This window comes from Smaragdicoccus niigatensis DSM 44881 = NBRC 103563 (genome assembly GCF_000380645.1).
In the GTDB taxonomy this organism is placed as follows: domain Bacteria; phylum Actinomycetota; class Actinomycetes; order Mycobacteriales; family Mycobacteriaceae; genus Smaragdicoccus; species Smaragdicoccus niigatensis.
Genome location: NZ_AQXZ01000015.1, coordinates 225395 through 340737 on the forward strand (window position 1 = coordinate 225395; position 115343 = coordinate 340737).

The following is a 115343-nucleotide window of genomic DNA, read 5'->3' on the forward strand; positions in this document are numbered from 1 at the left end:
GAGAGCATGAGGATCGGCGTCCAGATCTCGCGCTCGCGCAGCTGCCGAAGGACCTGGTAGCCCGACAGGCCGGGCAGCATGATGTCGAGAACGATGACGTCGAACTCGCCGGAGGTTGCCGCCTCCAGGCCCGCCGGACCATCGTGGGCGAGTTCGACAACAGCACCATCGGCCGCCAGCCCGCGCCCCAGGGTGTGGGCCAGGCGAACCTCGTCATCGACGATCAACACGCGCACTTGCGCACCCTTCTTGGCAGCGAATTACCTGAGCAGAACCATCCGAGCAGAACTATCCGAGGAACTGTGATTCCAGCACGATGTCCCGGATCACCGACTGATATTCAGCGTGACAGTGATGGGTGACGGTTCGCCACGTTCGCCCCTCTGCCTGCCTCAGATACTTGCGGTATTCCGGTGCGCCCGGGTACTTCACATTGTCGGCGACGACGACCGATCCGGGGTGCAGCCAGCCCGACCTTTCGAGCCGTTGCAAGTCCGGGAGGTAGAGATCCTTCCGGTGATCGACAAAGACGAAGTCGACGGAACCTGTCTCGAATCCGAGGTCATTCATCGCGTCCCCCAACCCCGCGACGACGACGGTCACCCGGTCCGCGACGCCGGCGTGCGCGAGGATCTTCTGCGCCATCGCCGCGCGCACCGGGTCGACTTCGAGGGTGAACAGCCGAGCCTGATCCGGCATGACCCGGGCCGTGCGCAATGCGCTATAGCCCATGTAGGTCCCGAGTTCGAGCAACAGCCGCGGCTGGGAACGGACGATCGCAGCGTCGAGAATTGCACCCTTCTCGTCGCCGACGTTCATGAGCCACTTGCGATTTCGCGCGAAATCGTCGATCGCGTCGATCACGGCGTCGAGGTCACCCGGGGTGGTCGACGTCGTGACGACGTCGACCAACTCCTCCTCACGACGATCGAATCGCGTGAAGATTCGAAGTACGGGATTGATGACGGAGTGCCACATGGCCGGCCACCTCGGTTACGGCGCCGGAGCCGGGGCCGGAGTCGTCGTCGGCGCGGTCGTGGTGGTGGTCGGCGTGGTGGTCGCCGGTGCCGTGGTCGTCGGCGCGGTCGTATTCGGCGGGCAGTCCCAACGCTGATGATGGTGACGGTAAGTCCGCTCGTTATCGCACCAGCCACCACCCCTGTGTCCGTAGCCGTGGCCGCGGCCGCCATCGACGGCGAGTCCGCTGCCGAATCCCACCACGAAGATGAACAAGCCCGTCGCGATGATCGCGATCAGACGCGTCCGATCCGACGTCGTCGACCATCGCCCCTGGGCGCGCTGACGGAAATCGTGGGCACGCTGACGAAACGACGGCTTTGCCGGTTCAGCGGCGGGGATCTCCTGCGTGTTCTCTGGTTCGTTGTCCATCGTGCTGCGGCCCTTCGTCGGCGAAATGACTGTTGTATGCAGTCTGCCGAGGTGCCGCTGTGAAACCGCTGAAAGAGAGTTTCAGCTGGTCAGGGGTAGTTCGATGTGGACGATCGCACCCGCGGATCCGCCCTCGAGGCGAATGCGGCCGCGGTGCGCGGCGATGATCTCCGCGGTAATCGCCAGGCCCAGTCCAGAACCGCCGCTCCCCCGCCCTCGGTCGTCGCCGACGCGGTAGAAACGGTCGAATACCCGGGCCTGTTCCGCCTCCGGAACGCCCGGTCCGTCGTCCGCGATCGTCAGGTGGGCTCGACCCTGCTCGCCAACGAGGTTGATCGTGACGGTCTCCGACGCGTACTTGATCGCGTTGTCGATGACGTTCCGGATCGCGCGCCCAAGCTGCGCCGGATCCGCCTGGATCTGAATCGGCTGGACCGAGATCACGACCGATTTCGTCGTGACGGTTTGCGCTCTCCGCACCTCGTCCTCCACCAACCCGTCGAGATCGACATCGACGAGGTGGAGCGGGATTCCATGTTCATCCGCGCGGGCGAGCAACAGCAGGTCCTCGATGAGACGCCGCATCCGCTCGGACTCGGGAATGAGAGTCGTCTGCACGAGCTCGGCATCGAGCAACTCCGGATGGATCGCCCCGACCTCGAGCGCCGCGGTGATCGTTGACAACGGGCTGCGCAGTTCATGCGAGGCATCGCTGACGAATCGCTGCTGGGCGCGGTGGGCGGCCTCGAGGCGCGCGAGCATCTCGTTCATCGTCCGTGCGAGGGCCGCGATCTCGTCCTTCGCTTCGGGTACCGGAACCCTCCCCGACAGTTTCGAGCTGCTGATGGAGGCAACGCGGTCGCGGATCCGCTCGACCGAACGCAATGATCTACCGATGACGAGGTACGTGGCGAGGCAGGCGAACGCGACGACCAACGGACTTCCGATCGCGGCGAGGGTCGCGGCGAGCTCGGCCGTGCCGTGGATGGCGCCGTAGCTCGTCGCCACGATGATCCGGTAGCTGCGGCCCTCGTACATCACCGTCTCGGTGGTCAGACGAAGGTCGCGAAACGGCCGGTCGGGACGCGATCCTTCGGATCGATCCGGCGGTCCTTGGTATCGCCGGTCCGTCAGCGGCGTCGTGGGACTCCCCTGCGAAGCCTGAACGACGACTCCGCGATCGTCGACGACCTGCACCGCGACGATGTTCGAGTCAGTCGTGAAGACCCCGACATCAAGGCGGCCGGGTGGTTCGGTACGGAATTGCGCAACAACCTGGTCCGCACGAGTATTCGCCGCCTCATTTGCGGCCCGCGTCAGCGACTCGTACATCATGAGGACGAATCCAGTCGCGTAGACGAGAACGGTCGCGGCCACGACGATGGCAACGATGAGCGCCGACTGAACCCGCAGACCCCACCGCCGCGGATTCAGCTCGATGTTCCTGCCGAGCACCTTCATGCCACTGCTCCCCGTCGTCGGATGCAGAGTGTCACCTTCGCACGCTGTGAATTCACTGAATGCGAATCGAAGAGGATTAGGCTTGGCGCTGCTCGCGGCGGAACAGCAAGGCGCTCAGGTACGCGGAAGCTTTGAGAATGAGCGGCGGTGGCGGACCCAGCTTCAGCTGCTCGAGCATCGACGGCACGTCTTCGGAATGCCACACTTCGGCGAGCCGGCCGTCGCGCACCTTGAAGATCTCCTGCCCGCCCATCGTGACCGGGCGGCCTGTCGGCGGAATGCCGAAGAGCTTCAGCGGACCGGTGTTCGTCGCGGTCATGGTCCACCGGCCGGTCACGTGCTCGTCGTCGGCGAACACGACGTCCGCGACGAACGTCATGTCCGGGAAGGCGGTCCGGATCTGGGTTGCCGCCAGATGTCTCCGGTCCAGCCAGTCGGCTGCCCCTTGATCGGCGTGTGGTCGATCAGATCCTCGGCGAGAATCTCCAGCGCAACGTGGTAATTGCCCTTGGTCCAGATCTCGTCGAGCCAGCGTCGGTACAGAGCGACGTTCTCTTCGGCGGTCATGGCGGACACTCTGCCACGGGTGTCCATGGTCGTCGCCTCGAGGCACCTGGACAGGACAGACGACTGCCCCGCACCGCGATCGCAGGTGCGGGGCAGTCCCGATTTCACGCTTTCGGACTCGTCAGGTCGTACACGGTGACGCCGTCGACAGTTGTCGAGGTGAAGTTGGCTTCGACCCACGACGTGATGTCCGAGTTCCCACCCAGACCACCCCCGAAACCTCCGCCACCGAGGAAATAGTGAATTTTCTTGTCAGTGACGTACTGCTTGAACTGGGCCAGCGTCGGCGACGGATCGCTGCCGTTGAAACCACCGATCGGCATGACCGGCAGTTGAGTCGCCAGTTGGTATCCCGACGCACTGTTCGAGCCGATCGTCGCCGCGACCCAGGTGTAGTGTTCGCCGTCCTCCTCGAGGAGGGCCGTCAGTGCGGCGGATGGACGGCTTCCATTCAGGAGTCCTCCCGCCGCACCACCCATGCCGAATCCGCGTTCGCCGGCACCCGGGAAGCCGCCAAGGAATCCGCCGGGTCCGCCGAACACCATCCCCTGCGGGGGCGTCATACCCCGGCGGCCACTGCCATCACGCATTCGGAAGCCGCCACCCATGCCGCCCGGACCAAACTCGCCTTCGACGCGAGGACCGGCCGAAACGATCGAACCCTCATGCGGAGTGACGACGGTTTCCGCGGCGTAGGCGGTCGGTCCGGCCAGAGCCGTCACGACACTGGCGACCGCGACCGCGACGGCGGTGCGCCGCGCCGGGACCAACACGCCGGTGGCCGCCAACAGTCCGGCGATCACCACGACCCACTTGACCCAGGGCGCGAAGTCGGCGGACCGACTGAGCAGTACCCATGACGTGATCGCAGTGGTGAACACCGTGAGCGCCAGCGCGATTCGCACCCAGACTCGATTGCGATGCTGCCAGGCGAGTACTCCGCCCGCACCGACGAGCGCCGCCACCGCGGGCGCCAGCGCAACCGTGTAGTACGCGTGGAAGATGCCGGCCATGAAGCTGAAGACGAGCGCGGTCACCAGCAGCCAGGAACCAAAGAGGACGAGCGCCGCTCGGCGCAGGTCAGTGCGCGGAGCACGGCCCCGGAGCACGAGTCCGACCACCAGAAGAAGGAGGGCGGCGGGCATGAGCCAGGCGATCTGACCGCCCTGGGCCGGCTCAAAAAGCCGCCAGATGCCGGTCTCGCCCCAGCCCATGCCGCCTCCCCTTCCCCCGGGTCCTCCGAACGCCTCGAACCCCGCGGGTAACTGGCCACCGAACGCCTCACGGCCCATGCTGCCGGGGCCGACGCTGCCCTTCTCATTTCCGGTCAGCCGGCCGAGCCCGTTGTACCCAAGAGTGAGTTCCAGGATCGAGTTCGTCTGGGACCCACCGATATACGGCCGGTCCGAGGCTGGCCACAGCTCGACCGCGGCAATCCACCACCCGGCCGACGCGATCATCGCGCCGCCCGCAGGGAACAGCTGAACGATGCGCTTGCCGAGCTTCGGCGGACCCGCGATGAGGTACGTGAGCGCAAGCGGCGGGACCACGAGCAGGACCTGCAACTGCTTGGTGAGGAAGCCGAATCCGACGAAGACGCCACACAGGAGCAACCACTTCGTCCGGCCGTCCTCGACGGCGCGCAGCATCGCCCACACCGCCGCGATCATGAGGAACACGAGCAGCGCGTCCGGATTGTTGAAACGGAACATCAGCACCGCGACCGGCGTGAGAGCCAGCACGAGGCCCGCGAGAAGTCCGGCAGCCGCACCGAAGTAGCGGCGCACGGTCGCCCAGGTGAGGGCGACCGATGCGACGCCGAGCAGTGCTTGTGGCACCAAGATGCTCCAGCTGCTGAGGCCGAAGGCGCGCACCGACAGCGCCATCAGCCACAGCGATGCCGGGGGTTTGTCGACGGTGATCGAGTTCGCCGCGTCCGAGGAGCCGAAGAAGAACGCCTTCCACGACACCGATCCGGCCTGTACTGCGGCGGAGTAGAACGAGTTCGCCCAGCCCGATTCGCCGAGCGCCCACAGATACAAACCCGCGGTACCGACCAGAAGAATGCCGAGGAGCGCTGGCTCCCAGGGTTGCTTTCGATCCGGAGGCGAAGCCTGCGCCTCAGGACTCGGTCGATCCAGCACCAACGTGCTCATTCAGATCCTCCGGCGAAAACCCACCGCAGGCCGATGAACCGCGTGATCGTCGCGATCAGGTTGGCGGCGACGAGAACGATGAGCTCGACCTCTCGAGTGGCGGACGGCAGGTAATGATGCAGCCCGAACAGTGCGCCCGAGGTGATCGCGAGTCCGAAACCGAAGATCGCGAGCCCTTGCAGATGGTGTTTGGCGAGCCCGTCCGACCCGCGGACCCCGAAGGTGAACGCGCGGTTGGCGGCCGTGTTGAAGATCGCCGTGATGAGCAACGAGAGGAAATTCGCGATCTGAGCACCGAACATCGGCTGCAGCGCGAGGTAGAAGAGTGCGTAAGCAACGGTGCTGAACACCCCGATGATGCCGAATCGGAGTGCCTGCGCCGGCATGCCTTCGGGGACGCCGGCGACGAGCGGCTCGCGGCCCATGGCCTCGCGCAATTTCGCGATCGGCAGTCGTCCGGTGATCAGCGCCTTGCTCAGCCGCCAGACACCCTTGAGGTCCTTCTTGATGGTGTCGCCGATGTCGACCCGGCTGTCCGGATCGTCGACCCAGTCCACCGGGACCTCGTGAATGCGCAGGCCGGCGCGCTCGGCGAGCACGAGCAGTTCGGTATCGAAGAACCACTCGCCGTCCTCGATGAGGGGCAGCAGCTCGCGAACGACGTCGGACCGCACGGCCTTGAACCCGCATTGTGCGTCCGAGAACCGGGCCTGGAGCGCGGTGTGCAGAAGCAGGTTGTAGCCGCGCGAAATGAACTCACGTTTGGGTCCGCGCACGACCCGCGACCGACGGTTGAGACGCGTTCCGATCGCGACGTCGGAATGACCCGAGATCAGCGGTGCGACGAGCGGCATGAGCGCGTCGAGGCCGGTCGAGAGATCGACGTCCATGTACGCGACGACCTTGGCCGGCGACGCAAGCCAGGCGGCACGAAGAGCCCGTCCCCGGCCCTTCATCTCGAGGTGGACGACCTCGACATTGTCGAATTCGGCCTTGAGGCGCCGAGCGACGAAGAGCGTGCCATCGGTACTCGCGTTGTCCGCGATCGTGATTCGCGCCGGATACGGCACTTCGTTGCGGAGGTACGCGTGCAGCCGGCGAACGCAGGGCTCGAGGTCGGACTGTTCGTTGTAGACGGGGATAACGACGTCCAGAACGGGCAGGGTCCCCCACCGATTCCGATCGTCACCGAGCTCGGCTGGCTCGGTCGGACCGGAAACCGTGGGCGGTTCCGCGGGAACGGTGCGTGTGGTCATGAACACAACGATGGCGAGACAGCCTCCGCCCGCCCTGTAGGAAAGCTGGCAGGTAGCTTCAAATGCATGGCTTCCGTATTCAGCGCAATCATCGCCGGTCAGATCCCGGGAGACTTCGTCTGGAAGGATGACGAATTCGTCGGATTCATGACGATCGCACCGGTCACCACGGGGCATGTGCTCGTCGTTCCCCGCGCCGAGATCGACCAGTGGCAAGACGTCGACGGTGAGGTGTTCGCCAAGCTCACTCGAGTGGCACAGGCCATCGGAAAGGCGTGCCGCCAGGCTTTCGACGCACCGCGAGCGGGCCTGCTCATCGCCGGGCTCGAGGTCCCCCACCTGCACGTTCACGTCTTCCCGGCGTTCCACCTCGGCGACTTCAACATCAGCAACGCCGACACGAACGCGACCGCCGAGTCCCGCAAGGACGCGGCTGCGAAGATCCGCGCCGCGCTCACCGAGCTCGGCTACGCGGAAGCGTCTGAATGACCGATCCCTCGGGTATTCCGCTAAGCGTGACTAGCCAGGACCCGCCGGCGGCCGACCCGGCGACGGTTTTGCAGAATCTCGCCCAGGTTCTGTACGAGCACGAGAGCTTCGACGACATCACGTCGGCGTTGTGCGTCGCCGCGACGATGCTGATCCCGGGCTGCGACCATGCCAGCCTGATGATGCGCGAGAGCGGGCGGTACTTCACCGCGGCGGCCAGCGATGACGTGGCCTTGACCGTCGATCAGTTTGAACGTCAACTCGAACAGGGGCCGTGCGTCGACGCGATCGAGGACGAGTCGGTGCAACTCGAGAACGACTTGTCCGCCCCCAGCCAATGGCCGGAACTGTCCAAAGCGGTCCTCGCCTCGACGCCCGTCCGTTCGGCGATGGCGTTCCGGATTCGGACGGACTCCGCCAAGACCGGCGCGTTGAATCTGTTCGCCGACCGCGTGAATGCGTTCGATTCGGCCGCGATGGACCAAGCCGTCATCGTCGCGGCCTTCGCGTCGATCCTGGTCTCGGCGCGGACCCACAAGGAGAAGTCTGACTCGCTGCTCGGCGGGCTGACCCATAGCCGCGAGATCGGTAAGGCGATCGGCCTCTTGATGTCGATCCACGGTATCGACGACGAGCAGGCGTTCGAATTGCTGAAGAGCGCGTCACAGCGGACGAACATCAAGTTGGCGGAGGTCGCCCGCCGGGTGGTCGACCAGCATCGGAAAACGCTTCGCTGACCTGGCTTTTCCCGAGCTGACCGCCCCTCGGCGATCAGGTATCATGGAACTCGGTTGAACACACAGCCAGGCGATTGCGCCTGCGCGAAACGCGGGGCTGTGTGAACTCCCGATTCTCCTCCGCCGGTCCTCGACCAGCAGGTTGTCAGTCGCCACCAACACTCACGTGCGACTGATATGGATGGCCCCGTTGCAATCAACAAACTCACTCACCGTCATGCACAGCATCGATGACGGAATCACTTTCGTGACGGTCGCCGGCGCGGTCGACATCGGAACAGTTCCGACGCTCGATTCCACACTGGAGACGGTCCTCGCCCGCGACCCGCGAGCACTCGTCCTGGATCTGTCTGACGTGGACTTCCTGGCCTCGGCCGGTGTGGAGAGCCTCGTCCGCACACAGGACCGACTTGGCCGCGCCCTCGTCATTGTGGCGGCGGCGCGTGCGGTTATTCGGCCGCTCGCGATCACAAACTTGACCGATGTCCTCACGGTGGTGCCCACGCTGCCGCAGGCCGTGGAGGCCCTTCGCCCCGCGATGGACTGATCAGGTGGCGTCGGCGTGTTCGCGCAGAAACGCCAGCGTCCGGGCGAGTTTGCGCGACACCTGCATCTGCGAACAACCCAGACGCTGTGCAATTTGCGATTGGGTCATCTCGTCGAAGAATCGCATCCGAAGGATCGCCAGATCGTCCGGCGGAAGCTGAGCGAGGAGAGGTTTCACGCTCAGCGCCTGCTCGACGTACTCGTATCCGGTTTCCTCGGCGGCGATCCGGTCGGCGATCGGCCGGTCTTCGTTGGACCCACCTGCCGCGGGCGTATCGATCGATTCGGTCGTATAGGCGTAGCCGGCGAGAAGGGCGTCGGTCACCGCCTGACGGTCGAGGTTCATTTCAGTGGCGAGTTCGCTAATCTTCGGCGCGCGACCCAGTTTCGCGGTCAACTCGTCGGCCACGGGACCGATCCGGAGGTGATTCTCCTTCGCCGAGCGCGGGACGGAAAGCGACCAACTGCGATCGCGGAAGAACCGTCGGACCTCGCCCATCATCGTCGGAACGGCATAGGACATGAAGCTCGCGCCGTGGTCGGGATCGAAGCGGTTGACGGACTGCAGCAGTCCGATCCGGGCGACCTGCTCGAGGTCCTCCATGGATTCCCCACGCCCCTTGAAGCGCAGTGCGATGTGCCGGGCCAGCGGTAGGCAGATTTCGATGATCCTGCGTCGCAACAACTCTCGATCCGGGTCATCCTCGGGGAGAGCCGCCAAGCGGACCAACAGCGGGTCCACGTCGTTGTAGGTGACGGCGTCGTCCGACACCGGATGGACCGTCACATACGTCGTTGTCTTCACCTGAGGCTTCAGGGCCGTCGTCATGATGAGCGCACCTCCAGTCCATACCCACATTGGTTGTCCCGAGAATGTGTTACCCACGCAAAGCGGATCAAACACCTATTTTTTCGGTGCGAGTTTGGTGAAGCTGATGGAGCCAACGGGCTGATCAGACGACGACCACAGCGCCAGGACTGCGGAATCGAGAACGTTGAGTTCGATGCTGTCGGTCACCGTGTCGAGAATGTCCCAGCCGAACGACTTGTCGCGGACCACCGACGATCGCACCGGCGCCGCGGCCACGGTCACCCGCAGTCCGTTGCCCAACGCTTCGAACGTCGAGTGCAGCACGGCGCCGTTGATGCAGCGGCGAAGCAGTTGCGTACAGGCCTCGTCGATCGCGAGTTGAATGTCGGAGATGACATCGAGGTCGAGGTCGACCGACATCCCCACGGTGCTCGCGACCGCGCGGATGACCGGCAACTGTTGCGCCGAAGCCGGGGTCTGTAGATGAATCACCGTCTCTGGTGGGGCCACAGGTCTTGAGTACCCCAAGACCGCGCATGCGATCAAGCCTTCAACAAATGGGCGCGTTGCTATTCGGAATCGTCCGCGTACACCGCAGCCGGCAGGTCGACGGTGAACACGCAGCCTTCACCGGGCGCCGTCTGCACCGTCACCTGGCCACCGTGGGCCGTCACGAGCGCGGAAACGATAGACAAACCGAGGCCCGTGCCACCGCTGTCTCGCGTTCGCGAAGTGTCGGTGCGGTAGAAGCGCTCGAACACGTGCGCCGCATCCTCGGGCGTCATTCCGGGCCCGTTGTCGGCAATGTCGACGTACACGCGCTCGTCCGCAGTCCGGACCGAAACGCGGACGTCGTCGGTGGTGTGCACCAACGCATTCCGAATCAGGTTCACCAACACCTGACGAAGCTTGCTGGCGTCGCCGATGACTTCCGCATCGCCGGCCGGGACGTGCAGCTCGATCGTTCGATCAGGGGCAGTCAGCGCAAGCTCGCCGACCAATTCGGTCGTGAGGGCGATCAGGTCGACCGGCTCCTGCTCGATTGGCCGCGAGGCATCCAATCGCGCGAGCATCATCAAGTCCTCGACAAGATCGCTCATCCGGTTGGCTTGCGTCTCGATGCGGTTCATCAGCATCGGCATGTCCGAGCTCGCGCCCTGACGGTAGAGCTCGGAGAAGCCGCGGATGGTCGTCAACGGAGTTCGAAGTTCGTGACTCGCATCCGCGATGAAGCGCCGCATCTTCTCCTCGGACCGGCGAGCAGCCTCCTCGGACGCTTCAGTCTTGGCGAACGCGACCTGAATCTGGTGGAGCATGCCGTTGATGGCGGCGGCCAATCGACCGATCTCCGTGCGGTCGCTCGTGAGCGGGACCCGACTGTGCAGGTCTCCGGCGGCGATCTCGGCGGCGGTGTGTTCGACCTGGACGAGTGGCCGGAGGCTGCGGCGGATGACGAAGTGCGAAGCGACGGCGAGCGTCGCCAGCACCAGCGCTCCGATCCCGATTTCGAGCGCCACGAGTCGATCGACGGTCTCCGCGGTTTCCCGCAGCCGCAGGCCGACGATCGTCGTGCCGGTTGCGGTGGTTTCGCTCAGGATTCGCCACTGCGCGTCGCCGTGATCAGTGGAACCGACGGTCGTGGGGCGGTCCGGCAGATCGGCCGGAAGCTCCGGGGTCGAACCGCCGATGTCGTTGATCCGGAACACGTAGCCCGTTGTGCTGTCCTGAACTTCGACGAAGAAGTCGCTCGGCGGACGTCGTGGGCCGAGACCGTTGTCGTCGGCGGGCGGCGGACGATGTGTGCTGTTCGGGTTCGCCCAGCCGCGCAGCGCGCCCTGAAGTTGCTCGTCGACACGACTGATGAGCGATTGCTCGATCGCGGACGTGACCGCGACCCCGGACAGCAGGAGTCCCAGTCCCGACAGCACGACGAGAGCCACTACGAGCGTCACCCGTAGCGGGACTCCTTTGATCACGGAGCCACCGTAATCACCGCGGTTCGCGCATGACGTAACCCACGCCCCGCAAGGTGTGGATCAATCGCCGGTCGCCGGTATCGACCTTCCGGCGCAGGTACGAAACGTAGGACTCCACAACGCCGACCTCGCCGCCGAAGTCGTAGCGCCAAACGTGGTCCAGGATGCGCGGCTTCGACAGCACCTTGCCGGCGTTGACCATGAAGTAGCGCAGCAGGGTGAACTCGGTCGGCGACAGCGACACCGGCTCTCCCGACTTCCACACTTCGTGGGTGTCGTCGTCGAGTTCGATGTCGGCGAAGGCGATGCGACCGGGCTTCTGCTCTTCGGTGGTTCGGCCGGAGCGGCGCAGGATGACGCGGAGACGAGCGACGACCTCTTCGAGACTGAAGGGCTTCGTCACGTAGTCATCCGCGCCGAGCGTGAGGCCGGTGATCTTGTCCGCCACATCGTCGCGGGCGGTGAGGAACAGAACAGGAGCGTCGATGCCGTCGGCACGCAGGCGCCGCAGGAGACCGAAGCCGTCCATGCCCGGCATCATCACGTCGACGACGAGCGCATCCGGCCGGAAGGTCTTCGCCTTGTCGAGACCCTCCATGCCGCTCGACGCGGTCGCGACGTCGAATCCCTGGAAGCGCAGGCTCACCGACAGCAGCTCCGCGATCATCTCTTCGTCGTCGACAACGAGGATGCGTGTCTTCGGGGTTTGGTCGATCGAGTTGCTCACCTGTCCACCGTGCATCACAGCCCTGCCGGATACCTGCGACAAACCTGCAAAGTTCCTGTGAACTAGGTCGTGTCTGGAAATCCGGCCGGATTTCCAGACACGACCTTAAGAAAGGGACAGCCTGTACCTCGGCAGTACAGTGAGTCGCATGGACGTCAGCTCGCTCGTTTCCGGGCCGGTCAAGGCCGCTTTTGCCGCCGCCGACTCCGCGTTGGTCCTGGCCGAGACATCGATCGGCGTCGCTCGTGTCACGACGAACCAGGCCGCCAAGACGCTGCACGCCGGAGCCCCGTCGGGCGGAACACCACAGGTCGAAGCGTTCGTGCGGTTCATGGGGATGCTCGAAAACAACCGGACTCTCGTCCAGGCGTTCCGTCCGGGCGGACCGGTGGAACGCATGCTCGAGCCGGGTGGTGTCGCGGACCGGTTGACCGCTCCCGGTGGCGCCCTCGATCGCCTCACCGCCCACGACGGGCTCCTCGACCGACTAATGGCCGACGGTGGTGCCATCGAGCGCCTGCTCGAGAAAGACGGGCTCGTCGACCGGTTGACCGCGCCTGGTGGGGCCGTCGACCGCCTCAGCGAGCCAGGCGGTGTCATCGACCGGGTGGTCGAGAAGGACGGCATCCTCGAAGTTCTCGTTCGCGAACGCGGTGTCATCGAACGGCTCGTCGCCGTCGACGGACCGATCGATCAGCTGGTCAGCCTGTCTGAAACCGTCGCGCATGTGGCGCCGAGCGTCGAACGTCTGAACCGCAGTGTCGAGGTGTTGCAGGAGACGACGGCCGTGCTGCGCACAACGGTCGTGCCGATCGCCGAGGCGGTCGCCAAGTTGCCCGCGAAGTGGCTCATGGGAGCCTTCGGACGGTCGAAGCCGGAGACTGTCGGCACAGAGCCGCACCTCAGCGACTAATCTGGCGCCCATGTCCTCACCGGGGTCGGGCCTCGTGCGCCTTGCGCGCACCGCTGTGCTCGCTTCGGTGATGATCTCGCTTGCGGCCGCGTCCCACGTCCTGGCGGGCGGCCACGAGCCCGAGTCCTGGGCCTTCCTCCCCGCCACTGTGGTGGCGTTGGGCGCGTCCTACGCGGTGACGTTCACTCGGACGAACCTCCTCGCCACATTCGGCGTTCTGAGCTTGGCGCAATTCGGATTCCACTCGATCGCCGAATGGTGTCCGCCGTGGTGCACCGATCCGATGGACCACATGGCCGAGCACGCGAGCAGCTCCGGCATGACCGCGGGTCACCTCACCGCTGCCTTTCTGACCGCGCTGGTCGTCGCGTATGGCGACCAATTGCTGTGGACGCTGTGGCGATGGGTGACGCGCGACGTACGAGTCGCGGCACGCATCGCGCTCGACGTCGAACACGTCTGCGCACCAATCTTTTTCGCCCGTCCCGTACCGGCTTCTCGGCCCGCGTCGGGTGCTCTCTCGCGGCGCGGTCCTCCGCTGTTTCCTGCCTTCGTCTGACACCGACCGGTCCCGATTGGACCGGTCCCTTCTCCTGCGCGCAAGCAGGCATTTTGAAAGGCTTGAAAACCCATGCGTATTTTCACGCGCTCTCTCGCGCTCGCCGGCGGTCTCCTCGTGGTGACCGCGCCCCTCGCGTCCGCGCACGTCACCGTCACGCCGGATACCACCGCGTCCGGCGGCTACGCCGTCCTCAAGTTCAGCGTTCCGCACGGTTGCGACGGCTCGGGCACCACCAAGGTCTCCGTCCAGATGCCCGAATCGATTCCGACGGTGAGCGCGACGATCGGCTACAACTGGACGATCAACAAGGTCATGACCCCGCTCCCGAAGCCGGTCGACATCGGACACGGCAAGACCATCAACGAGCGGGTCAGCGAAGTCGTCTACACCGCGAACGCGCCGCTGCCGGATGGCTACCGCGACACGTTCGAACTCTCGGTGAAGCTGCCGGAAGGCAAGGCCGGCGACAAGCTCGTCTTCCCGGTCATCCAGACCTGTGAGGTCGGCGAGACCAGCTGGATCGAGACCCCGGCACCGGGCCAGGACCCGGAGGCACTTGCCCACCCGGCTCCGACGATCACGCTCACCGCCGCCGAGGCAGAGGGCAGCACGGCATCGACGGCTACCTCGACCGACAGCGGAACGCGTGACATCGCGTTCGTCGGCCTGGGACTCGGTGCAATCGGCGCGGCTCTCGGACTCTTCGCGGCTGTCCGCAGCCGGAAGGAATGAAACGTGCCTCCGCGGCACTGGTGATGTGGGTGCTGCTGTTCCTCGGAGCAGCAGCACCCGCCTCGGCGCACGCGGTCCTCCTGTCCACGAGCCCGGGTGACGGCGAGGTCGTCACGTCCGAACCCGAAGACGTCACGCTGACTTTCAACGAACCGGTCACGGTGCGGGAAGTGAGCATCGTCAGCACCGGCAGGCCGCAGGAACTCCCAGCGCGTACGGTCGACGCCATCGTCCACGCGACGCTGCCGCCCGGCCTCGCGGAGGGTTCGTACATCGTCAGCTGGCGCGTCATCTCCGACGACGGCCACCCGATCGGCGGCGCGTTGACGTTCTCGATCGGCCACGCCAGCACCACAAACGCGGTCGCCGAGATCGACCATCCAGGCGTCACCTGGCTCATTCGGATAGCCCAGGCCCTGGCCTACCTCGGCCTTCTGGTCTCCTGCGGATTGGCGTTGTTCCAGGCTTGGGTCGCCCGCGAGGTGTCCGACGATCGCCTTCGCCGGATCGGCCTCGCCGCGGCGGCAACAGCGGCAGTCGGATTGGTCATCGGCCTGCCGGCATTCGAACTCGATGCCGATGGCACGGGCCTGTCGGGTCTGTTCGCCATGGAACCGTGGACCTCGGGTATCCGGTCCGGTGCCGGAGCGATGGCGGTGCTCGGAATCGCCGGCACGACCGTCGCAACGGTGTTCCGCAACCGCTGCATTCGCATCGCCGGTGCGGTCGCGGGCCTGGCCTCGCTGCCCGCGATGGGCCACTCGCGAACCTTCGAGCCGCCGATCCTCGTCATCGGCGCCGACCTCATCCATGTGCTCGCGGTCAGCGCGTGGATCGGCGGATTGATCGGACTCGTCGTGCTGTTCCGCCGACCTGAAATCGCTGATGTGATCAGCCGTTTCTCGCGGATTGCGGCGTGGCTCCTCGCCGCCCTCGTGACCACCGGCCTCATCCTCGGGTGGCGCATCGTCGGGTCGTGGGACGCCCTGTTCCACACCGGATACGGCCAAGTGCTCCTCGCCAAGGTCGCACTCGTTGCCGTGGCGGTCGCCATCGCGTACGTCAACCGACAACGCCTCAGCACTCCGAGTTCGGCGCGGCTGCGTAGTGAAAGCGCTGTGTTGTTTGTCGTCGCGGCGCTGACCGGGGTGCTCGTCCACCTGAATCCGACGCTGCCCGTCCAGCAGCTCATGGTGATGAAGCAGGAGAACGGCGTCCTGATCCACGCCGCAATCGCACCATGCCGAATCGGCGAGAACACCGTCACCGTGATGGTCCAAGGAGCGCAAGTGGAGGCTCCCACCATCACCGCGCAGATGACAACGGCGGGTATCGGACCGCTCAACGTGCCGGTGACCGCGCAGTCCAGCGGCGAATTCACCGCGCCGCTGACGTTGCGAAACAAGGGGCAGTGGACGATCGATGTGACGGTCCGGATTTCGAAGTACCAGGAGTCCACGACGATCCTGACGTGCACTCCGTAAAGCTGCCCGTCGGCGCATCGGCCCGCCTACACTCAGGGCCACCATGCGGGAAGCGGAAAGGTCGAGGACTCAATTGAGCGGCGAAGCCAGCGCGAATCTGGAGCGATTTCTCAAGCCTGCTGGGACATACGACCTCGTTCGACTCGGGCGCAATCACGACGGCGGCTACCTCGTCGATCGTCGTGATGTCCTGGCGTCGACGGCACTGATCTCACTCGGCATCAACGATGACTGGTCGTTTGAGAACGACTTCCTGACGATGAACCCGGTGCCGCTCGACGCCTACGACGGCAGTGTCTCGCCGCGGATCTACGCCCGGCGGATCGCCAAGTTCGCGTTGGCCGGGGATCGACGTCAGCTCACCTCGAGTGTCAACGCGCTGCGGACGTACCGTCGCTTCTTCCAGAAGGACCGCAGACACCACCCGCTGATGGTCGGCTTCGCAGGCGCAGAGGGTTCGACGACGCTGCGCGAGATTTTCGATGATCGCTCCGAGACCTCGGTGTTCCTCAAAATCGACATCGAGGGCTGGGAGTACCGCCTTCTCGACGACCTGGTGAAGTACGTCGACCGGTTGTCTTCGCTGGCGATCGAGTTCCACGACTATGACCTGCATGTCCCGCGCGTTCGGGACTTCATCGCCGCGACCAACCTCAGGGTCGCGCACGTGCATGCCAACAACTGGAGTCCGATCTCGGATATGCGCACTCCCCTGGCATTGGAAGTCACGCTGAGCAGTTCGAACCCCGTCTCTCCGGAACCCGCGCCGCTGCCGCACCCACTCGACCAACCCAACAACGCGACCCGCCCCGAAATCTCCATCCACTTCGACTAACCCGGAGTCCTCGCTGTGAACATCACGTCGATTGCTTTAACACCGCTGAAGGCCGCGGTCTCGGTCGCCGACTCAGCCATGATGATCGCCGAAGGCTCGATCAAACTCGCCCGCGATGCGCTCGGCGCCTCGGTCGGTGCGATCACCGGCGAACCGCCCGCGGGCAACCAACTCGAACTCGCCGGCCGACTCGCCAGTCTGCTCGAAGAGGACCGCGCGGTCGGTCGCATAGTGCGCCCGGGTGGTCCGATGGACATGCTCATGCGCCGGGGTGGAGCGATCGACGCCGCCACCTCCCCCGGTGGTGCGGTGGAACGCCTCCTCCAGCCGGGCGGTCCCGTCGATCGGCTGTTCGAGCCCGGCGGCGTGGTGGAGCAGTCACTGGAGCCAGGCGGACTCATCGATCGGCTGACGGTCCGGGGCGGCATTCTCGAGCGGCTCACCGCCCCCGGTGGAATCGCCGAAAAGCTGCTGGAAGAGAACGGCATCGTCGAACGCCTCGTCGCCGAGGAATCCGCGCTCGACAAGCTCGTCACGCCGGGCGGAGCGCTCGACCAGTTGGTGACGCTCAGTCAGACGTTGTCCGCGTTGCTGCCAGCGATCGAGAACCTCGGGAAGACTGTCGAAGGTCTTCAAGACGCCTCGAAGGGTCTCATCAGCGCCAGCGGCGCGATCAGTGACGTGGCTGGAAAGCTCCCGGGTGCGCGACTCCTCAGCGCTGCCCGGAAGCCCAAGGTCGTCGCGACGGTCGAAGTCGAAGAGACGACGACGCCGTAACTGCCAAACCTGACCTGGGCTTCCATTGCGTGCATCCGATCGGGTGCACGCAATGGACGTCCATGGATCCCTAGCCGCGGTTGATCTGCTGCACGAGCAGCTTCAGCAGCGTGAACGAGATCGCCTTGCAGGCGAGCTGCTCGACGACCTTCACGCGCTCGGTCGCGGAAATTCGGTAGACGATCTCGGTGCCGTTCGGGATCTCGTGCAACTCGATGTCGCCGAAGTAGTCCTTCAGCGGAACGCCGGCGAGGGCCTTGTACTGCAGGCGCTTGTTCGGCTCGAAAACGGTGATCTGCTCGACGATCGCCGGGCCGGGAACGGCCGGCGCGAGCCGGCGCACCGCACCGACACCGTTACGGTCGGGCGACCCCTCCTGGGTGAGCGTGACGTTCAACCCGCGTCCCGGACCCCACTTCGCCATTCCCTCGTGGTCGGCGACAACGCTCCAGACTTTGTCGATCGGTGCGGAAACCGTGGCGGTGGTGACAGCGAACATGTGGACTCCTGCAGATGTCGGACTGATGGATCGACCATAGCTGAGTAGCTTCCGAAGCTACTCGCCGCCGCAACGTTCCGGCTGGTCGAGTCGGAACCAAGGCCCTCACCAGGTACTTTGGTCCCGAATGGGGTTAGTCCGCCATCCGCTTACAAACAAAACCAACCGGTCTCTAGAATCCGAGGGTGACAATCAAGCTGCCGCGCATCGGCCCCGACGGACGCCGTCGGGGGGCTTGGATCCTGCTCCTCGTCGTCACCGCAATCATCTTGGCCACGGTGACCTCGATGGCGATGACTCCGTGCACGTCGCGCCCAGGTGATGGCGGTGTCAAGGTCGCGCTTTCCGACGGGCGAGCGCTGCGCGTTCTGTACATCGGCGACAGTCTCTCCTACGGGTTGTATGCATCGTCCGCAGACAAGGGCTTCCGCCAGCGGATGAACGCGGAATTCACCAAGGTCCACTCAGTCGATGCGAAAGCGGTCGGCGCCGTCGCCTACACCGCATCGACGATCGACCTCGGAACGATCGGCGGTAACTGGGACCTCGCGGTCGTTGAGCAGGGCACGAACGACACCGGCAGGTCTAGCCTCGACACCTTCCGCAATGACTACGCGAAGCTTCTTGACGCGGTTCTCGCGCACTCGCCGCTGGTGCAACTGGTCTGCCTCGGCGTCTGGACCGAACCGCGATTCGCGCAATACTACGACCGCATTATCGAATCCGAATGCCTGAGCCGCGGCGGCACATTCCGGCCCCTGAGCGATCTGTTCGACAATCCGGAGAATCGTGGACCGGCCGGGCTCGCCCGGTTCGGCGGAACGTCGGACAACTTCCATCCGAACGACCTCGGTCACGAGCGGATCAGCGCACGGCTACGGGGAGCGATCATTCTCACCGACGGACGTCAGCCGTGGTACCGCGCACTATTCACACGTCTGCGCGGATGCTCGATCTGAACGACAGAGCCCCCTGTCAGGATTGAACTGACGACCTTCGCTTTACAAGAGCGGTGCTCTACCACTGAGCTAAGGAGGCGAAAATCCGATTACCCGGCCCTCGTGAGGACCGGGCAATCAGGGAAATCGGATCAGCGGGCGGCTTCGTCGGCTGCCATCGCGTCGCGGAGGCTCTTCGGACGCATGTCCGTCCAGTTCTCCTCGACGTATTTGATGCAGGCCTCGCGGCTTTCCTCGCCGAAGACCACACGCCATCCAGCCGGGACGTCAGCGAACGTCGGCCACAGCGAGTGCTGCTCCTCGTCGTTGACCAGCACGAAGAACCGGCCGTCCGCGTCGTCAAACGGGTTGGTGCTCATCTCACCTCACAAATCGCAGTCAAAGACTTCAGGTCCGGACATTCGGCATCACCGGCGGCCACGGACACGCACTTATCGAGATTACGCTATCGCGCGCAGGTGTCCGGTACGGAGGCTAAGAAGCGGAGAAGAAATCGAGCATGGCCTGGTTGACCAGTTCGGGCTTCTCCAGATAGCCGTAATGCCCGGTGTCGGGGATCGAGACGTAGCGCGCACCCGGAATCGCCTGTGCGACTTCCTCCGTCAAATACGGCGGGATCATCCGGTCGTCCGCGAAGGCCATCCCGAGCACAGGAACCCGGATTCCACGATAGGCGTCCACCCGGTTGAATTCGCGGTCCATCCGACGCTGAGCCTTCACGCCGGCGGACGGTGCCCCGATCGTGAACTCGAAGATGTCGAGCCAATCGCGTGCCGCTCGCTCGTCCGCCAACGTCGCCGGCGACAGGTTCATCACCGCGGTTACCGCGGCTTGGTACTTCGCCGGCAGCTTCACACCGTTCTGGTCGAGTTCGCGCTCGCCGGCGGACAGCGTGCGCTGGAACTGGTCGAATCGACCGTGCCCACCCATGAGCACGGCCTTCGACACGAGCTCGGGGTGCGCGAGCGCCACTTCGGCGGCCACGCGAGCACCCATGGACGTGCCGACCAGGTAGGCCGGACCACCGAGCTGCTTGATGAGGCCCGCGGTGTCGGCGACCAGGTCATTGATGGTCATGCCGTGCGCCGCCTCGTACGACGGCGAGATGCCGCGGTTGTCGAAGGTGCAGACGCGGTACCCGGCCTTCACCAGGGCGGGCGTCTGGTGCAGGTCCCACACGCGGCCCGGACTTCCGGTTCCCATGATCATCACGACGAGTTGGCCGGAGCCTTTGACCGTGTAGTTGATCGGAATTCCGTTGACGGTCGCGATCGGCATCGACAGTCCTCCCCCAGTGTCGCTGTGCAGACTGTCAACCACCGTAGCGCCTCGTGTGCGTGTGAACCGCTTCGTGGGTGGGCACTCTGCCGAGCGATACGGTGTTCGACTCACGAGATACGGTGCTCATCTCAAGCGATACGGTGTTCCACTCCAGTGACGCGATGTGCGCCCACCGCAAAGAACAAAGTGGTGCGCCAAGTAGAGATAGAGTCGGACAATACGATCGCCCTACCAGGAGAATCCGCGCAATGACCCAACCCACCGAACCGGCAACGATCTCGGACGAGGACCTTCAGCCAGTCACGGACGAGACAGCTCGCCAGGCCCAGCGCGTGGTCGCCGCGTACGCAACAGACGCGGACGAGTGCCGGATGCTGCTGTCGATGCTGGGAATCGGACCGAGCAGCAGGCTCGACTAGTGACCGGCGGCTCGGATTTCGTCGTCGTAGCGAACCGACTTCCGGTCGACCTCGAGAAGCTCCCCGATGGGACCTCTCGGTGGAAGCGGAGTCCGGGCGGCCTGGTGACGGCTCTCGAGCCGATTCTTCGACACAACTCCGGCGCCTGGATCGGGTGGCCGGGTGTCGCCGATGTCGATGTGGAACCGATCATCGAGGGCGGTATCGACCTTCATCCGGTGCGGCTGTCGGCGCAGGAGGTCCTCGACTACTACGAGGGGTTCTCCAACGACACCTTGTGGCCGCTGTACCACGACGTCATCGTCAAGCCCAAGTACGTGCGGGAATGGTGGACGGCATACGTCGAGGTCAACCGGCGGTTCGCCGAGGCAACGGCCAAGGTCGCCGCGGAGGGCGCGATCGTCTGGGTGCAGGACTACCAGCTTCAGCTGGTTCCCAAGATGCTGCGCATGCTCCGGCCCGATGTCACCATCGGGTTCTTCCTGCACATCCCGTTCCCACCGGTCGAGCTGTTCATGCAGATGCCGTGGCGAACCGAGATCGTCCAGGGTCTTCTCGGTGCGGACCTCATCGGCTTCCATCTCGTCGGCGGTGCGCAGAACTTCCTCTACCTCGCCAAGCGCCTCGCCGGCCGGCAAACATCCCGCGGTGCCGTCGGCATCCGGAACCGGCTGGGTGAGGTCCAGATGGGCAATCGCTCGGTCAAGGTTGGCGCGTTCCCGATTTCGATCGCGTCCAACGAGATTGACGAGCTGAGCAAACGCAAGGACATTCGCGAGCGCGCGCAACAGATCCGGAAGGAACTCGGCGACCCGGACAAAATCATCCTCGGGGTGGACCGTCTGGACTACACCAAGGGCATCGACGTCCGCCTCGACGCGGTGCTCGAGCTCCTTGCTGAACACCGAATGGATCCCAACCGAACGGTGATGCTTCAACTTGCAACTCCAAGTCGCGAGCGAGTGCAGAGCTACATCGAATTGCGCGGGCATGTCGAACAACAGGTCGGTCGCATCAATGGTGAGTACGGACAAGTCGGACACCCGGTCGTCCACTACCTCCACCGACCCATTCCGCGCGGCGAATTGATGGCCTTCATGGTCGCTGCGGACGTCATGATGGTCACTCCCCTGCGCGATGGAATGAACCTCGTCGCCAAGGAATACGTCGCCTGCCACAGCGATCTTCACGGTGCTCTCGTACTGAGCGAATTCGCCGGTGCCGCAGCAGAATTGATCCACTCCTACCTGTGTAATCCGCACGACCTGGAGAGTGTCAAAGACGCTCTTGAATCAGCGCTCACCCAGGACCCGGAAACGGGCCGCAGCCGCATGCGCGCACTGCGCCGACAGGTCCTCGCACACGACGTCGACCGCTGGGCGCGCGCCTTCCTCGGCGCGCTCGAGAAGTCGAAATCCTCCAACTCGGTTCAGTAGCCAAAGCCGCACGTCACATTATTGTGTCCTCTGTTTGATGGACAATAAGCATCCCCCTGCTCGACTACGCCAGCAAACTGGTGGATAATGTGCCTGAGCAGACGTGTGAGGACCTCAGAGTGCAGCGAGAGGAAGAGGCGGCATAGCAATGAGCGACTTCGCTGAACGACTCAACAAATTGTTCGAGACCGTTCATCCGCCGGGACGCAAGGCGCATACAAACGCCGAAGTCGCAGCGGCTCTGACGGCGGCCGGTCACCCAATCTCGAAGCCATATCTGTCCCAGCTACGTTCTGGGCAACGCACCAACCCGTCGAACGAGACGGTCGCTTCGCTGGCGAAGTTCTTCAAGGTGAAGCCCGACTATTTCTTCAACGACATCTACGCATCCAAGATCGACCACGATCTCGATCTTCTGTCGCAACTGCAGGGTTACGGGCTGCGCCGCTTGTCGGCTCGCGCGTTCGACCTCAGCGAGGAGTCGCAGAACCTCCTCACCGCGATGGCAGAGAAGCTCCGCGCCAGCGAAGGTCTCCCGGAGATCCCGCCGGACGCTACGCCGTAGATCCCGATTCGCTGGCCAGTCGGTCGAATTCGGCGGCCAGCGAAACGACCCAGCGGCGGGCAGACATGCCCGCCGGCGGAGCGATCCACTCTGTGTCGACATTGGGCGCGAGTGACGGATCGACCAGCCATCGGACAACACTTCTCGCACGCTCACGCGCATTCCGCGGTGGATTAACGCGCCTGCTCACCACTCCGAGATCCGCCAAGATCGCGGACTGCAGATAGATCGCATCCATGATGTGTGCGACGTGGTCGCTCGACCGCAGGACAATCGTCTTATGCCCGGGGTCTTCGGTCAGCACATCCGGGAAACGTTTCGTCAACACCACGTGCAATCGCCGGATCCGAATGAGCACGACGAGCGATCGGATCCATACTTCGGCGAGAACCCACACCGAGCCGATCGCGATCAGCAGGTTGTGCGACGCCATCAGCCCCGCGGACGGTTCGTGCCCGTTCAGAACGACGTACAGCGCACTCAGTGCCGCACCCACGACTCCCGCGGTGTAAACCCCGATGCCGCGTCCGAGAACGGTCCAGGAGACGTGCCGTGCGCCGACCACCACCGCGAACACAGCGGCGACGACCACCGCCGCCCAGCCGAGCGGTTGATGGATCGCGAAGCCCACTCCGGTCGCCGTCAACGCCACGACGTAGAAGATCCAAGTCCGCACCCGGTTCTTCGGCAGGATCGGGTGCGCGGCCTCGGAGATCGTCAGGGTGGCCGCGGCGAACAATCCCCACAACGCCTCGACGACGTGTTTCCGGAGGTCTTCGGAGCCCGCGAGCCGATCGAAGGTGCCGGCCACGTCGGGCATCAGCAGCATGGTGTTCAGCGCGACGGTGCCGACCGAAATCGCGATCGCGACCCGGACAGGGGTGGCCTGCCGGACCAGGACGCGACCGATCCGCGCCCCGACCGCACACCACACGACGGCGGCTGCCAGCCACAGTGTCATCCAAGCGCCTCGTCGAACCGAAGGCGTGCCATTCGGTCGCTTCCGTCACCCAGCACTTGCAGACGGTTCAACAGCATGCTCGCGAAGGTCTCCGCCTCCCACTCCGCAAGCTCGTCCTCACCGAACTCTTCCGAGCCGAGCATCTTGCGCGAGTTCAGCATGTAGGAGACGAGGTCCGGATCGACGGCAAGGAGTGCCTCGGCAGTCGGCGTCCCCTGGTGGTCGAATACGACGTGACCGAGTTCGTGCGCGAGAGTCCGGGCGCGATCGGGCAGTCCGGCGGCCAGCACGATGACATCGCGATCGTCGTAGCGACGACGCTGCCCGCAGACACCGTGCGCCAACGGCAGGACCTCTACCTCGATGGGGCGCTTCCGTTCGACGGCGACCGCGCTCACGACGTCGTCGAACGACAAGCAGCGGTGTTCGACCGCAACATCGCACACCGCGTCGACCGCCACCGCCACCTTGCGGTACGAGCGGCCCGATCGTGCGGCGCTACTCATCAGACACCGCCGCCCGCACCGAACAACGCCGCGCGCGCCGCGGACCGCCGTTGCTGTGCCTGCACCGCACCGCGGTAGGCGATCAGTCCGGCCATCAAACCGAGCGCCCCCAGCCCGGCGACACCACCGGCGGCGGCCACCGGGTTCGCGGTCGCGGCGAGGTTCGCACTCGAGTGCCCGACTGGGCCATGGGCTTGCTGGCCCGGATTCGCGGGCACCAGCCCACCGCCTTGGTAGCCCGACGGCTGGTCCGGCCCGTTGCCGCCAGCGCCGGGGATCTCGACGCTCTGGGGTTCCCGGGTCGACGTCGCCGGCGCGAGCGTGGTGGTCTTCGGGGCAGACGTCGTCGTGCCCGGCACCATTTGACTTTCGAACCTTCCGCCGCCGGAGCCGGCGGCGCCGCCCATGTTCGGAGGCGGCGTGATTTCCGTCGTCGTGATGCTGGTGGTCGTGCTCGTTTCGGCGTTCGCGGTTGTCGATGGGACCGTCGAAGTCGTCACGGGACGCGTGTTCGTCGCGGGCAACGGCGGAGCAACCTCGCCGAGCTCAGGGATGTCGATATCGGCCAGCGGCGGCCACGTCTTCGCGATCGTCGTTGGCGCCGCGGACGTGGTAGAGGAGGTTTCCGGCACGCCCGGATCGACCGCTGGAGCAGCCTGAACGAGTGCAATTGCGGACCACGACAGCGAGGCGGCTGCAATTGCAACCGCCAGCGATTTCGCCCCCGAAATGCGCGCCAAACCAGACCCTCCCCCAAAGCAGGTTAACCGCTTCGTCGCTGCCTCACGAATCGAGAATGCCCACGTTGATCAAAAGTGCCCGGAACCACTTCAACGAAAACGCGGGAAAAATCACGCGCAAATTCAGCAGCGCGGCACCAAGCGCTCCGATGTCCTAGGTTAGAAACGTGGGTGCCGAAGATCTTGCTGTTGAACTCCGTAGAGCACTGACCGCCATTGCGCGTACCCCCCGGTTGCTCGTCGCCTCCGACTACGACGGAACGATGTCACCGATCGTCACGGACCCGTCCAAGGCGTTCCCGCATCCGGAGTCGGTGCGTGCCTTGCGAGCGCTCGCGGGACTGTCGTCGACGGCTGCCGCGGTCATTTCCGGCCGCGCGCTGCGCGATCTCGCGATGCTGTCCCGGCTCCCGGTCGAGGTACAGCTCGTGGGCAGCCACGGCTCCGAGTTCGACGTCGGCTTCGTGCATGCGATCGACAACGACGCCAAACAACTTCTCACCGAACTCAAGCACGAACTCGAGACGATCGCTTCGACCCGCGAGGGCGTCGGCGTCGAGATGAAGCCGGCGAGCATCGCACTACACGTCCGCAATGCCTCCCGCGAAGACGCCAAGTCCGCCCTGCACAAGGTACGCACCGGCTGCGCCAAGTGGGTCGGCGTGCAGGTCACCGAAGGCAAGGAAGTCATCGAACTCGCGGTCATCAAGACCGACAAGGGCGAGGCCCTCGACATCATCCGGCACCAGGCCGGCGCGACGGCGACCATCTTCTTCGGCGACGACGTCACCGACGAGAAGGCCTTCAACCGCCTCCACGGACCCGATATCGGAGTCAAGGTCGGTCAGGGTGACAGTCAGGCGCATTTCCGCGTCAACAGCACCGAAGACGTCGCTGCCGCGCTGGCGTTCCTGTACGAGGAACGACGCACCTGGCTCTCGGGTGCGAACGCTCCGCAGATCGAACGACTGACGATGCTGGCGAGCCCGCGCTCGGTTGCCCTCGTGACCCCGGACGCGAACCTCACGTGGCTGTGCCACCCCGAACCGGATTCGGCCGCGATCTTCGCGCACCTCCTCGGCGGCGAGAACGCCGGCGAATTCAGCATCGGACCGGAGCGCCCCGCGCTACCGCTGTCGCAGCGCTACATCGACTGGACGATGACCGTCGAGACCCGGTGGGCGAGTTTGCAGGTCACGGATTACCTGCCGCACGACGTCGGGCGCGACCGGACAGACCTCACTCGCGTCATCACGGGCGATGCGAAAGCTGTGGTGCGGTTCGCCCCGCGTCCGGAATTCGGTCAGGTTCAGGTGTCGATCGAGCAAGAGGCATTCGGTCTTCGCATCTACGGCCCGAACGACCCGCTGGTTCTACGCTCCCCGGGCGTCGAGTGGCACATCACGACGGACGGCATGCACCAAAGTGCGCACGCGGTCGTCGACCCGTCGCACGGTCCGGTCGTGCTCGAATTGCGTTGCGGCAGCTGGGACCTGGGTCCTTCGCAGGTCGATGAATCGGTTCGGCGAGCCGAAGCGGAAGCGTATTGGCGCGACTGGGCAACATCGCTCTCCATCCCGAAGCGCAAGCCGGGACTCATTCGCCGCTCGGCGCTGACCTTGCGCGGGCTTGTGCACGAGCCCTCGGGTTCGATCCTCGCCGCGGCGACGACGTCGCTGCCGGAAGACCTGGGCGGTGTCCGCAACTGGGACTACCGCTACTGCTGGCTGCGCGATGCCGCGTTGACCGCGTCGGCGCTGGTGTCGCTGGGTTCGCTGGGCGAGGCCGAGCGCTACCTCGAGTGGGTCCACCGCGTCCTGGCCAAGCTCCGGAGTCCGGAACGTCTGCACCCGCTGTACACGATCCACGGCGGTGCGCTGCCACCCGAAGCCGTCATCGACTCGCTGCCGGGTTACGCGGGTTCGCGGCCCGTGCGAGTCGGCAACGCGGCGAACAACCAGGTCCAGCTCGACGTTTTCGGACCGGTGGTCGACCTCATCAGCAACCTCGCGCACGAACGCGAAGCCCTTGGGGTCGCACATGACGACGCACTTCCCGACCGGGACTGGGAACTGGTTCGCGCGATGGTCAAGGCCGTTCGCCGACGCTGGCATGAACCGGACCACGGCATCTGGGAGATCCGCGACAATCCGCGCCACCACGTCTACTCGAAGGTCATGTGTTGGCTGACCGTCGACCGCGCGCTCACCCTCACCAAGCAGTTCGGCCGTAAGGCCGGCGAGGACTGGGAGGATCTGCGCGCCAAGATCGCCGACGACGTGTTGACCAACGGCTGGAACGAGGATGTTCAATCGTTCACCGCGGCGTACGACGGCACGGACCTCGACGCGGCATCGCTGTTCATCGGACTGTCCGGACTCATCGCCGCAGACGACCCGCGGTTCGCCGCGACCGTCGTCGCGACCGAGGCCGAGCTGCGCAGCGGATCCACGGTCTACCGCTACCACCACGACGACGGGCTCCCCGGCGGTGAGGGCGGGTTCCACCTGTGTGCGGCGTGGCTCGTCGAGGCATACCTGCTGATCGGCAAGCGTGACGACGCCGAAGCGCTGTTCGGTCAGCTGGTCGCCGCCGCGGGCCCGACGGGACTGCTCAGCGAGGAGTACGACCCGGTCGCTGAACGCTCACTGGGCAATCACCCACAGGCGTACAGCCACCTCGGCCTGATTCGGTGCTCGCAGTTGTTGTCGAACTAGCGAGGGAGCCACTGCCTGGCGAGTCCCCTTTACGGCTGATACCCGGCGGTTGATCGATCTGCGATCATCGGTCGGTCACGATAGGAGCACGTCATTGGTTCGGGGTTCGCGAGGAATGCGGGTTCACCTCGCGATCGCTGTTCTGGTTGTCGTTTGTGGATTTTTCGGGGCAGCGTGTTCGGAAGCGCCCGCGGCACAGTCGATGTCCATCAAGCTGGAAGAATCCGGGTCCAACGGCGTGTTTCCGTGGGTTGACTCGTTGGTGTCCGGCGATATTCCCGCGATCCCGGCGACGCCGGAGGCGGATCGCTCATTGCCGACGTCAGCGGCCTCGGACGGCGGCAACATGGTGGTCTCGTCGGTTACCGGCGATCGAGCCGGTTTGTACGGCGGTTCCGGCGAGATTGCCGTGTGCGACACCGAAAGATTGATCGCGTTCCTGCACAGCGATCCGGCAAAGGCGCGCGCATGGTCGTCGGTGTTGGACGCTGGCGATGTGGACGCCTACGTGCGGTCGTTGACTGCGGTGGTACTGCGCGTCGACACCCTCGTCACGAACCATGGCTTCGAGAACGGTGCAGCCACGGAGTACCCCGCGGTCTTGCAAGCCGGTACCGCGGTACTCGTCGACAAGAGCGGATCGCCGCGGGTGCGATGCGCCAGTGGAAGTCCCTTGACGCCGCCGACGACCCCAACGAACACGAACTCGACGTCCGTCCAGTTCGACGGGCCCCGGTGGCCGCGATTCGCACCGCAGACGGTGTTTGCCGTCGCGCCAGCACCGCAACAGGTCACCGTGTTCACTGTCGTCGACCTCCGGACTGGCAAACTCATCGAGAAGCTCGCGGGGTTCGTCGCGAAAGCAGCGCCGACGACAACCACCGAAGCGCCACCGCCGCCGCTGGAAGCGGCGCCGATTCCAGCGCCCGCTCCGGAGCCGGAGAAGGTAGTGCCGACGACACCGGCTCCCGCGCCGACGACCCAGGCGCCTCCGCCCACAACTCAGCCTCTGCCGCGGCCCCCGATCGTCATCGAAACCCAGCCGCCGGTGGCCGAATGCGATCCGCTATATGACGAGTACGAGTGCCAGGGACCGCCCGTAGACGAGCCGGCGCCGACGACACCACCGCCGCCGTCAAACGGCTTTGGTAATCCGATCCTCCTGTAGCCGTGACGCTGCGGTCAGGATGCCGGCAACGTCACCGCCACGACGCGGTTGCGCTGAGAGTCGACGAGGTACACGGTCCCATCGTCAGACACGGTGACTCCGGCGGCGCCTTGTGCGACCTTGTCGACGACCGTGCTACCCACTAGGCCGGTCAGGCGAATCAGCGCGTTGGTGCCGTGTTCAGCGACATACAAGTCGCTATCGTGGAATGCGATTCCGATTGGTTCGGACAGACCAGTCTTGACGGATTGTCCGTTCACGCCGAGGCGCACGATTCGTCCATCGCCCGGCTCGGATACCGCGACCTCGCCGTTCGCGACGGCGATCCCGACCGGGCCCTGAAGTCCGGTGAATGGCAACGTCCGGACGGGTTCTCCGGGTCGCCACGCGAGCACCCGCCGGTTGCCGGTATCGGTGACGAACAGCTCGCCACTTGCGCTCGTCGCGACTCCGGATGGACGCCGGAGCGGCCCGAGATCGACGGTCTGTTGGGTGTGACCATCCCAGGACACCACGCGGTCGTTCTTGGTATCGGCGACGAAAACCGTACCGTCGGTCCCGACGGCAACGGCAGCTGGTTCGCGCAACGCGGTGAGCCCGAGAACCTGCTGACGGCGGGTTGTCGTGTCGAAAACGACGATGCGGTTGTTTGACGTGTCGGCGATGTAGAGCGTGCCGCTGCGCGTGGAATCGATCCCCACCGGGAAATTGAGGCCCGTTATCGGAACCGTCGACACCGTTGGTGCGGGGGTATCGCGCGTGGCGATCCATATTGAGAGAGCCGCGATGCACATCACGAGCGCGGCAACGGTGACACCGATCCGTCGCCAGACTCCGCGCCGCGCCGGTCGTGGCGTTGGCAGCCGGTCGGGAGAAGGCTCCGGCACCGCGACCGAAATGGTTTCCGGCGCTGACGACGACCCCCGGATTGAGGTGATATGTCTGGCCGTCACATCCGATTCAGCCGGGACCGAGCCAAGCGACTGGAAGGCGCGCACGATCGCGTCACTGAATTGACGGCACGTGGAGAAGCGGGCGGCCGGGTCCTTCGCCAACGCGACCGACATCGCCGGATCGAACATACGCAGCCGGGGGTCGAGGTCCCCGAGTCGTGGAGGTGGCGTGTGTAGCTGAGAATTCATCACGCTGACCTGATCACCCATGAAGGGCGGACGCCCGATGAGCAGCTGAAAGAACGTGCAAGCCAGTGAGTACTGATCGGCACTGGGGCCGAGCGAATCGCCTCGGATCTGCTCCGGAGCGCAGTACGGCATGCTGCCGAAAACGAAACCGGTACCGGTCAGCGGCGATGCGTCGGCCATGCTCTTCGCAATCCCGAAGTCGGCCAGCAGGACATGGACATCGTCCCCCGGGGTGGAGGTCTCGCGAATGAGGATGTTCGACGGCTTCACATCCCGATGGAGAACTCCTTGACCGTGGGCGAAATCCAACGCCTGGGCCGTTGCGGAAATGACTTGAACGGCCAGTTTGGGGTCGAAGTGTGCTCGGCGCGAAGTGATCAACGCGTCTGCGCCGGGCACGTACTGCATCGCGATCCACATGTAACCATCGGTCTCGCCACGGTCGAAGACCACCACGATATTGGGGTGTTCGAGCCGGGCGGCGTGGTCTGCCTCGAGTCGAAATCGAACCCGTGCATCGACTGTGCTGTCCAGCTTGTCGCTCAGGATCTTCAGTGCCACTTTGCGAGGGAGATTCGGGTGGGTCGCGAGGTAGACCGCGGCCATGCCACCCCGCCCGATCGGGCCTTCGATGGTGTAACCCGCGAATATCTCACCCGGTCGCAGGTCCCGCGAAAACACTCCTGATCAGCGGTATTCGTATCGAACTGTCGGCGGCGTCGCGATGTAGGTGAGCAGCAGCAGGATCGAGATGCCCATGGCACCCCAGATCAGGCTGTCACCGAGCGCCGACCAGTTGCCCTGAACGAGGATCGGCAGCACGGTCACCGAGACCATGGCGAGCGCGCCGAGGCCGATGAAGAAACCGTTGGCCGTGCCCTTCGGCATTCCGACGATCAGGAGCGCGAGCAGTCCACTCGCAACGAACGTCATGACCGCGCCCATGATCCCGTTCAGCATCCAGTCACCGCTGAGACGGAACCATTCCGGCGGGAGCGCCCGGAAGATCGAGTTGACGATGACCGTCATGATCCCGCCGACACCGAAGACGACGAGAGCACTCATGATCGTGCCGATGGCGTATCGCGTCCAGTCGACGTAGACACCCGTGCCCACACCTCGTTGCGGCTGGTTGGGCGGGTACTGCTGCGGCGACGAGAACTGCCGCGTCGGATCGTATGGATCCTGCCCGTAAGACATTCCTCTCACCTTCCTTCTGGCCGACAAATACATCCAGCGCCACAAGGATGCCCGAATACTCGCAAGACGTGCACTGATAGGGCACTTTTGTGACCGGGAAGGAACCAAACGATCGCGGCAGCCGTCAGTTCAGGCGTGATCGTGACACTCGCTGACGTCGAGAAATGGAACCCCGAGGCGATTCGGGAGGTCTTCCGGGCCGCCGGACGAGGCGGAACCGCGGTGGAGGATGCCAGCCGGACGCTGGGCAGTCTGCCCTTCGCCGGGTGGGGCGGTGATGCGGCCGCGGCGGCAAGTAATTCGAACGACCGCCTCCGCCACGATCTCGACGCCCACGGCACAGTGATGAAAGTCGTTGCGGCGGCTGCGGAAAAGGCCGCTGACGACGTCGCCCTGCTGCGCCGCAAACTCTCGCTGCTGCATTCGGACGCCGACGCCTGGGGTTACGCGGTCGACGCGGCGACGAACTCCGTGCAGCCGACACGGGAAACGAAGGAGTCACTGGGTGCCGAACTCCAAGATCGAATTCGGGCGTTGCTCGCCGAAGCAGATGACGTCGACGACCGGCTCGCGCGCACGATCGACTACGCCGACGGGGACATCGACATCCCACCGTTCCACGCCGACGTGCAATCGATTCTCGACGGTCGCTCGACACCTCCCAATGATCCAGCCGCGTTCCACGACTGGTGGTCACAGCTGTCCCGGGAAGAGAAGGACGCCCTGTGGGAGCACGACCAGTACCTCGGGAATCACGGCGGCATGCCGGCGGAGGATCGCGATCACTACAACCGCCGCAAGCTTGACGACGAACTGACCCGGAGCGCGATGGCCCACAGCGAGGTCGAGATTCTCGAAAAGGCACATCCGGACTGGGCGCGCGGCGAGAACATTCCCGGCATCAAAATGGCCGATCGTGGCGACTACTACCAGTTCCTGTCCCACCTGTCGGACGCTCGAGGGCGCGCGAAGGACTATGACGATCTCCGCGCGACGAAGGAACAACTCGACCCGAACCGCGCGGACCGCACCGGCGAGACGCATCCCGACCGGCTGCTCCTCGTTCTCGACACCGCGACCGGAGACCGGCCACACGTCGCGATCGCACAGGGCAACCCCGACACCGCGGACAACGTCGCCACCTATGTTCCCGGTACCGGCTCACGTCCGTCGAAGATGGGCGAAGACATGGTGCGCGTCGACTCGATGCACGACGCGGCGGTGGCGGCGGGTGGCGCAAAGACCTCGGTCATCGCCTGGTTTGGCTACGACGCACCGCAGGAAATCTACGGCGACGCACCCCAACGCGAGTACGCCGAGAAGGCTGCCCCACTGCTCGATCGTTTCCAGGAAGGCCTGCGGGGATCGCACATTGGGGAGCCGTCGGTGAACACCGTGATCGGCCACTCTTACGGCACCACAGTCGTCGGCGCGGCCGCCAGCGGTGGTCATGTGCTCGACGCGGATCAGGTCGTCTTCGTCGCTTCTCCCGGAACGATGGTCGACCATGCCGCGGACCTGCGACTGACCGGAATTGCACCCGCCGACATGGCCGACCATGTCTTCGCCACGAAAGCCGCGCACGATCCGGTTCCGCTGTATCCGATGGCGCACAACGGAGCCACGGTGCGGATCATCGAACACGGCGCCTCACTGCTTCCCGGCATCGGCGATGCGTTCACCGGCTTCTTCACCTACCAGGGGTTGACCACAGACGACTTCGGTGCCGACCCGACGGGCGCCGACTTCGGCGGCACGACCTTCTCGTCAGACCCCGGTACGGCGACCCGAATCGCCGGATTCGACACCTACAACCCGGCCGCGCACAGCGAGTACTGGACCGAGCACAACGCCGCGCTGCAGAACATGGGCAGCATCATCGCCGGGCATGGAAAAGTGAACTGATGCGAACTTGGGGAATGCTGACAATCGCAGCAGCCCTGACGATCTCGGGTTGCAGCCCAGGTACGGTCGCGACCCCTGCTGCGACGTCGACGATCCCGACGTCGAATTCGAAATCGACACTCACCGAACGCCAGGTCGTACAGAAGGCAGCGCGGTATCTCACTGCGGCCGTCGACTCGTTGCCGTCGACCGCGTACTTCGCGGTCGAACTCGCCGAGAACCCGCCGTTTGAGCCCTCTAGGGAAAAGTGCTGGTCGGGCTCGCACGCTCCGCCGGACCGGCCGCAACGAATCAAGCTCGGTTACTGGGTCGGTGGCATCGGCGCGACCGACGTCGAAGCATCCATCGACCGGCTGAGCGAAGCACTGGTCGCGCAGGGGTTCACGAAGCAACCGAACACTGCGGGGGCGGAGGCGACGTTCCGTTCCGCGGACGGCTTCACCATCGCGATCGACGACAACGAAGCCGGCGAGGACTCGCTGAGCATCATCGTGACGACGCCGTGCGTCGCCAAGTCGAACCTCGACAGCTCGGAATCGAGTGCACCAACCGAGATTCGGCACTCACATTCGTGACCGCGGCCGATTCGCTGCCGTCTGACACCTCCGCTACAGTGAAACGGTAATCGTTTTCATTATGGGTTTCTGGGGGTGTCTGTGCGTGCACGAATTCGAATCGGCTGCGTCGTTGCGCTCGCGTCGATCAGCGCACTGACGATGACGGGCTGCTCGACTGACACCGCAGGCAACGGCATGCCCGACGTGGTCGCCACCACCAACGTCTGGGGTTCGATCGCGGCCGCCGTCGCGGGCCCGGATGCGAAAGTCACCTCGCTCATCAGCGACCCCAGCGCCGATCCGCACTCGTTCGAACTCGGGGCGTCCCAGGCCGCGGACCTCTCCGACGCCGATCTCATCGTTTACAACGGTGGTGGCTACGACCCGTACGTCGATCAAGTGCTCGAGTCGTCACACGGCATCGCTCGCGTGAACGCCTTCGACCTACGCACCGACAAGTCCGACAACAACGAACACGTCTGGTTCGACTACGGGACTGTCGTGTCGGTGGTTCGCGGTATCGCCACCGCCCTGTCCGACAAGGACCCAGCGCACGCCTCCGGCTACCAGGAACGCGCCAAGCAGTTCGAGACCGACCTCCAGTCGATTCAGGATGACGTCAAGAAGATCACAGTCGCGCACGCGCACACTCCGATCACCGAGACCGAGCCAGTCCCCCACTACCTCGTGCAGGCGGCAAACCTCGACGACGTCACTCCCCTGGAGTTCCAGAAGGCGATCGAGGACGGCAACGATCCGTCACCGGCGTCGACCGCAGCGTTCCGCGATCTGCTCGACCACAAGCGCGCGAAGGTCCTCATCTACAACATCCAGGCCCAGGACAACAGCACCGAGGCGTTGCGCAAGATCGCGACCGCCGCGGGCGTGCACGTCGTCGAGATCACCGAAACGCTGCCGAAGGGTAAGTCGTACCTCGATTGGCAACGCGACACCGTCGCGCGCCTCGCGGCGGCCCTGTCATGAGTTCACGGCGCGCCGCAGACCATGTTTCGGCGACCGGCGTGGTCGAACTGACCGGCGCCGAAGTCAGGTTCGGCACGCGAACACTGTGGAGCGAGCTCGATCTCCACGTCGAGCCGGGTGAGTTCATCACGGTTCTCGGTGGCAATGGCACCGGCAAGACGACGCTGCTCAAGGTTCTCCTGGGACTGCTCCCACTGTCCGCCGGCACGGCGACGATCGCCGGCCGGCCGGCGACCACCGGCCACTCCGATGTCGGATACATCCCACAGCAGAAGTCCCTTGATGAGGCCTTGCCGCTGCGCGGGCGTGATCTCGTCGGGCTCGGCGTCGACGGACACCGTTGGGGTCTCGGGTTCTTACATCGGCAGAGCCGTCGAGCGATCGTCGATCGTCTCGTTGACGATGTCGGTGCGACCGCGTTCGCCGACCGCCCGCTCGGTCGGCTCTCCGGCGGTGAGCAACAGCGCCTTCGGGTCGCTGCGGCGCTCGCCGGCGATCCGAAGGTTCTCCTGTGCGACGAACCGCTGCTGAGCCTCGACCTGCCCAGCCAGCAGCTCGTAGCCGGGCTCATCAATCGACGCCGGAAGGTCGCGAACACCGCGGTTGTCTTCGTGACCCACGAGATCAATCCGGTTCTTCCGTACACCGATCGAGTTCTCTATCTCGCGAACGGCCGGTTCCGGCTGGGCACGCCGGACGAAGTCATCAACTCGAAGACGCTGTCGGACCTGTACCAAACGCATGTCGACGTCTTGAAGGTGCGCGGCCGCTACATCGTCATCGGCGCGGACGAGGAAACCTACGAGACCGGTCACCATCATCACCACCACGAGGAGCCGGCATGAACGACCGCCTCACCGACGTGCTGGTGAAGATGGTCGATTTCGGTACGACCGTCCATCTCCTCAACTACGCGTTCGTCCAGCAAGCACTCCTCGCCGCGGCGATCCTCGGACTGCTCGCGGGCGCTCTCGGACCGCTCATCATCAGCCGGCAGATGTCGTTCGCGGTGCACAGCACAAGCGAGTTGTCGCTCACGGGAGCTTCGGCGGCGCTGCTCGCGGGGGCCAGCGTCGGATTGGGTGCGATCGCCGGGTCGATCGTCGCGGCGATCCTGTTCGGAGTACTCGGCGCGAAGGCCAAAGAGCGCGACTCGGTGATCGGCGTCGTGCTGTCGTTCGGCCTGGGCCTGGCCGTGCTGTTCATGTGGCTGTATCCCGGCCGGACCGGGACGAGTTTCTCGCTGCTCATCGGCCAGATCGTCGGCGTCGGAACGAGCGGATTGCAGTTGCTCACGGCGTGCGCGATCGGCGTTGTCGCGGTGCTCGCGGTGATCTATCGGCCGCTGCTGTTCGCCAGCACTGATCCGGAGGTCGCCCTCGCCCGCGGGGTCCCCGTACGTGCGCTGTCGATCATCTTCGCGGTGCTCGTCGGTGTTGCCGCCGCGCTCGGTGTGCAGATCGTCGGCGCACTGCTCGTGCTGTCACTTCTCATCACTCCAGCGGCTGCGGCGGCCCGCGTCACGTCGCATCCGTTGTGGACGACGCTGCTCGCTGTTCTATTCGCGGAGACGGCGGCGGTTGGCGGGATTCTTCTCTCACTGGCCCCAGGCGTACCAGTTTCGAGCTTTGTGACGGCAATCTCATTTGTCATCTACCTGGCGTGTCGGGTGGTTGGCAGGCGACAGGACCGTCCGGCCCAGGTGTGACCTGCAGTTACTCCTCAGGACCTGCCGGTAAACTCGGCCACCGAGTCGGACCCGCATACGAACTGAGGAACTTCATGGCGTCAGAGCTGAAGCTTCAGCTGACGCGTCTGGCCGCCGTTGTGGTTCTGCTCGCGGCGGGCGTGGCGGCTTTCGGCACGACGTTCGCTCCGTACGGGTATGTCGTCGCCGGCAGTATCGGTGCCGTCGCCGGTCTAGCGATCGCAACCGTGCCAGTGCGGTGGGACGTTCGCGCCTTGCTGTTCTTCATTACCCTGCTGCTTCTTGGGCCGCTGGCGATGAACCGTGGCGACATTCTGCCCACACCGTCAAACATGCACGAGTTCGTGGTCCTGGGATTCACTGCGTGGGAACGTGTCGTCACGATCAACCTCCCGCAGGTCACCACACAGTTCGGGATGCTGGCGATCCCGTATGTCACCGCGTTCGCCGCCGCCTTTGCGGCCGGGTCGGCGATCCGGCGGAGCCACTTCGTCGCAGCCGTCTTCTTTGGCGCCGTGCCCTTGATCGTCGCGATTTCCCTCGGGACCACGAAAGCCTGGCATCCGGCGATCCTCGGATCCACCTTCGGAGTTGCCGTCGTCATGATGCTCGCGGTGAACCGTACGCGAGGCGCACACGGTGTGCTGTGGCGCACTACTCGACTCGTCGCGGCAGCCGCTGTACTGCTTGTGGCGGCAGGCGCAGGTTTCGCGTTTTCTCCGTTGATGGCCGGCAGTGATCGGCAGTTGGTTCGCAACTACATCACCGGAGATCTTCAGCCGTACGACTACCCGAGTCCGCTCGAGAAGCTTCGCAACTACCGCACCAACCTCAGCGGCACGACCCTCATGACGGTTTCCGACCTACCGGCCGACCAGCGAATTCGCGTGGCGACGATGGACCGATACGACGGGTTCGGGTATCGCGTGGCCGGCGGCCTGGACCCCGACAACACGATCACGGGTGTCTTCGGCCCATACACCTCCGCGACGCGGGCCGGATCCGAGGCCGCGACGGCCAACCTTCCGGCCGGCAGCTACGTCGACATTCATGTCGTCATCGACGGCTATCAGGACGTCTGGATCCCGGGACCTACCCGGATCAACTCGATCAACTGCTCCGGGCTACGCCGGCAGGACATCCTCGACGGTCTCTACTTCAACCAGTCGACCGGTACCGCCATGACGACGGTCGGCCTCAAGCGGGGAGACAGTCTCGACCTCGGCGGCACGGTCACTCGGAACTTTACCGACGCCGATCTCGCCACCGCCGCCTTCGCGAAGGTCGTATTGCCGCAAGACGTCATCCCGACCAAGGTCGCGGAGTGGGCGTCCGCAATTGCTGCACCCGCAGCCAGCCCGATCGACAAGGTGCGCGCGCTCGTGTCGTTCCTTCAGCGCGGTACGTACGCAGACGAGAAGACGGCGCCAGCCGGCCTCGACCAGGGAGCCATCGTCAACTTCCTGACCGCGCCGCAGCTGATCGGCACCGACGAGCAGTACGCCGTCACCATGGCCCTTATGGCCAAGTCTCTCGGCATTCCGGCGCGCGTGGTGACGGGATTCCGGGTCGAACCAGACGGAAAGACCGTCCTCGGCGGTGACGCCGACGCCTGGGTCGAGGTCGCCTTCGAAAACCTCGGCTGGGTGTCGTTCGATCCCTCGCCGCAGGCACCGCCGATGGGCGAGGCCCCGTCGGGTTCTGCACAGGACACCTCGTCGTCAGCCGCACAGAACGAGGACAAACCCCAGGACTCGCTTCCGCCACCTCCGCCAGAGCAGGTCCCACCATATGTGCCGCCACCTTCGCCGTGGCTTCCGCTGTGGTACGTGCTGCGGGTCGTGCGGGAGGCCGCCGTCTTCCTCGCAGTCCCGATAGCCGCGGCCCTGATCGTCGTCGCGACAAAGTCATTGCGCCGACGCCGCCGGCGTTCGCTCCCGGATCCACTGCAGCGCATCTACGCGGGCTGGCACGACGTCGCCGACACGGCAATCGATCTCGGTATGGCGCGCCACGGTGGAACACGGTTGGAGACGGCCGCCCGCGCCCGAGCCGTGACGACGGAACTAGAACCACTGGCCCGTTTCGCGGATGCCGGCGCCTTCGCGCCCACCGTTCCCGACGAAGCCGTTGCCGACGAATTCTGGACCGCGGTCGACGGCTGGCGTGACGACTTGCGCCGGACCGCGCCGGCCGCACAATGGTTGCGCCAGGCAACCAGCGTCCGATCGCTGACTCCGGCACGCCGGGCGCGCGCGGTGTGGCGAGTCCCGACATTGCCCTGGACGTCGCGGGTCCTCGCTTCTGTCCTCGACTACGCACTCTTCGCCGGCTTGGTCGCGGCGCCGATCACGCTCGCCGCACGGTATGTCGACGGCTGGCCCATCGCCCTCTGGCTCGCGGTCGGCATCGCTGGATCGAGCCTCAATCTGTTGTCGACTGCGGCGACGGGCCAGTCGGTCGGCAAGCGGTTGTTCAACGTACGCACCGTCACGGTCTCGTCGAGGCGGCATGCACACCCTCGCCTGACGGTGCCGACGGTGGTTGCCCGGGCAATCGTTCATTGCCTCCTCTTAGCGCTGGCACTCGCGGGCCTGTGGTCCGTTCTGCTGCGCAGCGATCGTCGCGGCTGGCATGACCTCCTGACCGGTACCGAGGTCGTGGCCGCCGACGACGCGATGATTCTGAAAGAAGGGAACTCACTGTGAGCATGACTCCGGATCAGGCGTTGCGATTTGCCTCGACGTTCGACAAGTTGGCGGTGAACATCAGCCAGGCTGTCTTGGGCAAACCGGTGGCGGTACGCCTTGTGCTGACGGCTCTGTTTGCCGAGGGACATGTCCTTCTCGAGGACACCCCGGGTACCGGAAAGACCTTGCTGGCGCGAGCACTCGCCGCGACCGTCGACAGCACACACAACCGAATTCAGTTCACCCCCGACCTGCTGCCCAGCGACGTCACCGGTACCGAGATCTACAACCAGAAGACCGGCGACTTCAGCTACCACCGCGGGCCCGTCTTCGCATCGATCGTTCTCGCTGACGAGATCAACCGGGCCTCACCCAAGACGCAATCAGCGTTGCTCGAGGTGATGGAGGAATCCCAGGTGACCGTCGATGGCAAGGCCCACCACGTCGGGCGGCCGTTCATGGTCATCGCAACGCAGAACCCGATCGAACAGGCCGGCACGTATCCCCTTCCGGAAGCCCAGCTCGACCGATTCCTGATCAAGACGTCGATCGGATTCCCGGACATCGCCGCGACCGTCGACATCCTGTCCGGCGCGGCGATTCGCGACCGGTCGGCAGCCATAAAGCCCATCATCTCGGGCGCCGAAGCCGCGAAAATGGCCGAGATGGCCGCGACCGTTCACCTCGAACCGGCAGTGCTTGAATACATCGCCCGACTCGCCGAGGCGACCCGGACAGCGGCCGAAACTCGCGTCGGCGTCAGCGTGCGTGGAGGCGTGGCTCTGGTCCGTGCGGCACGGGTACTGGCCGCCGCCCAAGGTCGTCACTATCTGATCCCGGACGACGTGAAGGCGCTGGTCGGGCCAGTGTGGGCCCACCGCCTGATCTTGCACCCGGAGGTCGAATTCGAAGGCGTCACCGCCGAGTCGGTGCTCGGACGCGTCCTCAGTCAAGTGCCGGCGCCGAAGGAACGCGCCTAATCGCCATGAACCGGTCAAAGGCCTTCAACGCACCTCTCGCGACGACACTCGGTCTCATCGGGGCCGTTTGCCTCATCATCGGCCTGGCGTTGTCGTGGGCGGAATTGGCGACGGCCGGAGTTACCGTTCTTGCCGCACTGGCAATCTGCTTGCTCTTTCTCATCGGAATCCCCGCTCCGCAGGTGTCGACCTCCGTCGCCCGAACGCGCGTCTCCCTTGGTGAACCGACCGTGGTCTCGGTGCGCGCCCGCAGCCGCATCCCACTGCTGTCGAGCCGCGTGGAACTCCCGGTCACCGACGGTTCTGGTCGCACCATCGCCGTGCACTCCGTACGCGGACGCAGGCGCCGAGCAACGCGTCAGATACCGGTGTCGACCGATCGTCGCGGTGTCCTCACGATCGGGCCAGCTCGCATTCTGCGAAGAGACCCAATCGGCATTTTCAGCAGCGAGACCCTCCTCACCGAGCCGACACAGGTCATCGTTCACCCGCACACAACACTCCTCGACCCCGTGACCGCCGGCTTTCTGCGCGACATGGACGGCGACCCCACCGGCCGGATCTCGGACTCGACAGTGGCGTTCCATGGCCTGCGCGATTACATTCCCGGCGACGACCCCCGATCGGTCCACTGGCGGTCGACCGCTCGCACCGGACGCCTCACCGTCCGCGAACACGAGGAGACTCGGCGTTGGCATCTCGCAGTTGGGCTATCGACCGCCGACGAATACGCCTCGAGTGCGGAGTTCGAGCTCGCTGTGTCGGTCGCGGCCTCGCTCGGTGTTCATGCGCTGACATACGGGCGCGAACTGACGGTTGTGACCAACGACCGCCGACTGTCCGCACTCTCGCGCAACCCGCTGCTGGACGAGTTTGCGTCCGTTGAGCGCACCAACCGACCAACCACTGTTGTGGACCTCGCCCGCGACGTGGCGAAAGCCAGTTTCCGAGCGTCGATCATCACCATCATCACCGGCTCGAAGGTGACCCCGTCACAGCTCAAGGTCGCCCGCTCCCGCCTTCCGTCCGGCGTGACGACCTTCGTGTTGCGCGTGCGCACCGGCGCGCGGGCCGGTCGCCGCCAGGTCGGCGACATCCCGGTGATCTCGATCGGAAAGCTCGACCATCTGTCTCGGGCGATCCGCAGTCTCGCGCCGGGCTCGCAGTCTTGATCAGGCCTTAACAGAAAAGCCGCGGTGTTTGGGCTGCACGAAGGCCGATCGCACGCGACAATCCTCACGTTGCTCAACGAGAGGTGGATCTGATGACCGAGTCGCCGTCTGTCGCCGGCAAGGCCGTGCTGGGTGGACTTGTAGCCGCTGCGGTGGTTGTTCTCGTCGGAGTGGATGCCTGGAATCACTCGAGCTCGGACGAGTCCAGTTCCGCCAGCGCCGCGTCGACGACCACGTCTGCCGCGCCCGCCCCGGCGACGTGCGGAAACCCCCGCACAGTGACCGTCGAGGGCTCGACCCCGGTCGTGTGGGAGTTGGTGCGGGTATCGGATTCCGCGACCTCCGCCTGCCCTCGAGTGACGCTGTACAAGGACAAGGCACCGCAGTCCAATTTCGAACTTCCCGCTGGAGTCACCTTCGTCGATGGCGACGGCGCATTGTTCAGCTACCGCGACGGTTCAGAGGCGAAGGCCGAGGACCAGACCGTTCCGAATTCGAACCTGTCGGGGGTCTGGCTCATTGCCCAGACTTCGGACGGCCACACCGTTTCGGCGAACCTTGCCGATGGACAACTCAAGCTCGGCTGACATTCCCGGGTCAAACCCGCGCTCATTTTGTCCTTCGAACTGTGTAATTACTCTGACAATTGGTGTCGACTGCTTCCGCATGGGAACCACCACAACAAATTGATGAGCCTTCAACCAACAATGCAGATTGAACGCAGAGAAACTTCTGCGGACACACGTGCAGAGTTAGGACCGAAGAATGGTTCTCATCGCGATTGTGGTCACCGTCTGGTTCGTATTTTCGATACCGGCGGCGGTGATTTTCGCGGCCATTGCGTCGGGTGGAAAGCGGATCGGTGACGTCGCGGAGCCGCAGGGTGTGCCCAGCAACGAACTCGCGCCCGTACCCTCACGCGCTCGCCGCAGCACTGCCTTCCGCGGCGGCGAAGAAGGACTGCATCATCCCGATCACCGAGGACAGCGGAAGACGGTATTCGCCGCGTCGTAAGTCGGCATAGAACCACGCCAACGGCACGTTCTCGAGCTCGATCGCGCGTAGGTACGGCGGCAACTGGCCGGCAAGGACCCTCGGAATGACGGTTACCGCAGTGCCGGAACCGAGAAATCTGGCGATGGCCGCGACGTCCGTCGCCGGAATCTCGACAAGCCTCGCATGGGCCCGATCCCGCACGTCACCGAGACACCACGGACTCATCCACTCGGCCGCCAACGCCGAATTGACCAGCATCGGAAGTCTCGAGAACTCCTCTACCGGAACAGAACCCGCTCCGGCCAGCGGATGGCTGGCGGCGACCAGACCCAATCGATGAATCGGAGCGAGGCGTACCGACTCGATCCGGGGATGCTGGGACGGCGCGGGCGAAAGCGCGACGTCCACGGCACGATCGAGCAGATCAGTGGCAATCCGATCGAACGGCACCTCGACATTCTTGAGATCGATCCCCGGATGCATCGCACCCAATGAGGCCGAGATCGCTTCGAAGCCGGCCAGAATCTGCGGCGCGACCCGCCCGGCGCCGGCCGGGACGGCCAAGGTGAGCGCACTTCGTCCACCCTGCGCGTGCGTGATTCGCTGCAGATTTCGAGCGTGCGCAAGGAGATCGTCCGCCGACTGGGCGAAACGTTCGCCGGCATCGGTGAGTCCGAGAACGCCGGCAGTGGACCGTTCGACAAGCGTCACGCCCAGTTGCTGCTCGAGCCGCTGGATTCGCTTGGTCAGCGCGGAACTCGTCATGTGCAACCGCTCAGCCGCACGACGGTAGTGCTTTGCCTCGACCAGAATCAGGAAGCTCTCCACCGCAGCCAGGTCGAGATCCACAGACGCCTCCGTATCGCCATCAAGTACCTCGCCTCGAATTTACCGCTGAAGCCGAGTAACCAATATGCGCTCACCGATCAATCAGATCAATAACGGAATTGTCCTGTGTTCACCTGACAGTTTGACGCACGACGAATGGGAGGCGGCCCCGAACCAGCCTTTCAGCTAATTCGGAGCACAAGCCCCCGTTTAATACGGACATTTCGATTTGATTCCCGGCCGGAATCAACGCGCGAAAAACAGAGCTACGTCGAGCGAAACAAAGGCGCTAGCCAAGCCGGCGCTGACGCGCGACTTCCGCAAGCACAACACCGGCCGCCACCGAAGCGTTGAGCGATTCGACGGGCCCGGCCATCGGAATGCTGAGAATGCTGTCGCACGTCTCTCGGACGAGCCGGGAAAGACCCTTGCCCTCCGAACCGACCACGACGACAACTCCGGTCGTACCGTCGTACTCGTCCAGCGTCACGTCGCTGTCCGCATCGAGCCCGACGATCTGCAAACCAGCCTCCGCGAAGTCCTTCAGGGTCCGGGTCAGGTTCGTCGCCTTCGCCACCTTCAGGCGCGCGGCCGCACCCGCCGACGTCCGCCAGGCGACCGCCGTCACCGAGGCGCTACGGCGCTGCGGAATGACCACTCCGTGGCCGCCGAACGCGGCGACCGAGCGGATGACGGCTCCCAGGTTGCGCGGGTCCGAGATGTTGTCGAGCGCGACGATCAGAGCCGGCTCACCCGACTCGCGGGCAGCACGGAGCAGGTCTTCCGGGTGCGCGTACTCGTACGGCGGCACCTGCAGCGCGATGCCCTGATGCATTCCGTTCGAGCTCATGCGGTCGAGTTCGGGCTTCTGCGCCTCGAGCACGGCAAGGCCGCGGTTGGCGGCGATCTGCACAGCCTCGGTCACCCGCTCGTCCGGCTCGGCACCGACCTGAACGTAGAGCGCCATCGCTGGGATCTTTGCGCGGAGGCACTCGAGGACCGGGTTCCGGCCGAGCACCATCTCCGGGCCATCTTCGAGCTTCTTCGCGATGAACTTCTTCCGCGCGTCAACCTTCTTCGCGACGACCTTGGCCTTGCGCGCGGCGGGGTGATGCGGCCGCTCTTCGGCCTTGGGAGTCGCGCCGCGGCCTTCGAGTCCGCGTCGACGCTGTCCGCCGGAGCCGACGACCGACCCCTTCTTGGTTCCGGTCTTGCGAACCGCGCCCCTGCGAGAGGAATTGCCGGCCATCAGTGGTCCTTCCTTAGCGACCATTCCGGACCAGCCGGTGTGTCGGTTACTTCGATTCCAGCACGGGTCAGGCGATTCCGAATCTCATCGGCTACCGCCCAGTTCTTTTCCGCCTTGGCGGCGGCGCGGCGCTCGAGCTCGGCCGAGACCAGAACGTCGAGTGCAGACATCGCGTGATCGGCCGCATCCCCATCGACAGCCCAATGTGGGTCGAGGGGATCGACGCCGAGGATGGCGAGCATTCCGCGGACCGACGCGGCGATCTCTACGGCGTCGTTGAGGCGGCCGGCGTCGAGCGCCTTGTTCCCCTCACGCACCTGGCCGTGGATCTCGGCAAGCGCCTTCGGCACCGCGAGATCGTCTTCGAGCGCGTCGGCAAAGGCCTCGGTCCACGAACCGACCTTGACCTCACCGGCACGATCGGCGACTTTCAGCACAAAGCTCTCGAGGCCCTGGTACGACTTCGCCGCCATTTCGAGCGCGGCATCGGAGTACTCCAGCATCGAGCGGTAGTGCGCGCTGCCGAGGTAGAACCGCAGTTCCTGCGCACGCACGCGCTTGAGGACGTTGGGCACGGACAGCACGTTGCCGAGCGACTTCGACATCTTCTCGCCGCCCATGGTGACCCAGCCGTTGTGCAGCCAGTACCGCGCGAATTCGTCGCCGGCGCCGTGCGCCTGCGCGATCTCGTTCTCGTGATGCGGGAAGACGAGATCGAGTCCACCGCAGTGGATATCGAACACTCGCCCGAGGTACGTACGGGCCATCGCAGAGCACTCGAGGTGCCAGCCCGGGCGGCCCGGACCCCACGGGGTGTCCCAGAACGGCTCCCCCGGCTTCGCGGCCTTCCACATCGTGAAGTCGGCCGGGTCACGCTTCCCCTCGCCGGCGCTCTCACCCTGATGAACGTCGTCGAGCTTCTGGCCGGACAGGGTTCCGTAATCAGCGTTGCTGCGGACGGCGTAGTAGACGTTGCCTTCGGACGCGTAGCCGTGCCCGTTGTCGATGATCTCCTGCATGTACTGGATCATCTGCGGGATGAAACCGGTGGCGCGCGGCTCGTACGACGGGGGCATCACGCCCAGCACGTCGTACGCGCGCGTGAAGGCGCGCTCATAGGTCGCGGCCCATTCCCACCATGGTCGACCAGCGTCGGCGGCCTTGTTGAGGATCTTGTCGTCGATGTCGGTGACATTGCGGATGAATGCAACATCGTTGCCCTGCGCGAGCAGCCAACGACGCAGGACGTCGAACGCGACGCCGCTCCGGAGATGCCCGATATGCGGTTCACCCTGCACTGTGGCGCCACACAGGTAGATCGACACATGACCCGGCTGCACGGGAACGAAATCCCGCAGCGATCGAGAGTTGGTGTCGAACAGGCGCAAAGTCACTGGTAGATCGTACCGGAGCGGCGACACGTGCCCGTACTCACGAAATCGGCGACGCCTCCGCGCCTCAACTGTGGTTTACCGCGACCGCGCTGCCACCGTTATCGCTTCGCTGGCAGGAAATTCGGACGGGCCAGTCGGGATTTTCCCGCGACGGGTAGGTGCAATACCAATTGCGATCGCCACTGCTGCCGCTGGTCTGAAATGACCGCATCACGCTCATCGCCTCGTCGCATGACACCGGTTGGCGTTTGAGCTTGACCAGGAAGGTGGTCTCGCCGCTTTGGGACGACACCGTTCCGCACTTTTCGCCGAACCCGACCGCACTCAGCGACGGGCATTGATTCTCGACGGCAGCCCAGACGAAGTCGTGCCACATCTGCAGGCCCTTGACCACATCGTCGGGATTCGTCCGGCGCAGCTTGTTCAGTGTTGCCTCTTGGGATCTGATCAGGTCGCTCGTGAGCGGCGAGTCCGCGCCAGACTTCTTCAGGTCGGCCAGTTTCGCTTCCTGATCCGAGATGATCTTGGCCAGATAGTGATCCGGATTCTGTTTCGCGGTAGCGAGTGGCTTGTCGATCGAGGCAGTCGCTTCCTCCGCCGTACCTTTTATCCGTCCACACAGCATGCGCCCGCTGGCGCGTAGCAAGTGTGGCGCCTTGGCAGCTGCATCGTGATCGCTCAGAAACGGATTGACTCGAGTCCACGCATCGGTCAGGTTGCACACCGCATGCGCAAATGCGGCATCCCCGCCAGCGGGAACGTCGGTGTAGATCTGCTCACTCAGTTTCGCCCGAATACCCGCGTCGGAGGTATCGATATTCTCGGCTGCGGGCAAGTACTTCTGGACCGCTTCCAGCGATGACCGCGTTTGCTCGGCCATCGTCGTTTGTTGCCCGGTGTGCGGATCCACGAACTTCGCGGTCATCATCGCGTCGACAATTTGATCGAGCGACGAGTTCGGACCATCTGCATCCACGCAGCTAGCTCCGCTCACTTCGGCAACCTTCGCCTTGACTAAGTCGACAGCCGAACAGGAACCGAGGCAGGTGGCACTCACCGCAATCGCCACCCAGATGCGAACCTTCACCCGAGTGCTCCCCAACGATCGCGATCCGGAGTCGAGCTACTGGCGGATGCCTCTTGGGCTGATGCCAACACCTCTCGTCATGCCGTGCTGATCGTCGTGCCTGGTCGTGGACGGTGCATTCCGAAGGGCTGGATTTACGTCGACCGAATGACAGTTGAATCTTCAATGGCTGTCGGGCAGTCGCAAGTGCGATCTAGTGGCCGGCCACGGCCCGAAGGCAGCGAGGCGCTGGGTTTCAGCCGTGCAAGTCCGCGAGCAGAGCGGTCGCCACGGCCGCAATTCCCTCCCCGCGACCGGTCAGTCCTAGGCCGTCGGTCGTCGTGCCGGAAACCGATACCGGAGCGCCCAGCACCTCGGACAGGACTTGCTGCGCTTCGGCCCGGCGCGGCCCGATCTTGGGCCGGTTGCCGATCACCTGGACGGCCGCATTGACGACAGACAGTCCCTGTTCGGCGAGAAGTCTGCGCACTTCTGTGAGCATCGCGACACCGGTCACGCCGACCCACTCCGGACGGTCCACGCCGAACACCGCGCCGACATCACCGAGGCCCGCGGCCGACAGCAACGCGTCGCACAGCGCGTGAGACGCCACGTCACCGTCCGAGTGACCGGCGCATCCATCCGATTCCGGGAAGTGAATTCCGGCGATCCAGCATGGGCGACCGGCCTCGATGGGGTGCACGTCCGTGCCGATGCCGACTCTCATTCGCTCACCAATGCCCGAGCGATGCGAAGGTCCATCTGAGTGGTCACCTTGAAGGCCATCGGATCTCCGTCAATGGTGCGCACCGTGCCCCCGATCTTCTCGACGAGCCCGGCGTCGTCGGTTGTCTTGTCGCCAAGCTGCGTCGGCTCGTATGCCTTCCGCAACAGGTCGGCCTCGAAGCCCTGCGGAGTCTGAATCGCCCGGAGCTGCGACCGGTCGAGGGTGTCCGTGACGTCCCCCTGGGCATTGACCGTCTTGACCGTGTCGGCCACTGGGAGTGCCGGCACCACCGCCTGCTGACCCGCGTGGAGCTCATCCACCACACGGCGGATCAAGCTGGGCGGAGTCAGCGCACGAGCGGCGTCATGAACGAGGTAATACGAGGCGTCGGGCGCCTTTTCGACGCCGGCCCGGACCGAGTCTGCGCGCTCCGCGCCACCGGTGACCACGGTCGCGTCCGGCACCAGCGCGGCGGCTTCATCAACGAGTTCCGCGGGCACACTGACGACCACCTGGTCGACGACCCCGGAGTCCAGCAAAGCGCGGACCGAGAGTTCGAGCATCGTGCGTGATCCCACGCGAACGAACGCTTTGGGAATGCTCTCCCCAAGACGAAGTCCCTGCCCGGCGGCAGGGACTATCGCAACAATCTTCATTTGTGGCGCCGGTTAGGACGCCGCTGCGAGAACCTCGTCGAGGAGGGTCTCGGCCTTGGCATCGTCAGTGCCCTCAGCGAGCGCGAGCTCACCAACGAGGATCTGACGGGCCTTCGCGAGCATGCGCTTCTCACCAGCGGAGAGGCCGCGGTCCTGCTCACGACGCCAGAGGTCACGCACGACCTCGGCAACCTTGTTCACGTCGCCCGAAGCGAGCTTCTCGAGGTTGGCCTTGTACCGGCGCGACCAGTTGGTCGGCTCTTCGGTGTGCGGTGCCCGAAGCACCTGGAAAACGCGGTCAAGACCTTCCTGCCCCACCACGTCACGAACGCCGACGTACTCGGCGTTTGCTGCGGGTACGCGGACTGTCAGATCTCCTTGAGCAACCTTCAGAACCAGATATTCCTTGGCTTCACCCTTGATGGTGCGAGTTTCGATCGCCTCGATCAGCGCCGCACCATGGTGGGGGTATACGACGGTGTCTCCGACCTTGAAAATCATGTGTCCCGTGCCCCTTTCGATGAGACAAGGATAACACGCCGGGTTTGGAGAGCGCGACCAACGGTGCAGGTCAGAGGCAGTCGGGTAACATTTGGGGGTTGACTTTTGCGCACGGATGTGCAGTTAACTACCAGCAGATGGCTGCTGGATCTCAATGTTTCGCAACGCATCAAATCCTTGACGAATTGACCGCTTCGGGTACCGGCGCGGCCTACTCTCTGACTGACGACTACGCTCGGTAGTGCAGACTACGCTGCGTAGTTGAACCAACCTTTTTGCAGTCTTTGTTGGACTCCGATGGAGGAACCTGTGATCGCCCGGAAAGACGTCAACCGTCGAATCGCCGTTGCCGCCGCCGCATTCGCCGCTGGTGCCCTTCTTCTGACCGGCTGCAGTGCTGGCCAGATCACGCAGACCTCCAGCCAGCAGGCCGCGGTCAACGGCACCTCGGCGACGGATAAGACCGTCGACCTGCGGAACGTTCGTATCCTGGCTCCGGCCGGCGAGTACAACAACGACACTGGCGGCGAGGCCCTCCTGGCGTTCGTCCTCGTCAACTCCAGCCCTTCGGAGACGCTGACCCTCACCGGGATCAACAGCGACGTTGCCGGTTCGGTCGACATCGGTGACGTCAAGCCGATCTCGCCGCTCAGCACGCTGAAGTCGGACGTGGCCGGCAGCGCGACCGTCGAGGGCCAGACGCTCATCACCGTCAAGCTCAAGGACCTGAAGAAGAAGCTCGCTCAGGGCCCGACCTACGACATCACCTTCCTGTTCTCGAACGGAATGGCGATGAAGGTCCCAGCCCCGATCGACTCCGAGGGCCACGACCGCTACACCCCGCCGGCTGCGCCCGCGCCGGCCGCCGAGGGCGAAGGCCACTAACCGCAACTTGTCGGACCCGGCGCCTATGCTGCCGGGGTGACGAACGCCAAGCGGGCCGCGAAGATTCCGTATCGATGTGCGGCCTGCCAGCACCAGGTTCCAAAGTGGCTCGGCCGCTGCCCGGACTGTGGTGAATGGGGTTCCATCGAAGAGGTTCTGTACGCGGCTCCACTGACCGCCTTCAGCGGGGCTGCGGCCGCCCCTCTGACTGAAGTCGACGCCCATATCGCCCACTCGCGGCCGACGGGCATCACCGAACTCGATCGAGTCCTCGGGGGTGGTCTCGTACCAGGCGCTGTCATCCTTCTCGCGGGTGAACCCGGCGTCGGCAAGTCGACCCTCCTCCTCGAAGTCGTTCACAAGTGGGCGGTCTCCGCGCCCCACAACGTCGCGCTGTACGTCACCGGCGAAGAGACCGCGGGCCAGGTTCGCCGGCGTGCCGACCGCACCAACTCGGTCCACGAGCGCGTGTACCTAGCGGCGGACAACGACCTCACGAACGTCCTTGCCCAGGCAGAGGTACTGAAGCCGTCGTTGCTCGTTGTCGACTCGATCCAGACGGTCACGGGGGCCGACGTCGAAGGCGTGCCGGGCGGCGTCAACCAAGTCCGCTCCACCACTCTCGCGCTCACCGGATTCGCCAAACGCACGGGTTGCACCGTCCTGCTTGTCGGGCACGTCACCAAAGAAGGCGCGATCGCCGGTCCTCGCACCCTCGAGCATCTCGTGGATGTCGTCCTGAACTTCGAGGGTGACCGCTACACGGCTCTGCGCATGGTTCGCGCGGTGAAGAACCGCTTCGGCTCGACCGAGGAAGTCGGCTGCTTCGAGATGTCCGAGAAGGGCATCACCGGTATCAGCGATCCGTCCGGATTGTTCATCGCTCATCGCGGCGGAGTGATTGCCGACGAACTGGTTTCCGGTACCGCGATCACCGCGACGCTCGAAGGCAATCGCGCGATGCTCGCCGAGATACAGGCGCTCGCCGCAAACCCCAACGGGCCGGTCCCCCGCCGTACCGTGAGCGGCCTCGACTACAACCGGGCGGCCATGGTTCTCGCGGTCCTCGAACAACGTTGCGGCATCAAAGTCGGCGCCAAGGAGATCTACGCGGCAACAGTCGGTGGAATCAAGATCACCGAACCGGCCGCCGACCTCGCGGTGGCGATGGCGATCTCATCCGCCGTCACCGGAACCCCGGTACCGACCGACCTGGTCGCGATCGGCGAAGTGGGACTCACGGGCGAACTGCGCCCGGTCGTCCACATCGAAAAGCGCCTGACCGCCGCCGTGCGTCTGGGCTACAAACAGGCCCTGGTAGCACGAATGCCGGAGGAAATTCCCTCCGGCATTCGAGTGATCGAGGCTAAGACGCTGCGCGACGCGCTGCGCTAGGGCGTGTCTCAGCCGATGTTAAACGGCTCCGGGGTGCTCTTGACCGCCCCGAGCTGCGCGACGACCGAGTAGGCACCCGGCTGCACGTCGACTCGCTCGCCGTCGCAGTTAGGCGCCGAGGTGGTGCCCTGCCACTTCACCTGGGCGACCTCCTGCTTGCCCGGCTGCAGGACCTTGCTACGCGGGTCCGGGTCCGGGGTGCAGTCCAGGTTCGACCAGATGCGCTTCGAACCGTCGAGCGTGTAAACGGTCACCGACTGCTGGTTCGAGCCGAAGTCGCGGTCGCACGCCTGCGTCGAGATGTTGGTGATGACGATTCCGAAGACCGGTTCGTCACCCTTCTTGTAGTTCGGGTGATCGACCGTCGACTTCACCGCAATGGAAGTGTCCGGGCACGCGCCCGCCGATTCCTTGTTCGAGTCGGTGGTCGGGCTGGCCGATGTCGTGGAAGTCGACGACGACAACGACGAACTCGCGTTTGTATTTCCCGAGGCAGTGGAGTCGTCACCGTTCCGGAACACGACAAAGGCCAACACCAGCAGAACGATCAGACCGGCAGCGCCAGCACCTAGAGCGGCGAGTCGGCGGCGCCGATAGACATCAGGCGTAACAGGGTCTTGGTGCACAGGTCAACGTTAGGTCTCGACGGTCAGGTCACAGGTCAGCACACGCGGGCGTGTCGATGAGTGGTTGATCTCACCCATGCCTATTGGGCGATTTCGCCGACGTCGCCGATCGCGCCGCGCAAGTGGACGTTGCCGTCCTCGAGGCGGTAGGTCGCCGAAGCGATCGCGCACTCACCCTTCGCGATCTTGTCCGCGACGATCTTCGACCGGTCCTGGAGCAGCCGAGCGGTCTCCGCGACGTGACGCGCTTCGAGTTCGTAGACCGAAGTCAGGCCCTCGGTGCGTCCCTGCAGGATCGACGGCATGACGCGCTCGACGATGCTTCGGATGAAGCCGCCCGGCACCTGGCCCAGATCGAGAGCATCGAGCGTGGCCTTGACGGCACCGCAGTGGTCGTGGCCGAGCACGACGATCAGCGGAACGTTGAGAACACCGACGGCGTATTCGATCGACCCGAGGACGGCGTCGTCAAGCACGTGACCAGCGGTACGCACGACGAACATGTCGCCGAGTCCCTGGTCGAAAATGATCTCGGCGGCGACTCGTGAGTCTCCACACCCGAAAATCACGGCAGTCGGCTTTTGGCCCTGCGCGAGTTCGGCACGGAATTGTGCGGACGTGCTCAGGTGCTGGTTGTCACCGGCAACGAAGCGCGCGTTTCCTTCCCGCAGCGACTTCCATGCGGTGATCGGATTTGCATTTGGCATGAGCCCATCGTGCACCTAGCGCACATTACCGGTAAATAGTGGGTCGTTACGCAGTGGCAAACTCAAACCGACAACAACCCGGATTGAAATGTGAGGAAGCACCGATCGACGCCTATGTCCTAGTCGACTGGTACCGCGCCAACGCGCGCGAATTACCTTGGCGTGCAGCGGATACGACGCCATGGGGAACCCTCGTGAGCGAGGTGATGCTGCAGCAGACGCCGGTCGCGCGTGCTGTTCCTGTGTGGGAACAATGGATGAGCCGATGGTCGCGTCCTTCGGATCTCGCCGCGGAAACCCAAGGCGAAGCGGTTCGGGCGTGGGGCAAACTCGGCTATCCGAGACGAGCAATGCGACTGCACGAATGCGCAACCGCAATCGCCAATTCGCACAGCGACGTGGTGCCGAGTGATGTCGACGTTCTGTTGTCGCTGCCGGGAATCGGGGCCTATACCGCCCGCGCGGTGGCGTGTTTCGCCTACGGACAGCGAGTCCCGGTCGTCGATACCAATGTCCGGCGCGTGATCGCCCGGGCCACCGCGGCCGACGACTCGGCGCGAACCGTCTCCCCCGCCGACTTCCGGGCGGCCGAAGCTTTGCTGCCGCCCGAGCAGGAGACCGCTGCCGTGTTCTCGGCCGCAGTCATGGAACTCGGCGCGACCATCTGCACCGCGCGCAATCCGGTATGCGGCGCATGTCCGATCGTTGACTGCGCGTGGGTCGCTGCGGGTCGCCCGGCGGGGGACGGACCAGTCCGGACGCAGCCGTACGCCGGTACCGACCGGCAGGTCCGCGGTCTTCTGCTCGACGTGCTTCGGGACTCCTCGGGCCCGGTCGAGCGAGTCGCCCTGGACATCGTGTGGCCGCGCGATCCGGGTCAGCGGCAGCGCGCGCTCGATTCCCTCCTGCTCGACGGACTGATCGAGCAGACCGACTCAGGACTGTTCGCGCTCGCTGGCGAGGCCGGCTAGAAAGTCCTCCACGGCCGAGCGGTATTCCGCTGGTCGCTCATCGTGAACCAGGTGGCCCGCGCCCGCAACGAACAGATACGTGCATTTCGGGTTGACTTCGCCCATGCGCCGGATCTGACCAGCGGGGGTCACGGTCTGCTCGGCCTCGATGACCAGCGACGGCACGTCGATCGCCGCCCACTCGTCCCAGTAGTGCTTTTCGCCCCAGACCTCGGACATCTTCACGAAAGTCGGGCCATCTCCGTGCAGACGCAGTCCGTCCGGGCCACGCGTGAACGACGCCGCAAAGTACGGACCGGCGATCGGCCCGAAGTAATCGATCACGGCTTGCTCGTCGGCGAACGGCTGTGGCCAGGACGCGATGACAGCCGCCCAACCGTCGGCGGACCCACCCCGAAAGTCAGGCGCCATGTCTTCGACGACGAGGCCGCGAACGCGCTCCGGGTGCAGTGCCGCGTAGCACCAGCCATGCAGGCCACCCATGGAGTGACCGATCAGAATCATCGGCTCGCCAATGACCTCGAGGTGGTCGGCGAGGTCCGCGACGAATGCCTCGGTGCTGAGGTCGTCGAGCGGCGGGCGACCATGCCCGGCGGCGTCGAAGGTGTAGACGGTGCCGTGTTCGCGCAGCCAAGGCAGATGATCGCGCCACGTCGCCGCACTCCCCATGAGCCCGTGCAAAAGCACGATGGGGGCTCCGGATCCACCTTCGTTGTGCAGCACTAGTCCTGTATACGCGGCCTCGGTCGCTCCGCCTCCAACAGATAAGCGAGTTCGAGCAGCGTGCGCTCGTCACCGCGAACGCCCGAGAAGTGCACCGCAACCGGAAGCCCGTCGTCCGACAGCGCAACCGGCATCGACAGCCCGGGCGTGCCCGCGATGTTGTGGAGCGGCGTCGTGACGACGTAGTGCTCGAGATTGTGCATCAACACCTCGAACGGCTGGTTAGGGCTGAGGTAACCGAGTTTGGGCGCGGTGTGCGCCAGCACGGGACCAAGGACGGCGTCGTATCCGGTCATGAACTCGTCGTAGACCGCAGGCACCGCCTTGAGCCGACTCAGCACCCCCGCAGTGCGGTGGACATTGCGCGCGTAATGCCACCGCAACCCTCTGGTCAGCCCATCGATTTTCTTCTGCGAGAACGGAATTCCAAAGGTCGGAGCGCCGATCGTCGTCGACATCGTGGCGAGCAGACCCCAGTAGAGCGTGAAGTCCTCACCAAAGGACGGCTCGACCGGCGGGTCGACCTCTTCGATTTCGTGCCCGAACTTCGTGAGCAGGGCGGCGATGTCGTCGATCGCAGCCTGCGTCGCCGTATCGATCGGGGCGCCGTTGATCGTCTTGGTCATCAGGCCGATCCGCAGCTTTCGATCGCTCGGTCCCTCGACGAGACCGATCGGCTTGAGCGCTCGGTTCCGCCAGAAGTCCTCCAAGGCCGCGTGGAACATCGCGGTATCCCGAACCGACCTGGTCAGGACGCCTTCGCTGACCATGTTGATCGGAATGTGCCTCGTCATCGCCGCATCGATGTGGCGGCCCTTCGTCGGCTTGAGCCCAACGAGTCCAGCCGCGGCAGCCGGGATTCGGATGGACCCACCACCGTCGTTGGCATGCGCGATCGGCACGACACCGGAAGCGACCAGCGCGGCGGCGCCACCGCTTGAGGCCCCGACCGAGTGCTCCGGATTCCAGGGGTTCCGCACTGGCGGTCGCGTGCGGAACTCGGTGCTCGCATTGAACCCGAATTCCGGCAGACGGGTCTTTCCGAGGAGGGTCAGACCGCTCGAGAGGTACTGCTCGGCGTACTTGTCGTCCTGGTTCTTCATTCGTCCGACGAACGCCTCGGACCCGTGCCCGGTCCGCATGCCCCGCACGTCGAGGTTGTCCTTGATGAACGTCGGCACGCCATGCAGTCGCCCGCCGGGCGTCTCGCGCGGCGTGGGCAGTTCAACCGCAACAGCGTCGAGGGCGGTGACTTTCGCGAGGCGGGCGTGCGCCGCATCGGCGAGTTCCTTGGACGACCGTTCTCCGCGAGCAACCAGTTCGGCGAGGGCGACCGCATCGAGATCGCCGAGGGCGTCATCGGAGAAGGCATGAATACGCATGTCTTCAATCTAGAAACTCTTCCAGGTTTTGTCTAGAAGATCTTCCAGGTTTGTAGATAGACTCGTCGCATGGTTCGTCAGGCTCGCTCTCAGGCCCGGCGCGATGCCCTACTTCGCGCAACTGTCGAGGTCGCCGCCGAACAGGGCACGGCGGGAATAACGCACCGGTCGGTGACGGAGAAGGCCGGCCTCCCCCTGGCCACCGTGAGCTATTTCTTCGACTCGATCACCGACTTGGCACGCGAGGCGATCACGCACGCGGTCAACGAGGACGCACAACAGCTCACCGCACTGGCCGCCGATCTCACCGAGCTGAAAAGCACTCCCGATGAGATCGCGTCAGCCTTTGCTGCCTCTGTCGCACCACGATGGCCGGATACTCCGGCGTTGTTCGAGGCCTACCTCGCCGCCGCCCGTCGCGAGGATCTTCGCGAGACGATCGCCGAATCGTTGGAGACGGCCCGAAGCGTGGCGGTCGCCGCAGCCTCGGCAGCCGGAGCACCTGCAGCCAAGGACCTCGCACCCGCACTGGTCGCGCTCGCCCATGGCTTCGCTCTCCACGGACTCGCCGTGCCGAGCCAGGTCGAAACCGACGACATCCGACGGGCCGCGCGGACCCTGTTCATCGGGCACTTGGTCGAGAATGGCCTCGTCGACGAAGCTGTCGCACTCGCCAACGCAGCATTAGGGTGAAAACCATGGCTGTCGTGAAGATCAATGCGATCGAAGTTCCCGAAGGTGCTGGACCGGAACTCGAGAAGAGGTTCGCCGCACGCGCCGGAGCCGTCGAGAATGAGCCGGGATTCCTGGGCTTCCAACTGCTCCGTCCGGTCGCCGGGGAGAACCGCTATTTCGTCGTCACGCACTGGGATTCCGAGGAATCCTTCGCGGCGTGGCGCGACGGATCGGCGCGCGCCGCGCATGCCGGCAACCAGAAGCCGGTGTCGACCGGAGCGTCTCTCCTCGAGTTCGAGGTCGTCCTGGATGTGCCCAAAAAGGCGTGATTTGTGGCGGTTTCGCCCAACGCTTGACTCTAGACAAAGCCGAATGTCAGTCTGAGCGTGCAATAACCCTGCGGAGTTTCGGGAAGCCGGTGCGATTCCGGCGCGGTCGCGCCACTGTAAAGCCAGACCTTCGACTCCACGGACCGCACAACCGGGACGCGAAATCCCAGGAGGAAATATGGCACTGATTCAGGCACCAGCACTGCGCACGCAGGGCGCGCTCGTATCGCTGGCGATCGCTTCGATCGTCGTGATGCTCGCGCTGCTGACGCTTTACCTCGTCGGCCTCGACCAGGGTGCGGTCTCGCAGACCGGCGCACTCCTGCATGAGGTCATGCACGATGGGCGTCACCTGCTGGGTATCCCGTGCCACTGAACGATCGATTCCCAACTCTCATAATTCGTGGACTGATCGCCGGTGTCATCGCCGGTCTTCTGGCGGGCGTCGTCGCGTTCATCCTCGGTGAGCCGCACATCGATGCGGCAATCGCGATCGAGGACGCAAAGAACGCCGCCATGAACGCCAGTCACGAGCATGAGCTCGTCAGTCGTACCGGCCAGCGCTTCGGATTGTTCCTCGCGACGAGCCTCGCCGGCCTGGCGTTGGGCGCGATCTTCGGCACCGCAGCGCACTACCTGCGTCGGTTCAGCACCTCGTCCGGACCGATCTTTGCAATGATCCTCGCCGTGTGCGGTTGGCTTGCGATCGAGATCGTGCCGTTCTTCAAGTACCCAGCGAACCCGCCGGCCGTCGGCAACCCGGAGACGATCGACCACCGGACCTTCCTCTGGTTGGCCGCGCTGATCTTGGGTTTGCTCGCCGTATCGACCGCGTCCACCGTCTTCGTCACACTGCGCAAGCACGGTCCGGCCACGCGGGCCGCGGCCACACTCGGAGCGTTCGTCGGTGTCGTCGCGATCGGATACACCGCGCTGCCGGGCATCAACGAAGTGGGCGCGGACTTCCCGGCGACTCTGCTGTGGCAGTTCCGGTTGTCGTCGCTCGCCACGCAGGCGACTCTGTGGTTCGCACTCGGACTCGCCTTCGCCTGGCTGACCGAGCGTGCGAACAAAACCTCGGAGATGCGAACTCGCGTCGCGATCTACTGATCAACGAGAAACGGAGCCGGTGTCACACGACACCGGCTCCGTTTCTCTTTGCCTGCTCAGGCCAGCGCGGCATCCAGCGTGATGTTGGTGGCCGCCAGAGCCTTACTGATCGGGCAGCCAGCCTTGGCACCCTCAGCGGCCTTGACGAAGCCTTCTTCGTCCAGTCCCTCGACCTTGCCGCGCACGGTCAGCTTGATGTTGCTGATCTTCAGCCCGCCGTTGACCGTGTCTGCCGCCAGCGTGACGTCTGCGGTGGTGTCGAGGCTGATCGGGGTGCCGCCGGCGGCCGCGATTCCACCCGAGAGCGCCATGCAATAGCACGAGGCGTGCGCTGCTGCGATGAGCTCCTCCGGGCTCGTGACGCCGTCCGCGGTGTCGGCCGTGCGGCGTGGGAACGAGACATCAAAGGTACCGATTCCCGAGCTCACGAACTCGGTCCGGCCTGATCCATCCTGAAGACCGCCGGTCCACTGTGTGCGAGCGGTGCGTACTGCCATGAGGTTCCCTTTCGATTCGAGTCCTATCCCGAACCTACCCGGCAGCAGATGAGCACGAAGGTCGAACGCCAGGCAGCTCACAGGGCTTCGAGATCAATGAGACCGTCCTGGATGAATCGAGCGAGCAACGACGACTTGGTAGGCGCAGGTCGTCCCACCTTGAGGTACTTCGAGCGCACCCGCAACAGGTGCGTATTCATCGTCCCGACCGAGATGAAGAGTTCGCTACATGCTTCGCCCTTCGAATCAACGGCAATCCAGGTCTTCACCACTTCGACCTCACGCCGACTCAGTGCGGGGCGGCGCCAGGCCGGGACCGGGTCCTCGATGATGTCGTCGTCCAACACCAGGGCAGTCATCGCTTCTCACCTTCATTCCTGCATCGTCCGAAAGGTGAGATCAGGTGACCACTGCAAGGTCGGCATGTCACTATCTTGGTTCGTACCACTATGTTTCATGTGAGACGAAGTTGTCTCACGACGCTGGGGCCCGGATCGGAGGAGCGAGTTTGAGCGACGAGGGAACGCGGCAGCTGGTCGACTCGGGACTAGCGATTCTGATCTCGAACCCGCGTCAACTCCTCCAGCGCGGCCTCAATATCGAGCAGGCATTTCAAGACTCCGACGTGTCGCGAGCGACCTTTTATCGGCGATTTCCGAATAAGGAGAATTTTCTCGCCGCAGTCGTCAATGCGCTGATCAGGACGAACCGCTTCGATACTTCCGCGGCGCGATCGATCGCCGAACGCACGTGGTCCGATCAAGGCGAAGACCTTCAGCAATCGATCCGGACTCTCATCGAGCATGGATGGGTGGCAGCCGAAAAGTCTGATTTGGTCCCCCGGCAGTTGCTTGCCACGCTGTTCGGCCGATCGAACGCCCAGAATCGCGCCGACCTCCAGCACAGCTACGAAGTCCGCGATCGCGCGGCGACGGCGATGTTCGACGCGCTGATCGGCACGACCGGAGCGACCTTGCGCAAGCCCTTCACGGTGCAGTCGCTGAGTACGGCTCTCACCGCGATCGCCGACGGATTCCTCCTACGCGCTGCGGTGGATTCGCGCTCGACTCTGTCGTCGCTGCTCACGGACGTCGTGCTTGCGTTCACAAACGCGGTGCTGACGCCGGTTCACGATCACGGACACCTTTACGGCACGCTGGCCGCCCTCAATCCCCCAGAGCCGAGCGGGAACGTACCCCGAGACCCGCGAGCTGCCCTGATCGACTCTGCCCGTGCAGAGTTTCTCCGGTCCGGATATTTCGGCGCCACATATGAATCGATCACCGTGAATGCGCGGGTTCCGCTGCATACCGCGCGACGAATCTTCCCCACGAAGACCCACATCATCGCCGGGGCGCTCAAGCCTGACTACGAGCGCCTTCGGACCGCCATCGACGACGATCTCGTCATCGAGCTCGACGAAGTAGACATCCTCAAGAACCATTTCATCCGGTGTGCGCACCTTGCCGCGGATGAACGCGCGTTCATGGACGCGCTCGTCGCCGCGGTCGCGCACGACACTTACAGCGAACCCGACGGTCTCTTGGCGATCAAAGAGGCGTTGAACCTGCCTGCGCTCATCGTTCCGGCAATCGCGTCCGGTCAGAAAAAAGGACGGATCAACGCGGCGTACCCGCCGTTCGAACTTGCCGCGATGATGACCAACACGCTGCTCTTACGTTGCTTCACCAGGCGAGACGTTCCTCCAGAGGACAATGCGGCAATTGTCAGCGACCTCATGATCGACGGAAAGTTCGCGCCGACACGATCCTGATCCACCGTTGAACTCCCCTTCGAAACCCAGGAGCTCCGCTATGTCGGCCGCTTATCGCCATGACCTCGTCGAACTCGTCACGCGTTTGACGCGATGCATCGACCTCAAGACCTTCCCGGAGATGTCCGCGCTCTACCTACCAGACGCCGAACTCGTGTCCCCGATGGGCGTGATCGAGGGCGCCAACACGATCGTCGAGTTCGCTCAGCGCAACCACGAGCAGTACGCGGCGACCCAACATCTCGTCTGCGGTACGACCGTCGAGGTCGAGGGCGAGAGTGCCGTCGTCGTTGCCGACGTGGTCGCCGTGTTGGTCCCGGTCGCCGAGGAACCCGGAACAAACATCCAACTCGGCAGTCGCTACGAGTTGGCGACCGCACATATCGACGGCGTCTGGCGCATCACCCGGCAAACGATCACGCCGTTGTGGCAGCGCACGCCAATGGGCTGAATTCACCGCAGCGGGCTGGTGAGCCCAGATCAGTAAACGTCTCGCACGTACCGCTTTTCGGAAACCAGCTTCTTCTTGTACGCGAGCGCAGCCTCTTCGGTGAGCTTGCCGTGCGTCCGGACGATCCGCAGAAGGGTGTCGTCGACATCCTTGGCCATGCGCGAGGCGTCACCGCATACGTAGATGTGGGCGCCATCCTGCAACCAGCGCCATAACTCAGCGCCATGCTCGATCATCCGGTGCTGCACGTATATCCGCTCGCGCTGGTCCCGCGAGAAGGCCAGATCCAGCCGGGTGAGGGTGCCGTCGCGGAACATCTCCTCGAGTTCGTCGCGGTAGTAGAAGTTCGTTGCGGCGTGCTGACCGCCGAAGAACAACCAGTTGCGGCCGTTGCCACCCAGCTCGCGCCGTTCGTGCAGGAAGCCTCGGAAGGGGGCGATTCCCGTTCCCGGTCCGATCATGATGATCGGCGTGTCCGGGTCTGCCGGCGGCCGAAAATGCGGCGCCCGCTGCAGGAAGATCTGCACGTCGTCAGCGCGGTCGGCGAGGAACGTCGAACACACTCCCCCGCGCGGTGTGCCGTTCTCATTCTCGTATCGCACGACACCGACGGTCAGCTGGACTTCATTCGGGCTGACCAGCGGCGACGACGAGATCGAGTACTGCCGCGGCGTGAGCTTCGACAGGACACCGAGCCAGTCGACGGCGTCCGCTCGCATGGGGAACTCACGCAGGACATCCGCCTGGTGCCGACCCCAGAGCCACTGCCCAAGCTGGATCTTGTTGTCCCGGCGCAGCAGCTTGGCGAGGCGATGATCGCCGGTTTCAGCTGCGATGAACTTGAGGAACTTCGGCGTCGGCACACTGATGTCGAGGCGGGTGCGCAGGGCCTCCCCGAGCGAGAGTTCGCCGTCCCCGAGGTCTACCAGCGTGCTCGCGTCGAGGCCCGCCGCGGCCAGCCACTCGGCAACGTTGGCTTCGCTGTTGTAGGCGAACACGCCGAGGGCGTCACCAACGTCGTACGTGCAGCCTTCCGGCAGCTCGAATCCAACCTGCCGCACATCGCGTTCACCGGTGCCACTGATCCGTTCGTTCCGGACCACGCGAGCCGACTGCGGGTTGTCGCGGGTGAAGACGCCAGCGGGTTTCACCGGTGCCGGCTTGAGCTCCGTGGGCGATTTCGTGACCGGCGCAGATCGCAGCGCGGTCGCGAGGTTGTCGATCCAGGTCCGGGCGTGTTCGTCGTCGCCGATCTCGCAGTCGACGCGCTCAAGCAGTGCGGTCGCGCCAAGCGCGGTCAGGCGCTCGTCGAGATTGCGGCCGTGGCCGCAGAAGTCCGAGTACGAGGGGTCGCCGATCGCAAGGACGGCGTAACGAAGGTTCTTGAGCTGGGGTGCGTCGTTCGCCGCGAGCCGATCCCAGAAGTCGGCGCCGTTGTCCGGCGGGCCGCCGTCGCCGAAGGTGCTCGACACGATGACGACCTGCTCAGCGCCCTCGAGATCGGACAATTCGCAGTCGTTCATGTTGATCATGCGGGCGCGCACGCCCTTGGCCGCCAGCTCCGTCGAGACGTCGGCGGCGAGGTCGGCGGCGTTTCCGGTCTGCGACGCCCACAGGATGAGCACTGGCTTCTCGACCGGCGCCGGCGCGACGGTTTCGACCGCCGATCGCGAGTACATCCCCGCAAGCAACCCGTCGACCCACAGTCGAGTGTCGACACTGACCGGAGCTGACGACGGCAGGACAGGGACGCCGGTAACCGGCATGAGGTCGAGAGCCGCGAAGAATCCGCCCAGGAAGGTGCGCTCCGCGTCGGTCGAAGCCGGCGCGACTGTCGGTGCTCCCACTGCGGCGGCGAGCGTCTGAGCGGGTGTCGGGGCCCCGGAAACCGGGACTTCCTCCGGCTTCCGCAGCGACTCGACGGCCCGCATTCGAACCGCGGTCACCTTGAATTCGGGCTGCAGCGAATCCGGGTCAACCGCATCGTTGGTGACCGCGTTGATCGTCACGTACTCGCCATGCTCGTCGTTCCAGTGGAACGGGGCGAAGCACTGACCCGGCTGCACGCGATCGGTGATCGTGGCAGGCAAGACCGCACGTCCGCGGCGCGAGACGATCTCAACATCACCACCCTCGACGATGCCGAAGCGCTCGGCATCGGCGGGATGAATCTCGACAAACGGCGACGGGTTGAGCTTGTTGAGCTTGTCGACCCGGCCGGTCTTCGTCATCGTGTGCCACTGATGCTGGACGCGCCCAGTATTGAGCACGAACGGGAACTCGTCGTCAGGCATCTCCGCAGCGTCCATATGCGGTCGCGGGAGGAACTTCGCGCGTCCGTTGTCGGTGGCGAAGCGGTTGTCGGGATAGCGGTTCGGGTGACGGGTCTCGGTGTCGCCCGGCGGCGACGGCCACTGCACGGGCTGCTGGCGCAGTCGGTCGTAAGTGATTCCGCGCAGGTCGTAGCCGGTCTTCTCGTTGTTGAAACGACGGATCTCGTCGAAGATCTGCTCGCTGGACTCGTAGCTGAAGGCCTCCGCGTAACCCAACTCCGCAGCGATCGCGGCGATGATCCGCCAGTCCGGCATCGCCTGACCGGGAGCCTCCGTCGATGGCTTCAGGAGCGTCAGGTTTCGCTCGGAATTGACCATCACGCCTTCGAGCTCGGACCACATGGCCGCCGGGAGCACGATGTCGGCGTAGGCGTTGGTCGCGGTGTCGGCGAAGGCATCCTGGGTGATGACCACCTCGGCTGTCTCGAGCCCTTCGACCACGGTCCATCGGTTGGCCATCGAGGCGACCGGGTTGCTGCAGATGATCCAAGCGGCCTTGATCTCGCCGGCGGCGAGACCCTGATACATCGCCACGGTTCCGGTGCCGGATTCCGCCCGGATCGAGCCCGCGGGCAGACCCCACACATCCTCGACGAATGCGCGATCGTCGTCGTCGAAAACCGAACGCTGCCCGGGGAGACCGGGGCCCATGTAGCCCATCTCGCGACCGCCCATGGCGTTCGGCTGGCCGGTGAGAGAGAAGGGTCCGCTGCCGGTCCTACCGATGGCTCCGGTCGCCAGATGGAGATTGATCAGCGAATTGGTGTTCCACGTGCCATGGGTGCTCTGGTTGAGGCCCATGGTCCACGCCGACATCCAGTTGGGTGCGGTGCCGATCCACTCGGCGGCGGTCCGCACATCGTCTTCGGCGAGGCCGGTCAATCGGGCGACATCGGCCGGGGTGTAGTCCTCGAGGAACTCCTCCATTCCTTCCCAACCGTCGGTGTGGTCGGCGATGAAGTCGCTGTCGAGGTGACCGTTCTTCACGATCAGGTGCAGAAGACCGTTCAGCAAGGCGATATCGGTACCCGGCTTGATCTGCAGAAACAGGTCGGCCTTGTCCGCGGTCGCGGTTCGGCGCGGGTCGACGACGATGAGCTTTGCGCCCTGCTTGACGCGGTCCATCATGCGCAGGAACAGGATCGGGTGGCAGTCGGCCATGTTCGCGCCGGTCACGAGGAAGACGTCGGCGTGGTCGAAGTCGTCGTAGCTACCGGGCGGGGCATCGGCCCCGAGGGACTGCTTGTAGCCGGTTCCAGCACTCGCCATGCACAGCCGCGAGTTCGCCTCGAGGTGCTTGGTACGCAGGAAACCCTTCGCGAGCTTGGCCGCCAGGTACTGCGCTTCCATCGTCATCTGGCCGGAAACGTACAGTGCGATGGCGTCCGGACCGTGTTCGTCACGGATCTCGCGAAGTCGCTGACCAGCGAGCTTGATCGCCGCGTTCACATCGGTCGTGCGCGTCGGCCGACCCTTTTCATCGCGAACGAGCGCTTTCCTCAGCCGGCCGTCCGCCGCCATCATTTCGGCGTGCGTGGCACCCTTCGTGCACAGTCGGCCCTGGTTCGTGGGATGAAGCTTGTCCCCCACGACCTTTGCGATGAGTCCATCGGAGTTGGTCGTGACCGAGATGCCACAGCCGACGCCGCAATACGAACACAGGGTCCGCACTGGGGTCTGATCAGCTGTGGTCATGCCTCTAGAGTGCCTAGCCGGAGTTCCGTCCGGATTGCCCCTTTGTTTTCGGGATGTTTCGAACCGCTGTGATTGTCGCTACTTCGCGGCTTCCATCGCCGCCATCGCCTCGGCGAATTTGACCTTCATCTTCTCCGCGAACATGCCGACGACACGCAGCGGACGGAGCATCACGGTGAACTCGGTGATCTTGCCTTCGGAGTTCATGGTGAGGAAATCGCAGCCTTGCATGTCCAGCCCGTCGATCTGGCAACCGAAGACGAGGGCGTGGTCGTTGGAGCCCTCGGCGCCGATCTCACGTTGGTAGTGGAAGTTCTCGAAGATCTGGATGACCGTCCCGAGGATCATCCCGACGACGAACTTGCCCTGGTACGGCTTGTGGGCGACTGGGCTGTAGAAGACCACGTCATCGGCGAGCAGGTTGGCGATGGCCTCGTAGTCACGAGCTTCCACGGCAGCGCGGAACGGGTGCATGACGTCTCCTTGGTATGCAGTTAGGTGCATATGCACTTCGTTTCATAACCTAGAGAACGCGGCCAGCGCTCGTCAATACCTCGCACCGATTGTCCGATGTCGACTAACAGACGGTCCCGCAGTCTCGATAGACCCAGTGAAGGCTCCCTTCCACTGGCGCGGGGGTACCGATGGCGGCTTCCACTTTTCGACGACTTGCGATTGTCGGTGCCGCGAGCACCGCCCTCTTGACTTCCTGCACGGGCAACGACCCGCCAACTGACGCAACCAGACCGTGTCAGCTGAAGAACGCCGCGTACGGCGACCTCGTCATCGGTTCCGATGTTCCACCCACGGGAACGATCACCATCAGTCCCACCACTCCAGCCGAACAACCCGCCCAGCCGGTCAACGTCGGGGTCGACGTGACCGTCCGAAATGCACATGTCAATCTGCGATTCTCCGGCGATGGACCGGTGTCATGGTCCGCCCGACCCGTCGCAATCGCACTCGACTCCTCGACCGGCGGTGTGCTGGCGCTCAGCGGAACCTGCCTCGTCCAGCTCGACATCTGGGGCGTGACCTCCAGCTACCTGGATGGCATCGAAAGGACGCTGGGATCGCCGGCCGACCAGGTCGCCGATGTAGTCCGACTGCCCCGCAAAGGCGACCTGACCCAGGTGTTCATCGGTTTTAGATCCACCGACGCCGTCGAAGTACTGACCGGCGAAAGTCGCACCCCGTCGCTGACCGTCACGTCGAGCGACTAACCCGAGAGCTGCGTCACCCCAGCGCATCCATTCTCGATGCCGCAGCGAACACCCCCTGAACGACTTCGCCGTCCGAGGAGGTAACACATGAGCTACGGCACCAGGCAGTACTTGATTGCCTCGCTCAATCTGACGGCCGCGCTGGTCGCGCCGACGTTGGCCGGGTTCTGGCTGACTTTTCACTGAGCGCCCGGCCGAACGAATCACAAGTGCGTGGAATGCATCATTACCCGCTTCGCCGTGTCCACCATGACGTCGTCGACCTCATCGCCCGGGCGTGCCACGACGGTTGTATAGGTCGTGAGCAGCAACTCTCCCCTCTGGTTGTGGACGAGCGCCTTGAGACAGATGATGTCGGTCCCAGCCATCTGGCGAAAGGAATGGATAGAGCAGTCACAGGTGAGGCGATCCCCCACCGTGATTGCCTGGTGGAACTCCATGACCTGTTCGGTGTGCAGTACCCGGCTCAGGTCATAGCTCACCGCGACCTCGCCGAACATCTTGCTCAGTCCGACGAGGGAGATGAAGGTCAGCGGCGCGACGAGGTTGTCGTGGCCAAGTTCCTCCGCGGCACCCTCATCCCAATGAGCGGGGTGGTAATCCTGTACCGCGCGGGCATATTCGCGTACCTTCTCGCGTCCCACTTCATAGAAGTCGAGGAAGCGGTGCTGGAGTTCGAGCACCTCGGGTAGGCCCGGGGCCGACGGCATTACTGCCGCCAACCCCGGGCTGTCGAGCTCGTCGATCATGCGTCCGGCGACTTCCGGAGCGTGAACTGCATGACGTCGATGTACCCGCGGCGGAACATGTCCGCGCACCCGGTGAGGTACTTGATGTAGCGGTCGTACATCTCCTCGGAGTGGATCGCGATCGCTTCTTCGCGGCGTGCAGCGAGGCGACCCGCCCACTCGTCGAGCGTTCGCGCGTAATGCAGTTGCAGCGGATGGATACGCGCAACCTCGAATCCCGCCCGTTCCGCATGAGCGACGACTTGCTCCGGCCGCGGCAATTGCCCGCCGGGGAAGATCTCGGTGACGATGAACCTCGAAAACTGCAGGACGTCACGAGTGAGCGGAAGACCGAGCTCGCGCAAGGTTTGCCGAGAGTACGCAGTGATGGTGTGCAGCAGCATCGTTCCGTCCGGCGGCAGTGCCCGATAGGCGAAATCGAAGAATTCGTCATAGCGCTCGAACCGGAAGTGCTCGAACGCACCGATACTGACGATTCGATCGACCTTGCCGTCGAATTCCTCCCAGCCGTTGAGCCGAACTTCCGCCGACCGCCCCGAGTCGAGACCATCGAGTACGCCACTGACCGCACGGAACTGGTTATTGCTCAGGGTGAGTCCGATGACGTTGACGTCGTGTTGTTGCACGGCCCGCTGGAGCAGCGCGCCCCATCCACACCCGATGTCGAGCAGGGTCATGCCCGGCTGCAGATCGCATTTACCGAGGGCGAGGTCGATTTTCGCGAGCTGCGCCTCTTCGAGGGTCAGATCGTCGCGCTCGAAGTACGCGCAGCTGTAGGTCCGAGAAGGATCGAGGAATAGATCGAAGAACTCGTCCGACAGGTCGTAGTGAGTCTGGACATCGATATAGAACGGTTTCAAATCCGTCATGGCACGCCTTTGAGAGAAGTGACGGTTAAGGCGCAATCCCCACCTGATCGCACTTTTCGTCAAAGGTTTTTGTTGTGGTTGTCGAACTCGGCCGACAGGGACCGAACCTACGCCGCTGATGTTCCGCAGCCAGTGATGCTGTCGGCGTGCCGGACGAACTTTCACCGCGAGGAGAAATCCGGCGACGGCGATTACGGCGGTAGCCAGCGGGTACATAACCGCAAAAGATTTCGAGATCGGACCAATCCGACCCGATGAGGGCTCCGAACAGTAAGTGGAAACTCCAACTCGACGGTGCCATGCACCGTCCTCGAGCCGCCGGCCGCCAAGTCAACCCACCTGACGAAGCGGTCGGCGTAGCCCGGCTGGTCGTCCGTCAGACCGACCAGCCGGGCCCAAAAACCTTGGCCCCGCCGGCCCCTACGCGACCGCGACCGGTGACAACACCGGGCGCTTCGCAGTGATGCCATCTCCCGACGACCTGCCGGTCGCACGACGCATCAGCCAGGGGGTGAGATGGACCGCCGCCCAGCGGGCTTCGCGTCCAACCCGCTTCGGCAAGGATCGACGCGGCAGCTCTGGAAGCGGCACCTGCCAGTCGCTGCTACTCCCGGGCAGGCGCAACGTGTCAGCGAAGGCTGCGGCGATGCCCGCGTGCCCGAGCGGGCTCGCGTGGAGGCGATCCGGGCTCCAGTACCGCTCATCGCAGATCGCCGGATACGGCGCGCAGTCGACCACCAGGACGCCGTGCTGTGGCGCCACCTCGCGGATCGCGTCGTTCAAGGCGAAGACGCGGGGACGCAGACCACGGGCCAGCGGCATCACCAAGCCGACGTCCGGGAAGGTGCACGTCACGACGGTGGCGCCGGTTTCCCGCAGCGCCACGAACATCGTTTCCAGTTCCGCGACCGTCGCTGCGATATCAGCGCCCGGCCGCAGCACATCGTTCATTCCGGCGACGCACGTGACCAGGTCAGGTTTGAGCGCCACGGCGGCGTCTAGCTGCTCCGCGCGCACCTGTGGAGCCTTCTTGCCGCGCACCGCGAGGTTCGCGTAGTGCAGGTCCGGGTTCACCGCGGCCAGTTGCTCCGCCAGCCGATCTGCCCAGCCGCGAAAGCCTCCGCGACCGTCCGGATCGTTCAAACCTTCGGTCTGACTGTCGCCCATCGCGACATAGCGACTGAACACCTATGCACTCCTGTTCATATGCACTTCGTTGCATACCGAACGTAGTGGTGGTCTCGCAAGCCGTCAAGAACAAAAGACCGCGCCAGCCGGATGGCTGGCGCGGTCCCTGGTGCGTGGTGACTACTCGTTGGCGGCGAGCACCGGCTCTTCCTCGCCCGAAGATGCGGCCGGAGCCTTGGCCTCACCCTTGAACGTGAACTTCGCGTTCTCGCCCTGACCTTCGCCGTCCCAGTTGTCGACGTCGACGGTCACGACCTGACCAGCGTGGATGTCGCCGAAGAGGATCTTCTCCGACAGCTGGTCCTCGATCTCGCGCTGAATCGTGCGTCGCAGCGGGCGAGCACCGAGCACGGGGTCGAATCCGCGCTTGGCAAGGAGCGCCTTCGCCTGCGGTGTCGCGACGAGGTCCATGTCCTTGTTCTTGAGCTGCTTCTCGACGCGAGCCAGCATCAGGTCGACCATCATGACAATCTGATCGGTCGTCAGCTGGTGGAACACGATGATGTCGTCGATACGGTTCAAGAACTCCGGACGGAAGTGCTTCTTCAGCTCGTCGTGGACCTTGTTCTTCATCCGCTCGTAGTTGCTGCCCTCGACATTGCTTGCCGCGAAGCCGAGACCAACAGCCTTCGAGATGTCGGACGTACCGAGGTTCGAGGTGAAGATCAGCACGGTGTTCTTGAAGTCGACCGTGCGACCCTGACCGTCGGTCAGACGGCCATCCTCGAGGACCTGCAGGAGCGTGTTGTAGATCTCCTGGTGGGCTTTCTCGATCTCGTCGAACAGGACGACGGAGAACGGCTTGCGGCGCACCTTCTCGGTGAGCTGGCCACCCTCTTCGTAGCCGACGTATCCCGGAGGGGCACCGAACAGACGCGAGGCGGTGAACCGGTCGTGGAACTCACCCATGTCGATCTGGATCAGTGCATCGTCGTCGCCGAACAGGAAGTTCGCGAGGGCCTTCGACAGCTCGGTCTTACCGACACCCGAGGGGCCGGCGAAGATGAACGAACCGGACGGACGGCGCGGGTCCTTCAGACCAGCACGCGTACGACGGATCGCCTTCGCGACCGCGCGAACCGCGTCCTCCTGGCCGATGATCCGCTTGTGCAGCTCGTCCTCCATGCGGAGCAGACGCGTGGTCTCCTCCTCGGTGAGCTTGAACACCGGGATACCGGTCCAGTTCGCGAGGACCTCGGCGATCTGCTCCTCGTCGACCTCAGCGATGACGTCGAGGTCTCCCGAACGCCACTGCTTCTCGCGCTCAGCACGCTTGGCAACGAGCTGCTTCTCCTTGTCGCGGAGCGAGGCGGCCTTCTCGAAGTCCTGCGCGTCGATCGCGGACTCCTTCTCACGCCGAGCCTCGGCGATCTGCTCGTCGAAGTCACGCAGGTCCGGCGGAGCCGTCATGCGCTTGATGCGCATGCGCGCACCCGCCTCGTCGATCAGGTCGATCGCCTTGTCCGGCAAGAAGCGGTCGTTGATGTAGCGGTCCGCGAGGGTTGCCGCAGCGACCAGAGCCTGGTCGGTGATCGAAACGCGGTGGTGTGCCTCGTAACGGTCACGCAGACCACGCAGGATCTGGATGGTGTGCTCGACCGTCGGCTCGCCGACCTGAACCGGCTGGAACCGGCGCTCGAGAGCGGCGTCCTTCTCGATGTACTTGCGGTACTCGTCGAGGGTCGTCGCACCGATGGTCTGCAGCTCGCCACGAGCCAGCTTCGGCTTCAGGATGCTGGCGGCGTCGATCGCACCCTCGGCAGCACCGGCACCGACGAGAGTGTGCATCTCGTCGATGAACAGGATGATGTCGCCGCGGGTGTTGATCTCCTTGAGGACCTTCTTCAGGCGCTCTTCGAAGTCACCGCGGTAGCGGCTACCGGCGACCAGCGAGCCGAGGTCAAGCGTGTAGAGCTGCTTGTCCTTCAGCGTCTCGGGCACCTCGCCGTTGACGATCGCCTGAGCCAGGCCCTCGACGACAGCCGTCTTTCCGACACCGGGCTCACCGATCAGAACCGGGTTGTTCTTGGTACGGCGGCTCAGGACCTGCATCACGCGCTCGATTTCCTTCGAGCGACCGATGACCGGGTCGAGCTTGCCTTCCATCGCAGCCTGCGTCAGGTTGCGGCCGAACTGGTCGAGCACGAGCGACGTCGACGGCGTGCCTGCCTCGCCACGGCTTGCGCTTCCGGACTCGGAGGCCGGCTCCTTGCCCTGGTAGCCCGACAGCAGCTGGATGACCTGCTGGCGAACCCGGTTGAGGTCCGCGCCGAGCTTCTGCAGGACCTGCGCGGCGACACCCTCACCCTCGCGGATGAGGCCGAGCAGGATGTGCTCGGTACCGATGTAGTTGTGGCCGAGCTGAAGTGCTTCACGAAGGCTCAGCTCGAGAACCTTCTTCGCGCGTGGCGTGAACGGAATGTGCCCAGACGGGGCCTGCTGGCCCTGCCCGATGATCTCCTCCACCTGCGTGCGGACACCCTCGAGCGAGATACCCAACGACTCCAGCGACTTGGCGGCGACGCCTTCGCCCTCGTGGATCAGTCCCAGCAGGATGTGCTCGGTACCGATGTAGTTGTGGTTGAGCATCCGGGCTTCTTCTTGCGCCAGGACGACGACGCGCCGTGCGCGGTCGGTAAACCTCTCGAACATCGCTCTCCCCTACCTCTCGCTCCCAACACCACTCTAGTGGCCGGGTGTTCCGGCCGCCTTTAGATGGGGTCGGGGTTCCGTTGCGCACATGGCGTCCCCAGAGTGCACAGCACCGTCAGCCTAAAAGACTCAACGGCACTTGGCCCGTGATCGATCCCAAGATCCCGTCAGCCCTGAGCGAACGGCTCACCAAGGTGGGAAAACCCAACACCTCGGGAACTCCCACCCACCCTCAGGGTGCCTTAGAAATACCGCCGCAGACCGGCACATTAAGAGCATCGCCCCAACTACTCACCGGGAGAACGAAATGTCCGCCACCACCATCGAACTGAGCGCCCGCCGCTACTCGGTGACCACGGCGGACGGTGTCGAGCTCTCGGTGCGCGAATGGGGCCGCCGTTCGGCCGGCACGACCGTCGTTCTCCTGCACGGACACACCCTCCGCACCGAATGCTGGGGATTCGTCCGCCGTGAACTCATCGGGTCCGGTGCCGACGTCCGCATCGTCGCCTACGACCACCGCGGCCACGGCAAGTCCAGCGAAGGCGAGTCCTCCACCTACACCGTCGAGCAGCTCGCCCGCGACCTGCGCACCGTCCTCGAGACCGCAGTACCGGCCGGACCGATCGTTCTCGTCGGCCACTCGATGGGTGCGATGGCCATCCTGAGCTTCGCCGCCCAGTTCCCGCTCGAAATCGGCTCACGCATCAGCGCGGTGGCTCTCATCTCGGGTGCCGCCGGCGGCCTGACCGCGACCCCGATGGGCCAAAAGCTGAACAACCCGGTCTTCCAGACCCTGCGTCACGCGGCATTGCTCGCCCCGGGCTTCATGACCCGCGCCAAGACGCTCGCCGCCCGCGCAGCCAAGAAGTACAGCCACGAAGCGGCCGGACCGCAGATGAAGTCCCTGACGGCAACGCTGCAGAACAAGACCCCGATCCGGACTCTGGCCGGCTTCCTCGGCAACTTCGCAAAGTTCGACGCGACCGACGCGCTCGAAATCCTGGGCGCCGTGCCGACAACGGTCATCTGCGGCACCGAAGACACCATGACCCCGGTCGAATTTTCATTGTCGATGGCGGCTCAGATTCCGGGTGCGCAGACTTCCATCGTCGAAGGCGCCGGACACGGGATCATCGTCGAGAATCCGGTTCCGGTCGCTAGCGCGATCGTGGACCTCGTCGAGGCAGTCGCGTCGGCATTCACCCTTCGGATCGCCGCATAAAGAACCTATTTCAGGTGTGCTTTTCCGACCGAGCGAGGTCATCGATCTTCCGCTCGATTCGCTCGAGCGTGTCCTCGACTTCCTCAAGCCGTTGCGAGACCGATCGAAGCCGGCCGAACAACCGGTTCACCTCGTCGGCGGTCGGCAGATTCAACGCCGACATGGTCGCGGTCTGGGTTTCCTGCGCCATTTCGCGGGCGTCCGCTATGGCGCGGATCACCGCTTTCCCAACCGAAGAATCCAGACCGACGTTGATGACTCGGAGTGCCGTGTCCGGGATCGATTTGCGGTCCATCACATCGCCGCCTTTCCTGGTCGGTCGCCGCGGCGGAATTCTGCCTCGATGACACCGAGTTCGGTCATTGGCTCGTCACCGTACAGCCACTCGCGAACGATGCGGTGCCAGTTGCCGGTCGCCCGCATGTGCCCCAGAGCGGCGAGCACCATGGCCAACATTCGCAGGATGAGCACCTGTTCTGTGGGCACCGACTGTTTCCGCGCGGCATCGAAGAATCCCGATGAGGGGTGGATGGTGGCCGCCAGCGCATCATTGGCGGTGTCGGGGTCCAGCGCGACCAGGTCGTCCTCGGCGGCCCACCAGAACAGGAGCTGAAAGAACTCGAGGGCGTCTTCCGCCGACATCGCTTTCGGGTCGGCCATGAACCCTTCCCGGATCAACGTGTCCCGCATGCGATCCGGATCGCCCTCGATCACTCCCCGCAGTACCGCGCGTTGAGTTTCCACCGACGCCTGGTCGAGGTGCTTGTACAGCCCGAAATCCAAGAACGCGACGCGGCCGTCGTCGCCGACGAGGAAGTTTCCGGGGTGTGGGTCCGGCGAAAACTGCCGGTGGAGGTAGACGCCGCCGACGTAGAAGCGGAACACGATCTCGCCCACGCGATTCCGCGTCGCCTCGTCCGCCTCCTTCAGCTCTTCGAACCGCATCCCCTCGTAGTACTCGGTGACCAGCACGTGCGGCCCGCAAAGTTCGGTGATGACGTCGGGAATAACGACGAACGGGTGACCGCGATATAGCCGCGCGACGCGGCGCTGATTCTGCGCCTCGAGCTCATAGTCGAGCTCTTCCTCGATCCGGTCCCGGATTTCACGCGTGAGCGATGCCACGTCCACGTTGGGTGTGAGGAGCTTCATCGCGCGCATGATCATCGCCATATTGCCGAGATCCGCGCGGATCGCCTTGTCCACGCCGGGGTATTGCACCTTGACGGCGACCTCCCGGCCGTCACGCAGTCGCGCCCGGTACACCTGACCGATCGACGCAGCGGCGAGCGGCGTCTCGTCGAACTCGGCGAACACCTTGCCGATCCGCTCACCGAGGTCCTGCTCGATGACCTTGCGCATCTTGTCGAACGACGCGTTCGGCGCGGAATCGCGCAGCTGCGCCATCATCTTCTGGATCTCGTCACGGACCTCTTCGGGGAACAAACCCGCGTCCATGATCGACAGCACCTGGCCGATCTTCATCGCCGCGCCGCGCATCGTGCCCAACGCCGCCACGAGGGCGCGCGCCGCCTCGATATGCCGCCGTTCGAGGGCCGCAGTTTTGCGTTCCTCACCGCGTCCAGCGACGGCAACTCTGGTACCCACTTGCCGTGCAGCCTGACCCGCAACGACCCGCCCCAGCATCGCGGCTCGACCTGCCCGCGAGGTCGGCATCCGCTTTTCGCTCGCCATCAGGCGGTCCGGAGGGATTGCATCGAGTCAGATGTCTGCATTGAGATCGACCCCTTGGCATCGTGGGCAAGGTGCGCATTGCCGCTCACAGCAGAAATGCAGCTATCTGCTCACTGTACGCGGGCGTTCGAGCTGGGCGATTTCCTTCAAAGTCGCCAGCTGATCTGGCAATCGAGATTCATACAGAAAAACGCCGGGGCAGTTGCCCCGGCGTTCTACTTTCAACAACCTGCTTACTTGGTCGCCTTGTTGTATGCCTCGGTGATCTCAGCCGAAATACGTCCACGCGCGGAAACCTTGTGCCCGTTGCGGCGGGCCCACTCGCGAATGGCGGCACTCTGCTCACGATCAACCGCGACGCGGTTCTTGGAGACCGGCTGGCCAGGGGTCTTGCTAGCGACCCGGCGGCCACCCGTGCGTCGGGCGTGAGCAATCCACACCTCGAGCTGCTCGCGGAGCTTGGCGGCGTTGAGCGACGAGAGATCGATCTCGTAGGAGACACCATCCAAACCGAACTCAACGGTCGTATCGGCCGTCGATTCACCGTCGACATCGTCAACGAGGGTGACGGTCACCTTCTTTGCCATTGGCTGCCTTCTGTGTCATTTGGACTTTTCCGTTCGGCGTCATCTTGCGGCGCCGTGTTACTGCCACAGAGAGTACCCTGCATTTCCAAATAATAAGAAGTCAAGTTTTATTTTTTCAATCAACGGTTGAGACTCAGCGCACCATCGGCTTGACAATTGGGAACAGGATGGTTTCTCGAATCCCCAAACCTGTGAGCGCCATTAGAAGCCGGTCGATTCCCATACCGGTTCCGGTGGTCGGCGGCATTGCATGTTCCATCGCCATGAGGAATTCTTCGTCGAGCGCCATCGCCTCGTCGTCACCGGCCCGCGCCAATCGCGCCTGATCGACAAAGCGCTCGCGTTGGATAACCGGGTCGACGAGCTCGGAATATCCCGTGGCCAGCTCAAATCCGCGCACGTACAAATCCCATTTCTCGGTGACGCCGGCCTTGCTGCGGTGCTGGCGCGTCAGCGGCGACGTCTCCACCGGGAAGTCCCGAACGAACGTGGGCGCGTAGAGCTTGTCCCCGTAGACGTGCTCCCACAGCTCTTCGACGAGCTTGCCGTGGCCGTAGCCCTTGTTTTCCGGAATTTCGAGGCCGACCTTGTCCGCGAGGGCCTTGAGCTCCTCGACGGTCGTCTCCGGAGTGACCTCGACCCCAATATTCTCCGAAAGTGACGGATACATCTCAACGGTGGCCCATTCGCCGCTGAGGTCGTACTCTGTGCCATCGGCCAAGGTCACCACCTGCGTGCCGAGTGCTTCCTGCGCCACTTCCTGGATCAATTCCCGCGTCATGACCGCGGAATCGTCGTAAGTGCCGTACGCCGCATAGGTCTCGAGCATGGCGAACTCGGGCGAGTGCGTCGCATCCGAGCCCTCATTCCGGAAGTTCCGGTTGATCTCGAAGACCCGCTCGATACCGCCCACGACGCAGCGCTTGAGAAACAGTTCCGGCGCGATGCGAAGGAACAGGTCCATATCGAGGGCGTTCGAGTGCGTCACGAACGGACGCGCGGCCGCACCGCCGTGCAGCGTCTGCAACATCGGGGTTTCGACCTCGAGGAAACCGCGGCGCTCGAGTGCATTTCGAAGCGCACGGACCACGGCCACGCGCTTGCGTGCCATTTCCCTGGCTTCCGGACGCACGATGAGATCGATATAACGCTGACGAACGCGGGATTCCTCGTTCATCTCTTTGTGCGCAACCGGCAAAGGTCGAAGCGACTTCGCGGCCATCGACCACTTTTCGGCCTGAACACTCAGTTCACCGCGGCGCGAGCTAATGACTTCACCCTCGACAAATACAAAGTCACCGAGGTCGACGTCCGTTTTCCACGCGGTCAGAGAATCGGCGCCGACATTCGCCAGGCTGAGCATTGCCTGGAGCTGCGTGCCGTCACCTTCTTGAAGTGTCGCAAAACACAGTTTTCCGGTATTGCGCATGAAGATGACTCGGCCTACAACGCCGACCTTCAGACCGGTTGCAGTATCGGGTTCGAGATTTGGGAATTGTGTCCGAATCTCAGCGAGGGTGTGGGTGCGCGGAACGACCACCGGGTACGGCTCAATTCCCTCAGCCAGCAGCCGGTCGCGCTTTTCGCGGCGGATGCGCAGCTGCTCGGGGAGGTCATCATTCAGGACGGCGTCGCTCACGATGCATAAGCGTAATGGTGATAACGCCCTGTCTCCCAACCGCAGGTGGTAGGGAGACAAGGCCGCTAGGCGAAAGCCAGAACTCGGCGGTAGTGCCAGGCACTGTCGGCGGCGTTGAGCAGGCCGGCGGCACGCAGCGCCTGGTACCCGCCGATGACGTCCGTGGCCTTGTGAATCCCGAGATCCTGCAACGCGGCGGCCGCCAGGCTCGACGTGTATCCCTCGGAGCAGACGATGACCCATTCGACGTCATGGTCGGTCGCGAGGCGCAGTTTCGCCGAACTCGTGGGGTCGAGGCGCCACTCGAGGACATTGCGTTCGATGACGAGCGCACCGGGCAGGGTGCCCTCGCGCAAACGTTGGGCGGCTGGCCGGATGTCCACCAGATGAGCCCCGCGGGCAACCGCCGCCGGGACGTCTTCGGCCGGCATGCGGCGGAGCCGACGCCGGGCGTTCTCGAGCATTTCGTCGATGGTCATCACTGCCACTCCTCGAAACGGGTCGCGATGCGCAGTTCGTGGTCATCGGCGGTGGTCAGTTCGGTGTGGGTCCGGCGCAGGGTTCCGCGGCCGGTGACCTCGTAGTAGGACATCGCCGTCAGCGGCGGCGAATACGCATGGACGCTGAGCGTCGGATCGAGCGGTCCGGCGTTGGGCGCCGACTCCGGTGCGCGAGTGACTTCATGCACCCAACCGAGCGGGAAAGCGGCCTGGTCCCCCGCGACGAGCACCCGCTCGCGCAGTTCCGAACCGGTCCAGCGCTCTTCGGTGACGGCGCCGCTGATCACCGTCAGCGCGCCGAGCGACCCCGCGTGGTCATGCAGGTCAGTCGAGCGTTCCGGAACCCAGCTGATGAGCCAGACGTCGAGGTCCTCGTCGGCGTACAGCCGGCGCGCCCACCGCTCCTCGGCCGGAAACTCGGCGGGGATCACATGATCGAACCGTCCCGACAAGACGTCATCGGCGGTCTCGTCGACGATGCGGAGAAGATCCGCAAGCCGGTAAGGGGTCGGAAGCGCGGAAGTGATCGGACGATCGGTACGCGAAATGGCAGAACTAGAAAAAGTGGACATGAACCCGTCTCCAGGGATTGTTGTTTGACAGCGCGTGCGGAACGCACGGCTTCAGGGCAGCTAGATGCTGCGACAACACTCCTGGGACATTCGGGTCACGAAATCCAGAGTAGCAACGACGTCAAGCGACGGCAGCTCACCCAAGGTGTGAATCCGGTCTCTCCTTGATAACGGAGCCCGCCTCAGGACGCCTGGCCCGCCTTACGGGGGCGTGCGCGCTCCTGATTGCGTTCGAAAACAAGGCGCAGGCCTTCGAGCGTGAGTTCCGGTTCGTGCGACTCGATCGTCGACGATTCGGGCACGATCAGAGCCGCGGCATCCCCGGTCGCGATGACCGCGACATCCTGGCCAGGGAACTGGTCGGCGCGAATGCGATTGACCAAACCGTCGACCATTGCCGCGAATCCGAAGACCGCGCCCGACTGCATGCACTCGACGGTGTTCTTGCCGACGACCGACTTCGGCCGGATGAGCTCGACCTTGCGCAGGGCCGCTCCCCCGGACGCGAGCGCATCCATCGAGATGACAACGCCTGGCGCGATGACGCCGCCGAGAAACTCCCCCTTGGCCGACACGACGTCAACGCAGGTAGACGTACCGAAATCGACAACGATCGCGGCCGTGTCGTACAGGTAATTCGCGGCGAGGCTGTTGACGATCCGGTCGGCCCCGACTTCCTTCGGGTTGTCGACCAGCAGCGGCACGCCGGTGCGGACGCCGGGCTCGACGACGATGTGGGCCACGTGCGACCAGTACTTGGCCAGCATGAGGCGCACTTCGCGGAGCACCGACGGCACCGTCGACAGGGCGGCGACACCCGTGATGTGGTTCTCGTGCTGACCGATCAACCCGTGAATCTGCAGGGCGAGTTCGTCGGCCGTCATGCGCGGTTCGGTATGCACGCGCCAATCCGCGACGAGCTTCGCGTGCCCGCCGGTCCCCGAGAACAGGCCCAGAACCGTATGCGTGTTCCGGACGTCGATGGCCAGAAGCACGTCAGACTCGCTGCAGCTTCCGAGGGCTGATCAGGTCCGAGCCCTCTGGCGCGTGCGCCGGGTCGTTGCCGAGTTCGACCTGCTTGTTCTCGCCGTCGACGAACACGACGTTCGGCTTGAACGCCTTCGCCTCCGCGTCGTCCATCTGCGCGTATGCGATGAGGATGACGAGGTCGCCCGGGTTGACCAGGTGCGCGGCGGCGCCGTTGATGCCGATCACGCCCGAGCCGGGCTCACCGGCGATGACGTAGGTCTCGAGTCGAGCACCGTTGGTGATGTCGACGATCGCGACCTGTTCGCCTTCGAGGATGTCCGCAGCCGCCATCAGATCGGAGTCGACCGTGACCGACCCGACGTAGTGCAGGTCGGCGTGAGTCACCGTCGCGCGGTGAATCTTGGACTTCATCATGGTCCGGAGCATCGTTGCTTCCCTTCCTAGTGCACAGCCGCTGCGTCTGCAGCGGGCTGCTGGGCGTCGGCTTCCCCGCCGCCGATCACGATTCCAACGTTGTCGATGAGTCGAGTAGTCCCGACCCAAGCTGCGATGAGCATGCGTGCCTCGCCGTATTCGGGCACGTCACCGAGGTCTTTGCCACGTACTTCGAGGTAGTCGAGTTTGACCGCAGGCACCGCCGCGATGACCTCGTGAGCGGCCTTGAGTGCATCGTCCGGACCCCGCCACGACGAGCGGGCGCCGGCCAGCAGAGCCGCGGACAGAGCCAAGGCGGCTTCGCGCTGCTCCGCATCGAGGTAGCGGTTCCGCGAGGACATCGCCAGTCCGTCCCTTTCGCGAACGGTCGGGATGCCGATGATCTTGGTGTCGAAGTTCAGGTCCCGGACCATCTGCCGGATCAGCGCGAGCTGCTGGTAGTCCTTCTCCCCGAAGTACGCAGCGTTCGGCTGCGCGATCTGCAGCAGCTTCGCCACGACGGTGAGCATGCCGGCGAAGTGCGTGGGCCGGGTCTTGCCTTCGAGGTCGGCGCCGACCGGTCCGGCATGGACCATGGTGCGCGGACCGTCCGGGTACATCTCGTTCGCCGACGGCGCGAAGACGATCTCGACGCCCTCGCCCTTGAGCAGCTCGATGTCGGCGTCGAGGGTGCGCGGGTAGGCGTCGAGGTCCTCGTTGGCACCGAACTGCAGCGGGTTCACGAAGATCGACACGATGACGACGGCGTTCGTCTTCCGCGCCTGGCGAACCAGGTGCAGGTGACCTTCGTGCAGCGCACCCATGGTGGGAACCATCGCGACCTTGCGGCCGACACCACGCAGCGCCTTCGACACCGCGGTCACGATCGCGGGATCGTGGTGCACGGTCAGCTGACCGGGCACGAAGGAGCCTTGGAGCTTGGGGATCACAGCTTCTCCAGAACGTCGACGACATTGTCTTTTCCAGCGCGCTGCGCCGAACGCAGCGACATTGCGCGATACCCCGACGCGAGGTCCGGGTCCACTTCGTTCAGAACGTCGAGATGGGCACGCACCGCGGCGACGTCGCCACGAGCAACCGGTCCGGTGAGCGCCGAGAATCCGCGGCGAAGCGTGTTGTCGAGAGCCGCCGTGAGGAGCGGCGCGAGGACGCGCTCAGCGACACCGTTCGGGTCGGTGTCCACGAGCTGCTGTCCGAGCAGTTCATTGCCGGCGAGGGCCTCCCGGAGGGCGTCTACGGCGTCGGAAACCAGCGTGACCAGGTGATTGCTGCCGTGCGCAAGAGCGGCGTGATAGAGGGTGCGGTTGTGCTCGGCGACCCGCACCGGCTCGGCCCCCATCTCGATGACCAGTGCCTGGCCGATCGCGTCACCGATCTCGTCGGCGGCGGTGACCCCGAAGCAACAGTTCGCGAGGCGAGCAGTGTCTTCGTCCTTGCCGGAGAAGGTCATCGCGGGGTGCAGAGCGAGCGGGCGCGCACCCTGCCGGGTGAGGGGCGACAAGATGGAGATGCCGTTGGCCCCCGAGGTGTGCGCGACGACCGTTCCCGGACGCACGACACCGGTGGCGGCGAGGCCTTCGATGAGGCCGGCGAGTTCGGTATCGGGCACCGCGAGAATGAGCAGCTCCGCGTGTGCGGCGATGACATCAGGGGAAAGGATTTCGGCTTCGGGCAGACGAGTCTGAGCACGGTTGATCGACGCATCGGAAACTGCATTGACTCCGAATACGACATGACCAGCACGCTCCAGCGCTGCGCCGACCGCGGTCCCGACACGTCCCGCCGAAATGACTCCAACAGCCAATCGTGCGCGCGTGGGGCTTGCGGTCACCTCATGTGAGGCCACCTGAAGGTCCTTTCGGTTTTCCGTTCCAGTCCCGCACTGCGGGTACCAGACGTACAAATGTGAGCCTATCGAACCACGTGCGGCGCCGACAGTGAGTCAGGCGGTGATTACGCTCACTGGTGATTCGTCAGGACTGCGCGGCGGGTTCCTCGGGCGGTTCTTCCGGCATCTTGCAGCAGTACTCGAGCCACAGCGCCGCAGCGGTCAGCACGATCGCACCGACCAGTCCGACGAGGACTCCGGTTCGGTCTGACATCGCCGCTTTGAGTTCGGCCTGCTTCGCCACGACGAACCCGAGGAAACCCAGCCAGATACCGGTACTGGCCGCTCCGACCAGGGCCGATGCCTTCGCCAGCGCGACCGCTCGCGCAATGGTGATGGGGTGCAACTGCTCTCGCGCCTGCCCGATCTCTCGCTTGCCGAGCACGCGGGAGCGGATGAAGAAGGCCATCGCCACCTCGAGTGCCGCGACCGGGTAAAGCGAGCCGCCGGCCAGGGTCGTGATCGGCGGGAAGTCGGCATAGAAGACGCTCACCATGACGAACGCAATGACCGCTGCGAAGGCGCCCAGACCCAGCAGGTCGATGATGCGGGTCGGCTTCACTCCGGAACCTCGCTCAGCCGGAAATCGGTACGACGGACTCCCGCGACTTCATCGGCGGCGAGGTGCGCGACCAACGCTGCGACCGGTACTCGTTGCCCAGCGACCGAGAGCAGTGCGTTGGGTTCGACCGCGAGCCAAGGCACCAGCACGAAGGCACGCTCGTGGGCACGTGGATGCGGGAGCGTGAGCACGGGATCGGGCGAGACAACGCCATCGCAGTCGACGACATCGACGTCGAGCGTGCGCGGCCCCCAACGGACATCGCGCACGCGCCCGGCGTCGCGCTCGAGTTGATGCGCCACTCGCAGCCAGTCCATCGGCTCGAACGCCGGATCGGAGACCAGGACGATCGCGTTGAGGAAGTCGTCCTGTTCGACGCCACCCCACGCGGCCGTCTCGTAGATGGGCGAGATCGCCCGAACGCGTCGGCCGAGTCCATCGATGACCGACTGCAGCGCCGCCAGGCGGTCGCCGAGGTTGCCGCCGATCGAGAGCACCGCGTTGCTCATCGCTCGACCTCTGCGGTCGCGCGGGCCCGCCGAACCGTGACGGCCACGTCGGCGAATGTCAGCGGGATCGGCGCGGACGGCTTGTGCAGCGTCACCTCGACCTCGCGCACCCGCACGTCGGTGAGCACGTCCGCGGCGATCTCGGCGGCGACGGTCTCGATGAGGTTCCGCGGCGGACCAGCGATGATCGCCGCTGCGCGTTGGGCAAGGTCGCCGTAATCGAGGGTGTCGTTGAGGTCATCGGTCGAGGCTGCGATTGACAGGTCCATCCACACCGTCACGTCGACGATGAAGTCCTGGCCGTCGCGCCGTTCGTGGTCGAAGACGCCATGGTTTCCACGCACGGTGAGGCCGCGCAACGCGATGTGATCACTCATCGCCGGCCCCCATCGCGTCGACCGTGAGCAGTGCATCGCGGGTGGCGGTGACATCGTGCACGCGCACACCCCACGCACCGCGCTGGAAGGACAGCGCCGAAATCATCGCCGTCGCCACTTCCCTACCGTCCGGCGGGCGCGGCCCACGATCGTCGGCGAGAAGCGACCCGAGGAACCGCTTTCGCGAAGCACCGACGAGTATCGGGAAACCGAGACCCGTGAACTCGGGCAGCGCGGACAGCAGCTTCCAGTTGTGTTCGGCGTTCTTCGCGAATCCCAGCCCGGGGTCAAGGACGATCGCCGACTCACTGACACCGGCCGCAATCGCCACGTCGACCTGCGCGAGCAGCTCATCGCGGACCACGGCGACGACGTCGCCATACGACGGCACGTCGGGGTGATGGTGATGACCGGCGTCGGCGCGCCAGTGCATGAGGACCCAGCCCACGCCGGCATCGGCGACGAGCCGAGCCATCTCTCCGTCCGCACGACCGCCCGAAACGTCATTCACGGCCACGGCGCCCGCTTCGATCGCAGCCGCCGCGACGGACGCACGCATCGTGTCGACGCTGACCGGAATTCCCTCCGCGGCAAGTGCTTCGATGACCGGCCGGACGCGCGCCGCCTCCACCTCCGGGTCGACGCGATGGGCGCCCGGGCGCGTCGATTCGCCGCCGACGTCGATGATGGTCGCGCCCAAGGCGAAGAGCTCGCGACCGTGCTCGATCGCACGCTCAGCGGCGAGGAACTTACCGCCGTCGGAGAACGAATCGGCGGTCACATTCACGACGCCGAAGACGACCATGTCCTTCGCCCTACGGGATTCGTCGTACCGCCAGAACTCCGGCAGCACGGTCACCTGCGCAGGATCAGGTCGAGAGCCTCGGCCCGCGAAACCGAACTGGTCTGGAATTGGCCGCGAACCGCCGACGTCGTGGTGCTCGCGCCGGGCTTGCGAATGCCGCGCATCGCCATGCACAGGTGCTCGGCCTCGATGACGACGATGACTCCGCGCGGTTCGAGCTTGCGCATCACGGCGTCCGCGATCTGACTGGTCAGACGCTCCTGGACCTGCGGACGCTTCGCGTAGAGATCGACAACGCGGGCCAACTTCGACAACCCGGTCACCCGGCCGCTCGGCCCCGGGATGTAGCCGACGTGTGCGACCCCGTGGAACGAAACGAGGTGGTGTTCGCACGTCGAGTACATCGGGATGTCCCGAACGAGGACGAGCTCCTGATGCCCCTCGTCGAACGTGGTGTCGAGGACTTCGTCGGGGTTGCGGTAGAGCCCCGCGAACATCTCGCGGTAGGCGCGCGCCACCCGACCGGGGGTATCCACGAGCCCGGAACGATCCGGGTCTTCGCCGACCGCAAGGAGCAGCTCGCGAACTGCTGCCTCAGCACGTTCCTGGTCGAAAGGCCGACCGGTGTCGACCGCCTTCAGCTCAGGGCCGACGGAATCCTGCTTCGCCACCAGCGCTCACTTTCCCTCGTCAGCGGGGGTTTCTGCGCTCTGCTCGAGTTCCGGCTGAGCGTGCTGCGGAGCCGCCTGGTGTTGCGGTGCGGACTGCTGCGATGCGGACTGCGGTGGCGGCCAGCCCGGCGCCGACCAGCCCGCTGGCTGGCCGTAGTTCGGCCCGGTCGGCTGGTACGCGGGGTACCCGTTCGACATCGGCGCCTGCGCCCACGTCTGCTGCGGCGGCGTCACGGGCGGCGCGTCGTCCCCTTCGGGCGGCCACGGCTCACCGCGTTCCGCGGCAAGCTCGGCGGGAGTCTTGATCGGCGGCTTGTCCGAGGGGGTGCGCTCACCGAAGTCGTTGAACGTCGTGATGCGCGGGCGCTTTGCGACGGCCACCAAGACTTTCTCGAGGTCGACGCGGTGCAGCGTCTCGCGCTCGAGCAGTTCCTTGGCAAGGTCGTCGAGAACGTCGCGGTAGTCGTTGAGGATGGCCCACGCCTCGGTGTGCGCGGCCTCGATGAGGTTGCGCACTTCCTCGTCGATCTCGCGCGCGATCTCGTGCGAGTAGTCCGGCACCATACCCATCGTGCGGCCGAGGAACGGGTCGCCGCCCTCCTGCCCGTAACGCACGGCGCCGAGTCGAGCGCTCATGCCGTACTCGGTCACCATCGCGCGCGCGATCTTGGTCGCCTGGTCGATGTCGGAGGACGCGCCCGTCGTCGGCTCGTGGAACACGAGCTCTTCGGCGGCACGACCACCCATGGCCATGACGAGACGCGAGATCATCTCCGAGCGGGTCATGAGGCCCTTGTCGTCCTCCGGGACGGTCATGGCGTGACCGCCGGTGCGACCACGGGCCAGGATGGTGACCTTGTAGACAGGCTCGATGTCCGGCATCGCCCACGCCGCGAGCGTGTGACCACCCTCGTGGTACGCGGTGATCTTGCGCTCGTGCTCACTGATGATGCGACTCTTGCGGCGTGGTCCACCGACGACGCGGTCGACGGCTTCCTCGAGCGCAGCTCCGGTGATGATGCCCTTGTTTTCACGGGCGGTCAGGAGCGCGGCTTCGTTGATGACGTTGGCGAGGTCCGCACCGGACATACCGACGGTGCGCTTCGCCAGGCCTTCGAGGTCGACGTCCGGCGCGATCGGCTTGCCTTGACCGTGCACGCGCAGGATCGCCCGGCGACCGGCGAGATCCGGGTTGCTCACCGGGATCTGACGGTCGAAACGGCCGGGACGCAGCAGCGCCGGGTCGAGGATGTCGGGGCGGTTGGTGGCGGCGATGAGGATGACGCCGGCCCGGTCGCCGAAGCCGTCCATCTCGACGAGCAACTGGTTCAGGGTCTGCTCACGCTCGTCGTGACCACCACCGAGACCGGCACCACGCTGGCGGCCGACCGCGTCGATCTCGTCGACGAAGATGATGCACGGGCTGTTCTGCTTGGCCTGGTCGAACAGGTCGCGAACACGCGAGGCACCGACACCGACGAACATCTCGACGAAGTCCGAACCGGAGATCGTGAAGAACGGGACGCCCGCTTCGCCGGCGACCGCACGCGCGAGGAGCGTCTTACCCGTGCCGGGAGGGCCGTAGAGCAGAACACCCTTCGGGATCTTGGCGCCGAGTGCCTGGTAGCGCGTCGGGTTCTGGAGGAAGTCCTTGATCTCGTAAAGCTCTTCGACTGCTTCGTCGGCACCGGCGACGTCCGAGAACGTCGTCTTCGGCATGTCCTTCGAGAGCTGCTTGGCCTTCGACTTGCCGAAGCCCATGACGCCGCCGCGGCCGCCGCCCTGCATGCGACCCATCATGAAGATGAAGAGCGCGAGCACCGCGACCATCGGCAGCACGAACAGGATGATCGAGGTGAACCAGCTGTCCTTGGTGACTTCGGTGTTGAAGCCCTCCGCGGGGTCCGACTGCTCGACGGCCTGGAAGATCGTTGAGGACACGTCGTACGGGTACTTCGCGATGATCTTCTCGGCACCCTTGGTGTCGTCGACATCGATGCTTGTCTTGAGCGTGAGGCGAACCTGCTGCTCACGGTCGTCGATCTGCGCAGACTTGATGTTGTGCGCTTTCATCTGCTGCAGCGCTACCGAGGTGTCGACCGAGGTCCATCCGCGGGTGTTGTCGGACATCCACGCGTAGGCGAACAGACCCAAAAGGATCGCGCCAACGATTGCGACGTTACGGAAGACATTCTTGCGGTTCATACAGCGTCGGCCACTCAGGCCTGTCCTTTCGGTCCCGGAATCACCAACACTACCGGTCGTTCACCCGACGGCATCTCGGGGCGTTCCGTGACGACGACGTACACATCAGGCGACCGGTTCCCGGCCGATGTGCAGGGGTTCGGGTGCGACCATGCAGACACTTCAGTAATACCCGGCGTTCAGTGATAAACCGGACACGCGTGACGTAGACCCTACTACTTCTTTAATCATTCAATACGATCCTCGTGTGGCTACCCTTACTAGCCCGGCGAGCAGGTTGCTTGAGCATCTGCGTAATTTCGGGCAGCAAACTGCGCTGATCAGTCAGCGCGAGGTGCCTTTGACGTACGCCGAACTCGCCGATCAGGCGGAGAAATTCGCGAAGTCGCTCGGTACCGGCCGCAAATTGGTGATGCTCGCCGGCCAAAACGAAATTTCCGCGATCGTTGCTTATCTCGGTGCCCTCGTCGGCGGCCACACGGTATTACTCGTTCCGGATTCCGCCGCGAATTCCGATTCCGATCTCACCCAGATCTACAACCCGGACGTCATCGTTTCCGCGCTGAGCGACAACCAGTGGGAAATCCTGGTACGACACCCGGACTCCGTTCACGAACTGCACCCTGACCTGGCACTTTGCCTCAGCACGTCCGGTTCGACCGGGTCGCCGAAGCTGGTTCGGCTTTCGTACGAGAACCTGGTTTCCAACGCGTCGGCGATCGCGGAGTACTTGTCGATCACCGACGCGGACCGCGCGATCACCACCCTGCCCATGTACTACTGCTACGGGCTCTCGGTCATCCACAGCCATCTGAACCGCGGCGCCGGCCTGCTCGTCACCAACGATTCGGTTGTCGACCGGTCGTTCTGGCAGTTCTTCGCCGACAACGACGGCACGTCCTTCGCGGGCGTCCCCTACACGTTCGATCTGCTGGACAAGGCCGGGTTCGAGCAGATGGAACTCCCGACTCTGCGCTACATCACGCAGGCCGGCGGGCGCCTGGCACCGGAAAAGGTGCGCAATTACGCAGCGATGGGTGCGCGCGCCGGCTGGGATTTCTTCGTCATGTACGGGGCGACGGAAGCGACGGCCCGCATGGCATACCTTCCGCCGGACTTGGCCGAGGCACACCCCGAGTGCATCGGTGTGCCGATCCCGGGCGGCTCCTTCCGCATCGAACCCATGGAGGGCCTCGAGGACGGAGCCGGCGAACTCGTCTACTACGGCCCGAACGTCATGATGGGCTACGCGCAGTCCCCCGACGACCTCGCCAATGGCCGCGACGTCCACGAACTCCGCACGGGCGACATCGCCCGGATCACCGACTCGGGCCTCTACGAGGTCGTTGGCCGGTCAGCTCGATTCATCAAGCTCTTCGGACTTCGCATCGATCTGCAGCGGATCGAGTCCGTTCTCGCGGCGGACGGCATCACCGCCTGCTGCGCCGGTACCGACGAGAAGCTCGTCGTAGCGGTCGAAGGCCGGGCAAACACTCCGGCCATCCTCGACAAGGTCGCCGAAACCGCACATCTGCCGAAACATGCCATCGACGTCTGCGCGGTCGCGAAGATGCCGCGCCTGGGATCCGGGAAGCCTGACTATCCCGCGATTCGCGCCTTGGCCGCCACCTCTGCGCCGGCCGCGAAGGCCACCGGTGTCCGGGAACTCTTCGCCACCGTGCTGCGCGTTCCGGCCGCCGAGGTCACCGACGCCAGCACGTTCGTCGCGCTGGGCGGCGATTCGCTGTCGTTCGTCACGATGTCTGCGCGCTTGGAGAAACTGCTCGGCCACCTCCCCGAGGACTGGCACCAGCGGACGGTCGCGGAGCTCGAGGCCAGTCGGCGGGAGCCGAAGGGCATCTTCCGCACTGTCGAGACCGGAATCGTGCTCCGCGCGCTGGCGATTCTGTTCATCGTCATCTCGCACACGGGTGTCATCCACATCGAAGGCGGTGCGCACTTCCTGCTCGCCGCCTCGGGCTACTACTTCGCGCGATTCGTTCTCACCGACAAATCCCGCGTCGAACGCGTGAAGCACAGCGTCATGACAATCCTGCGAATCGCGGTGCCCTGCGTGTTGTGGATCGTGTTCGTGCGCGCCACGCTAGGCACCTATTCGTTCACCAATGCGCTGTTCGTCAACCGGATATTCGGTCCGGTCAACCTGCTCACGCTGCGAATTTGGTACGTCGAGGTACTGGTCGACGTGCTGATCGCGGCCGCGGTCGTGATCGCGATCCCCGCCATCGACCGACTCGAACGCCGGAAGCCGTTCCAACTCGCGACGGTCCTTGCGCTGTTGCTGCTGTCGACGCGGCTGATCCCCTTCGACAGCCTCCCGCACCCTGACCTCCACGGGTTCCAGACCGTTCACCAGTGGACGCTGTTCAGCGTGTTCGCGGCGTTCTTCTTCGCCTTTGGCTGGGTGGCCGCGAAGGCCACCACCACCGGCCAGCGACTGCTCGTCTCCGCGATGGTCCTGGTGTCGATGATCGGCTACTTCGACCCTCGGTACGTCGCCATCGCCCGCACCTATGAATGCGCGATCTTCATCCTGCTGCTCATCTGGGTCCCCCGGATGCGCCTCCCCGGGTTCCTCGTCCCGATCACCACGACGATCGCCAATGCGTCACTGTTCATCTTCCTGATGCACTGGCAAGTCTTCGAAGTCATGCCGCACACGAACCCGTTTACCCTCGCGCCGGGCATGAACCTGATCGCAATCGTCCTGTCGATCGTCGTCGGAATCCTGGTCTACGAGGGCTGGAACAGGTTCAGCAGTGGGGTCGAACCACGCCTCAAAGCACTCTGGCAACGGTCCACTAGTCGAATTCCGGTCGCCAGTTAATTCCTGTGAATATTGAGACACGCGATGGTTATCGTGGCGTTATCTGAATAGGAAAATAAGATCCCGGCTGTGGCGACGCGTATCCAGCCAGGCAGCCTGATTTCCGAGCATTTCCGAAAGAATGGCGATCGGCCGGCACTCATCAGCCAGGTCGAACCTGCGCTGACCTATGCCGACCTCGCCGATCAGGTCGAGGACTTCGCCGCTCGCCTCGGTCCGGAACGCAAACTCGTCATGTTGGCGGGCCGAAATGACACGTCTGCCCTGATTGCGTATTTAGGAATTCTCGCCGCCGGCAGTGTCGTTCTCGTCGTCCCCGAAACGGCCGCCGGACCGGACTCGACACTGACGCGCACCTACAATCCGGACGTCGTTGTCTCCGTTGGCGAAGCGGGCTGGGAAATCGCGACGCGCAACGCGACGTCGGTGCACGATCTGCACCCTGACCTGGCGTTATGTCTGAGCACTTCGGGATCGACCGGGTCCCCCAAGCTCGTTCGGCTCTCCTATCGGAACCTCGTCGCGAACGCCCAGGCGATCGGGACCTACCTTTCCCTGACGAGCGACGATCGAGCGATCACCACGCTCCCGATGTACTACTGCTACGGCCTGTCCGTCATCCACAGCTATCTGGTCGCGGGCGCGACGCTGATGCTCACGAACGACTCGGTCATCGACAAGAGCTTCTGGAGTTTCTTTCGGCAGCACCGCGCGACGTCGATCGCCGGAGTTCCGTACACCTACGAACTTCTCGACCAGGCCGGCTTCGCCAAGATGCACCTCCCGAGCCTGCGGTACATGACGGTCTCGGGCGGCCGACTCGCGCCGGCCAAGGTCAAGGAATACGCCGGCCACGCGCGTCAGGCCGGATGGCAACTGTTTCCGATGTACGGCTCCACCGAGGCCACCTCGCGCATGGCGTACATGCCCCCCGAGCTGGTTTTCGACAACCCCGAGTGCGTCGGTGTGCCCATTCCGGGCGGAGCATTCCGGCTCGATCCCGTGGACGGTCTCGACGACGACATGGGCGAACTCGTGTACACCGGCCCGAACATCATGCTGGGGTACGCGCAGTCAGCGTCCGACCTGGCCAAGGGTCGGGAACTCGACGAACTGCGCACCGGCGACATCGCGCGCCGAAAGCCCAACGGGCTCTATCAGATCGTCGGTCGCTCCGCGCGTTTCATCAAGCTGTTCGGCATCCGAATCGATCTGCAACGCATCGAATCGGTCCTCGAATCTCAGGGGCTTACCGCGGTCTGCACCGGCGACGACGAGCAGCTCGTGGTGGCCGTCCAAGGGCGGGCTGCGGTCGCCGACATTCGGGCGCGGGTTGCGGCGATCACCAACCTGCCGGCGCACGTCATTCAGGTCGTCACGGTCGACGAATTCCCTCGCTTGGGCGCGGGCAAGGTCGACTACGCGGCGCTCCGGGAGCTGGCCGCCGATGCCTCGACTGCGGAATCGCAGGGTGACGTGCGCGATCTCTTCGCGCAGGTGCTTCGCATTCCGGCGGCCGAGGTCACCGACAACAGCACGTTCGTCAACCTCGGCGGCGACTCGATGTCGTTTGTGACGATGTCCGTCCGACTCGAGAAACTTCTCGGCACCCTCCCCGCGGACTGGCACACGAAGACGGTCGCCGAACTGCGAGCTCACGATCGCCAAAAGCCCGGGCGGTGGCGAACGGTCGAGACCGGAATCGTCCTACGGGCGCTGGCGATCCTGCTCATCGTGGTCTCGCACACGGGCCTCATGCACGCCGAAGGTGGCGCACACTTCCTGCTGGCCGCCTCCGGCTACTACTTCGCGCGGTTCATCCTGAGTGACAAACCCCGTTCTGAGCGCGTCAAACACAGCATCACGACACTGCTGCGCATCGCCATCCCATGCCTGGTGTGGATCGTCCTGGTGCGGCTGACGCTCGGCACCTATGCGTTGTCGAACGCCCTGTTCGTCAACCGAATATTCGGGCCCGTCAACTCCCTCACACTGCGGATTTGGTACGTCGAGGTGCTGGTCGACCTGCTGATCGTCGCCGCGGTGGTGATCGCCATCCCGGCGTTCGATCGCCTCGAACGCCGGAAGCCCTTCCAGCTCGCACTCGGAATCGCCCTTCTGCTGGTCTCGACCAGACTGATTCCGTTCGATGTCTTGCCCCACCCCGATCTCGGGGACCTGCAGACGGTCCACCAGTGGACGCTGTTCAGCGTGTTCGCCGCGTTCTTTTTCGCGTTCGGTTGGGCGATCGCGAAGGCAACCACCAACTGGCAGCGCGGGCTCGTCTCCGTGCTCGTCATCGCTTCGCTGATCGGGTACTTCGATCCCCGGTACTTTGCGATCGCCCGCACCTACGAATGCGCGGCGTTCATCCTGCTGCTCATCTGGCTACCGCGGATGAAGTTGCCGCGCTGGATCGTCCCCGCGACGACGCTCGTCGCGAACTCGTCGCTGTTCATCTTCCTCACGCACTGGCAGGTGCTGGAACTGATGCCGCGCGTCGACGCGTACACGCTCGCACCTGGTTTCGACTACGTCGCCATCGTGTTGTCGATCGTCACCGGCACCCTCATGTACCTCACCTGGGACAAGGTGAGCGGCTTCCTCGAGCCGCGCGCGAAGCACGCCTGGGAACAGTTCCGGGCGCGAGAGCACGTACCGGCCTAACCTGTCCGGTATGTGCCGAAACATCACGCCATTGCGCGGTTTGGAGCCACCTGCCACCGATCAGGAAGTCGAAGCTGCTGCACTGCAGTTCGTGCGCAAGGTCGCCGGACTGAGCAGTATCTCCGCCGCCAACAAACCACTCGTCGATGCGGCGGTCGCGGAGATCGCCCACATCACGCGGCACCTGCTGGCCGATCTGCCGGATCGCAAGGTGCCGCCGAAGGTAGATCCGCCGCTGCGCCGGATTGCGGCGCGCGCGGCGGCATCGACTTCGTAGTACTGCGGTCCTCCTAGTACAGCTTCTGCGCCAGCACCCCGGCGAACACGGACCAGGGCATGGTGACCACCTGTAAGCCGGCGGCGTGCGGACCGACCTGGTAATCGTCGAAGTGGATCTCGATGCCGTACGAGGTGGGAATCCAGTTCGCGAAGTTCTTCGCCGTCGGGGCGATGCCACTCTCGTCCACCGAGCCGATCTTGGCGATGATCTGCTGCCTCGCTTCGTTCGACAGTCGCTGCAGCGCCTCGTGCTGGTCCGTGAACAGATCGGTCAGCATCACGGGTTGCGCCGTCGCCTTGTTGATGACGAACGTCGCGATGTGCGGGGTCGGATGCGCGCTCATCGGGTCGTGATGGTTGACCGAGGTGATCAGCAGGCCCGTGATGACGTCAGTGCCGATGACGGCCTGCGCGTCCTGGCTGGAGACGGTCCAGTATCCCGAAGTGGAACCGTCATTGCCGAGCGCGACCTGCTGGTCGTGCAACGACGACAGGACGCTGTTGTTGAACCGGTCGACGACCGCCAGGTCGTCCCCCGAGATCCACGGGACGTCGACGTCGAACGTGACGGTCCCTTCGGTCGCCTGGTACTTGTGATAGACCACCGAGAACGCTCGGTGTCCATGCGGGCTGCCGCTGGACGTCGTCGCGTCGGAGGTGGTGGTTGGGGCGGCGGCGGTCGTCGTGGTGGTCTTAGCAGTTGAGCTCAGGCCCGTTGAGGACGCCACCGGATTGCCCGCCATCGGCGAGCAGGCGGCCGTCGCGATGATCACGACAGCAGCGGAGCCAATCATCGAGAGGCTGTTCCGGATGTTCATGATCGCAATTCTTGATCATGGATCGCTAGCCGGACAGGTCACCTAGGTGTGGGAAAAACCCACCCGACCTGTGACTCCGGACACCACGTCAGCTGAGAGTGAGCGTTCCGCCGTTGTCGGCAACGGTCTTCTTGGCCAGCGGGGCGGTCGCAGGCCCGCCGAGAACCTGGCCGGTCGCGGCGTCGAACCTGCTGCCGTGACACGGGCAGTGAATCTCGTTGTTCGACACCTCGGTCACCGAGCAGCCGGCGTGGGTGCAGACCGACGAGAACGCCTTGAAAACGCCCGCCTCCGGCTGCGTGATGACGACCTTGTCGGTCGCGATGATGACACCACCGTTGACCGGGATTTCGGACGTCTTGAGCGTCGTGGCGCCGCTCGGGTCCTTCGAGGTCGGGACCGAATTCGTGTCGACCGTGCCCACGTTGGCGCAACCAGCCGTCACGGCGACGCCGGCAATCGCGGCGCCGGCGAGAAAAGTCCGACGGTCACAGCAGCTCATGCGGGGATCACCAATCCAGTAGCGAACATGACGACGATTCCGGCGGCGAGGCCGGCCATCGACACACCGTCGAGACCACGACCCGGCACCCGCACTGCGGGGGCGACTGTGACGATCACCTGAACTATCGCTCCTACTCCGACACCGAGCAGCGCCGCCGACGCTGCTGGGGTTGCGATGGCGGCACCGGCGATCGCGCCGACCACTGCCGGCGCACCGGCGAGCAGTCCGAGGCCGAGCAACACCAGAACGGAGACTCGTTCACGACCGACCGGAGCGACTACCGCGAGCCCCTCCGTTGTGTTGTGCAGGGCAAACCCGAGAACCAGAGCGGCACCAAGCGCGAGTTCGCCAACTGCATAGGCACTTCCGATCGCCAATCCCTCACCGAGATTGTGCAATCCGATACCCACCGCGATCATAACGGAGAGGCCGATTCCGCTTCGGGTGGCGGCTGCGCCTCGCCACCGACGGACGAGCGATCCGATGAGTTGCAGGGCGATGTAGGACAGCGCCGCACTGAAGACGACCAGGGCCGGTCCACCAAACGCGGCACCCGAAGGCCCTGCGACCTGGATGCCTTCGACGGTTCCGTCGAAGGCCAGGAAGGCGAGCAGACCGATGGTCAGCGCCATGACGAAACGGATCGCGGACGGTCCGGCACGACGCAGGACTGGCAGGAACAGCATTCCGAGCAAGACCGGCAGGATGCCGACGTAGAGCCCGAGGAGCGCCATCGTCCCGAAGAAGCCCGCACTGGGAACAGGACTCTCCACCGCGACCGGGATCGTGTGCGTTATCGCGACGCCGCTGGAGGTCAGCATCGAAATCCGGTACGGCTGCCCTTCGATCCACGGGTAGTAGAGCGTCAGAAAGGCCGAATCGAGTCGCGCGATGGGGTGGTCTGCGCCGATGAAGTTCACATAGGTGTCATTGACCGCGACCTGCGCGATCGTGACGTCGTCGGCTCCGGTGTTGCGCAACGCCAGGGAGATCTCACCCGGTTTGAAGAACGTCTTCTCAACCGCGAGTTGCTCGATCGGCGGCCCGGACCGAGTGGGCAGACTCGGCCCCGCGAGCATCGCGATCACGGCCAGTAATGCCGCCACGAGGGCAGCGACCACACCGCCACGCACCCACTGGCTGGATGCGTCGATCGTGCCGGCGTCGTCGATCTTGGAAGCACCGAGGTACGACGCGTCAGCAGACGTAGCGTCGCTGGTCATACCCAAGTTTGGCATACCGAACTTTTTATTTCAAAGAAACTAAAAGGCCACGACGGGCCAGGGATGCCGCGATTCGATCTGGGCGGCGAGCCCGAGGATCGTCGACTCGGAGCCGGGCGGACCGGCGATCTGGACCGCCATCGGCGAACCGTCGGGGTGCCGACCCATCGGCACACTCGCCGCCGGCCAACCGAGGATGTTCCACATTCCCATCAGCGGCGCGTAGCGGCAGGCCCAGGCGTTCGAGATCCAGCCCGTCCGGCTGAAGTGCTTCGCCTTCGGCGCATTCCGGGCCAGAGCAGGCGTGATGACCAGCTCATAGCGTTCGAAGAACGGGGCCACGGCCGCCTCGAGGTTCGCCGTCGACACGCCCTCGAGGTGGAGGGCGTTCGCCAGCCGGCCGAGCCGGATGTGCGTCCGATTCCGGCGCTCGAGGCCCCGGAGCTTCTGCCCCTGCGCGTCCTTGGCGGCCGCAGCGCACCAGCGGATCACGGTCGCGTTCATCGAGGGGTACGGCAGCGCAGCCGATTCGACGTAGTGACCAGCGGAGACCGCGACCGACCCAGCGACTCGCGCCGCCGCGCGCCAGTGTCGGTCGCCACGAACCATCGCCATGGGCGGAAGGGACACGTCGAGTGCGATACGCAGGCGTGCGGGATTGCTGAGAACCGCAAGACTCGGATCCGCCGCCATGACCGACAGCGCCAGGGCCGCGTCGGCGACCGTGCTCGACAGGACGCCGTTTTCGACCATTCCGCCCCACGACGTCCTCCCGACCTCGGACGGGACGACTCCGGCACCGGGCTTCAAGCCGAAGATTCCGCACACGGCAGCGGGGATTCGGATCGAACCCAAGCCGTCGTTGCCATGCGCGACCGGAACCATGCCGGACGCTACCGCGGCAGCGGCGCCACCGGAGGAGCCACCAGCACTGAGTTCTGGCTTCCAGGGGTTGCGGGTCACCCGCTCCGGGTTGTCCGTCATGGGCCAGATGCCGCACTCCGGGAGCGCCGTGTATCCGACGACCACCGCTCCGGCGGCCTTCAATCGCGTCACGACCGGATGATCGGCGTCGATGTTGTCCTTGATGGCGACTGGAACTCCGGCCATCGGCAACTCGGAGAGGTTCGGGCGCGACTCCAGGCTCTTGGCATCGGCGAGAGCGGACTCGTCATCCACCCAGGTGAACGCGTTGAGCTCGCCATCGGACTGCGCGATTCGGGAAAGTGCGGCGCGCGTCGGCGCCACGGGATCGATCGCTGCCGAGCGAACTGCACTGGCGATGTCGATCGCGGTCCGCGCCGGGGCAGAGCTGGTCAACGCAACCCTCCTTGGAACGCGGCGGTATCGAGTGAACCGCCGCCCGCTCGCAAGGCTACTTGTAGATCTCGGGCTTCAGCAGACCGATGTACGGCAGGTCGCGATACCGCTCGTTGTAGTCGAGGCCATAACCGACGACGAATTCGTTCGGAAGCTCGAATCCGACCTCGGCAACCTGGACGGCGCGCACTGCCTCGGGCTTGCGGAAAAGGGTGACCACCTCGAGCGACGCGGGCTTCCGACCCTTGAGGTTGCGGACGAGCCACGACAGCGTCAAACCGGAGTCGATGATGTCTTCGACGATGAGCACGTGCCGACCGGCGATGTCGCGGTCGAGGTCCTTGAGGATTCGGACGACACCCGACGACGTCGTGCCAGAGCCGTACGAGCTGACCGCCATGAATTCCATCTGGGTCGGGATCGGAATTGCGCGCGACAGGTCGGTCATGAAGTAGACCGCGCCCTTGAGGACGCACACCAGAATCAGGTCGCTGTCGATTTCACGCTCGGTGTAGCGCTTGCCGACGTTCGCCGCGAGTTCCTTGATCCGAGCCTGGATCGTTTCTTCGGTCAGCAGAACCTCGGCGATGTCACCGTCGTACACGCGCATCGACTCCTTCGTCATAGCTGATCAGAACCGAGTGTCAGAGTGCCATGTTTGCGGGTTGCAACCAACCTCGCGCCGGTGGTTCCGCCGTTTTGACTCCCCGGCGCTCCGCTTACCCCTGGAACTGCGACCCCACCTTGTCCGCGCCAGTCGGTGACGAGCCGGTCGATCGCCCGAACCTGCACGTCATTGACGGCCCGCGCACCGCTGTCGAGCAACCACGATCTGATGACCCGCCGGCGCAGCGCGGCCGGTTGCGGGAGGAGGGTCGCTGTATCGAGCCCGGCCGGACGCGCAGCTTCGCGTTGCAGGGCAGCCGCGAGTTCATCGAGTACGTATCCGTCATCGCGGAGCTGATCCGCGGTTCGGGCGAGCGCCTCCGAAACTCCCCCACCGAGGACGTCCTCGAGCAGCGGCAAGACGTCCTGCCGGATTCGAACACGGGTGAACTCCGGCGAGAAATTGTGCGGATCGACGTGCGGCTCGAGCCCGAGGTCAGCGCACGCGGCGCGGGTCGTCTCGCGCTTGATCGCGAGCAGTGGGCGACCCCACGGATCGTCGAATTCCCGCATGCCCCAAATGGATCGAGGTCCCGAGCCGCGCGCGAGCCCCAGCAGCACCGTCTCGGCCTGATCGTCGAGCGTGTGGCCCAGGAGAACCGGTGAACCGTCCCGGGCGGACTCGAGCGCGGCGTACCGGGCGTCCCGGGCGGCAGCTTCGAGGCCGCCATCCCGGCCGACCTGGACCGACAGGATCTCCGGAGTCGCACCGAGTTCACGTGCCGCTTTCGCGGCCAGCCGCGCCACCTCGTCAGACCCGTCCTGCAACTGGTGATCGACGATGAGCGCCCGCACGACCTGCGCTTCCGCCACCGCGCCGGCCAGCAGAGCCAACGAATCGGCCCCACCCGAGACGCCGACGCACACTGTGCCGATTGGCGCGTACCTCGAAATCCACGACCGGACGGCCTGCCGAATCGCCAGAATCGCCCGGGTCTCGGGCAATCGGCTCAGGCCAGAACGCGCTTGATCCATGCCTCGGGGTGTCCGATCTCACTCGCCAAGGGCAGGGTCTCCGGACTGGTCCACACCGTGTTGAACCGTTCCATTCCGACTTCCTCGACCACCGCATCGACGAACTTCTTGCCGCGGACGTACTGCTGCATCTTGGCGTCCATGCCGAGCAGCGCTCGAATCAAGCGGTGAATCGGGTTCATTCGGCGACGCCGACGGTTGTCGAACTTCGCGCGGATCTCCTTGACGGACGGCACGACCGCCGGGCCCACCGCGTCCATGACGTGGTCCGCGTGACCTTCGAGCAGCGTGCCCAGAGCGAGCAGGCGGTCGAGCGCGTCACGCTGTGGCGGTGCCTGCGTCGCACGGAGAAGCCCGATCACGCCGCCGGGTGAGTCGGAATCGGCGGTGCCCTGCCGGCGCTCGCGCAGCTCAGCTGCCAAACGGGCGACGACGTCCGTCAACGGTTCCGTACCGACCGCGGACAGAATCGCGACCTGCTCACGCATGTAGTCCCGAATCCACGGGGCGGCGGCGAACTGAATGCGGTGCGTCACCTCGTGCAGGCACACCCAGAGCCGGAAGTCCGCGGGGTCGACCTTGAGCATCCGCTCGACCATGACCATGTTCGGCGCGACCAGCAGCAGCGTGCCGTCCTCGCCCGTGAACGGGTCGTACTGGCCCAGGATTGCCGACGACAGGAACGCGAGCACCGCGCCTGCCTGCAATCCGGCGGTCTTGGCACCGAGCGGCGACTTTCGGTCCTCGTCAGCGGCGTCCCCTTCGGCGAGGTTCGCCATCGAGGAGGCCGCAGCCCGGACCCACGCGCCGCGATCGACGATCTGTGCGCGGGGAATCGGGAGCCCTTCGGCGAGTCCGGTGACTTCGCGAACGGGCAGTTCGGCAGCCTTGGAGATCTCCTCGAGGTCCGCGACAACCGCTTCCGCGCGCTCGCGACTCACCTGCGGGCCCCGCGGGGCCAAGCGAGCTCCGGTGCGGGCCGCGAGATCCCAGTCGATCGCGCCCGCCAGGCCGCCCGCCTTACGGGTGTCTTCCCCGCTATCCGGCTGTGCAGGCTCGGCACCGGTCACTGGATCTCCCCCCGATCATCGACAGACGCAAGTTCGGAGAGCGGCCGCGATCGCGTCGAGCGCTGGCCGGCTCACACCAGGTGCCGTGCCGTTCGACATCAGGGCGAATGTCAGTACCCGTGAGTTGACCGTGACGACAAATCCGGCGAGAGAACTCGCTTCCGCCAACGTACCTGTTTTCGCACGTACCCAACCGGCGCCGGCTCGATCTCCGGCGTCGAAGCGATCTTCGAGTGTGCCGTTCGCACCCGCGACCGGCAGGAAGTCGAGCATCGGGCGCAGCGCCGGCCGGCCGTTTCCAGCCGCGGCGACCATGATCTTGTCGAGCACTCGCGCGGGAATCCGGTCATCGTCGGACAGCCCGCTCGCGTCCTGAATCGACACCCCGGTCATGTCGAAGCCGGCTTCGGTGAGCACCGATGTCACGGCCGCGACCACCCCACGGAACGACGGATCGCCACCGCGCTCGATGACCAGTTCCCGGCCGATCGTCTCGGCCAGGATGTTGTCCGAGTGAGCCATCATCTGCGTCATCCGCTCGCCCAACGTCGCCGACTGAACCTTCGCGAGTTCGCGTGCGTTCGGCGGCGCGGTGCCGGGCTTGACGTCGGTGGAGTCGATCCCCAGCCGTTTGGCGATCGCCTGAGCCACGTCGATCGCCGGGGTGTCCGAACGCGGTGCGTTCTCGTCGTTGGCCAGGCGCGAACCGTCGATCATCACCGGTGCGAGCGGGGCGATGAACCCGCCGGGAATGTCCTCCGCGTGCCACCCCTGCGCCATCGCCGGGCCGGTGAACGCACTGGTGTCGAGGGTGAGTGACGTGAACTTCACGCCGCTCTTCTTGATCTGCGCCGCGAGGTCGTCGATTCGCGCGGCTCCCGGGTAATAGCTGGGCGTCCCGACCGGAGCCGCACTCAACGTCGGGTCACCGCCGGCCACGAGGACGATCTCGCCCGGATGTGCGCCGGCCACGATCCGGGTCGTGAGTCGGTGGTCGATCGGCAGGGTCAGCAACGCTGCGGCGGTCGTCAACAGCTTCGCCGTCGACGCCGGAACGGTCGCCTTGTTGGGATCCGAGCTCCACAACACCCGGCCGGTTTCGGCATCGGAAATCTCGCCGGTGAAGTTGCCCAATCCGGCTGCGGTTACGAGGTCAGCCAAAGCACGCTGCAGCGCAACGGGATTCGGAATCGGAGCCCCTGATGGCAAGTCTTTGATCTCGGGATTCAAGCTCACCAAGGGCGGCGCCGGCGCAATCGAAGTGGCGTTCGCGCCCGTCGGTCCGCTGGCGCGTACGAGGACGACAAGCGAAGCGACGACTGCGACAACGGCGGCCACGGCCATCAGCGTCCGGAGTTTCCGGCCACCGAATCTTGCCAATCCAAACAACGGAGCTCCGAATCAGATGTATTGGAGTAATTGGGAATCTGCGTAAGCACAGATACCGCCCGTGCCACCCTATCCGCGGAGGCAGTAGTCTTCCTGTAACCCTCCCCAGGGAGCAACAGGCGAAGAGAAGTGAGGACGAGCAGGTGGAATTCGACGTAACCATCGAGATCCCCAAGGGTCAGCGCAACAAGTACGAGGTCGACCACAAGACCGGGCGCATCCGCCTCGACCGCTTCCTCTACACCTCGATGGTTTACCCGGCCGACTACGGCTACATCGATGACACCCTTGGCGAAGACGGCGACCCGCTCGACGTGCTCGTCCTGCTGCCCGAGCCGGTCTTCCCGGGCGTGATCATCGAGGTTCGTCCCGTCGGCGTCTACCGCATGGTCGACGAGAAGGGTGGCGACGACAAGGTCCTCGCTGTCCCGACTGGCGACGAGCGTTGGGACCACATCCAGGAGATCGACGACGTTCCGTCTCAGACCCTGGAAGAGATCAAGCACTTCTTCGAGCGCTACAAGGACCTCGAGCCCGGCAAGTTCGTCAAGGGCTCGGAGTGGGTCGGCCGCGAAGTGGCGGAGAAGATCATCACCGAGTCGTTCGAGCGCTTCAAGACTGAGGGCGACCACTCGCACTAAAGCGAAGCTTTCCTGAGTGCCCCGTTATCGACGTCGGTAATGGGGCATTCTTTCGTTGTGAGCCGTGCAGGACAACCCGCCGCCGAATCCGACCTCATCGACATCGATGAACTCGTGTCCGCGTACTACGACCGAAAACCAGACGTGTCGATTCCCGGGGAGCGCGTCGTCTTCGGGACGAGCGGCCATCGCGGTTCGTCACTGTCGACGAGTTTCAACGAGAACCACATCCTCGCGACGACCCAGGCGATCGTCGATTACCGAATATCGCAGGGGATTTCGGGGCCGGTGTTCATCGGCCGGGATACCCACGGCTTGTCGAAGCCCGCGGAAGACACCGCCATCGAGGTGCTGCTCGGCAACGGCATCGACGTGCGCCCGGACTCGCGCGGTTCGTGGGTCCCCACCCCCGCCGTCAGTCACGCGATCCTGGCCTACAACCAAGGACGCGAAGACACCGATCCGGGTCGCGCGGATGGCATCGTCGTCACACCGAGCCACAACCCGCCCCGCGACGGCGGATTCAAGTACAACCCCCCGCATGGCGGACCGGCCGACACCGACGCCACGAGCTGGATCGCGGATCGCGCGAACGAGCTCATCGCCGCGGGATGCCTCGATGTGAAGCGAGCCGCCGGGGAACCGTTGGAGCCGTACAACTTCCGCGCGGCTTACGTGCACGATCTCGGGTCGGTCGTCGACCTGGAGGCCATCCGGAAATCCGGTATCCGGATCGGCGCCGACCCCCTCGGCGGGGCATCCGCGGAGTACTGGGAGCTCATCGCCGAGACGTACGGCATCAATCTGACGGTCGTCAATCCCGAGGTCGACCCGACGTGGCGATTCATGACGCTCGACTGGGACGAGAAGATCCGGATGGACCCGTCGTCACCGTCCGCGATGGCGTCGCTGGTCGCACGCCGCCACGATTACGACATCCTGACCGGCAACGACGCCGACGCCGACCGCCACGGGATCGTGACGCCGGACGCCGGTCTGATGAACCCGAACCACTTTCTCGCGGTCGCGATCGACTACCTCTTCTCGCACCGCCCGAACTGGCCTGCGGACGCTGCCGTCGGCAAGACGCTGGTGTCGTCGATGATCATCGACCGCGTCGCAGCGTCGCTCGGCCGCCGCCTGCTCGAAGTACCCGTCGGATTCAAGTGGTTCGTTCCCGGGCTCATCGACGGAACCGTTGCCTTCGGCGGCGAGGAGTCCGCGGGCGCCTCGTTCCTCCGGAAGGACGGAACGGTCTGGTCGACCGACAAGGACGGGCTGATTCTGTGTCTGCTCGCGGCGGAGATCCTCGCGGTCACCGGCAAGACGCCGTCCGAGCGCTACGCCGAGCTCATCGCCGAATTCGGGGTCGCCGCCTACGAACGAGTCGACGCACCCGCGTCGCCCGCACAGAAGGCAGCGCTCGCCAAGCTCTCGCCCGAGGCGGTCACGGCAACCGAACTGGCTGGCGACCCCATCACCGGCAAGCTGTCGCACGCACCCGGCAACGGAGCTGCGATCGGCGGGCTGAAGGTGCAGACCGAGTTCGCGTGGTTCGCCGCCAGACCGTCCGGAACCGAGGATGTCTACAAGCTCTACGCCGAGTCGCTTCGCGGACCTGCGCATCTCGTGCAGGTGCAGGACGAGGCGCGGCGGGTCATCGCCGATGCGCTTGCGCCCGGCGATGGACAGTAGACGGCCACCAGCTGTACCGGCCAAGGACCATGGCGATCGCGGGCACGACGAGCGTCCGGACGACGAAGGTGTCCAGCAGGATGCCGAACCCGATGACGAACCCCATCTGCGTCATGAACCCGAGGCCACCGGCGATGAGGCCGAACATGCTGGCCGCGAAGATCATGCCCGCTGACGTGATCACCGAACCGGTACTCGCGACCGTTCGGACGACTCCCTCGCGATACGACTCACCGGTCTCTTCACGTAGTCGGGCCATCAGCAGCAGGTTGTAGTCCGCACCGACGGCGACCAACAAAATGAACGTGATCATCGGCACCCACCAGAACAGGTGATCGCCGAGAATGACCTGGAACACCAGCACGCCGGCCCCGAGCGCCGACAGATACGTCAGCCCGACGGTGATCAGCAGATAGATCGGGGCGACGACGGCGCGCAACAACAGCGCGAGGATCAGGAAGACGACGAGCAGCGTCGCAATGACGACCGTCCGCAGGTCTCGGCTGAAGTAGTGCTGAAGGTCCGTCACGACGGCCGGGAAGCCTGCGAGACCCACCGTCGCACCCTGCAACGACGTGTTCGGCAATGCGCTGGCGGCCGTCTCGTCGATCCGATCGACGAGGGCCCTCGACTCGGCGCTGTACGGGTCCTCGGTCGACTCCACGAGATAGCGGACCGTTCGTCCGTCCGGCGAAATGAACATCTTGGCCGCGGTCTTGAAGTCCGGATTCTGGAGGATCGTGTTGTCCATGAAGAACCCCGAGGCGGCCGGCGAGGCTGCTTCGCGGGACAGTTTCTGCAGGTAGTCAGCCATTTGTCCGAGCGCGTCGAACATGCCGCTCGACGTACCGGTGAGTTCGTTGACCATCCGCGACATCTCCGGAAAGTCCGTCAGGCCCATCGCCTTCAGCTGCGGGTACAGGTCGACGAACTTGCCGGCCGCGGCGGTGATGGATGCCAGATCCGTCCCGCCGACGATGGTCGACATCTGGTCGAACAGCGAGGTCATCTCCTGAATCGACTGGGAGATCGGCTGGCCACCGGTGGCCTGTTGCATCGCATCGCGCAACGCCACGAGCTCGGCGAAGACCTCGCCGTCGGACAGGGTCTGCAGTTGCTTCAGCTGCGGCAGCAGCTTCGCACAATCGGGGGTCACCGCGCACCATGGGAAATGCTCCAGACCATCGATGATCGGGCGCAACGTGTGCGACACCTGCTGCGCGGTATGAGCCCACTCGTCCATGTGCGCCATCGCGAAATCAGCCTGGTCGAGCAACGCCTTGGACTTCGCCATCTGTTGGATGAGCGGTTTGTACCGGTCGAGGAGGGCGATTGCCTGATCAGACGCCGAAAGCATCGCCGGCATCGTGGCCACCAAGCGATCGAAATCCGGCAAGGGCGTACCGGCGAATTCGTCCTGGATGAGCCTCGCCGCCGCAGTCAGGTTGTCCAGCTGTGGCTTGTACTTCGTCACCGCCGCGCTCGAGTCCGCGACCTTGTTGCCCAGTTGGCCCATTTGCCACGCAATCGTGGCTTCCGTCAGCTTGTGGCCGTCCGGTCGAGTTATTCCGCGAACAGCCGAGACGCCGGGTAGTTGAGCGACCCGCCCGGCGAGCTGTTCGAGATCGGCGAGGCCCTCCGGCGTGCGGACGTCTTTGTCGGACTGGATCAGCAAGAACTGCGGGTAAAGCACATTCGGTGCGAAGTTTCGCGCGACCAACGCGAAGCCACGATTGCTTTCGGCAGTCGACGGGAGCGCCGCACGATCGTCGTAACCCGGGTTCATGAGTGCACTCATTCCGGCCAGCACTCCCAGCAGCGCCAAGGCCGTGCCGAGCATCCGGAACGGCCGGGCGACAACTGCCCGCCCGACGCGTTCCCAATACGCCTGGGCCCGCTCGGGTTTCGGTAGTCCGTAGCCTCTCCGCGCGGCAACTGTCAGGACCGCAGGCGTGAGCGTCAGCGCGCAGACACATCCCGTGGCCACACCGACTGCGAGCATCGGGCCCATCGACGCCAGCGGCCTGAGCTTGGCGAAGGCGATCGCGACGGACGCTGCGATGACCGTCGCCGCCGACGCCAGGATGACCGGCCCGATCGCTGCCGACGCCGAAACGATTCCGTCCTCCGGCGAGGCGCCCTCGCGCACGCGTTCGTGGAAACGACTGATGAGGAACACCGAATAGTCGATGCCGACCGCGATCACGACCACGGTCATCAGCGCTTCGGCGTTTGCCGACACCGGCATACCGAGAGTTCCGAGGCCGGAAACGAGGCCCCGGGCTGTCCCGATACCCAGGCCGAGAGACACCAACGGAATGAGAGCCGTCACCACGGACCGATAAACGACCAGGAGGATGACGGCAATGAGCACACCGGTCGCCGCCGTGATCTTCGCCAGCGCGTTGGTCGTGGTCACGAACGTATCGGCGACCGACCCCGGAGGCCCGCTCACGTAGCCCCTGAGGCCCGAACCCGCCAGAGTCTGCGCGGTGATCTCGCGGACCGTGGCGACGCTTTCGGCGGTTGCCGGGGACCCTGGATCGCCTCGCAGCCGAACGGTCAGCAGCGAGACGCGACCGTCCTTGCTCACGGCGGCAGACCGGGTTCGCGCATCGGCCAGCGGATCCGAGACCGAGAGCACGTCCGGCTTGGCCGCCGCGAGCTTCAATGCGAGAACGCTGTGGAGTTGCTGCCTGGTCTTCGCATTTGTGTCTGGCCCGTCGATGACGATGACCGCGGAATTCTGCGCACCCTGTTCGTCGAAGGCGTGGGCCATGGCGGAAAACAGCTGTACCGAATGCGCGTCGGGCGGCAACGATGGCGGAGCCTGCCGTTCGATGACGGATCCTAGCTGCGGCCACGCGACGTTCGTGATCGCCGCGATCGCCAACCAGGTGAGGATCGCGGCCTTTGGCCAGCGCGTGAGGACTCCGGATACGCGCGCGCACCACCGCCCGAGGGGTGTCACGGTATCCGTTGAATTCACGGTGTCTCCGTCGCCGTCGACGTAGCCGCCACGCGTTCGCGCGAACTCTCAATTCGTTGCGTGGGGAGAAAAGCCAAGATCAAAAAAGGCTAACTGGAATTTGGTTGTGGGGTTCAACTTTCAGCGAGCGGAGTGCGGCGCGATAACCAGGACGAACCGACCCCGCCCACGGTGACCGGGAGGTGTCACCGTGGGCGGGGTCGGGAAGTGTCCAGCGATTTCGCGTTAGCCGACCACGACCACCTCACCCTGTGCAGTGCCGTCCGCGGCCAATTCGCTGACGCGAGCCTCGTGGCGGCGACGCACTGTGCGCACAGCTGCCACGTTGACAGCGGCTGCTGCCACGGCGATCGCGGACATGGCCACGAGCGATGTCGCGAGGCCGGGGGCACCGTTGAACGCGGCGATCATCCCGTGGCGCACCACGGTCATCGGGCTGATCAGGTGCAGCCACTGGAACGGCGCAGGCAGCGTCTCGACCATCCACACGCCACCGAAGGAGAACAGCTGCAGCATTCCCAAGGACAACGCCGTCAACGCTCCACCGGCATATCCGAATACCGTGAACAGGATCGACACCAGGGCGACATTCATCAGCGTCGCGACCGCCGTGACGGCAACCACCGCGAGATAGCTGTGCGGGTTCGGGTGCGGGGTCAGGCTCATCCAGACGGCGCTTCCGACCACACCGACCGACACGAGGCTGATCAGGGAGACCGCTCGCGCCCGGTGCAGGACTTCGCGAACCGTCAGCGGCGCGTCCTTCCCGGTCAGGTAGCGCTGCGCCCGGAACGACATGAACACCACGATCACGGCAAGCAGGCTGGCGAGCTCCAGCATCAGGGGTTCACCACCGGGTCCTGAGAACTGAGCCCGCGCCAGGAACACGTCGTCGCCCTTGACCGGCGTCGACAGGAGCTTCGCCAAGCTCTCACGCTTCTGTGTGTCACTGAGGTCCGGAACCTGCTTGGCACCATCGGCGAGCCCGGTGTGCAGTCGAGCGCTGCCGTCGACCAGCTGGTTGACGCCGCTGCGGTACTCCTTGTTCGGGTCCGTGAGCTGATTGGCGATCTCGCGGCTGCCGGCCTGAAGACGCTGCAGACCATCAAGGAGATCGACGAGTTCCTTCACTCCCGGAGGCTGCACCGGCATCGCCTTGAGCTGCTGCACAAGCGCGATCATCGGCGGGCTGTTCGCCCAGCCGACGAGCTGATCGATACCGTCGGCAACCTGCGTCGCGCCATCACCGAGTTGATCAGTTCCGGCCTGCAACTTCACAAGTCCGTCGGCGAGTTGGCCGGATCCATCCGCGGCCTTGTTCAATCCCGAGCCGATCTTGTCGACGCCGTCCACCATCTTGCCGACAGTTTGACTGGACACTCCCTCGAGGACGGCAGCGTTGATCCGACTCATCGCGACGTCGCCGATCTGCGATGCCTTGATGGTGTTGTTGTCGTTGTAGACGACCGTGATCAGCGCCGGCGCGTTCGTCGTCTTGCCGATCAGGGCGAGCGTGGTGCTGAAGGTCTGGGGGATCTTGATGACGAAGTAGTAGTGACCGCTGGCCAGTCCGGCCATGGCCGTGCGCTCGTCGGTTGCTTCAAACCCGAGCGCCTGGGACTGCAGCAGGTTGTTCGTGACCTCGGCGCCGGCGTTGACGCGATCGTCACCCTCACCGAACGGCTTGTCCTCGTTCACGATCGCGACCGGCATCTGGTTCACAAGTTTGGTCGGATCCCACATCACCCACATGTAGACCGCGGAAAACGCGAGCGGGGCGGTGACCAGTACGGCAAGAAACAGTCGAAAGAGTCGCGATCGCTGGACGCGACTAGGTTCGGTTTTCATGATCGAGACTCCCGGTCAAGCTTTGGCTCCGACATGACGACTTTCCTTCCGTACGTACATTCCTGGCGGTCACCACCGCCGAGTCGATGTACAAATCCTTCGAAATGTAAAACAGGCGATTCTGGTTTTGTGAACGCAAATTATCTTTACCAGGATTCGATACTCATTCGATATGCAAATAGGTGGTCGAATTTAGTGAAGCGCGACACAAGAAAACTACATTCGAGCAGTTCAGGGGATGTTTATGCACCTATTGTTGTGGTGGCCACCACTAATCGAACACGAGGGCTCAATCGTTTGTCGCTCGTAACAAGGGTTCGCGGAAATAATTCGTCACCCGCGCAGGAATAGGCAATGCGATTCAACGGCGGCAACGCACCCGCACGGAACGTCAATTGCGGAGTTCTTCCGACCGGAGGCCGCCATCAGGAATTCCGGGCCGATGAAGCTGCTCCCGCGGCGGACAAGGCGGCGCCGGCCCCATGTAAACCCTGTGAAAATCTGCCCGCCAGACCCTTGGATTTCACACGGGCACAGACAACAGTGTGAAGAAGTGACCGCCAGCAGACTGTCAGGAGGCGCGATTGCTTCTCCATCGATCGATTGGACTCGACAGGTTCAATGCGATGCCGCGATCAAAGGCGATCCACGCTCTGTACGAATGCTGCAACCACGTGACCATGGCCGCGAAACTCGCTGACGCGCGGCCATTCACAACCCACGACGATCTGGTCAACCGGATCGACGACGAATTCACGGTGCTGTCGCTCGCCGACCAGGCGACCGCACTTCATCCGGTTGTCATCACGATGCGCCTGACGGAGATGCTCGGCCCACCCGAGGGCTGGCCCGAGTACATGCCCTGACTCGGCTAAAGTCGAGTTCGTGGACGGTTTCGTGGAGACGAATCAGGTCGGGATCGGTCCTGACCAGTATCGATCTGCCATGCGCCGCTACCCGGCTGGCGTCACGATCGTGACGATGCAGACCGACACCGGTCCGATGGGCTTCACTGCGACGTCGTTCGCATCGATCTCGCTCACCCCTCCCCTGATCTCGTTCAACATCTCGCACGTTTCGTCGTGCATTGACGCGATCTACCAAGCCGAGACCGTCGTCATCCACTTTCTGGGTGAGCATCAGCGGCATCTCGCCGAACGTTTTGCCCGGTCGGCCGAAGACCGATTCAGCGATCCGAGTCTGTGGCGTGCACTGCCGACCGATGAGCCGGTACTGCACGGCACCCCGCTGTGGCTCCGCGTCAAGGTGCAGAAGCTGATTCCGATCGGCGATCACACGCTCGTTGTCGGTCTGGTTCTGCGTGTTCACCAGGACATGGACGACCCGGCACCAGCACCGCTGCTCTACCACGAAGGCAGCTACTTCCGCCCGCAGGAACTACCGCCGGCGACCTGACCGTCAAAGGTCACTGAAAGTGAATTTTCATCACTTCAGACTCTCCGGTCACTGTGACCAACACCCCGGCCCCGGCCTCCCCGAGACACTCCAGAGAGCGTGGGATAACCACATTCATGCCCGTCACACCTGAGGTGGCCGAAGCCTCAACGCTCGTCGTGCCGAGCGAACTCCTGCGGTCCCACTGCGCGCCCGCAGCCCGCACGCTGATCGACATCCTGCACACGACGGCGACCATCTACCCCGACGCACCCGCCCTCGACGACGGTGAACAAACCCTCACCTACCGCGAGATGATCGAGCACATCGAGGACGGCGTCCGCTGGCTCGACCGCAAGGGCGTGCGCGCCGGCGATCGCGTCGGCATCCGAATGCCGTCCGGCCAGAACGCGCTCTACCTTTCGATTCTCTGTGTTCTTGCCGCGGGTGGTTCGTACGTTCCGGTCGACGCCGACGACCCCATTGAACGTGCGCAAATGATCTTCGAAGAAGCCGAGTGCCGAGCGATCATCACCGCGAAGGGCATCAGCACCTCGCGGCCTCGGCGCTACGGCCGGACCCGTCCGCCCACTCCCGATTTCGACGCGTGGGTCATCTTCACGTCCGGCTCGACCGGCCGGCCGAAGGGCGTCGCGGTCACGCACCGCAACGCCGCGGCATTCGTCGACGCCGAAGCTCGGATGTTCCTTCAGGACGAACCGATCGGCCCGGGCGACCGCGTGCTCGCCGGTCTGTCCGTCGCGTTCGACGCGTCCTGCGAAGAGATGTGGCTGGCCTGGCGCCACGGCGCGTGCCTCGTGCCGGCACCGCGCGCGCTCGTGCGCAGCGGAACCGACCTGGGGCCGTGGCTTGTCGCGCACTCAGTCACCATCATCTCGACCGTGCCGACGCTGGCTGCGCTGTGGCCAGAGGAGGCACTGGATTCCGTTCGACTGCTCATCTTCGGCGGCGAAGCCTGCCCGCCGGAACTCGCGGCGCGACTGTGCAGCGACGGTCGCGAAGTGTGGAACACCTACGGCCCGACCGAGACGACCGTCGTCGCGTGCGGTACCCGCATGACCGGTGACGGACCGGTGTCGATCGGCTACCCGCTCGACGGCTGGGACCTCGCGGTTGTCGACGAGACCGGCGCACCCGTTGCGCCGGGCGAACCGGGCGAACTCGTCATCGGCGGCATCGGCCTGGCCCGCTACATCGACCCCGAGAAGGACGCCGAGAAGTACGCTCCCGCAACGAAACTCGGCTGGACGCGCGCGTATCGCAGTGGCGATATGGTCCGTCTGACGGACGATGGACTTGCCTTCGTAGGTCGCGTGGACGATCAGGTGAAGATCGGCGGCCGCCGCGTCGAACTCGGCGAGATCGACGCCGCGTTGCGTTCGCTTCCGGGCGTTCACGCCGCCGCGGCGACCGTTCGCACGACTCCGGCCGGAGCACCTCTGCTCGTCGGGTACCTCGCGGCCGACGAAACTTTCGACGTCGAGGCCGCGCGCGGTGCGCTTGCCGCGCTGCTCCCCCAAGCCCTCCTGCCCCGGTTGGTCGTGCTCGACGAACTGCCCGTCCGCACGTCCGGCAAGGTCGACCGCAACGCCCTGCCGTGGCCACCACCCGGAAGTGACGACGAGTCCTCCGAGCTCACCGGCACGGCCGCGTGGATCGCACACCAGTGGAACGACGTCCTGGGCACGTCGGGCCTCGGTCTCGACGACGACTTCTTCCGACTCGGCGGCGGTTCCCTCGCGGCCGCGCGGCTCGTCTCCAAGCTGCGCGCGCGGTTCCCGCAAGTCGCCGTCGCCGACCTGTACGACCATCCTCGCCTCGGGTCACTCACCGAACGGCTCGAGGGCATGCGCCCGACCGCACCGGCCGATCCGCGAATCGTTGCCCCGACGCCGAGGCGGGCTCGCGTCGTGCAGGCGCTCGCGCTGCTTCCGCTTCAGACCTTGACCGGCGTGCAGTGGCTCACCTGGCTCGCCGTGATCAGCGGAGTGGCCCATTTGCCGTGGCTACCGAAGGTCTCCTGGGTGTGGGTTGCGCTGGCGTTCGCCGTGTTCGTCACGCCCATCGGACGCATGATCATCGCCGTGCCCGGCAGTCGAATACTGCTTCTCCGGCTCAAACCGGGTGACTACGCACGCGGCGGAAGCGTTCATCTCCGACTGTGGGCGGCGCAGCGATTGATCGAAGCCAGCGGTGCGGAGAACCTCTCCGGGGCACCGTGGATGGCCGTGTTCGCGCGTGCTCTGGGCGCGAAGATCGGCCACGGCGTCGACCTCCACACCCTGCCGCCGGTGACCGGATTCCTCGAACTCGGCGAAGGCAGCGCGATCGAACCCGAGGTCGATCTGTCGGGTTACTGGCTCGACGGCGACATCCTGCACGTCGGACGCATCAAGGTCGGATCGGGCTCGGTGATCGGATCGCGTTCAACGCTCCTGCCCGGCACCGAGATCGGGACCGGCGTCGTGGTGGAACCTGCGTCCGCGGTGCTTGGCGCGATTCCGGACGGACAGCACTGGGCCGGTTCACCAGCGGTGAAGCACGGCAAGACTAAGTCGGTGTCCTGGCCCGGCCACCGCCCTCCCCTCGCCCGTCGGTGGGTCGTGGCGTTCGGGCTGATGTCGGTGCTGATCTCGGCCCTGCCGATGATCGCACTGGGTGCCGGCCTCGGGGTTCTCGCAACGGCCATCGGAGACGCCCCTACCCTTCGCGACGCTGTAATCGCACTCGTGCCGTTCACCCCGATCGCGGCGGTCGTCAGCTTCGGCGTGCTCGCGGTGCTCATCATCATCTGCGTCCGCCTGTTGTCGAACGGAATCACCGCCGGCCATCATCCGGTGCGCAGCCGCGTGGGCTGGCAGATCTGGGCGACCGAACGAATCATGGATCTGGCACGGACGTACCTGTTTCCGCTGTACTCGAGCCTCTTCACGCCGGTGTGGCTGCGCCTTCTCGGCGCGCGGGTCGGTAAGAACACCGAGATCTCGACCGCCCTGGTGATCCCCAAGTTCACGACCATCAGCGACGGCGCATTCCTTGCCGACGACACCATGGTCGCGAGCTACGAACTCGGCGGCGGCTGGATGTACGTCGGCGAGGCGAAGATCGGAAAGCGCGCATTCCTTGGCAACTCGGGCATTGCTGCGCCCGGTCGCAAAGTCCCGAAGAACGGACTCGTGGCCGTCCTGTCGAGCGCACCGTCGAAGGCGAAGGCGGGATCGTCGTGGCTCGGCAGCCCGCCGGTTCGCCTGCGCCGCCGGGCCGGTGAGGGGCACGACCGGCGTACCTACGCGCCTCCGCTCTGGCTCAAAACCCTCCGCGGCTCCGTCGAAACGCTGCGCATCATCCCGGTGATGATCTCCTTTGCGCTCGGAATCGCGGTTCTCACGGCACTCGCCTGGCTCGCGACGACGTTCGGGATCGCGGTGGCGGCGCTTCTCAGCGGTGTCGTTCTCGGCGCGGCAGGCCTGTTCGCCGGAATCGTCACGGTCATCGCGAAGTGGTTGCTCGTGGGTCGCATCAAACCGAGAGAACGCCCACTCTGGAGTGGCTTCGTCTGGCGCAACGAGATCGCTGACACGTTCGTCGAAACCGTTGCGGCCGTGTGGTTTGCGAACGCCGCGACCGGGACGGGCGTGCTCAACACCTGGCTGCGACTGCTCGGCGCACGGATCGGGCGCGGGGTGTGGTGCGAAAGCTACTGGTTGCCCGAAGCTGATCTCGTGACCCTCGAAGCCGGCGCGAACGTCGATCGCGGATGCGTGGTGCAGACCCACCTCTTCCACGACCGCATCATGGCGGTCGACTCGGTGACACTGCGTGCCGGTGCCACTCTCGGACCCCACGGCGTGGTGCTGCCGGCATCGGTCATCGAAGCCGGTGCGACGGTCGGCCCAGCTTCGCTCGTCCTCCGTGGAGACTCCGTTCCGGCGTCGACACGCTGGCAGGGCAACCCGATCGCACCGTGGGGGCCGTGATGTCGTCCGAAGACGCTCCCCTCGACAAGTACCTCCCGCAGAACGGCAACCGCGGCTATCGGGTCTCGCGCTATGACCTGAACATCGAATACAAGATGTCGTCGAATCGCATCGCGGGCACCGCGCTCATCGAGGGGTACGCGACCGAGTCGCGAGACAAGTTCTCGTTCGATCTCTCGCCGCACCTCACGGTGTCGAAGGTCATCGTCAACGGCAAGCGGCCAGAGCGCTTCGTGCACCGCGCCGGGAAGCTGCGGATCTCTCTCGGCCACAAACGCAAGACCGGCGACGCCCTGACCGTGCAAGTCAATTATGCGGGCACCCCCAAGCCGATCAACGGGCCGTGGGGTTCGGTCGGTTGGGATGAGCTGACCGAAGGCGTCATCGTCGCAAGCCAGCCCAACGGTGCGGCGTCCTGGTTCCCGTGCAACGACCACCCGAGTTCGAAAGCCAAATACCGGATCACGATCACCACGGACAGCCCGTACTACGCGCTCGCGAACGGCAAGCTCAAGAGCACGCGGACCAAGGCGAGCCAGCGCACCTGGGTGTACGAACTGAACGAACCGACGTCGAGTTACCTCGCGACGGTCCAGATCGGCCGTTATGCACGACACCAGATGGACAAGGGTGACGTGCCGATGTACGGCGTCATTCCGCCGCGTCTGCGCAAGATCTTCGACCACGATTTCGCCCGTCAGCCGAAGATGATGAAGACCTTCACGAAGCTTTTCGGGCCGTTTCCGCTGGACAGCTACACGGTGGTCGTCACCGACGACGAGTTGGAGATCCCCGTCGAGGCGCAGGGCATCTCCGTGTTCGGCGCGAATCACTGCGACGGCCGGCGCGGCTGGGAACGACTGATCGCGCACGAACTCGCGCATCAGTGGTTCGGCAACAGCGTCACGTCACGGCAGTGGTCCGACATCTGGCTGCACGAGGGTTTCGCGTGCTACGCCGAGTGGTTGTGGTCGGAGGAGTCGGGAGGCTCGACCGCGGACGTTCTCGCCAAGTCGGCGCGCGCATCGCTGGCGCGGCTTCCGCACGACATCGTCCTCGGCGACCCCGGCCCGAAGCACATGTTCGACGACCGGATCTACAAGCGCGGGGCGATCATGCTCCACGCCTTGCGGCTCGAACTCGGCTCCAAGAAGTTCTTCGAACTCGTCCGCGAATGGACGAAGAAGAATCGACACTCGACCGTGACGACGGCCGACTTCAAGCGGCTTGCCGCGAACTATTCGAAGGACTCGCTCAAGGGCTTCTGGGACAAGTGGCTGGATCGTAAGGATCTGCCGAAGCTCTAGGGGGCTCGGCACCCTCAGGTCCCCAATTCCGCGACGGAAAACCAGCGTGAGGGTGCCGAGCTGCCGTCACGCCACTTCCACGACGTCCCGATTGACCCGGTACCGCACGAACGCCGGGAACGCGAACACCGCGACCACCATTCCGAGGATCACCAGCACGCCTCCGCCAGCCGCCGCGGTGGCTGCTCCGACCATTGCTGCCGCCGTCCCGTGCACCGCGTCGCCAAGACGTGGTCCGCCCGCGACGACGACGATGAACACTCCCTGTAGTCGGCCGCGCATTTCGTCGGTGGCGACCGTCTGCAGCATCGTCGACCGCATGGCCGCGGAGAACATATCGGCAGCACCACCGAGCGCCAGCAGCGCGACCGCCAGCCACAAGAAGGCTCCGTGCCCGTTCGACAGTGCCACCACCACGCCGAAGCCCGTCATCGCCAGACCCCATACGACGATCGACACAATGACCATGCGGCCTTGGCGTTCGACTCTCGGGAGCCAGCCGGAGAAGACTCCGCCGATGACGGCACCGATCGCAATGCCCGCGAACAACAGGCCCAATGCCAGGCCGTTGTCTCCGAACGACTCGCTCGCGATCTGCGGGAACAACGCGCGCGGCATACCCGCGACCATCGCGATGATGTCGACGACGAACGACGCCAGCAGGATTCGCTGCGTCGTCAGGTAGCGGAATCCGTCGAGAACCGCGCGCACGCCGGGGCGCTGGACCTCCCCGAGCGGTGGAATCGGCGGCAGCAGAACCGTCGCCCACCAGGTGACAAGGAGGGCGATCGCGTCGACCAGGTAGAGAGTCTGCAGTCCGACGACCGGGATCATCACGCCCGCCAACAACGGACCTGCGATCGCACCGACGTTCATGACCGTGAAGTTCAGCGAGTTGGCGGCCGGCAATTGTTCGGCCGGGAGCAGTCGCGGAATTATCGCGCCCCGAGTCGGTTGGTTGACCGCGAAGAATGCCTGCTGCACCGCGAACAGCGTCAGCAACAACCACACGTTCCCAACGCCGAGCGCAGCCTGCAGCCAGAACAGGATCGAGGTCACCACGAGTCCGGTCGTGGTGACGAGCATCAGCTTTCGACGGTCGAGCGCGTCCGCGAGTGCACCGCCCCACAAGCCGAAGGCGATGAGCGGCACCAGCCCGAAGATGCCGGCGAGGCCGACATACGCCGAGTTGTGCGTGATGTTGTAGATCTGGACCGGGACGGCGACGATCGTGAGCTGCGCACCGATCGTCGTGATGACTCCGGCGGACCACAGGCGTCGGTAGTGGTGATTCTGCAAGGGGGTCAGGTCCGCGAAAACCCTGCTCACCGCGTCACCCCCAGCACCCCGTCCGACAATCGTTGACGGGTGCAACCAAACTGGCAGGCCGTATGTTCCCTACGGAACCCAGTAGCGGGCAGCTAGCTGCTCGATCACTGGATCATCGTCCGATGCACCGTCAAGAGCGGCGAGGTCAGCGGCAACTGCGAGGAGACGCGGATCGTCGGTCTCGGCTTGACTGACCGGACGGCCGCCATCCTCGGAAATCTGCCGCAGCAGCTTTACCCGTATCCGGGATCTGAGGGAGTCGTCCATTAACCGACTATGCGCCGAATTCGTTCCGTTGTCACTACTTTGGGATTCGTGTACATCATTGGCATTGCCGGTCCGCCGGGGTCCGGCAAGTCGACGTTCGCGCGTCGGCTCGCCGAACTCATCGGCGCTGGTCTAGCGCCGATGGACGGCTTTCATTTCACGAATTCCGAGTTGGCCCGACGGAATCTCGACGGAAGCAAAGGTGCACCCGAGACCTTCGACAAAGCGGGATATGTGGCGGCCTTGCGCGATCTTCGCGCCGGCATACCGGTCAGCTGGCCGACCTACGATCGGGACGTTCACGAACCGGTAGCCGGACCGCCGATCACCAGCGACATCGTGGTCACCGAGGGCAATTACCTGTTGCTGTGGCCCGCGGTGAAGCCGCTGCTGGACACCTGCTGGTTCCTAGCCGTCCCCGACGACGTCATTCGGGAACGGCTCTTCGCTCGGCACGTTCAGGGTGGAAAGTCCGAGAACGAGGCCAGGCGAAAGGTCGCCCAGGATCTCGACAACGCGTGCCTCGTCAACGGGACGATCGAGCGCGCTGACCTCGTATTGCGGACCTAGGCGGCCACGAGCTCTTTCTCCCGCTCGGGCACCTTGCGGGTGATGAACAGCGCGGCCACACCGGACAGCAAGCCCGCGGTGATGCCGAAGTCGTACGCGTGGTCCGAAGCGGTGAGCGCTTCCGCGAGCGACGTCGGGGTACCGATGATCGCAATCACGACAGCCGTACCGACGACCGCACCGAACTGCCGGAACGCCGAGTTCACCGCGGTCGCGGAACCGAACT

Annotated in this window: 112 protein-coding genes, 1 tRNA gene and 1 pseudogene (2 of these 114 running past the window's edge); 45 read left to right on the forward strand and 69 right to left on the reverse strand. The window is 64.7% G+C overall.

Going from position 1 to position 115343, the window contains the following annotated elements; genetic code table 11:
* The 8 genes from F600_RS0109680 to F600_RS0109710 form a co-directional block, all read right to left on the reverse strand.
* On the reverse strand, positions 1–236 hold the start of the coding sequence (locus F600_RS0109680) for a response regulator transcription factor (protein ID WP_018160412.1). The gene continues 445 nt to the left of window position 1, outside the view; the window shows 236 of its 681 coding nt (coding positions 1–236); the start codon lies at positions 234–236; its stop codon lies beyond the left edge, outside the window.
* 52 nt (positions 237–288) lie between these two features.
* A complete protein-coding gene (locus tag F600_RS0109685; protein ID WP_018160413.1) occupies positions 289–978 on the reverse strand; it encodes an O-methyltransferase in 690 nt (229 codons plus the stop codon).
* Between the two features lie 15 nt (positions 979–993).
* Positions 994–1389 carry a hypothetical protein gene (locus F600_RS0109690; RefSeq protein ID WP_018160414.1) on the reverse strand — a complete coding sequence of 132 codons (396 nt, stop codon included), beginning with the start codon at positions 1387–1389 and terminating at the stop codon, positions 994–996.
* An 81-nt stretch (positions 1390–1470) separates the two neighbouring features.
* Positions 1471–2850, reverse strand: a complete 1380-nt coding sequence (locus F600_RS0109695) for a sensor histidine kinase (RefSeq protein WP_018160415.1) — start codon at positions 2848–2850, stop codon at positions 1471–1473.
* 76 nt (positions 2851–2926) lie between these two features.
* Entirely contained in the window at positions 2927–3229 is a 303-nt protein-coding gene (locus F600_RS32360; protein ID WP_018160416.1) for an ester cyclase, read from the reverse strand.
* Positions 3226–3417, reverse strand: a complete 192-nt coding sequence (locus F600_RS32365) for a nuclear transport factor 2 family protein (protein WP_156024505.1) — start codon at positions 3415–3417, stop codon at positions 3226–3228. The genes F600_RS32360 and F600_RS32365 overlap by 4 nt, the downstream gene beginning before the upstream one ends.
* 104 nt (positions 3418–3521) lie before the next feature.
* On the reverse strand, positions 3522–5573 hold the full coding sequence (locus F600_RS0109705) for a glycosyltransferase family 39 protein (protein ID WP_018160418.1): 2052 nt from the start codon (positions 5571–5573) through the stop codon (positions 3522–3524).
* A complete protein-coding gene (locus F600_RS0109710; protein ID WP_081628794.1) occupies positions 5570–6829 on the reverse strand; it encodes a bifunctional glycosyltransferase family 2/GtrA family protein in 1260 nt (419 codons plus the stop codon). The genes F600_RS0109705 and F600_RS0109710 overlap by 4 nt, the downstream gene beginning before the upstream one ends.
* A gap of 66 nt (positions 6830–6895) precedes the next feature.
* Here F600_RS0109710 and F600_RS0109715 point away from each other — a divergent pair, with 66 nt between their 5' ends.
* The 3 genes from F600_RS0109715 (at position 6896) to F600_RS0109725 (ending at position 8602) form a co-directional block, all read left to right on the forward strand.
* Positions 6896–7318 carry an HIT family protein gene (locus F600_RS0109715; RefSeq protein ID WP_018160420.1) on the forward strand — a complete coding sequence of 141 codons (423 nt, stop codon included), beginning with the start codon at positions 6896–6898 and terminating at the stop codon, positions 7316–7318.
* A gap of 26 nt (positions 7319–7344) precedes the next feature.
* Positions 7345–8055 (forward strand): GAF and ANTAR domain-containing protein, encoded by a 711-nt coding sequence (locus F600_RS0109720; protein WP_018160421.1) that lies wholly within the window; start codon positions 7345–7347, stop codon positions 8053–8055.
* A gap of 217 nt (positions 8056–8272) precedes the next feature.
* Positions 8273–8602: an STAS domain-containing protein gene (locus tag F600_RS0109725; RefSeq protein WP_018160422.1), complete on the forward strand. Its 330-nt coding sequence runs from the start codon at positions 8273–8275 to the stop codon at positions 8600–8602.
* On the opposite strand, the gene F600_RS0109730 is transcribed toward F600_RS0109725, so the two are convergent.
* The 4 genes from F600_RS0109730 to F600_RS0109745 all read right to left on the reverse strand — a co-directional run bounded on the left by F600_RS0109730 (position 8603) and on the right by F600_RS0109745 (position 12130).
* A complete protein-coding gene (locus F600_RS0109730) occupies positions 8603–9430 on the reverse strand; it encodes a SigB/SigF/SigG family RNA polymerase sigma factor (RefSeq protein WP_156024506.1) in 828 nt (275 codons plus the stop codon).
* 75 nt (positions 9431–9505) lie between these two features.
* Positions 9506–9922 (reverse strand): ATP-binding protein, encoded by a 417-nt coding sequence (locus tag F600_RS27660; protein WP_018160424.1) that lies wholly within the window; start codon positions 9920–9922, stop codon positions 9506–9508.
* Positions 9923–9981: 59 nt separating this feature from the next.
* Positions 9982–11364 carry a sensor histidine kinase gene (locus tag F600_RS0109740; RefSeq protein ID WP_281168295.1) on the reverse strand — a complete coding sequence of 461 codons (1383 nt, stop codon included), beginning with the start codon at positions 11362–11364 and terminating at the stop codon, positions 9982–9984.
* A gap of 37 nt (positions 11365–11401) precedes the next feature.
* Positions 11402–12130: a response regulator transcription factor gene (locus tag F600_RS0109745; RefSeq protein ID WP_018160426.1), complete on the reverse strand. Its 729-nt coding sequence runs from the start codon at positions 12128–12130 to the stop codon at positions 11402–11404.
* A gap of 133 nt (positions 12131–12263) precedes the next feature.
* Here F600_RS0109745 and F600_RS0109750 point away from each other — a divergent pair, with 133 nt between their 5' ends.
* The 6 genes from F600_RS0109750 (at position 12264) to F600_RS27670 (ending at position 17418) form a co-directional block, all read left to right on the forward strand.
* Complete coding sequence (locus F600_RS0109750; RefSeq protein WP_018160427.1) at positions 12264–13028, forward strand: hypothetical protein; 765 nt, start codon at positions 12264–12266, stop codon at positions 13026–13028.
* A gap of 10 nt (positions 13029–13038) precedes the next feature.
* Positions 13039–13587, forward strand: a complete 549-nt coding sequence (locus F600_RS0109755) for a hypothetical protein (RefSeq protein ID WP_018160428.1) — start codon at positions 13039–13041, stop codon at positions 13585–13587.
* Between the two features lie 72 nt (positions 13588–13659).
* Positions 13660–14322, forward strand: coding sequence for a YcnI family copper-binding membrane protein (locus tag F600_RS0109760; protein ID WP_018160429.1), 663 nt, complete (start codon positions 13660–13662; stop codon positions 14320–14322).
* On the forward strand, positions 14319–15806 hold the full coding sequence (locus F600_RS0109765; RefSeq protein ID WP_018160430.1) for a copper resistance CopC/CopD family protein: 1488 nt from the start codon (positions 14319–14321) through the stop codon (positions 15804–15806). Before F600_RS0109760 ends, F600_RS0109765 begins: the two co-directional genes overlap by 4 nt.
* Before the next feature lie 73 nt (positions 15807–15879).
* The gene (locus F600_RS27665) at positions 15880–16641 is read left to right on the forward strand and encodes a class I SAM-dependent methyltransferase (protein WP_018160431.1); all 762 of its coding nucleotides are present in this window, start codon (positions 15880–15882) and stop codon (positions 16639–16641) included.
* 15 nt (positions 16642–16656) lie between these two features.
* Complete coding sequence (locus F600_RS27670; protein ID WP_018160432.1) at positions 16657–17418, forward strand: hypothetical protein; 762 nt, start codon at positions 16657–16659, stop codon at positions 17416–17418.
* A 70-nt stretch (positions 17419–17488) separates the two neighbouring features.
* Here the strand turns inward: F600_RS27670 and F600_RS0109780 are convergent, their stop codons facing one another.
* The gene (locus F600_RS0109780) at positions 17489–17917 is read right to left on the reverse strand and encodes an SRPBCC family protein (RefSeq protein ID WP_018160433.1); all 429 of its coding nucleotides are present in this window, start codon (positions 17915–17917) and stop codon (positions 17489–17491) included.
* 185 nt (positions 17918–18102) lie between these two features.
* On the opposite strand from F600_RS0109780, the gene F600_RS0109785 reads away from it, so the two are divergent.
* Complete coding sequence (locus tag F600_RS0109785) at positions 18103–18876, forward strand: SGNH/GDSL hydrolase family protein (RefSeq protein WP_018160434.1); 774 nt, start codon at positions 18103–18105, stop codon at positions 18874–18876.
* Between the two features lie 7 nt (positions 18877–18883).
* Here F600_RS0109785 and F600_RS0109790 read toward each other — a convergent pair.
* The 3 genes from F600_RS0109790 to F600_RS0109800 all read right to left on the reverse strand — a co-directional run bounded on the left by F600_RS0109790 (position 18884) and on the right by F600_RS0109800 (position 20154).
* Positions 18884–18955, reverse strand: a tRNA-Thr gene (locus F600_RS0109790).
* Between the two features lie 52 nt (positions 18956–19007).
* The gene (locus F600_RS0109795; protein WP_018160435.1) at positions 19008–19235 is read right to left on the reverse strand and encodes an MbtH family protein; all 228 of its coding nucleotides are present in this window, start codon (positions 19233–19235) and stop codon (positions 19008–19010) included.
* A gap of 115 nt (positions 19236–19350) precedes the next feature.
* Positions 19351–20154 (reverse strand): alpha/beta fold hydrolase, encoded by an 804-nt coding sequence (locus F600_RS0109800; protein WP_018160436.1) that lies wholly within the window; start codon positions 20152–20154, stop codon positions 19351–19353.
* Between the two features lie 251 nt (positions 20155–20405).
* Here F600_RS0109800 and F600_RS32000 point away from each other — a divergent pair, with 251 nt between their 5' ends.
* The 3 genes from F600_RS32000 to F600_RS0109815 all read left to right on the forward strand — a co-directional run bounded on the left by F600_RS32000 (position 20406) and on the right by F600_RS0109815 (position 22577).
* The gene (locus F600_RS32000; protein ID WP_018160437.1) at positions 20406–20576 is read left to right on the forward strand and encodes a hypothetical protein; all 171 of its coding nucleotides are present in this window, start codon (positions 20406–20408) and stop codon (positions 20574–20576) included.
* A complete protein-coding gene (locus F600_RS0109810) occupies positions 20576–22012 on the forward strand; it encodes an alpha,alpha-trehalose-phosphate synthase (UDP-forming) (RefSeq protein ID WP_018160438.1) in 1437 nt (478 codons plus the stop codon). The genes F600_RS32000 and F600_RS0109810 overlap by 1 nt, the downstream gene beginning before the upstream one ends.
* A 148-nt stretch (positions 22013–22160) precedes the next feature.
* Positions 22161–22577, forward strand: coding sequence for a helix-turn-helix domain-containing protein (locus F600_RS0109815; protein ID WP_018160439.1), 417 nt, complete (start codon positions 22161–22163; stop codon positions 22575–22577).
* On the opposite strand, the gene F600_RS27675 is transcribed toward F600_RS0109815, so the two are convergent.
* From F600_RS27675 to F600_RS31595, 3 genes are read right to left on the reverse strand one after another with little or no spacing between them, the layout of a single operon-like run.
* On the reverse strand, positions 22567–23538 hold the full coding sequence (locus tag F600_RS27675) for a hypothetical protein (RefSeq protein WP_018160440.1): 972 nt from the start codon (positions 23536–23538) through the stop codon (positions 22567–22569). The two genes, F600_RS0109815 and F600_RS27675, sit on opposite strands and share 11 nt — an antisense overlap.
* Positions 23535–24044, reverse strand: coding sequence for an ImmA/IrrE family metallo-endopeptidase (locus tag F600_RS0109825; RefSeq protein WP_018160441.1), 510 nt, complete (start codon positions 24042–24044; stop codon positions 23535–23537). The genes F600_RS27675 and F600_RS0109825 overlap by 4 nt, the downstream gene beginning before the upstream one ends.
* A complete protein-coding gene (locus F600_RS31595; protein WP_156024507.1) occupies positions 24044–24784 on the reverse strand; it encodes a hypothetical protein in 741 nt (246 codons plus the stop codon). The genes F600_RS0109825 and F600_RS31595 overlap by 1 nt, the downstream gene beginning before the upstream one ends.
* A gap of 167 nt (positions 24785–24951) precedes the next feature.
* On the opposite strand from F600_RS31595, the gene otsB reads away from it, so the two are divergent.
* Both otsB and F600_RS27680 read left to right on the forward strand, forming a co-directional pair.
* Entirely contained in the window at positions 24952–27501 is a 2550-nt protein-coding gene (gene otsB / locus F600_RS0109840; RefSeq protein ID WP_026306361.1) for a trehalose-phosphatase, read from the forward strand.
* Between the two features lie 202 nt (positions 27502–27703).
* A complete protein-coding gene (locus F600_RS27680; RefSeq protein WP_156024508.1) occupies positions 27704–28669 on the forward strand; it encodes a DUF6777 domain-containing protein in 966 nt (321 codons plus the stop codon).
* 14 nt (positions 28670–28683) lie between these two features.
* On the opposite strand, the gene F600_RS27685 is transcribed toward F600_RS27680, so the two are convergent.
* Both F600_RS27685 and F600_RS0109855 read right to left on the reverse strand, forming a co-directional pair.
* The gene (locus F600_RS27685) at positions 28684–30492 is read right to left on the reverse strand and encodes a protein kinase domain-containing protein (RefSeq protein ID WP_018160446.1); all 1809 of its coding nucleotides are present in this window, start codon (positions 30490–30492) and stop codon (positions 28684–28686) included.
* Positions 30493–30498: 6 nt separating this feature from the next.
* Positions 30499–31011 (reverse strand): hypothetical protein, encoded by a 513-nt coding sequence (locus tag F600_RS0109855; protein ID WP_018160447.1) that lies wholly within the window; start codon positions 31009–31011, stop codon positions 30499–30501.
* Between the two features lie 141 nt (positions 31012–31152).
* On the opposite strand from F600_RS0109855, the gene F600_RS0109860 reads away from it, so the two are divergent.
* The 9 genes from F600_RS0109860 to F600_RS0109900 all read left to right on the forward strand — a co-directional run bounded on the left by F600_RS0109860 (position 31153) and on the right by F600_RS0109900 (position 41594).
* Positions 31153–32916 carry an alpha/beta hydrolase gene (locus F600_RS0109860; protein WP_156024509.1) on the forward strand — a complete coding sequence of 588 codons (1764 nt, stop codon included), beginning with the start codon at positions 31153–31155 and terminating at the stop codon, positions 32914–32916.
* Positions 32916–33491, forward strand: coding sequence for a hypothetical protein (locus F600_RS0109865; RefSeq protein WP_018160449.1), 576 nt, complete (start codon positions 32916–32918; stop codon positions 33489–33491). Before F600_RS0109860 ends, F600_RS0109865 begins: the two co-directional genes overlap by 1 nt.
* Before the next feature lie 81 nt (positions 33492–33572).
* Entirely contained in the window at positions 33573–34457 is an 885-nt protein-coding gene (locus F600_RS0109870) for a metal ABC transporter solute-binding protein, Zn/Mn family (RefSeq protein ID WP_018160450.1), read from the forward strand.
* Positions 34454–35302: a metal ABC transporter ATP-binding protein gene (locus F600_RS27690; protein WP_018160451.1), complete on the forward strand. Its 849-nt coding sequence runs from the start codon at positions 34454–34456 to the stop codon at positions 35300–35302. Before F600_RS0109870 ends, F600_RS27690 begins: the two co-directional genes overlap by 4 nt.
* On the forward strand, positions 35299–36165 hold the full coding sequence (locus F600_RS0109880; protein ID WP_018160452.1) for a metal ABC transporter permease: 867 nt from the start codon (positions 35299–35301) through the stop codon (positions 36163–36165). Before F600_RS27690 ends, F600_RS0109880 begins: the two co-directional genes overlap by 4 nt.
* 74 nt (positions 36166–36239) lie before the next feature.
* Positions 36240–38873: a transglutaminase domain-containing protein gene (locus F600_RS0109885; RefSeq protein ID WP_026306363.1), complete on the forward strand. Its 2634-nt coding sequence runs from the start codon at positions 36240–36242 to the stop codon at positions 38871–38873.
* A 2-nt stretch (positions 38874–38875) separates the two neighbouring features.
* On the forward strand, positions 38876–39835 hold the full coding sequence (locus F600_RS0109890) for an AAA family ATPase (RefSeq protein ID WP_245541517.1): 960 nt from the start codon (positions 38876–38878) through the stop codon (positions 39833–39835).
* Between the two features lie 5 nt (positions 39836–39840).
* Entirely contained in the window at positions 39841–41007 is a 1167-nt protein-coding gene (locus F600_RS27695; RefSeq protein ID WP_018160454.1) for a DUF58 domain-containing protein, read from the forward strand.
* A gap of 92 nt (positions 41008–41099) precedes the next feature.
* Entirely contained in the window at positions 41100–41594 is a 495-nt protein-coding gene (locus F600_RS0109900; protein WP_156024510.1) for a hypothetical protein, read from the forward strand.
* Positions 41595–41922: 328 nt separating this feature from the next.
* Here F600_RS0109900 and F600_RS0109910 read toward each other — a convergent pair whose 3' ends face one another.
* From F600_RS0109910 to carD, 7 genes are all read right to left on the reverse strand, one after another.
* Positions 41923–42852, reverse strand: a complete 930-nt coding sequence (locus tag F600_RS0109910; RefSeq protein WP_018160456.1) for a LysR family transcriptional regulator — start codon at positions 42850–42852, stop codon at positions 41923–41925.
* 268 nt (positions 42853–43120) lie between these two features.
* Positions 43121–44080, reverse strand: a complete 960-nt coding sequence (gene rlmB, locus F600_RS0109915) for a 23S rRNA (guanosine(2251)-2'-O)-methyltransferase RlmB (protein WP_026306365.1) — start codon at positions 44078–44080, stop codon at positions 43121–43123.
* Positions 44080–45474 (reverse strand): cysteine--tRNA ligase, encoded by a 1395-nt coding sequence (gene cysS / locus F600_RS0109920; protein ID WP_018160458.1) that lies wholly within the window; start codon positions 45472–45474, stop codon positions 44080–44082. Before cysS ends, rlmB begins: the two co-directional genes overlap by 1 nt.
* Positions 45475–45538: 64 nt before the next feature.
* The gene (locus F600_RS0109925) at positions 45539–46561 is read right to left on the reverse strand and encodes a hypothetical protein (protein WP_018160459.1); all 1023 of its coding nucleotides are present in this window, start codon (positions 46559–46561) and stop codon (positions 45539–45541) included.
* A 235-nt stretch (positions 46562–46796) separates the two neighbouring features.
* Positions 46797–47267, reverse strand: coding sequence for a 2-C-methyl-D-erythritol 2,4-cyclodiphosphate synthase (gene ispF, locus F600_RS0109930; protein ID WP_018160460.1), 471 nt, complete (start codon positions 47265–47267; stop codon positions 46797–46799).
* Positions 47264–47923, reverse strand: a complete 660-nt coding sequence (gene ispD, locus F600_RS0109935; RefSeq protein WP_051090778.1) for a 2-C-methyl-D-erythritol 4-phosphate cytidylyltransferase — start codon at positions 47921–47923, stop codon at positions 47264–47266. The genes ispF and ispD overlap by 4 nt, the downstream gene beginning before the upstream one ends.
* A 12-nt stretch (positions 47924–47935) precedes the next feature.
* On the reverse strand, positions 47936–48424 hold the full coding sequence (carD, locus tag F600_RS0109940) for an RNA polymerase-binding transcription factor CarD (protein ID WP_018160462.1): 489 nt from the start codon (positions 48422–48424) through the stop codon (positions 47936–47938).
* A 309-nt stretch (positions 48425–48733) separates the two neighbouring features.
* Here carD and F600_RS30295 point away from each other — a divergent pair, with 309 nt between their 5' ends.
* Positions 48734–49309 (forward strand): copper chaperone PCu(A)C domain-containing protein, encoded by a 576-nt coding sequence (locus tag F600_RS30295; protein WP_156024512.1) that lies wholly within the window; start codon positions 48734–48736, stop codon positions 49307–49309.
* A 36-nt stretch (positions 49310–49345) separates the two neighbouring features.
* Positions 49346–50704, forward strand: a complete 1359-nt coding sequence (gene radA / locus F600_RS0109950; RefSeq protein ID WP_018160464.1) for a DNA repair protein RadA — start codon at positions 49346–49348, stop codon at positions 50702–50704.
* An 8-nt stretch (positions 50705–50712) separates the two neighbouring features.
* Here radA and F600_RS0109955 read toward each other — a convergent pair whose 3' ends face one another.
* Complete coding sequence (locus F600_RS0109955) at positions 50713–51330, reverse strand: hypothetical protein (RefSeq protein WP_018160465.1); 618 nt, start codon at positions 51328–51330, stop codon at positions 50713–50715.
* Between the two features lie 80 nt (positions 51331–51410).
* Positions 51411–52037, reverse strand: a complete 627-nt coding sequence (locus F600_RS0109960; RefSeq protein ID WP_026306367.1) for a carbonic anhydrase — start codon at positions 52035–52037, stop codon at positions 51411–51413.
* Between the two features lie 194 nt (positions 52038–52231).
* Here F600_RS0109960 and F600_RS0109965 point away from each other — a divergent pair, with 194 nt between their 5' ends.
* Positions 52232–53008, forward strand: a complete 777-nt coding sequence (locus F600_RS0109965; protein WP_018160467.1) for an HhH-GPD family protein — start codon at positions 52232–52234, stop codon at positions 53006–53008.
* Here F600_RS0109965 and F600_RS0109970 read toward each other — a convergent pair.
* Together F600_RS0109970 and F600_RS0109975 are read right to left on the reverse strand one after the other, a co-directional pair.
* Complete coding sequence (locus tag F600_RS0109970) at positions 52973–53731, reverse strand: alpha/beta fold hydrolase (protein ID WP_018160468.1); 759 nt, start codon at positions 53729–53731, stop codon at positions 52973–52975. The two genes, F600_RS0109965 and F600_RS0109970, sit on opposite strands and share 36 nt — an antisense overlap.
* A complete protein-coding gene (locus tag F600_RS0109975; protein WP_018160469.1) occupies positions 53731–55113 on the reverse strand; it encodes an amidase in 1383 nt (460 codons plus the stop codon). Before F600_RS0109975 ends, F600_RS0109970 begins: the two co-directional genes overlap by 1 nt.
* A 69-nt stretch (positions 55114–55182) precedes the next feature.
* On the opposite strand from F600_RS0109975, the gene F600_RS30300 reads away from it, so the two are divergent.
* The 4 genes from F600_RS30300 (at position 55183) to F600_RS0109995 (ending at position 57227) form a co-directional block, all read left to right on the forward strand.
* Positions 55183–55806, forward strand: a complete 624-nt coding sequence (locus tag F600_RS30300) for a TetR/AcrR family transcriptional regulator (RefSeq protein ID WP_018160470.1) — start codon at positions 55183–55185, stop codon at positions 55804–55806.
* 5 nt (positions 55807–55811) lie between these two features.
* On the forward strand, positions 55812–56117 hold the full coding sequence (locus F600_RS0109985; protein ID WP_026306369.1) for an antibiotic biosynthesis monooxygenase family protein: 306 nt from the start codon (positions 55812–55814) through the stop codon (positions 56115–56117).
* Positions 56118–56295: 178 nt separating this feature from the next.
* Positions 56296–56493 carry a CbtB domain-containing protein gene (locus F600_RS0109990; RefSeq protein ID WP_018160472.1) on the forward strand — a complete coding sequence of 66 codons (198 nt, stop codon included), beginning with the start codon at positions 56296–56298 and terminating at the stop codon, positions 56491–56493.
* Positions 56484–57227 carry a CbtA family protein gene (locus F600_RS0109995; RefSeq protein WP_018160473.1) on the forward strand — a complete coding sequence of 248 codons (744 nt, stop codon included), beginning with the start codon at positions 56484–56486 and terminating at the stop codon, positions 57225–57227. Before F600_RS0109990 ends, F600_RS0109995 begins: the two co-directional genes overlap by 10 nt.
* Positions 57228–57283: 56 nt before the next feature.
* Here F600_RS0109995 and F600_RS0110000 read toward each other — a convergent pair whose 3' ends face one another.
* Complete coding sequence (locus tag F600_RS0110000) at positions 57284–57724, reverse strand: OsmC family peroxiredoxin (RefSeq protein ID WP_026306370.1); 441 nt, start codon at positions 57722–57724, stop codon at positions 57284–57286.
* Between the two features lie 77 nt (positions 57725–57801).
* Positions 57802–58083, reverse strand: a complete 282-nt coding sequence (locus tag F600_RS0110005; RefSeq protein ID WP_018160475.1) for a helix-turn-helix transcriptional regulator — start codon at positions 58081–58083, stop codon at positions 57802–57804.
* A gap of 149 nt (positions 58084–58232) precedes the next feature.
* On the opposite strand from F600_RS0110005, the gene F600_RS0110010 reads away from it, so the two are divergent.
* Together F600_RS0110010 and F600_RS0110015 are read left to right on the forward strand one after the other, a co-directional pair.
* A complete protein-coding gene (locus F600_RS0110010) occupies positions 58233–59498 on the forward strand; it encodes a TetR/AcrR family transcriptional regulator (protein WP_018160476.1) in 1266 nt (421 codons plus the stop codon).
* A 40-nt stretch (positions 59499–59538) separates the two neighbouring features.
* The gene (locus F600_RS0110015; protein ID WP_018160477.1) at positions 59539–59949 is read left to right on the forward strand and encodes a nuclear transport factor 2 family protein; all 411 of its coding nucleotides are present in this window, start codon (positions 59539–59541) and stop codon (positions 59947–59949) included.
* Positions 59950–59978: 29 nt separating this feature from the next.
* Here F600_RS0110015 and F600_RS0110020 read toward each other — a convergent pair whose 3' ends face one another.
* Both F600_RS0110020 and F600_RS0110025 read right to left on the reverse strand, forming a co-directional pair.
* Positions 59979–63977, reverse strand: a complete 3999-nt coding sequence (locus F600_RS0110020) for a bifunctional nitrate reductase/sulfite reductase flavoprotein subunit alpha (RefSeq protein WP_040630950.1) — start codon at positions 63975–63977, stop codon at positions 59979–59981.
* A gap of 78 nt (positions 63978–64055) precedes the next feature.
* On the reverse strand, positions 64056–64451 hold the full coding sequence (locus F600_RS0110025) for a nuclear transport factor 2 family protein (RefSeq protein WP_018160479.1): 396 nt from the start codon (positions 64449–64451) through the stop codon (positions 64056–64058).
* A gap of 170 nt (positions 64452–64621) precedes the next feature.
* Here F600_RS0110025 and F600_RS0110030 point away from each other — a divergent pair, with 170 nt between their 5' ends.
* Positions 64622–65200 (forward strand): hypothetical protein, encoded by a 579-nt coding sequence (locus F600_RS0110030; RefSeq protein ID WP_018160480.1) that lies wholly within the window; start codon positions 64622–64624, stop codon positions 65198–65200.
* A gap of 203 nt (positions 65201–65403) precedes the next feature.
* Here F600_RS0110030 and hadA read toward each other — a convergent pair whose 3' ends face one another.
* The 4 genes from hadA to F600_RS0110055 all read right to left on the reverse strand — a co-directional run bounded on the left by hadA (position 65404) and on the right by F600_RS0110055 (position 70658).
* The gene (hadA, locus tag F600_RS0110040) at positions 65404–65949 is read right to left on the reverse strand and encodes a (3R)-hydroxyacyl-ACP dehydratase subunit HadA (RefSeq protein ID WP_018160482.1); all 546 of its coding nucleotides are present in this window, start codon (positions 65947–65949) and stop codon (positions 65404–65406) included.
* Positions 65946–66818, reverse strand: a complete 873-nt coding sequence (locus F600_RS0110045; protein WP_018160483.1) for a cyclopropane mycolic acid synthase family methyltransferase — start codon at positions 66816–66818, stop codon at positions 65946–65948. The genes hadA and F600_RS0110045 overlap by 4 nt, the downstream gene beginning before the upstream one ends.
* Before the next feature lie 420 nt (positions 66819–67238).
* Positions 67239–68006: an SGNH/GDSL hydrolase family protein gene (locus tag F600_RS0110050; protein WP_018160484.1), complete on the reverse strand. Its 768-nt coding sequence runs from the start codon at positions 68004–68006 to the stop codon at positions 67239–67241.
* Between the two features lie 120 nt (positions 68007–68126).
* Positions 68127–70658, reverse strand: a complete 2532-nt coding sequence (locus tag F600_RS0110055) for an ATP-dependent Clp protease ATP-binding subunit (protein WP_018160485.1) — start codon at positions 70656–70658, stop codon at positions 68127–68129.
* A gap of 307 nt (positions 70659–70965) precedes the next feature.
* Between F600_RS0110055 and F600_RS0110060 the strand changes: the two genes are divergently transcribed.
* Positions 70966–71883, forward strand: coding sequence for an alpha/beta fold hydrolase (locus F600_RS0110060; RefSeq protein ID WP_018160486.1), 918 nt, complete (start codon positions 70966–70968; stop codon positions 71881–71883).
* A 10-nt stretch (positions 71884–71893) separates the two neighbouring features.
* Here the strand turns inward: F600_RS0110060 and F600_RS0110065 are convergent, their stop codons facing one another.
* The 16 genes from F600_RS0110065 to ftsH all read right to left on the reverse strand — a co-directional run bounded on the left by F600_RS0110065 (position 71894) and on the right by ftsH (position 85318).
* Positions 71894–72178, reverse strand: a complete 285-nt coding sequence (locus F600_RS0110065; RefSeq protein WP_018160487.1) for a hypothetical protein — start codon at positions 72176–72178, stop codon at positions 71894–71896.
* On the reverse strand, positions 72178–73578 hold the full coding sequence (locus F600_RS0110070; RefSeq protein WP_018160488.1) for an ABC1 kinase family protein: 1401 nt from the start codon (positions 73576–73578) through the stop codon (positions 72178–72180). The genes F600_RS0110065 and F600_RS0110070 overlap by 1 nt, the downstream gene beginning before the upstream one ends.
* 233 nt (positions 73579–73811) lie before the next feature.
* On the reverse strand, positions 73812–74165 hold the full coding sequence (locus F600_RS0110075) for a histone-like nucleoid-structuring protein Lsr2 (protein ID WP_018160489.1): 354 nt from the start codon (positions 74163–74165) through the stop codon (positions 73812–73814).
* Positions 74166–74298: 133 nt separating this feature from the next.
* Positions 74299–75804: a lysine--tRNA ligase gene (gene lysS / locus F600_RS0110080; RefSeq protein ID WP_018160490.1), complete on the reverse strand. Its 1506-nt coding sequence runs from the start codon at positions 75802–75804 to the stop codon at positions 74299–74301.
* Positions 75805–75869: 65 nt separating this feature from the next.
* Positions 75870–76283 carry a rhodanese-like domain-containing protein gene (locus F600_RS0110085; protein ID WP_018160491.1) on the reverse strand — a complete coding sequence of 138 codons (414 nt, stop codon included), beginning with the start codon at positions 76281–76283 and terminating at the stop codon, positions 75870–75872.
* Positions 76283–76876, reverse strand: coding sequence for a cysteine dioxygenase (locus tag F600_RS0110090; protein ID WP_018160492.1), 594 nt, complete (start codon positions 76874–76876; stop codon positions 76283–76285). Before F600_RS0110090 ends, F600_RS0110085 begins: the two co-directional genes overlap by 1 nt.
* A 182-nt stretch (positions 76877–77058) precedes the next feature.
* The gene (locus F600_RS0110095; protein WP_018160493.1) at positions 77059–77871 is read right to left on the reverse strand and encodes a type III pantothenate kinase; all 813 of its coding nucleotides are present in this window, start codon (positions 77869–77871) and stop codon (positions 77059–77061) included.
* A 1-nt stretch (position 77872) separates the two neighbouring features.
* On the reverse strand, positions 77873–78292 hold the full coding sequence (gene panD, locus F600_RS0110100) for an aspartate 1-decarboxylase (RefSeq protein ID WP_026306375.1): 420 nt from the start codon (positions 78290–78292) through the stop codon (positions 77873–77875).
* A 14-nt stretch (positions 78293–78306) separates the two neighbouring features.
* A complete protein-coding gene (gene panC, locus F600_RS0110105; RefSeq protein ID WP_156024523.1) occupies positions 78307–79227 on the reverse strand; it encodes a pantoate--beta-alanine ligase in 921 nt (306 codons plus the stop codon).
* Positions 79227–80147 carry a Rossmann-like and DUF2520 domain-containing protein gene (locus F600_RS0110110; RefSeq protein WP_026306376.1) on the reverse strand — a complete coding sequence of 307 codons (921 nt, stop codon included), beginning with the start codon at positions 80145–80147 and terminating at the stop codon, positions 79227–79229. The genes panC and F600_RS0110110 overlap by 1 nt, the downstream gene beginning before the upstream one ends.
* 127 nt (positions 80148–80274) lie before the next feature.
* Positions 80275–80751, reverse strand: coding sequence for a DUF3180 domain-containing protein (locus F600_RS0110115; protein ID WP_018160497.1), 477 nt, complete (start codon positions 80749–80751; stop codon positions 80275–80277).
* Complete coding sequence (folK, locus tag F600_RS0110120) at positions 80748–81260, reverse strand: 2-amino-4-hydroxy-6-hydroxymethyldihydropteridine diphosphokinase (protein WP_018160498.1); 513 nt, start codon at positions 81258–81260, stop codon at positions 80748–80750. Before folK ends, F600_RS0110115 begins: the two co-directional genes overlap by 4 nt.
* Entirely contained in the window at positions 81257–81637 is a 381-nt protein-coding gene (gene folB, locus F600_RS0110125) for a dihydroneopterin aldolase (protein ID WP_018160499.1), read from the reverse strand. The genes folK and folB overlap by 4 nt, the downstream gene beginning before the upstream one ends.
* Positions 81630–82442, reverse strand: a complete 813-nt coding sequence (folP, locus tag F600_RS0110130; protein WP_040631095.1) for a dihydropteroate synthase — start codon at positions 82440–82442, stop codon at positions 81630–81632. The genes folB and folP overlap by 8 nt, the downstream gene beginning before the upstream one ends.
* A gap of 50 nt (positions 82443–82492) precedes the next feature.
* Positions 82493–83113 (reverse strand): GTP cyclohydrolase I FolE, encoded by a 621-nt coding sequence (gene folE / locus F600_RS0110135; protein WP_018160501.1) that lies wholly within the window; start codon positions 83111–83113, stop codon positions 82493–82495.
* Between the two features lie 6 nt (positions 83114–83119).
* Positions 83120–85318 carry an ATP-dependent zinc metalloprotease FtsH gene (gene ftsH, locus F600_RS0110140; RefSeq protein WP_018160502.1) on the reverse strand — a complete coding sequence of 733 codons (2199 nt, stop codon included), beginning with the start codon at positions 85316–85318 and terminating at the stop codon, positions 83120–83122.
* Between the two features lie 247 nt (positions 85319–85565).
* Here ftsH and F600_RS27710 point away from each other — a divergent pair, with 247 nt between their 5' ends.
* The 3 genes from F600_RS27710 (at position 85566) to F600_RS0110155 (ending at position 91110) form a co-directional block, all read left to right on the forward strand.
* Positions 85566–88166, forward strand: coding sequence for a non-ribosomal peptide synthetase (locus F600_RS27710; RefSeq protein ID WP_040630953.1), 2601 nt, complete (start codon positions 85566–85568; stop codon positions 88164–88166).
* A 69-nt stretch (positions 88167–88235) separates the two neighbouring features.
* The gene (locus F600_RS0110150; RefSeq protein WP_018160504.1) at positions 88236–90833 is read left to right on the forward strand and encodes an AMP-binding protein; all 2598 of its coding nucleotides are present in this window, start codon (positions 88236–88238) and stop codon (positions 90831–90833) included.
* Positions 90834–90843: 10 nt separating this feature from the next.
* A complete protein-coding gene (locus F600_RS0110155) occupies positions 90844–91110 on the forward strand; it encodes a DUF2277 domain-containing protein (RefSeq protein WP_018160505.1) in 267 nt (88 codons plus the stop codon).
* Positions 91111–91123: 13 nt separating this feature from the next.
* Here the strand turns inward: F600_RS0110155 and F600_RS0110160 are convergent, their stop codons facing one another.
* From F600_RS0110160 to dacB, 8 genes are all read right to left on the reverse strand, one after another.
* On the reverse strand, positions 91124–91930 hold the full coding sequence (locus F600_RS0110160; RefSeq protein WP_081628787.1) for an RsiV family protein: 807 nt from the start codon (positions 91928–91930) through the stop codon (positions 91124–91126).
* Positions 91931–92018: 88 nt separating this feature from the next.
* The gene (locus F600_RS0110165; RefSeq protein ID WP_018160508.1) at positions 92019–92432 is read right to left on the reverse strand and encodes a Rieske (2Fe-2S) protein; all 414 of its coding nucleotides are present in this window, start codon (positions 92430–92432) and stop codon (positions 92019–92021) included.
* Positions 92429–93673: a ZIP family metal transporter gene (locus tag F600_RS0110170; RefSeq protein WP_245541510.1), complete on the reverse strand. Its 1245-nt coding sequence runs from the start codon at positions 93671–93673 to the stop codon at positions 92429–92431. Before F600_RS0110170 ends, F600_RS0110165 begins: the two co-directional genes overlap by 4 nt.
* A gap of 24 nt (positions 93674–93697) precedes the next feature.
* The gene (locus tag F600_RS0110175) at positions 93698–94978 is read right to left on the reverse strand and encodes an amidase (protein ID WP_018160510.1); all 1281 of its coding nucleotides are present in this window, start codon (positions 94976–94978) and stop codon (positions 93698–93700) included.
* Between the two features lie 55 nt (positions 94979–95033).
* Positions 95034–95582, reverse strand: a complete 549-nt coding sequence (hpt, locus tag F600_RS0110180) for a hypoxanthine phosphoribosyltransferase (protein WP_026306379.1) — start codon at positions 95580–95582, stop codon at positions 95034–95036.
* Between the two features lie 17 nt (positions 95583–95599).
* The gene (gene tilS / locus F600_RS0110185; RefSeq protein ID WP_018160512.1) at positions 95600–96619 is read right to left on the reverse strand and encodes a tRNA lysidine(34) synthetase TilS; all 1020 of its coding nucleotides are present in this window, start codon (positions 96617–96619) and stop codon (positions 95600–95602) included.
* Positions 96595–97629: a zinc-dependent metalloprotease gene (locus F600_RS0110190; RefSeq protein WP_026306380.1), complete on the reverse strand. Its 1035-nt coding sequence runs from the start codon at positions 97627–97629 to the stop codon at positions 96595–96597. Before F600_RS0110190 ends, tilS begins: the two co-directional genes overlap by 25 nt.
* A gap of 75 nt (positions 97630–97704) precedes the next feature.
* A complete protein-coding gene (gene dacB / locus F600_RS0110195) occupies positions 97705–99033 on the reverse strand; it encodes a D-alanyl-D-alanine carboxypeptidase/D-alanyl-D-alanine endopeptidase (protein ID WP_018160514.1) in 1329 nt (442 codons plus the stop codon).
* Positions 99034–99062: 29 nt separating this feature from the next.
* On the opposite strand from dacB, the gene ppa reads away from it, so the two are divergent.
* Positions 99063–99719 (forward strand): inorganic diphosphatase, encoded by a 657-nt coding sequence (gene ppa / locus F600_RS0110200; protein ID WP_255222427.1) that lies wholly within the window; start codon positions 99063–99065, stop codon positions 99717–99719.
* Positions 99720–99758: 39 nt separating this feature from the next.
* The gene (gene pgm / locus F600_RS0110205; protein ID WP_081628788.1) at positions 99759–101414 is read left to right on the forward strand and encodes a phosphoglucomutase (alpha-D-glucose-1,6-bisphosphate-dependent); all 1656 of its coding nucleotides are present in this window, start codon (positions 99759–99761) and stop codon (positions 101412–101414) included.
* Here pgm and F600_RS27715 read toward each other — a convergent pair.
* Positions 101377–104403 carry an MMPL/RND family transporter gene (locus F600_RS27715; RefSeq protein WP_156024513.1) on the reverse strand — a complete coding sequence of 1009 codons (3027 nt, stop codon included), beginning with the start codon at positions 104401–104403 and terminating at the stop codon, positions 101377–101379. The genes pgm and F600_RS27715 overlap by 38 nt on opposite strands.
* A gap of 225 nt (positions 104404–104628) precedes the next feature.
* Complete coding sequence (locus F600_RS0110215; RefSeq protein WP_018160518.1) at positions 104629–106251, reverse strand: YhgE/Pip family protein; 1623 nt, start codon at positions 106249–106251, stop codon at positions 104629–104631.
* Between the two features lie 626 nt (positions 106252–106877).
* Between F600_RS0110215 and F600_RS0110220 the strand changes: the two genes are divergently transcribed.
* The 4 genes from F600_RS0110220 to F600_RS0110235 all read left to right on the forward strand — a co-directional run bounded on the left by F600_RS0110220 (position 106878) and on the right by F600_RS0110235 (position 112951).
* On the forward strand, positions 106878–107117 hold the full coding sequence (locus tag F600_RS0110220) for a 2-oxo-4-hydroxy-4-carboxy-5-ureidoimidazoline decarboxylase (RefSeq protein WP_018160519.1): 240 nt from the start codon (positions 106878–106880) through the stop codon (positions 107115–107117).
* 79 nt (positions 107118–107196) lie between these two features.
* Positions 107197–107667, forward strand: coding sequence for a flavin reductase family protein (locus F600_RS0110225; protein ID WP_081628796.1), 471 nt, complete (start codon positions 107197–107199; stop codon positions 107665–107667).
* Between the two features lie 116 nt (positions 107668–107783).
* Positions 107784–111644 (forward strand): Pls/PosA family non-ribosomal peptide synthetase, encoded by a 3861-nt coding sequence (locus tag F600_RS0110230; RefSeq protein ID WP_026306383.1) that lies wholly within the window; start codon positions 107784–107786, stop codon positions 111642–111644.
* Complete coding sequence (locus tag F600_RS0110235; protein ID WP_026306384.1) at positions 111644–112951, forward strand: M1 family metallopeptidase; 1308 nt, start codon at positions 111644–111646, stop codon at positions 112949–112951. Before F600_RS0110230 ends, F600_RS0110235 begins: the two co-directional genes overlap by 1 nt.
* Before the next feature lie 66 nt (positions 112952–113017).
* On the opposite strand, the gene F600_RS0110240 is transcribed toward F600_RS0110235, so the two are convergent.
* On the reverse strand, positions 113018–114280 hold the full coding sequence (locus F600_RS0110240; RefSeq protein WP_018160523.1) for an MFS transporter: 1263 nt from the start codon (positions 114278–114280) through the stop codon (positions 113018–113020).
* Positions 114281–114349: 69 nt separating this feature from the next.
* Positions 114350–114547: a hypothetical protein gene (locus tag F600_RS0110245; protein ID WP_018160524.1), complete on the reverse strand. Its 198-nt coding sequence runs from the start codon at positions 114545–114547 to the stop codon at positions 114350–114352.
* A gap of 114 nt (positions 114548–114661) precedes the next feature.
* On the opposite strand from F600_RS0110245, the pseudogene F600_RS0110250 reads away from it, so the two are divergent.
* Positions 114662–115117, forward strand: a pseudogene (locus tag F600_RS0110250) (nucleoside/nucleotide kinase family protein); the annotation flags it as partial.
* On the opposite strand, the gene F600_RS0110255 reads toward F600_RS0110250, so the two are convergent.
* A protein-coding gene (locus tag F600_RS0110255; RefSeq protein WP_018160526.1) for an MFS transporter crosses the window boundary here: on the reverse strand, positions 115114–115343 show its 3' end. The gene runs 1153 nt beyond the window's last position; only the last 230 of its 1383 coding nucleotides appear in the window; its start codon lies beyond the right edge, outside the window; the stop codon is at positions 115114–115116. The pseudogene F600_RS0110250 and the gene F600_RS0110255 sit on opposite strands and share 4 nt — an antisense overlap.

What these genes read in the sequence shown, in the direction of transcription:
- F600_RS0109685 (WP_018160413.1), bottom strand. Translation starts at nt 978, where the DNA reads ATGTGGCACTCCGTCATCAATCCCGTACTTCGAATCTTCACGCGATTC.
- F600_RS0109690 (WP_018160414.1), bottom strand. Translation starts at nt 1,389, where the DNA reads ATGGACAACGAACCAGAGAACACGCAGGAGATCCCCGCCGCTGAACCG.
- F600_RS0109695 (WP_018160415.1), bottom strand. Translation starts at nt 2,850, where the DNA reads ATGAAGGTGCTCGGCAGGAACATCGAGCTGAATCCGCGGCGGTGGGGT.
- F600_RS32360 (WP_018160416.1), bottom strand. Translation starts at nt 3,229, where the DNA reads ATGACGTTCGTCGCGGACGTCGTGTTCGCCGACGACGAGCACGTGACC.
- F600_RS32365 (WP_156024505.1), bottom strand. Translation starts at nt 3,417, where the DNA reads ATGACCGCCGAAGAGAACGTCGCTCTGTACCGACGCTGGCTCGACGAG.
- F600_RS0109705 (WP_018160418.1), bottom strand. Translation starts at nt 5,573, where the DNA reads ATGAGCACGTTGGTGCTGGATCGACCGAGTCCTGAGGCGCAGGCTTCG.
- F600_RS0109710 (WP_081628794.1), bottom strand. Translation starts at nt 6,829, where the DNA reads ATGACCACACGCACCGTTCCCGCGGAACCGCCCACGGTTTCCGGTCCG.
- F600_RS0109715 (WP_018160420.1), top strand. Translation starts at nt 6,896, where the DNA reads ATGGCTTCCGTATTCAGCGCAATCATCGCCGGTCAGATCCCGGGAGAC.
- F600_RS0109725 (WP_018160422.1), top strand. Translation starts at nt 8,273, where the DNA reads ATGCACAGCATCGATGACGGAATCACTTTCGTGACGGTCGCCGGCGCG.
- F600_RS0109730 (WP_156024506.1), bottom strand. Translation starts at nt 9,430, where the DNA reads ATGACGACGGCCCTGAAGCCTCAGGTGAAGACAACGACGTATGTGACG.
- F600_RS0109745 (WP_018160426.1), bottom strand. Translation starts at nt 12,130, where the DNA reads ATGCACGGTGGACAGGTGAGCAACTCGATCGACCAAACCCCGAAGACA.
- F600_RS0109750 (WP_018160427.1), top strand. Translation starts at nt 12,264, where the DNA reads ATGGACGTCAGCTCGCTCGTTTCCGGGCCGGTCAAGGCCGCTTTTGCC.
- F600_RS0109755 (WP_018160428.1), top strand. Translation starts at nt 13,039, where the DNA reads ATGTCCTCACCGGGGTCGGGCCTCGTGCGCCTTGCGCGCACCGCTGTG.
- F600_RS0109760 (WP_018160429.1), top strand. Translation starts at nt 13,660, where the DNA reads ATGCGTATTTTCACGCGCTCTCTCGCGCTCGCCGGCGGTCTCCTCGTG.
- F600_RS0109765 (WP_018160430.1), top strand. Translation starts at nt 14,319, where the DNA reads ATGAAACGTGCCTCCGCGGCACTGGTGATGTGGGTGCTGCTGTTCCTC.
- F600_RS0109780 (WP_018160433.1), bottom strand. Translation starts at nt 17,917, where the DNA reads ATGTTCGCTGTCACCACCGCCACGGTTTCCGCACCGATCGACAAAGTC.
- F600_RS0109795 (WP_018160435.1), bottom strand. Translation starts at nt 19,235, where the DNA reads ATGAGCACCAACCCGTTTGACGACGCGGACGGCCGGTTCTTCGTGCTG.
- F600_RS0109800 (WP_018160436.1), bottom strand. Translation starts at nt 20,154, where the DNA reads ATGCCGATCGCGACCGTCAACGGAATTCCGATCAACTACACGGTCAAA.
- F600_RS32000 (WP_018160437.1), top strand. Translation starts at nt 20,406, where the DNA reads ATGACCCAACCCACCGAACCGGCAACGATCTCGGACGAGGACCTTCAG.
- F600_RS0109815 (WP_018160439.1), top strand. Translation starts at nt 22,161, where the DNA reads ATGAGCGACTTCGCTGAACGACTCAACAAATTGTTCGAGACCGTTCAT.
- F600_RS27675 (WP_018160440.1), bottom strand. Translation starts at nt 23,538, where the DNA reads ATGACACTGTGGCTGGCAGCCGCCGTCGTGTGGTGTGCGGTCGGGGCG.
- F600_RS0109825 (WP_018160441.1), bottom strand. Translation starts at nt 24,044, where the DNA reads ATGAGTAGCGCCGCACGATCGGGCCGCTCGTACCGCAAGGTGGCGGTG.
- F600_RS27680 (WP_156024508.1), top strand. Translation starts at nt 27,704, where the DNA reads ATGTCCATCAAGCTGGAAGAATCCGGGTCCAACGGCGTGTTTCCGTGG.
- F600_RS0109855 (WP_018160447.1), bottom strand. Translation starts at nt 31,011, where the DNA reads ATGTCTTACGGGCAGGATCCATACGATCCGACGCGGCAGTTCTCGTCG.
- F600_RS0109865 (WP_018160449.1), top strand. Translation starts at nt 32,916, where the DNA reads ATGCGAACTTGGGGAATGCTGACAATCGCAGCAGCCCTGACGATCTCG.
- F600_RS27690 (WP_018160451.1), top strand. Translation starts at nt 34,454, where the DNA reads ATGAGTTCACGGCGCGCCGCAGACCATGTTTCGGCGACCGGCGTGGTC.
- F600_RS0109880 (WP_018160452.1), top strand. Translation starts at nt 35,299, where the DNA reads ATGAACGACCGCCTCACCGACGTGCTGGTGAAGATGGTCGATTTCGGT.
- F600_RS0109885 (WP_026306363.1), top strand. Translation starts at nt 36,240, where the DNA reads ATGGCGTCAGAGCTGAAGCTTCAGCTGACGCGTCTGGCCGCCGTTGTG.
- F600_RS0109890 (WP_245541517.1), top strand. Translation starts at nt 38,876, where the DNA reads ATGACTCCGGATCAGGCGTTGCGATTTGCCTCGACGTTCGACAAGTTG.
- F600_RS27695 (WP_018160454.1), top strand. Translation starts at nt 39,841, where the DNA reads ATGAACCGGTCAAAGGCCTTCAACGCACCTCTCGCGACGACACTCGGT.
- F600_RS0109900 (WP_156024510.1), top strand. Translation starts at nt 41,100, where the DNA reads ATGACCGAGTCGCCGTCTGTCGCCGGCAAGGCCGTGCTGGGTGGACTT.
- rlmB (WP_026306365.1), bottom strand. Translation starts at nt 44,080, where the DNA reads ATGGCCGGCAATTCCTCTCGCAGGGGCGCGGTTCGCAAGACCGGAACC.
- ispF (WP_018160460.1), bottom strand. Translation starts at nt 47,267, where the DNA reads ATGAGAGTCGGCATCGGCACGGACGTGCACCCCATCGAGGCCGGTCGC.
- ispD (WP_051090778.1), bottom strand. Translation starts at nt 47,923, where the DNA reads ATGAAGATTGTTGCGATAGTCCCTGCCGCCGGGCAGGGACTTCGTCTT.
- carD (WP_018160462.1), bottom strand. Translation starts at nt 48,424, where the DNA reads ATGATTTTCAAGGTCGGAGACACCGTCGTATACCCCCACCATGGTGCG.
- F600_RS0109960 (WP_026306367.1), bottom strand. Translation starts at nt 52,037, where the DNA reads ATGCCAAATGCAAATCCGATCACCGCATGGAAGTCGCTGCGGGAAGGA.
- F600_RS0109975 (WP_018160469.1), bottom strand. Translation starts at nt 55,113, where the DNA reads ATGCGTATTCATGCCTTCTCCGATGACGCCCTCGGCGATCTCGATGCG.
- F600_RS30300 (WP_018160470.1), top strand. Translation starts at nt 55,183, where the DNA reads ATGGTTCGTCAGGCTCGCTCTCAGGCCCGGCGCGATGCCCTACTTCGC.
- F600_RS0109985 (WP_026306369.1), top strand. Translation starts at nt 55,812, where the DNA reads ATGGCTGTCGTGAAGATCAATGCGATCGAAGTTCCCGAAGGTGCTGGA.
- F600_RS0109990 (WP_018160472.1), top strand. Translation starts at nt 56,296, where the DNA reads ATGGCACTGATTCAGGCACCAGCACTGCGCACGCAGGGCGCGCTCGTA.
- F600_RS0110000 (WP_026306370.1), bottom strand. Translation starts at nt 57,724, where the DNA reads ATGGCAGTACGCACCGCTCGCACACAGTGGACCGGCGGTCTTCAGGAT.
- F600_RS0110005 (WP_018160475.1), bottom strand. Translation starts at nt 58,083, where the DNA reads ATGACTGCCCTGGTGTTGGACGACGACATCATCGAGGACCCGGTCCCG.
- F600_RS0110015 (WP_018160477.1), top strand. Translation starts at nt 59,539, where the DNA reads ATGTCGGCCGCTTATCGCCATGACCTCGTCGAACTCGTCACGCGTTTG.
- F600_RS0110020 (WP_040630950.1), bottom strand. Translation starts at nt 63,977, where the DNA reads ATGACCACAGCTGATCAGACCCCAGTGCGGACCCTGTGTTCGTATTGC.
- F600_RS0110025 (WP_018160479.1), bottom strand. Translation starts at nt 64,451, where the DNA reads ATGCACCCGTTCCGCGCTGCCGTGGAAGCTCGTGACTACGAGGCCATC.
- F600_RS0110030 (WP_018160480.1), top strand. Translation starts at nt 64,622, where the DNA reads ATGGCGGCTTCCACTTTTCGACGACTTGCGATTGTCGGTGCCGCGAGC.
- hadA (WP_018160482.1), bottom strand. Translation starts at nt 65,949, where the DNA reads ATGATCGACGAGCTCGACAGCCCGGGGTTGGCGGCAGTAATGCCGTCG.
- F600_RS0110045 (WP_018160483.1), bottom strand. Translation starts at nt 66,818, where the DNA reads ATGACGGATTTGAAACCGTTCTATATCGATGTCCAGACTCACTACGAC.
- F600_RS0110055 (WP_018160485.1), bottom strand. Translation starts at nt 70,658, where the DNA reads ATGTTCGAGAGGTTTACCGACCGCGCACGGCGCGTCGTCGTCCTGGCG.
- F600_RS0110060 (WP_018160486.1), top strand. Translation starts at nt 70,966, where the DNA reads ATGTCCGCCACCACCATCGAACTGAGCGCCCGCCGCTACTCGGTGACC.
- F600_RS0110065 (WP_018160487.1), bottom strand. Translation starts at nt 72,178, where the DNA reads ATGGACCGCAAATCGATCCCGGACACGGCACTCCGAGTCATCAACGTC.
- F600_RS0110070 (WP_018160488.1), bottom strand. Translation starts at nt 73,578, where the DNA reads ATGGCGAGCGAAAAGCGGATGCCGACCTCGCGGGCAGGTCGAGCCGCG.
- F600_RS0110075 (WP_018160489.1), bottom strand. Translation starts at nt 74,165, where the DNA reads ATGGCAAAGAAGGTGACCGTCACCCTCGTTGACGATGTCGACGGTGAA.
- F600_RS0110085 (WP_018160491.1), bottom strand. Translation starts at nt 76,283, where the DNA reads ATGACCATCGACGAAATGCTCGAGAACGCCCGGCGTCGGCTCCGCCGC.
- F600_RS0110090 (WP_018160492.1), bottom strand. Translation starts at nt 76,876, where the DNA reads ATGTCCACTTTTTCTAGTTCTGCCATTTCGCGTACCGATCGTCCGATC.
- panD (WP_026306375.1), bottom strand. Translation starts at nt 78,292, where the DNA reads ATGCTCCGGACCATGATGAAGTCCAAGATTCACCGCGCGACGGTGACT.
- folK (WP_018160498.1), bottom strand. Translation starts at nt 81,260, where the DNA reads ATGAGCAACGCGGTGCTCTCGATCGGCGGCAACCTCGGCGACCGCCTG.
- folB (WP_018160499.1), bottom strand. Translation starts at nt 81,637, where the DNA reads ATGAGTGATCACATCGCGTTGCGCGGCCTCACCGTGCGTGGAAACCAT.
- folP (WP_040631095.1), bottom strand. Translation starts at nt 82,442, where the DNA reads ATGGTCGTCTTCGGCGTCGTGAATGTGACCGCCGATTCGTTCTCCGAC.
- ftsH (WP_018160502.1), bottom strand. Translation starts at nt 85,318, where the DNA reads ATGAACCGCAAGAATGTCTTCCGTAACGTCGCAATCGTTGGCGCGATC.
- F600_RS0110155 (WP_018160505.1), top strand. Translation starts at nt 90,844, where the DNA reads ATGTGCCGAAACATCACGCCATTGCGCGGTTTGGAGCCACCTGCCACC.
- F600_RS0110160 (WP_081628787.1), bottom strand. Translation starts at nt 91,930, where the DNA reads ATGAACATCCGGAACAGCCTCTCGATGATTGGCTCCGCTGCTGTCGTG.
- F600_RS0110165 (WP_018160508.1), bottom strand. Translation starts at nt 92,432, where the DNA reads ATGAGCTGCTGTGACCGTCGGACTTTTCTCGCCGGCGCCGCGATTGCC.
- F600_RS0110170 (WP_245541510.1), bottom strand. Translation starts at nt 93,673, where the DNA reads ATGCCAAACTTGGGTATGACCAGCGACGCTACGTCTGCTGACGCGTCG.
- tilS (WP_018160512.1), bottom strand. Translation starts at nt 96,619, where the DNA reads ATGGATCAAGCGCGTTCTGGCCTGAGCCGATTGCCCGAGACCCGGGCG.
- dacB (WP_018160514.1), bottom strand. Translation starts at nt 99,033, where the DNA reads ATGGCCGTGGCCGCCGTTGTCGCAGTCGTCGCTTCGCTTGTCGTCCTC.
- pgm (WP_081628788.1), top strand. Translation starts at nt 99,759, where the DNA reads ATGGGGCATTCTTTCGTTGTGAGCCGTGCAGGACAACCCGCCGCCGAA.
- F600_RS0110215 (WP_018160518.1), bottom strand. Translation starts at nt 106,251, where the DNA reads ATGAAAACCGAACCTAGTCGCGTCCAGCGATCGCGACTCTTTCGACTG.
- F600_RS0110220 (WP_018160519.1), top strand. Translation starts at nt 106,878, where the DNA reads ATGCCGCGATCAAAGGCGATCCACGCTCTGTACGAATGCTGCAACCAC.
- F600_RS0110225 (WP_081628796.1), top strand. Translation starts at nt 107,197, where the DNA reads ATGCGCCGCTACCCGGCTGGCGTCACGATCGTGACGATGCAGACCGAC.
- F600_RS0110230 (WP_026306383.1), top strand. Translation starts at nt 107,784, where the DNA reads ATGCCCGTCACACCTGAGGTGGCCGAAGCCTCAACGCTCGTCGTGCCG.
- F600_RS0110235 (WP_026306384.1), top strand. Translation starts at nt 111,644, where the DNA reads ATGTCGTCCGAAGACGCTCCCCTCGACAAGTACCTCCCGCAGAACGGC.
- F600_RS0110245 (WP_018160524.1), bottom strand. Translation starts at nt 114,547, where the DNA reads ATGGACGACTCCCTCAGATCCCGGATACGGGTAAAGCTGCTGCGGCAG.